Source organism: Comamonas sp. GW821-FHT11H03 (assembly GCF_058807955.1).
In genome coordinates this window covers 1-114,470 of the sequence record NZ_JBXARF010000003.1, presented here as the reverse complement: position 1 = coordinate 114,470, position 114,470 = coordinate 1, and the positions used below count along the sequence as shown (strand labels likewise).

Annotated in this window: 101 protein-coding genes and 7 pseudogenes (1 of these 108 running past the window's edge); 56 read left to right on the top strand and 52 right to left on the bottom strand. The window is 58.0% G+C overall.

Going from position 1 to position 114,470, the window contains the following annotated elements; translation table 11 throughout:
- On the top strand, positions 1–698 hold the 3' portion of the coding sequence (locus AC1RTQ_RS08870) for a sulfurtransferase (RefSeq protein ID WP_492875057.1). 76 nt of this gene lie to the left of the window's left edge; only the last 698 of its 774 coding nucleotides appear in the window; the start codon falls outside the window, past its left edge; the stop codon is at positions 696–698.
- Positions 699–832: 134 nt separating this feature from the next.
- On the opposite strand, the gene AC1RTQ_RS08865 is transcribed toward AC1RTQ_RS08870, so the two are convergent.
- From AC1RTQ_RS08865 to AC1RTQ_RS08855, 3 genes are all read right to left on the bottom strand, one after another.
- A complete protein-coding gene (locus AC1RTQ_RS08865) occupies positions 833–1,387 on the bottom strand; it encodes a flavodoxin family protein (RefSeq protein WP_302090502.1) in 555 nt (184 codons plus the stop codon).
- A 183-nt stretch (positions 1,388–1,570) separates the two neighbouring features.
- A complete protein-coding gene (locus AC1RTQ_RS08860; RefSeq protein ID WP_302090501.1) occupies positions 1,571–1,978 on the bottom strand; it encodes a DoxX family protein in 408 nt (135 codons plus the stop codon).
- A gap of 74 nt (positions 1,979–2,052) precedes the next feature.
- Entirely contained in the window at positions 2,053–2,754 is a 702-nt protein-coding gene (locus tag AC1RTQ_RS08855; RefSeq protein WP_409817500.1) for a pirin family protein, read from the bottom strand.
- 121 nt (positions 2,755–2,875) lie between these two features.
- Between AC1RTQ_RS08855 and AC1RTQ_RS08850 the strand changes: the two genes are divergently transcribed.
- From AC1RTQ_RS08850 to trmB, 4 genes are all read left to right on the top strand, one after another.
- Entirely contained in the window at positions 2,876–3,814 is a 939-nt protein-coding gene (locus AC1RTQ_RS08850; RefSeq protein ID WP_492875056.1) for a LysR family transcriptional regulator, read from the top strand.
- Positions 3,815–3,947: 133 nt separating this feature from the next.
- Entirely contained in the window at positions 3,948–5,063 is a 1,116-nt protein-coding gene (locus AC1RTQ_RS08845) for an NAD(P)/FAD-dependent oxidoreductase (protein ID WP_304351141.1), read from the top strand.
- A 41-nt stretch (positions 5,064–5,104) separates the two neighbouring features.
- A complete protein-coding gene (gene gluQRS, locus AC1RTQ_RS08840; protein ID WP_492875055.1) occupies positions 5,105–6,163 on the top strand; it encodes a tRNA glutamyl-Q(34) synthetase GluQRS in 1,059 nt (352 codons plus the stop codon).
- Between the two features lie 29 nt (positions 6,164–6,192).
- Positions 6,193–6,927 (top strand): tRNA (guanosine(46)-N7)-methyltransferase TrmB, encoded by a 735-nt coding sequence (gene trmB / locus AC1RTQ_RS08835; RefSeq protein WP_003074922.1) that lies wholly within the window; start codon positions 6,193–6,195, stop codon positions 6,925–6,927.
- 245 nt (positions 6,928–7,172) lie between these two features.
- Here the strand turns inward: trmB and alaS are convergent, their stop codons facing one another.
- Positions 7,173–9,797, bottom strand: a complete 2,625-nt coding sequence (gene alaS / locus AC1RTQ_RS08830; protein WP_492875054.1) for an alanine--tRNA ligase — start codon at positions 9,795–9,797, stop codon at positions 7,173–7,175.
- A gap of 210 nt (positions 9,798–10,007) precedes the next feature.
- Between alaS and AC1RTQ_RS08825 the strand changes: the two genes are divergently transcribed.
- On the top strand, positions 10,008–10,301 hold the full coding sequence (locus tag AC1RTQ_RS08825; protein WP_304350310.1) for a hypothetical protein: 294 nt from the start codon (positions 10,008–10,010) through the stop codon (positions 10,299–10,301).
- A 52-nt stretch (positions 10,302–10,353) separates the two neighbouring features.
- On the opposite strand, the gene AC1RTQ_RS08820 is transcribed toward AC1RTQ_RS08825, so the two are convergent.
- Positions 10,354–10,752 carry a DUF4259 domain-containing protein gene (locus AC1RTQ_RS08820; protein ID WP_409817735.1) on the bottom strand — a complete coding sequence of 133 codons (399 nt, stop codon included), beginning with the start codon at positions 10,750–10,752 and terminating at the stop codon, positions 10,354–10,356.
- Positions 10,753–10,854: 102 nt separating this feature from the next.
- Positions 10,855–11,328 (bottom strand): SsrA-binding protein SmpB, encoded by a 474-nt coding sequence (gene smpB, locus AC1RTQ_RS08815; protein ID WP_003054725.1) that lies wholly within the window; start codon positions 11,326–11,328, stop codon positions 10,855–10,857.
- A gap of 159 nt (positions 11,329–11,487) precedes the next feature.
- Between smpB and AC1RTQ_RS08810 the strand changes: the two genes are divergently transcribed.
- Positions 11,488–11,940 carry a type II toxin-antitoxin system RatA family toxin gene (locus AC1RTQ_RS08810; protein WP_087083198.1) on the top strand — a complete coding sequence of 151 codons (453 nt, stop codon included), beginning with the start codon at positions 11,488–11,490 and terminating at the stop codon, positions 11,938–11,940.
- Complete coding sequence (locus tag AC1RTQ_RS08805; RefSeq protein WP_409817733.1) at positions 11,933–12,295, top strand: RnfH family protein; 363 nt, start codon at positions 11,933–11,935, stop codon at positions 12,293–12,295. Before AC1RTQ_RS08810 ends, AC1RTQ_RS08805 begins: the two co-directional genes overlap by 8 nt.
- Positions 12,296–12,376: 81 nt before the next feature.
- On the opposite strand, the gene AC1RTQ_RS08800 is transcribed toward AC1RTQ_RS08805, so the two are convergent.
- Positions 12,377–12,880, bottom strand: coding sequence for a DUF4124 domain-containing protein (locus tag AC1RTQ_RS08800; RefSeq protein WP_492875053.1), 504 nt, complete (start codon positions 12,878–12,880; stop codon positions 12,377–12,379).
- Between the two features lie 97 nt (positions 12,881–12,977).
- Here AC1RTQ_RS08800 and guaB point away from each other — a divergent pair, with 97 nt between their 5' ends.
- The 7 genes and pseudogenes from guaB (at position 12,978) to AC1RTQ_RS08765 (ending at position 19,355) form a co-directional block, all read left to right on the top strand.
- On the top strand, positions 12,978–14,453 hold the full coding sequence (guaB, locus tag AC1RTQ_RS08795; protein ID WP_003074909.1) for an IMP dehydrogenase: 1,476 nt from the start codon (positions 12,978–12,980) through the stop codon (positions 14,451–14,453).
- A gap of 67 nt (positions 14,454–14,520) precedes the next feature.
- A complete protein-coding gene (locus AC1RTQ_RS08790) occupies positions 14,521–14,973 on the top strand; it encodes a DIP1984 family protein (RefSeq protein ID WP_409817731.1) in 453 nt (150 codons plus the stop codon).
- A 307-nt stretch (positions 14,974–15,280) separates the two neighbouring features.
- Positions 15,281–15,553 carry a type II toxin-antitoxin system Phd/YefM family antitoxin gene (locus tag AC1RTQ_RS08785; protein WP_304350305.1) on the top strand — a complete coding sequence of 91 codons (273 nt, stop codon included), beginning with the start codon at positions 15,281–15,283 and terminating at the stop codon, positions 15,551–15,553.
- Complete coding sequence (locus tag AC1RTQ_RS08780; RefSeq protein WP_003064858.1) at positions 15,550–15,990, top strand: type II toxin-antitoxin system VapC family toxin; 441 nt, start codon at positions 15,550–15,552, stop codon at positions 15,988–15,990. The genes AC1RTQ_RS08785 and AC1RTQ_RS08780 overlap by 4 nt, the downstream gene beginning before the upstream one ends.
- Positions 15,991–16,023: 33 nt before the next feature.
- Complete coding sequence (guaA, locus tag AC1RTQ_RS08775) at positions 16,024–17,640, top strand: glutamine-hydrolyzing GMP synthase (protein WP_492875052.1); 1,617 nt, start codon at positions 16,024–16,026, stop codon at positions 17,638–17,640.
- 267 nt (positions 17,641–17,907) lie between these two features.
- Positions 17,908–18,108, top strand: a pseudogene (locus AC1RTQ_RS08770) (hypothetical protein); the annotation flags it as partial.
- A gap of 86 nt (positions 18,109–18,194) precedes the next feature.
- Positions 18,195–19,355: an IS30 family transposase gene (locus AC1RTQ_RS08765; RefSeq protein WP_492875051.1), complete on the top strand. Its 1,161-nt coding sequence runs from the start codon at positions 18,195–18,197 to the stop codon at positions 19,353–19,355.
- A gap of 148 nt (positions 19,356–19,503) precedes the next feature.
- On the opposite strand, the pseudogene AC1RTQ_RS08760 reads toward AC1RTQ_RS08765, so the two are convergent.
- The 11 genes and pseudogenes from AC1RTQ_RS08760 to AC1RTQ_RS08710 form a co-directional block, all read right to left on the bottom strand.
- Positions 19,504–19,734: pseudogene (locus tag AC1RTQ_RS08760) on the bottom strand (IS5/IS1182 family transposase); the annotation flags it as partial.
- A gap of 131 nt (positions 19,735–19,865) precedes the next feature.
- The gene (locus tag AC1RTQ_RS08755) at positions 19,866–20,141 is read right to left on the bottom strand and encodes a colicin immunity domain-containing protein (protein WP_492875050.1); all 276 of its coding nucleotides are present in this window, start codon (positions 20,139–20,141) and stop codon (positions 19,866–19,868) included.
- A gap of 360 nt (positions 20,142–20,501) precedes the next feature.
- Positions 20,502–22,160, bottom strand: a complete 1,659-nt coding sequence (locus AC1RTQ_RS08750; RefSeq protein WP_492875457.1) for a hemagglutinin repeat-containing protein — start codon at positions 22,158–22,160, stop codon at positions 20,502–20,504.
- A gap of 77 nt (positions 22,161–22,237) precedes the next feature.
- A complete protein-coding gene (locus AC1RTQ_RS08745; protein WP_492875049.1) occupies positions 22,238–22,966 on the bottom strand; it encodes a hypothetical protein in 729 nt (242 codons plus the stop codon).
- Positions 22,966–25,545 (bottom strand): hemagglutinin repeat-containing protein, encoded by a 2,580-nt coding sequence (locus AC1RTQ_RS08740; protein ID WP_492875048.1) that lies wholly within the window; start codon positions 25,543–25,545, stop codon positions 22,966–22,968. The genes AC1RTQ_RS08745 and AC1RTQ_RS08740 overlap by 1 nt, the downstream gene beginning before the upstream one ends.
- 169 nt (positions 25,546–25,714) lie before the next feature.
- Positions 25,715–26,071, bottom strand: coding sequence for a DUF2489 domain-containing protein (locus AC1RTQ_RS08735; RefSeq protein ID WP_409817646.1), 357 nt, complete (start codon positions 26,069–26,071; stop codon positions 25,715–25,717).
- Positions 26,068–28,194 (bottom strand): hemagglutinin repeat-containing protein, encoded by a 2,127-nt coding sequence (locus AC1RTQ_RS08730; protein ID WP_492875047.1) that lies wholly within the window; start codon positions 28,192–28,194, stop codon positions 26,068–26,070. The genes AC1RTQ_RS08735 and AC1RTQ_RS08730 overlap by 4 nt, the downstream gene beginning before the upstream one ends.
- 229 nt (positions 28,195–28,423) lie before the next feature.
- A complete protein-coding gene (locus AC1RTQ_RS08725; RefSeq protein ID WP_492875046.1) occupies positions 28,424–28,789 on the bottom strand; it encodes a hypothetical protein in 366 nt (121 codons plus the stop codon).
- A gap of 549 nt (positions 28,790–29,338) precedes the next feature.
- Entirely contained in the window at positions 29,339–29,743 is a 405-nt protein-coding gene (locus tag AC1RTQ_RS08720) for a hypothetical protein (protein ID WP_492875045.1), read from the bottom strand.
- 4 nt (positions 29,744–29,747) lie between these two features.
- Entirely contained in the window at positions 29,748–41,366 is an 11,619-nt protein-coding gene (locus tag AC1RTQ_RS08715) for a hemagglutinin repeat-containing protein (protein ID WP_492875044.1), read from the bottom strand.
- Between the two features lie 9 nt (positions 41,367–41,375).
- Positions 41,376–43,019: a ShlB/FhaC/HecB family hemolysin secretion/activation protein gene (locus AC1RTQ_RS08710; protein ID WP_492875043.1), complete on the bottom strand. Its 1,644-nt coding sequence runs from the start codon at positions 43,017–43,019 to the stop codon at positions 41,376–41,378.
- Positions 43,020–44,098: 1,079 nt separating this feature from the next.
- On the opposite strand from AC1RTQ_RS08710, the gene AC1RTQ_RS08705 reads away from it, so the two are divergent.
- Positions 44,099–44,581: a methyltransferase family protein gene (locus tag AC1RTQ_RS08705; RefSeq protein ID WP_492875042.1), complete on the top strand. Its 483-nt coding sequence runs from the start codon at positions 44,099–44,101 to the stop codon at positions 44,579–44,581.
- 729 nt (positions 44,582–45,310) lie between these two features.
- Here the strand turns inward: AC1RTQ_RS08705 and AC1RTQ_RS08700 are convergent.
- Positions 45,311–45,529, bottom strand: a complete 219-nt coding sequence (locus tag AC1RTQ_RS08700; protein ID WP_492875041.1) for a DUF7661 family protein — start codon at positions 45,527–45,529, stop codon at positions 45,311–45,313.
- A gap of 286 nt (positions 45,530–45,815) precedes the next feature.
- Here AC1RTQ_RS08700 and AC1RTQ_RS08695 point away from each other — a divergent pair, with 286 nt between their 5' ends.
- Together AC1RTQ_RS08695 and AC1RTQ_RS08690 are read left to right on the top strand one after the other, a co-directional pair.
- Entirely contained in the window at positions 45,816–45,998 is a 183-nt protein-coding gene (locus tag AC1RTQ_RS08695; RefSeq protein ID WP_492875040.1) for a hypothetical protein, read from the top strand.
- 201 nt (positions 45,999–46,199) lie between these two features.
- Positions 46,200–46,952, top strand: a complete 753-nt coding sequence (locus tag AC1RTQ_RS08690; protein WP_492875039.1) for an SDR family oxidoreductase — start codon at positions 46,200–46,202, stop codon at positions 46,950–46,952.
- A 290-nt stretch (positions 46,953–47,242) separates the two neighbouring features.
- On the opposite strand, the gene AC1RTQ_RS08685 is transcribed toward AC1RTQ_RS08690, so the two are convergent.
- From AC1RTQ_RS08685 to AC1RTQ_RS08675, 3 genes are all read right to left on the bottom strand, one after another.
- Complete coding sequence (locus AC1RTQ_RS08685) at positions 47,243–47,422, bottom strand: hypothetical protein (RefSeq protein ID WP_492875038.1); 180 nt, start codon at positions 47,420–47,422, stop codon at positions 47,243–47,245.
- A gap of 473 nt (positions 47,423–47,895) precedes the next feature.
- Positions 47,896–48,204 (bottom strand): hypothetical protein, encoded by a 309-nt coding sequence (locus tag AC1RTQ_RS08680; RefSeq protein WP_492875037.1) that lies wholly within the window; start codon positions 48,202–48,204, stop codon positions 47,896–47,898.
- Between the two features lie 231 nt (positions 48,205–48,435).
- Entirely contained in the window at positions 48,436–49,299 is an 864-nt protein-coding gene (locus AC1RTQ_RS08675; protein ID WP_492875455.1) for a DMT family transporter, read from the bottom strand.
- Positions 49,300–49,697: 398 nt separating this feature from the next.
- On the opposite strand from AC1RTQ_RS08675, the gene AC1RTQ_RS08670 reads away from it, so the two are divergent.
- Both AC1RTQ_RS08670 and AC1RTQ_RS08665 read left to right on the top strand, forming a co-directional pair.
- On the top strand, positions 49,698–49,949 hold the full coding sequence (locus AC1RTQ_RS08670; protein ID WP_492875036.1) for a hypothetical protein: 252 nt from the start codon (positions 49,698–49,700) through the stop codon (positions 49,947–49,949).
- 339 nt (positions 49,950–50,288) lie between these two features.
- The gene (locus AC1RTQ_RS08665) at positions 50,289–51,491 is read left to right on the top strand and encodes a GGDEF domain-containing protein (RefSeq protein ID WP_492875035.1); all 1,203 of its coding nucleotides are present in this window, start codon (positions 50,289–50,291) and stop codon (positions 51,489–51,491) included.
- 374 nt (positions 51,492–51,865) lie between these two features.
- Here AC1RTQ_RS08665 and AC1RTQ_RS08660 read toward each other — a convergent pair whose 3' ends face one another.
- From AC1RTQ_RS08660 to AC1RTQ_RS08650, 3 genes are all read right to left on the bottom strand, one after another.
- Positions 51,866–53,383 carry a PepSY domain-containing protein gene (locus AC1RTQ_RS08660; protein ID WP_492875034.1) on the bottom strand — a complete coding sequence of 506 codons (1,518 nt, stop codon included), beginning with the start codon at positions 53,381–53,383 and terminating at the stop codon, positions 51,866–51,868.
- Positions 53,384–53,394: 11 nt separating this feature from the next.
- Complete coding sequence (locus AC1RTQ_RS08655) at positions 53,395–55,581, bottom strand: TonB-dependent receptor (RefSeq protein ID WP_492875033.1); 2,187 nt, start codon at positions 55,579–55,581, stop codon at positions 53,395–53,397.
- A 90-nt stretch (positions 55,582–55,671) separates the two neighbouring features.
- On the bottom strand, positions 55,672–56,031 hold the full coding sequence (locus AC1RTQ_RS08650; RefSeq protein WP_492875032.1) for a DUF2946 family protein: 360 nt from the start codon (positions 56,029–56,031) through the stop codon (positions 55,672–55,674).
- A gap of 1,216 nt (positions 56,032–57,247) precedes the next feature.
- Here AC1RTQ_RS08650 and AC1RTQ_RS08645 point away from each other — a divergent pair.
- On the top strand, positions 57,248–57,694 hold the full coding sequence (locus AC1RTQ_RS08645; RefSeq protein ID WP_492875031.1) for a type II toxin-antitoxin system RatA family toxin: 447 nt from the start codon (positions 57,248–57,250) through the stop codon (positions 57,692–57,694).
- Positions 57,695–58,250: 556 nt separating this feature from the next.
- Here the strand turns inward: AC1RTQ_RS08645 and AC1RTQ_RS08640 are convergent.
- Positions 58,251–59,795 carry a methyl-accepting chemotaxis protein gene (locus tag AC1RTQ_RS08640; protein ID WP_492875030.1) on the bottom strand — a complete coding sequence of 515 codons (1,545 nt, stop codon included), beginning with the start codon at positions 59,793–59,795 and terminating at the stop codon, positions 58,251–58,253.
- A gap of 288 nt (positions 59,796–60,083) precedes the next feature.
- Here AC1RTQ_RS08640 and AC1RTQ_RS08635 point away from each other — a divergent pair, with 288 nt between their 5' ends.
- Both AC1RTQ_RS08635 and AC1RTQ_RS08630 read left to right on the top strand, forming a co-directional pair.
- Positions 60,084–60,692: an MHYT domain-containing protein gene (locus tag AC1RTQ_RS08635; RefSeq protein ID WP_492875029.1), complete on the top strand. Its 609-nt coding sequence runs from the start codon at positions 60,084–60,086 to the stop codon at positions 60,690–60,692.
- 9 nt (positions 60,693–60,701) lie between these two features.
- Positions 60,702–61,100: a BLUF domain-containing protein gene (locus AC1RTQ_RS08630; protein WP_003071555.1), complete on the top strand. Its 399-nt coding sequence runs from the start codon at positions 60,702–60,704 to the stop codon at positions 61,098–61,100.
- A 462-nt stretch (positions 61,101–61,562) separates the two neighbouring features.
- Here AC1RTQ_RS08630 and AC1RTQ_RS08625 read toward each other — a convergent pair whose 3' ends face one another.
- Positions 61,563–61,730, bottom strand: coding sequence for a hypothetical protein (locus AC1RTQ_RS08625; protein ID WP_492875028.1), 168 nt, complete (start codon positions 61,728–61,730; stop codon positions 61,563–61,565).
- A gap of 42 nt (positions 61,731–61,772) precedes the next feature.
- Positions 61,773–62,714 (bottom strand): LysR family transcriptional regulator, encoded by a 942-nt coding sequence (locus tag AC1RTQ_RS08620; protein ID WP_492875027.1) that lies wholly within the window; start codon positions 62,712–62,714, stop codon positions 61,773–61,775.
- A gap of 42 nt (positions 62,715–62,756) precedes the next feature.
- Between AC1RTQ_RS08620 and ertE the strand changes: the two genes are divergently transcribed.
- Positions 62,757–64,049: an N-carbamyl-l-glutamate amidohydrolase ErtE gene (gene ertE, locus AC1RTQ_RS08615; RefSeq protein ID WP_492875026.1), complete on the top strand. Its 1,293-nt coding sequence runs from the start codon at positions 62,757–62,759 to the stop codon at positions 64,047–64,049.
- Positions 64,050–64,214: 165 nt separating this feature from the next.
- On the opposite strand, the gene AC1RTQ_RS08610 is transcribed toward ertE, so the two are convergent.
- Positions 64,215–64,745: an O-acetyl-ADP-ribose deacetylase gene (locus AC1RTQ_RS08610; protein WP_492875453.1), complete on the bottom strand. Its 531-nt coding sequence runs from the start codon at positions 64,743–64,745 to the stop codon at positions 64,215–64,217.
- A gap of 526 nt (positions 64,746–65,271) precedes the next feature.
- Between AC1RTQ_RS08610 and AC1RTQ_RS08605 the strand changes: the two genes are divergently transcribed.
- Positions 65,272–66,051: an alpha/beta fold hydrolase gene (locus tag AC1RTQ_RS08605; RefSeq protein WP_492875025.1), complete on the top strand. Its 780-nt coding sequence runs from the start codon at positions 65,272–65,274 to the stop codon at positions 66,049–66,051.
- Positions 66,052–66,177: 126 nt separating this feature from the next.
- Here AC1RTQ_RS08605 and AC1RTQ_RS08600 read toward each other — a convergent pair whose 3' ends face one another.
- Positions 66,178–66,750, bottom strand: coding sequence for a DinB family protein (locus AC1RTQ_RS08600; RefSeq protein ID WP_492875024.1), 573 nt, complete (start codon positions 66,748–66,750; stop codon positions 66,178–66,180).
- Between the two features lie 247 nt (positions 66,751–66,997).
- The gene (locus tag AC1RTQ_RS08595) at positions 66,998–67,402 is read right to left on the bottom strand and encodes a VOC family protein (protein ID WP_492875023.1); all 405 of its coding nucleotides are present in this window, start codon (positions 67,400–67,402) and stop codon (positions 66,998–67,000) included.
- A 138-nt stretch (positions 67,403–67,540) separates the two neighbouring features.
- On the opposite strand from AC1RTQ_RS08595, the gene AC1RTQ_RS08590 reads away from it, so the two are divergent.
- Positions 67,541–68,887, top strand: a complete 1,347-nt coding sequence (locus AC1RTQ_RS08590) for an aminotransferase-like domain-containing protein (protein ID WP_492875022.1) — start codon at positions 67,541–67,543, stop codon at positions 68,885–68,887.
- Positions 68,888–69,036: 149 nt separating this feature from the next.
- Here the strand turns inward: AC1RTQ_RS08590 and AC1RTQ_RS08585 are convergent, their stop codons facing one another.
- Together AC1RTQ_RS08585 and AC1RTQ_RS08580 are read right to left on the bottom strand one after the other, a co-directional pair.
- On the bottom strand, positions 69,037–70,209 hold the full coding sequence (locus AC1RTQ_RS08585) for an MFS transporter (RefSeq protein ID WP_492875021.1): 1,173 nt from the start codon (positions 70,207–70,209) through the stop codon (positions 69,037–69,039).
- Positions 70,206–71,402 (bottom strand): serine hydrolase domain-containing protein, encoded by a 1,197-nt coding sequence (locus tag AC1RTQ_RS08580; protein ID WP_492875020.1) that lies wholly within the window; start codon positions 71,400–71,402, stop codon positions 70,206–70,208. Before AC1RTQ_RS08580 ends, AC1RTQ_RS08585 begins: the two co-directional genes overlap by 4 nt.
- A 116-nt stretch (positions 71,403–71,518) precedes the next feature.
- Here AC1RTQ_RS08580 and AC1RTQ_RS08575 point away from each other — a divergent pair, with 116 nt between their 5' ends.
- Positions 71,519–72,409: a LysR family transcriptional regulator gene (locus tag AC1RTQ_RS08575; protein ID WP_492875019.1), complete on the top strand. Its 891-nt coding sequence runs from the start codon at positions 71,519–71,521 to the stop codon at positions 72,407–72,409.
- 99 nt (positions 72,410–72,508) lie between these two features.
- Here AC1RTQ_RS08575 and AC1RTQ_RS08570 read toward each other — a convergent pair.
- A pseudogene (locus AC1RTQ_RS08570) lies at positions 72,509–73,411 on the bottom strand (LysR family transcriptional regulator).
- Positions 73,412–73,508: 97 nt separating this feature from the next.
- On the opposite strand from AC1RTQ_RS08570, the gene AC1RTQ_RS08565 reads away from it, so the two are divergent.
- The gene (locus tag AC1RTQ_RS08565; RefSeq protein ID WP_492875018.1) at positions 73,509–74,627 is read left to right on the top strand and encodes an NAD(P)H-binding protein; all 1,119 of its coding nucleotides are present in this window, start codon (positions 73,509–73,511) and stop codon (positions 74,625–74,627) included.
- 1,106 nt (positions 74,628–75,733) lie between these two features.
- On the opposite strand, the gene AC1RTQ_RS08560 is transcribed toward AC1RTQ_RS08565, so the two are convergent.
- A complete protein-coding gene (locus AC1RTQ_RS08560) occupies positions 75,734–76,864 on the bottom strand; it encodes an IS110 family RNA-guided transposase (RefSeq protein ID WP_492875017.1) in 1,131 nt (376 codons plus the stop codon).
- A gap of 395 nt (positions 76,865–77,259) precedes the next feature.
- On the opposite strand from AC1RTQ_RS08560, the gene AC1RTQ_RS08555 reads away from it, so the two are divergent.
- A complete protein-coding gene (locus tag AC1RTQ_RS08555) occupies positions 77,260–77,796 on the top strand; it encodes a P-loop NTPase family protein (RefSeq protein WP_492875016.1) in 537 nt (178 codons plus the stop codon).
- A gap of 131 nt (positions 77,797–77,927) precedes the next feature.
- Here AC1RTQ_RS08555 and AC1RTQ_RS08550 read toward each other — a convergent pair whose 3' ends face one another.
- The 3 genes from AC1RTQ_RS08550 to AC1RTQ_RS08540 form a co-directional block, all read right to left on the bottom strand.
- A complete protein-coding gene (locus AC1RTQ_RS08550) occupies positions 77,928–78,353 on the bottom strand; it encodes a GNAT family N-acetyltransferase (protein WP_492875015.1) in 426 nt (141 codons plus the stop codon).
- A gap of 93 nt (positions 78,354–78,446) precedes the next feature.
- Positions 78,447–79,484 carry an LLM class oxidoreductase gene (locus AC1RTQ_RS08545; protein ID WP_492875014.1) on the bottom strand — a complete coding sequence of 346 codons (1,038 nt, stop codon included), beginning with the start codon at positions 79,482–79,484 and terminating at the stop codon, positions 78,447–78,449.
- 23 nt (positions 79,485–79,507) lie between these two features.
- Positions 79,508–80,131 (bottom strand): glutathione S-transferase family protein, encoded by a 624-nt coding sequence (locus AC1RTQ_RS08540; protein WP_492875013.1) that lies wholly within the window; start codon positions 80,129–80,131, stop codon positions 79,508–79,510.
- Positions 80,132–80,249: 118 nt separating this feature from the next.
- Here AC1RTQ_RS08540 and AC1RTQ_RS08535 point away from each other — a divergent pair, with 118 nt between their 5' ends.
- The 3 genes from AC1RTQ_RS08535 (at position 80,250) to AC1RTQ_RS08525 (ending at position 83,608) form a co-directional block, all read left to right on the top strand.
- Complete coding sequence (locus AC1RTQ_RS08535; protein WP_492875012.1) at positions 80,250–81,134, top strand: LysR substrate-binding domain-containing protein; 885 nt, start codon at positions 80,250–80,252, stop codon at positions 81,132–81,134.
- Between the two features lie 879 nt (positions 81,135–82,013).
- Entirely contained in the window at positions 82,014–82,685 is a 672-nt protein-coding gene (locus AC1RTQ_RS08530) for a response regulator (protein ID WP_492875451.1), read from the top strand.
- Positions 82,686–82,729: 44 nt separating this feature from the next.
- Positions 82,730–83,608, top strand: coding sequence for a sensor histidine kinase (locus AC1RTQ_RS08525; protein ID WP_492875011.1), 879 nt, complete (start codon positions 82,730–82,732; stop codon positions 83,606–83,608).
- A 90-nt stretch (positions 83,609–83,698) separates the two neighbouring features.
- On the opposite strand, the gene AC1RTQ_RS08520 is transcribed toward AC1RTQ_RS08525, so the two are convergent.
- The gene (locus tag AC1RTQ_RS08520; RefSeq protein WP_492875010.1) at positions 83,699–83,854 is read right to left on the bottom strand and encodes a helix-turn-helix transcriptional regulator; all 156 of its coding nucleotides are present in this window, start codon (positions 83,852–83,854) and stop codon (positions 83,699–83,701) included.
- 209 nt (positions 83,855–84,063) lie between these two features.
- Here AC1RTQ_RS08520 and AC1RTQ_RS08515 point away from each other — a divergent pair, with 209 nt between their 5' ends.
- Positions 84,064–85,041, top strand: a complete 978-nt coding sequence (locus AC1RTQ_RS08515) for a bifunctional helix-turn-helix transcriptional regulator/GNAT family N-acetyltransferase (RefSeq protein WP_492875009.1) — start codon at positions 84,064–84,066, stop codon at positions 85,039–85,041.
- Here AC1RTQ_RS08515 and AC1RTQ_RS08510 read toward each other — a convergent pair.
- Positions 84,986–85,476, bottom strand: a pseudogene (locus AC1RTQ_RS08510) (transposase family protein); the annotation flags it as partial. The gene AC1RTQ_RS08515 and the pseudogene AC1RTQ_RS08510 sit on opposite strands and share 56 nt — an antisense overlap.
- A 20-nt stretch (positions 85,477–85,496) precedes the next feature.
- On the opposite strand from AC1RTQ_RS08510, the pseudogene AC1RTQ_RS08505 reads away from it, so the two are divergent.
- A pseudogene (locus AC1RTQ_RS08505) lies at positions 85,497–86,088 on the top strand (LysR family transcriptional regulator substrate-binding protein); the annotation flags it as partial.
- A 168-nt stretch (positions 86,089–86,256) separates the two neighbouring features.
- Here the strand turns inward: AC1RTQ_RS08505 and AC1RTQ_RS08500 are convergent.
- Entirely contained in the window at positions 86,257–86,490 is a 234-nt protein-coding gene (locus AC1RTQ_RS08500; RefSeq protein WP_034368417.1) for a hypothetical protein, read from the bottom strand.
- A 170-nt stretch (positions 86,491–86,660) separates the two neighbouring features.
- On the opposite strand from AC1RTQ_RS08500, the gene AC1RTQ_RS08495 reads away from it, so the two are divergent.
- The 4 genes from AC1RTQ_RS08495 to AC1RTQ_RS08480 all read left to right on the top strand — a co-directional run bounded on the left by AC1RTQ_RS08495 (position 86,661) and on the right by AC1RTQ_RS08480 (position 91,635).
- On the top strand, positions 86,661–88,052 hold the full coding sequence (locus AC1RTQ_RS08495) for an aminotransferase-like domain-containing protein (RefSeq protein ID WP_492875008.1): 1,392 nt from the start codon (positions 86,661–86,663) through the stop codon (positions 88,050–88,052).
- A 240-nt stretch (positions 88,053–88,292) separates the two neighbouring features.
- Positions 88,293–89,951 (top strand): sensor domain-containing diguanylate cyclase, encoded by a 1,659-nt coding sequence (locus AC1RTQ_RS08490; RefSeq protein WP_492875449.1) that lies wholly within the window; start codon positions 88,293–88,295, stop codon positions 89,949–89,951.
- Between the two features lie 119 nt (positions 89,952–90,070).
- Positions 90,071–90,913, top strand: coding sequence for a glyoxalase III HchA (gene hchA / locus AC1RTQ_RS08485; RefSeq protein ID WP_492875007.1), 843 nt, complete (start codon positions 90,071–90,073; stop codon positions 90,911–90,913).
- A 245-nt stretch (positions 90,914–91,158) separates the two neighbouring features.
- Complete coding sequence (locus tag AC1RTQ_RS08480) at positions 91,159–91,635, top strand: LuxR C-terminal-related transcriptional regulator (RefSeq protein WP_492875006.1); 477 nt, start codon at positions 91,159–91,161, stop codon at positions 91,633–91,635.
- 312 nt (positions 91,636–91,947) lie between these two features.
- Here the strand turns inward: AC1RTQ_RS08480 and blaOXA are convergent, their stop codons facing one another.
- Both blaOXA and AC1RTQ_RS08470 read right to left on the bottom strand, forming a co-directional pair.
- Positions 91,948–92,748 (bottom strand): class D beta-lactamase, encoded by an 801-nt coding sequence (blaOXA, locus tag AC1RTQ_RS08475; protein WP_302090440.1) that lies wholly within the window; start codon positions 92,746–92,748, stop codon positions 91,948–91,950.
- A 200-nt stretch (positions 92,749–92,948) separates the two neighbouring features.
- The gene (locus AC1RTQ_RS08470) at positions 92,949–93,365 is read right to left on the bottom strand and encodes a VOC family protein (RefSeq protein WP_492875005.1); all 417 of its coding nucleotides are present in this window, start codon (positions 93,363–93,365) and stop codon (positions 92,949–92,951) included.
- A 289-nt stretch (positions 93,366–93,654) separates the two neighbouring features.
- On the opposite strand from AC1RTQ_RS08470, the gene AC1RTQ_RS08465 reads away from it, so the two are divergent.
- Positions 93,655–93,987 carry a hypothetical protein gene (locus tag AC1RTQ_RS08465; RefSeq protein WP_492875004.1) on the top strand — a complete coding sequence of 111 codons (333 nt, stop codon included), beginning with the start codon at positions 93,655–93,657 and terminating at the stop codon, positions 93,985–93,987.
- A gap of 221 nt (positions 93,988–94,208) precedes the next feature.
- Here AC1RTQ_RS08465 and AC1RTQ_RS08460 read toward each other — a convergent pair whose 3' ends face one another.
- On the bottom strand, positions 94,209–94,418 hold the full coding sequence (locus AC1RTQ_RS08460; RefSeq protein ID WP_492875003.1) for a TOBE domain-containing protein: 210 nt from the start codon (positions 94,416–94,418) through the stop codon (positions 94,209–94,211).
- 471 nt (positions 94,419–94,889) lie between these two features.
- On the opposite strand from AC1RTQ_RS08460, the gene AC1RTQ_RS08455 reads away from it, so the two are divergent.
- The gene (locus AC1RTQ_RS08455; RefSeq protein WP_304349493.1) at positions 94,890–95,315 is read left to right on the top strand and encodes a nuclear transport factor 2 family protein; all 426 of its coding nucleotides are present in this window, start codon (positions 94,890–94,892) and stop codon (positions 95,313–95,315) included.
- A 168-nt stretch (positions 95,316–95,483) separates the two neighbouring features.
- Positions 95,484–96,198 (top strand): annotated as a pseudogene (locus AC1RTQ_RS08450) (integrase core domain-containing protein); the annotation flags it as partial.
- Positions 96,199–96,309: 111 nt separating this feature from the next.
- On the opposite strand, the gene AC1RTQ_RS08445 reads toward AC1RTQ_RS08450, so the two are convergent.
- The 3 genes from AC1RTQ_RS08445 to AC1RTQ_RS08435 form a co-directional block, all read right to left on the bottom strand.
- Positions 96,310–97,404, bottom strand: a complete 1,095-nt coding sequence (locus tag AC1RTQ_RS08445; RefSeq protein WP_492875002.1) for a porin — start codon at positions 97,402–97,404, stop codon at positions 96,310–96,312.
- A gap of 503 nt (positions 97,405–97,907) precedes the next feature.
- Entirely contained in the window at positions 97,908–98,255 is a 348-nt protein-coding gene (gene rbp / locus AC1RTQ_RS08440) for an RNA-binding regulator (RefSeq protein ID WP_302090436.1), read from the bottom strand.
- 650 nt (positions 98,256–98,905) lie between these two features.
- Positions 98,906–100,102 carry a ferredoxin reductase family protein gene (locus AC1RTQ_RS08435; RefSeq protein ID WP_492875001.1) on the bottom strand — a complete coding sequence of 399 codons (1,197 nt, stop codon included), beginning with the start codon at positions 100,100–100,102 and terminating at the stop codon, positions 98,906–98,908.
- A 455-nt stretch (positions 100,103–100,557) separates the two neighbouring features.
- On the opposite strand from AC1RTQ_RS08435, the gene AC1RTQ_RS08430 reads away from it, so the two are divergent.
- The 9 genes from AC1RTQ_RS08430 to AC1RTQ_RS08390 all read left to right on the top strand — a co-directional run bounded on the left by AC1RTQ_RS08430 (position 100,558) and on the right by AC1RTQ_RS08390 (position 107,957).
- Positions 100,558–101,238, top strand: coding sequence for a hypothetical protein (locus AC1RTQ_RS08430; RefSeq protein ID WP_492875000.1), 681 nt, complete (start codon positions 100,558–100,560; stop codon positions 101,236–101,238).
- A 99-nt stretch (positions 101,239–101,337) separates the two neighbouring features.
- Entirely contained in the window at positions 101,338–101,832 is a 495-nt protein-coding gene (locus AC1RTQ_RS08425) for a MarR family winged helix-turn-helix transcriptional regulator (RefSeq protein WP_302090433.1), read from the top strand.
- Positions 101,829–102,602 (top strand): DNA alkylation repair protein, encoded by a 774-nt coding sequence (locus AC1RTQ_RS08420; protein ID WP_492874999.1) that lies wholly within the window; start codon positions 101,829–101,831, stop codon positions 102,600–102,602. Before AC1RTQ_RS08425 ends, AC1RTQ_RS08420 begins: the two co-directional genes overlap by 4 nt.
- Positions 102,603–102,612: 10 nt before the next feature.
- Entirely contained in the window at positions 102,613–102,954 is a 342-nt protein-coding gene (locus AC1RTQ_RS08415; protein ID WP_492874998.1) for a DUF6616 family protein, read from the top strand.
- Positions 102,955–103,250: 296 nt separating this feature from the next.
- Positions 103,251–103,661 (top strand): LexA family protein, encoded by a 411-nt coding sequence (locus AC1RTQ_RS08410; RefSeq protein ID WP_492874997.1) that lies wholly within the window; start codon positions 103,251–103,253, stop codon positions 103,659–103,661.
- Between the two features lie 147 nt (positions 103,662–103,808).
- A complete protein-coding gene (locus AC1RTQ_RS08405) occupies positions 103,809–104,330 on the top strand; it encodes a hypothetical protein (protein ID WP_492874996.1) in 522 nt (173 codons plus the stop codon).
- A gap of 153 nt (positions 104,331–104,483) precedes the next feature.
- Positions 104,484–105,026 carry a hypothetical protein gene (locus tag AC1RTQ_RS08400; RefSeq protein WP_492874995.1) on the top strand — a complete coding sequence of 181 codons (543 nt, stop codon included), beginning with the start codon at positions 104,484–104,486 and terminating at the stop codon, positions 105,024–105,026.
- A 23-nt stretch (positions 105,027–105,049) separates the two neighbouring features.
- Positions 105,050–106,795, top strand: a complete 1,746-nt coding sequence (locus AC1RTQ_RS08395) for an ATP-dependent nuclease (RefSeq protein WP_492874994.1) — start codon at positions 105,050–105,052, stop codon at positions 106,793–106,795.
- A gap of 373 nt (positions 106,796–107,168) precedes the next feature.
- Entirely contained in the window at positions 107,169–107,957 is a 789-nt protein-coding gene (locus AC1RTQ_RS08390) for a Rha family transcriptional regulator (RefSeq protein WP_492874993.1), read from the top strand.
- Between the two features lie 59 nt (positions 107,958–108,016).
- On the opposite strand, the gene AC1RTQ_RS08385 is transcribed toward AC1RTQ_RS08390, so the two are convergent.
- Both AC1RTQ_RS08385 and AC1RTQ_RS08380 read right to left on the bottom strand, forming a co-directional pair.
- On the bottom strand, positions 108,017–108,442 hold the full coding sequence (locus AC1RTQ_RS08385) for a hypothetical protein (RefSeq protein ID WP_492874992.1): 426 nt from the start codon (positions 108,440–108,442) through the stop codon (positions 108,017–108,019).
- Positions 108,443–108,557: 115 nt separating this feature from the next.
- Positions 108,558–109,115 carry a DUF1003 domain-containing protein gene (locus AC1RTQ_RS08380; protein ID WP_492874991.1) on the bottom strand — a complete coding sequence of 186 codons (558 nt, stop codon included), beginning with the start codon at positions 109,113–109,115 and terminating at the stop codon, positions 108,558–108,560.
- A gap of 242 nt (positions 109,116–109,357) precedes the next feature.
- Between AC1RTQ_RS08380 and AC1RTQ_RS08375 the strand changes: the two genes are divergently transcribed.
- The 3 genes from AC1RTQ_RS08375 to AC1RTQ_RS08365 all read left to right on the top strand — a co-directional run bounded on the left by AC1RTQ_RS08375 (position 109,358) and on the right by AC1RTQ_RS08365 (position 110,655).
- Positions 109,358–109,816 carry a universal stress protein gene (locus tag AC1RTQ_RS08375; RefSeq protein ID WP_492874990.1) on the top strand — a complete coding sequence of 153 codons (459 nt, stop codon included), beginning with the start codon at positions 109,358–109,360 and terminating at the stop codon, positions 109,814–109,816.
- A 164-nt stretch (positions 109,817–109,980) separates the two neighbouring features.
- The gene (locus AC1RTQ_RS08370) at positions 109,981–110,436 is read left to right on the top strand and encodes a universal stress protein (protein ID WP_492874989.1); all 456 of its coding nucleotides are present in this window, start codon (positions 109,981–109,983) and stop codon (positions 110,434–110,436) included.
- A gap of 42 nt (positions 110,437–110,478) precedes the next feature.
- Positions 110,479–110,655, top strand: coding sequence for a hypothetical protein (locus AC1RTQ_RS08365; protein WP_492874988.1), 177 nt, complete (start codon positions 110,479–110,481; stop codon positions 110,653–110,655).
- Positions 110,656–110,775: 120 nt separating this feature from the next.
- Here AC1RTQ_RS08365 and AC1RTQ_RS08360 read toward each other — a convergent pair whose 3' ends face one another.
- Positions 110,776–110,919: a hypothetical protein gene (locus AC1RTQ_RS08360; protein ID WP_492874987.1), complete on the bottom strand. Its 144-nt coding sequence runs from the start codon at positions 110,917–110,919 to the stop codon at positions 110,776–110,778.
- 592 nt (positions 110,920–111,511) lie between these two features.
- Between AC1RTQ_RS08360 and AC1RTQ_RS08355 the strand changes: the two are divergent.
- A pseudogene (locus AC1RTQ_RS08355) lies at positions 111,512–111,613 on the top strand (IS5/IS1182 family transposase); the annotation flags it as partial.
- Between the two features lie 6 nt (positions 111,614–111,619).
- On the opposite strand, the gene AC1RTQ_RS08350 reads toward AC1RTQ_RS08355, so the two are convergent.
- A complete protein-coding gene (locus tag AC1RTQ_RS08350; RefSeq protein ID WP_492874986.1) occupies positions 111,620–112,228 on the bottom strand; it encodes a DUF4337 domain-containing protein in 609 nt (202 codons plus the stop codon).
- A 318-nt stretch (positions 112,229–112,546) separates the two neighbouring features.
- Here AC1RTQ_RS08350 and AC1RTQ_RS08345 point away from each other — a divergent pair, with 318 nt between their 5' ends.
- Positions 112,547–113,341 carry a site-specific integrase gene (locus tag AC1RTQ_RS08345; protein WP_492874985.1) on the top strand — a complete coding sequence of 265 codons (795 nt, stop codon included), beginning with the start codon at positions 112,547–112,549 and terminating at the stop codon, positions 113,339–113,341.
- 51 nt (positions 113,342–113,392) lie between these two features.
- A complete protein-coding gene (locus AC1RTQ_RS08340; protein ID WP_492874984.1) occupies positions 113,393–113,848 on the top strand; it encodes a site-specific integrase in 456 nt (151 codons plus the stop codon).
- A 394-nt stretch (positions 113,849–114,242) separates the two neighbouring features.
- Here the strand turns inward: AC1RTQ_RS08340 and AC1RTQ_RS08335 are convergent.
- On the bottom strand, positions 114,243–114,470 hold a 228-nt coding region (locus tag AC1RTQ_RS08335; RefSeq protein WP_492874983.1), incomplete at its 5' end, for a hypothetical protein.

Here is a 114,470-nt window from a genome sequence, read left to right as displayed (position 1 = left end):
TGGAGCGTGCGCATGACCTGAGCCTCAAGGGCACGGTGCTGCTGGCCGAAGAAGGCATCAACTTTTTCCTGGCAGGCCCTGCCCAGGCCGTACGCGCCTTTGTGGACCAGCTCAAGCAAGACCCGCGTTTTGCCGACCTGGCTCCCAAGGAAAGCTGGTCCGAAACCGTGCCCTTTCGCAAAATGCTGGTCAAGGTCAAAAACGAGATCATCCGCATGGATCATCCCGCCATTCGACCCGCCCACGGCCGTGCGCCATCGGTCAGCCCGGTCACGCTGCGCCGCTGGCTGGAGCAAGGCCATGACGACGAGGGCCGCGAAGTGGTGACGCTGGACACGCGCAACGACTACGAAGTGGACGAAGGCGCGTTTGCCGGCACGATCGACTGGCGCCTGGGCAAGTTCACCGAATTCCCGCCTGCACTGCGCCAGCACAAGGATGAACTTGCCGGCAAGACCGTGGTCAGCTACTGCACGGGCGGCATCCGCTGCGAAAAGGCAGCCATCCTCATGCAGGATGAAGGCATCGAAAACGTCTACCAGCTCGAAGGCGGCATCCTCAAATATTTCGAGGAAACCGACGGCAAGTTCTACGACGGCGGCTGCTTTGTCTTTGACGGCCGCGACTCGCTGGGCACCGATCTGTCGCGCACCGAGCTGGTTCACCCCCGCCCCATCAAAAAGCATCTGATGGACTAAGTCGTCCTTGCTGGGCGACTCTCAAAAAAAGAGCAGCTAGCGCTTGTCATCAAACGATTTCAGATATAAAACCATCTGAAATCAATGATACAAAAGCGCTAGCCGCTTCTTATTCAATAGCAGATTGATGCTGCTTATCTTGCCCAGCGCGCTGCAGCGCTGGCCACGCGCTCGCCAAACTGGCGTGCGGTTTCCAGATCGCCAGCGGCCATCTCGCCGGCCGATGAGTCAGAGGGTGACTGTGCCATGGCGCCGCTGAAGCTGCCCATCCAGTTCACATCGTTGCGCTGCGCGGCCTTGGTGTTCGAAGGCAGCAGGCCCAGACCCACCCACACGCCGCCATGCTGCATGGCCAGGTGGTGGAAATAGTCGAGCGTGACCTGCTTGTCGCCCTGCACGCTGGCGCTATTGCTGAAGCCGGCAAACAGCTTGTCCTTCCAGGCCTGGGAAAACCAGGCCTTGGACGAGGCGTCGGCAAATTTCTTGAACTGCCAGCTCGGAGCGGCCATATAGGTCGGCGCGCCGAAGACGATGGCATCGGCCGCAGCCAGTTGCTCCCAGCCACCTTCGGGCAAATTGCCATCGGCGTCGATGGCCAGCAGCTGCGCGCCTGCGCCCTGGGCCACGGATTGCGCCATGCGCTGGGTATGGCCGTAGCCGGAGTGGTAGACCACAACGATCTTGCTCATGATTTCTTCTTTCCTTCTTGCCTTCTTGCATCGGCGCAGCCATCCGCCGCGCCATCCTGTATCTGTTCCCAATAAAGGCTCGCCGGATTGACACCCGGCGAGCCTTGTCTTGCGAGAGCGCGCTAGCTTATCAAAGCCATGAACGCCTGCGCACTTTCAGCCTGTGCTGCCCCATGCTTTGCTTTAGCCTTTGCGGCCGTCCATGCTCCAGGCGCCAGCCCCATGGGCGGCGTAACCAAGCAGACCGCCGACCACAGCGATGTTCTTCCAGAACAGCAACTGCTGCATCATGGCGGCTTCTGCGGGCACGCCCCAGAAGTTATGGAAGAAGAAGCTGGCAATCAGCGTGAAAAATCCCAGGATCAAGGCCGCGTAGCGCGTGTGCCAACCCAGCAATATGGCCAGACCGCCCACGATCTCGATCACCAGGCCCACCGCCACCGCAACCTGGGGCATGGGCATGCCCACCGACGCTGCATAACCCACGGTGCCCGCAAAGCCGCTGATTTTCTGAATGCCCGCAGGCAGGAACAGCAGGGCAATCAGCACACGGCCCAGCAGGTCCAGAGGATTTCGCAATTGATTCAACATTTCAAACTCCAGTCATCGCGACCAAGGGTCGCATTGGCTCAACTCCATCAGTACAACCCTTGAAATCGTCAGACTCAAGGCTCCAGATCAAACACCAGAACTTCCGCAGCCCGGCCATTGGCAAGGCGCAGGCGCTCCTCATTTTCAATAAGTGCGGCGTCACCGCTTGTCAGCTTTTGTCCATTCACGTCCAGCTCGCCACGCACCAGGTGCACATAGGTCTTGCGCCCGGCCGGCAGGGCCACATCGGCAGCCTCTGCGCCGTCGAACAGAGCGGCATACAAGCGTGCATCGGCATTCATGGGAACCGAGCCCTCGGCACCATCGGGTGAAGCCACCAGACACAGACGTCCACGCTTTTGCGCCTCGCTGAATGTCTTCTGCGCATAGCCTGGCTCGATACCTGTGCGTGCGGGCAGCAGCCAGATCTGCAGAAAGTGCGTGGTCTGCTCCTTGGCGTAGTTCTGCTCGCTGTGCACCACCCCCGAGCCCGCGCTCATGCGCTGCACCTCTCCAGGCAGGATGGGGGTTTCATTGCCCATGCTGTCCTTGTGCGAGAGAGCACCTTCGAGCACATAGCTGATGATCTCCATATCGCGGTGGCCGTGCGAGCCAAAACCCGTGCCGGGTGCAATCCGGTCTTCGTTGATCACGCGCAGATTGCCGAACCCCATATGGCGCGGGTCGTAGTAACCGGCAAACGAAAAGCTGTGATACGACTTGAGCCAGCCGTGGTCGGCGTAGCCGCGTTCCTGGGATTTGCGCAGAGTCATCATGGTGTGCTTCCTTTCGTTCAAGTGACTGTCTCTATGGGCTCTACTGTAGAAGTCGACTGCCAGGCTGTGGCTGAACGGCGTTGATGGCATCATTCAAACTGTTTGAATCATCAATCTCACCATGCCCAGCTCCCGCGATGTGCTCACCCCCGACAGCCTGGCCATGCTGCAGGCCATTGCCGAAACCGGCAGCTTTGCCGCTGCTGCGCGCTCCCTGGGCCTGGTGCCCAGTGCACTGACCTACCGCGTGCGCCAGATCGAAGATGCGCTCGATGTGCTGCTGTTTGACCGCAGCTCGCGCCATGCCCAGGCCACGGAGGCCGGCCAGGCCTTGCTGCGCGAAGGTGCCCGCCTGCTGCAGGAGATCGACGCCGTGGCGCACCGCGTCAAGCGCGTGGCCACGGGCTGGGAGCCGCAGCTGACCATCGTCATTGACGGGGCAGTGGCCCGCACGCCCATCTTTGAACTGGTCGAAGCCTTTTATGCGCTGACCCCGCCCACCACACTCAAGCTGCGTGACGGCATTCTCAACGGCACGCTGGAAGTGCTGACCAGCGGCCATGCCGATCTGGCCATTGGCGTTGCGGTCAACACCAGCAATGTCTCCGAGCTGCAGATGCGCGAAATCGGGGAGATGGATTTCGTCTTCGCCGTCGCGCCGCACCACCCGCTGGCCAGACTCGATGAGCCGCTGTCCGACGAGTTGCTGCTGCGCCATCGCATGGTGGCCGTGGCCGACTCGGGCGTGCGCAGCAACACCAGCTTTGGCCTGGTCAACGGCCAGGACGTTCTGACCGTGGACAGCATGCAGGCCAAGCTGGAGGCCCAGATACGCGGCATTGGTGCCGGCTTTCTGCCACGCGGCATGGTGCAGGCCTATCTGGACGCCGGCCTGCTGGTCACAAGACAGGTGCAGCGCGCCAGCCGCAATCTGCGCCTGCACTATGCATGGCCCGGCCCCGCCCACCGCACGCCCGGGCGAGCCCTTCAGTGGTGGCTGACGCAACTGGAAAGCCCTGCCACGCGCAAGGCGCTTATGGAAAACCATCACCGTCAATAAGCTGCTGCGCGTCGCGGCCATCACGCGGGAGGTGTAGAGTGAGTTGCGCTGCAACAATTCAGCACAAGCAGCACTTGCTATCCTTTGGATAGCTGCTACGCTAGAACTCAAACGGTGTCGAAAAGGCTTTTTCATGAATGCTTCCCGCACTCGCGCGTCCGCAACTGCCTCCGCTTCCTCCCCTTCCCCGCATACCAGCGCCAAGCGCATTGCCGTCATCGGTGCAGGCATTGCAGGTCTGGCCTGCGCCCGCACGCTGATGCAGGCCGGGCATGACGTTCATGTCTATGAGCGCCTGACCCAGGCCGGCGGACGCATGCGCTCGGTCAGCGGCCCCTACGGCAGCTTTGACATCGGCGCCCAGTTCTTCACCGTACGCGACCCGCGCTTTCAGCAGGTGCTGGACACCACTGCCGGCAATCTGCGCGCCTGGAGCCTGAACAGCGTTCAGACCCGCAACGCCCAGGGCCGCAGAGTCGACAAGCACGCTCCGGTGCGCGAGACCCACTGGGTCGGCATGCCCGATATGCAATCGCTGCCACTGGCCTGGGCCGCGCCGCTATGGGATGCCGGACGCCTGCATCTGGGCCAGTCCCTGCGCGCCATGAGCCACCACATTGCCAGCGGCAACCACCACAGCCGCCACCAATGGTCCCTGATGCTCGATACCGAAGACCACGGCCCGCAGATTGCAGCCGACTTCGATGCCGTGGTGCTGGCCGTGCCGGCGCCCGTGGCCGCGCAACTGCTGCAGACAGCGCCGCAGGGTGCGACCCTGGCCAGGACCCTGGCCCCCGTGGAAATGGCCCCCTGCTGGGCCATGACGCTGTCCTACCCGATGGCCGCGCAGGCCGGCCTGACCACACTGGGCCCGCAGTGGAATGCCGCACGCAGCACGCACGAGCGCGTTGCCTGGGTGGCCCGCGAGTCCTCCAAACCCGGCCGCGCCCAGACCGAGCGCTGGACGATCCATGCCAACCCGCTGTGGTCCAACGAGCACCGCCACGACGACGCCACACGCGTGCTTGCCAAGCTGCAAAAGGCCTTTGGCGAGATCACGGGCATCCGCGTTGCGCCGCGCCATGCCAGCGTCTACCTCTGGCAGCATGCCCAGACACTTGCGCCCCTGGGCAGACCGTTCAGCCACGACCCCTCGGTAGGCCTGGGCCTGTGCGGGGACTGGTGCATAGGCATGCGGGTGGAAGACGCTTTTGTCTCGGGTCTGGAAATGGGCCTGGCCCTGGCCTGAGCCAACTGCGCGCAGTCAGGGGGCGTAAGATGGCGTCCCTCATGACTGCGGCCCTCTCCCGACCCTCCTCCAACGCTCCCCGCACGGGGCCATATATCGGGCGCTTTGCGCCCTCTCCCACCGGAGCGCTGCATGCCGGCTCTTTGGTCGCGGCGCTGGCCAGCTGGCTGGATGCACGCGCCCATCACGGAGGCTGGCTGATTCGCATCGAAGACATCGATCCGCCACGCTGCCAGGCTGGCGCCGACCAGGAAATCCTGCGCCAGCTGGCCGCCTGTGGCCTGCACTCCGATGCCCCCGTGGTCTGGCAGTCGCAGCGACATGCACTCTATGAAAAAGCGCTGCAACAGCTGCAGGCGCAAAAAATGGCCTACCCCTGCGGCTGCACGCGCAAAAACATCGAAGCCGCCTGGCAGGCACAGGGGCTGACCCACGAGCGGCATGTGGAGCGACCCTACCCCGGAACCTGCCGTCATGGCCTGCAAGGCAAGCCCGCCAGAGCCTGGCGCTTTGCACTGGAGCAACAGGTACATGATTTACAGGAAAACCAGCCCGAAGCGCTGCCCCATCAATCGTATTCAGCCACGCAAAACATCGCACTCAAACAACACGCCCTGGAAAGCAGGTGCCCCGTGCTGCACTGGCAGGACCGGCATCTGGGCGCGCAGCAGCAGAACCTGATCACCGGCGTGGGCGACTTTGTGCTGCGCCGCGCGGACGGACTCTGGGCCTACCAGTTGGCCGTGGTCGTCGACGACGCCGAGCAAGGCATCACCGATGTGGTGCGCGGCGAAGACCTGGCCGACAACACGCCTCGCCAGCTAATGCTGCAGCGCGCCCTGGGTCTGACCCAGCCGCGCTATCTTCACACGCCGCTGGTCTGCATGGAAAACGGAGAAAAGCTCTCCAAACAGCATGGCGCACCAGCCGTGGATGTCAGCCAGCCTCTGACCGTGCTGTCTGCCGCAGCGCAGCAGCTCGGCCTGCCACAAGCGCCCGCAGCCGCCCCCTGCAGCAGCGAAAGCCCCGCAAGCGCCTTGCCTTTGGCGCTGGACTTCTGGGTCCGGTGCTGGCGCCAAACCTACAATATCGCCCCGTGACTTCTTCTAATTCAACACCTACCACCGATATGGCCGAAAACGTGCCAGCCGCTGACGCATCCGCAGCATCCCAAGGCCAGGCGCCCGAAGGCGTGGCCTATCCCAAGACCATCAAAAGCTATGTGCGCCGCGCAGGCCGCACCACTACGGGCCAGGCCAAGGCTTTTGAAGAACTGGGTCCGCGCTTCCTGCTGCAATACCAGAAGGCTCCTCTGGACGCCGCAGCCGCCTATGGCCGCGACGGCAAGCTGATTCTGGAAATCGGCTTCGGCATGGGTGAAGCCACCGCCCATATCGCCCGCGTGCGCCCCGACGACAATTTCCTGTGCTGCGAGGTCCACGAGCCCGGCGTGGGCGCACTGCTCAAGCGCATTGGCGAGCAGGAGATCGAGAACATCCGCATCCTGCAGCACGATGCCGTGGAAGTCATCGACAACATGCTGCCCGAAGCCTCGATCGACGGCGTGCACATCTTCTTCCCCGACCCCTGGCACAAGAAAAAGCACAACAAGCGCCGCCTGATCCAGAGCCCGCTGATCGCCAAGCTGGCCGCTCGCATCAAGCCCGGCGGCTACATCCACTGCGCCACCGACTGGGAACCCTATGCGGTGCAGATCCTGGAAGTGCTGAACGCAGAGCCCATGCTGCAGAACACGGCCGAGAACTACGCCGAGAAGCCCGACTACCGCCCTCTGACCAAATTCGAAAACCGTGGCATTCGCCTCGGTCATGGCGTCTGGGACCTGGTGTTCAGGAAGAAGTAACCCCCTGAGGCGCTTTGCGCCTTCCCCTAGCCGGGCGCCCCCTTTCTCTTCGGGAGGGGGACGACACCGTCGGTGCGGGGCGGCCCTTGCTTGCTGTCCCTGATTTGGATTAGCGCCAGTTGCAAGGGTTTCGCTCCAAGCCATAAAAAACGCTCCTCATTGAGGAGCGTTTTGTTTTGGAGCAAGGCAGCCTGGACTGCCTTTTGGTGCTTGCCTTACAGGCGCTCGGCTTAGAGGCGCTCGGCTCAGAGGCGCTCGGCCACCCAGGCCTGCACGCTGGCCAGCGCTGCGGGCACGGCTGCGGCATCGGTGCCGCCAGCCATGGCCATATCGGGCTTGCCACCGCCCTTGCCGCCCACTTGCTGGGCCACAAAGTTCACCAGCTCGCCGGCCTTGACCTTGGCGGTTTCAGCCTTGGTCACGCCTGCTGCCAGTTGCACCTTGTCGCCGTCCACGGCAGCCAGCACGATCACGGCCGCACCCAGCTTGTCCTTGAGCTTGTCCATGGTGTCGCGCAAGGTCTTGGCGTCCGCTCCTTCGAGCTTGGCGGCCAGCACCTTCACGCCATTGACGTCGGCTGCCTGCGTGAGCAGCTCATCGCCCTGGCTGGAAGCCAGCTTGCCCTTGAGCGCAGCGATTTCCTTTTCCAGTGCCTTGATCTGATCCAGCGCACCGCCGATGCGGTTGGTCAGCTCGGCTGCAGGGGCCTTGAAAGCGGCCGCGGCCTGGTCCACGGTGGACTCCAGCGACTGCAGATAGGCCAGCGCGTTCTCGCCGGTAATGCCTTCGATACGGCGCACGCCAGCGGCCACGCCGGATTCACCCACCACCTTGAACAGGCCGATGTCGCCGGTACGGCTGACGTGAGTGCCGCCGCACAGCTCGCGGCTGGAGCCGATGTCCAGCACGCGCACGGTTTCGCCGTACTTCTCGCCGAACAGCATCATCGCGCCGGTCTTCTGGGCCGATTCGATATCCATCACGCGCGCATCGGTGGCGGTGTTGGCCAGCACCTCGGCATTCACGCGGGCTTCGATCTCGCGGATCTGCTCGGCAGTCACCGGGGCGTTGTGTGCAAAGTCGAAGCGGGTACGCTCGGCATTGACCAGCGAGCCCTTTTGCTGCACATGGCCGCCCAGCACTTCGCGCAAGGCCTTGTGCATGATGTGTGTGACCGAGTGGTTGCGCATGGTCGCAGCACGCACGGCGGTATCCACCTGTGCTTCAACGGCATCGCCCACCTTCAGGCTGCCGGCTTCCAGCACGCCGTGGTGACCGAATACATCGGCCTTGATCTTGAGCGTGTCTTCCACGGCAAAGCGGTTGCCGCCCGCAACAATCACGCCCTGGTCGCCGACCTGGCCGCCCGATTCGGCGTAGAAAGGAGTCGTGTCCAGCACCACGACACCGTTTTGGCCGGCCTGCAGCTCGTTCACGCTCACGCCATCGGCGTACAGCGCAACGACCTTGGCAGCCTCGGCCAGCTTGTCGTAGCCGGTGAACACATTGGCGTCCCCTGTGTATTCCAGCGCGCGGTCCATCTTGAACTTGCCGGCTGCGCGGGCAGTTTCCTTCTGGTGCTGCATGGCGGCGTTGAAGCCGGCCTCGTCCACCGTCACGCCACGCTCGCGCGCCACGTCGTTGGACAGATCCAGCGGGAAGCCGTAGGTGTCATGCAGCTTGAAGGCCACATCGCCGGGCAGCACCTTGACGTCGCCGGCCAGTGCGCTGTCCAGGATTTCCATGCCGTTGGCCAGGGTCTCGAAGAAACGCTCTTCCTCGGCCTTGAGCACGCTGGTGATATGCGCTTCCTGCTCCTTGAGCTTGGGATAGGCATCGCCCATCTGCACCACCAGGTCGGCCACCAGCCTGTGGAAGAAAGGAGTCTTCTGGCCCAGCTTGTAACCGTGACGGATGGCGCGGCGGATGATGCGGCGCTGCACATAGCCACGACCTTCGTTGGAAGGAATCACGCCGTCGGACACCAGGAAGGAGGTCGCGCGGATATGGTCGGCAATCACCTTCAGCGAAGGAGTGCTCAGATCTTCGGTGTGGGTTTCACGGCCGGCAGCCTTGATCAATGCCTGGAACAGGTCGATCTCGTAGTTGCTGTGCACATGCTGCAGGATCGCAGCCAGGCGCTCCAGGCCCATGCCGGTGTCCACGCAAGGTGCGGGCAGCTTCACCACGGAGCCGTCTTCCTTCATGTCGAACTGCATGAACACGTGGTTCCAGATCTCGATGAAGCGGTCGCCGTCTTCTTCCGGGCTGCCGGGAGGGCCGCCGGCAATGTGCTCGCCGTGGTCGTAGAAGATTTCCGAGCAGGGGCCGCAGGGGCCTGTGTCGGCCATCATCCAGAAGTTGTCGCTCTTGTACTTGCCGCCCTTGTTGTCGCCGATGCGGATGATGCGCTCGGCAGGCAGGCCGATGACGTTCTTCCAGATGTCATAGGCTTCGTCGTCTTCGTGATAGACCGTGGCCAGCAGCTTCTCGGCGGGCAGGCCGAAGACTTTGGTCAGCAGCTCCCAGCCCCACTCGATGGACTCCTTCTTGAAGTAGTCGCCGAAGGACCAATTGCCCAGCATTTCGAAGAACGTGTGGTGGCGCGCGGTGTAGCCCACGTTTTCCAGGTCGTTGTGCTTGCCGCCGGCGCGCAGGCAGGCCTGCACCGAAGTTGCGCGGTTGTAGGGGCGCTTGTCCGAGCCCAGGAACACGTCCTTGAACTGCACCATGCCGGAGTTGGTGAACATCAGCGTCGGATCGTTGCCGGGAACCAGCGAGCTGGACGCGACAACCGTGTGGCCCTTGGAAGCGTAGAAATCCAGGAACGTCTTGCGGATGTCCGCAACGGAAAAAGTGGGTGTACTCATGGTGTTTGGTATGAAGACGCCTGCATGACGCCTGCGATCAGTACGGCCCGGCGCTGCTTTTTCAGGAGCTGCGCAGACAGGCAAATCAGCCGAACATTATAGGTTTGCGGCTACATACCCGCGCGGCCTTGTGCCGATAACAGCGATCATGAATTTTCATGCGTTGCATTAATGTCTTCATCATCGGCTTGCGGATAATCGGCAACCACTATGAGCGACACACCCCAACCCGAGACCTCCAAGCCCGCTGCCCCTGCCAAAAACCGACTGGTGGTCTGGCTCATCGCACTGCCCGTGATCATCTTTGGCGCGCTCATGCTCATCGGCCAGTTCATGGACGATCCGCTCAGCAAGCAGCGCTGGACAGAAGCAGAAACCATCAAGATCTGCTGGAAACAGACGGCCAAGCCCGAGGCCGAGCGCAAGACCCAGGAGTTCAAAACCCCTCAGGACTGCGAACGCCTGGAGTTCGATTTCAAGACCCGCTACGGCGAAAACCCTTGAAGCGGCCGCGACGCAGCAAGCCTGTGGCAGGCGTGCTGCGTGACTGACGGGCTTACTCTTCGCCCCAGTCTTCGTCCGCGCCCTCTTCCTCTTGTGCTGCAGCCAGCGCGATCATGCGATCGAAGGTCTCGATGATCGCGATGCGGCGGTCCTGCTTGTAGCCCTCCTCGGGCTCCAGCTCGTCGATGCTCTGGTCCCAGGCCTGCAGATAAGTGGCTTTCCATTGCTCCAGCGTCGGCAGATCCGGCCACAGCGGATGCATGCCGCCCTCGGCCATGGCGCACAGCAGCTCGATGCGGCAAGGCACCAGATCCGACTCCGTCTCGCCCGCCTGCAAAGCCTCGGGCGAGTCCAGTGCCTCGGCAATTTCATCGATGAGCTGGCCCGTGATATCGGCCAGCCAGTCCAATGCGGTGTCGTTATCGAAATTGCCGTGCGACCAAGTGCCCATGACCAAACTCCTTGCTGCGATATGTCCCTAAACCAAGGCCCAACATAGCGGGCCTTGATGTCAAAACTGTGTCAGTCCAGGCGATGGCCCAGGCGCTACGTATCAACGGTTGCGATTTTTCATGGCGCGCTCCACCTCGCGCTTGCCTTCTCGGTCCTTGATCACATCGCGCTTGTCGTGCTCGGCCTTGCCCTTGGCCAGGGCGATCTCGCATTTCACGTAACCGTTCTTCCAGTGCAGATTGATGGGCACCAGGGTATAGCCCTTTTGCTCGACCTTGCCGACGAGACGCTTGATCTCGTCCTTTTTCAAGAGCAGCTTCTTGATGCGTGCCGAGTCCGGATTGACGTGGGTGGACGCCGTCTTGAGCGGGTTGATCTGGCAGCCCAGCAGGAACAGCTCGCCGTCCTTGATCAGCACATAGCCGTCGGTGAGCTGCACCTTGCCGCTGCGCAGGGCCTTGACCTCCCAGCCGTGCAGCACCATGCCGGCTTCGTGGCGCTCCTCGAAGAAATAGTTGAAAGCTGCTTTTTTATTGTCGGCAATGCGCGACGATGTTTCTGGTTTCTTGGCCATGGAATATTAGTTGCAGGCGGACCGGAGATGAAAGCTCTCCCTACAATACTGGATTGCCGTCTCGCCTCTGAGCGATGATTTTAGTTTCGCATCGCGCCTCTGGGTATATTGACCTAGGCCAATTCCCTGCTCTTGCGCCCTGCTGATTGCTCTTTGTTCATGAAAAACGTCAACAAGTCCGTCCTCATCTGGTACAGCCCCGAAGAAATGTTTGCCCTCGTGACGGACGTGGCCCACTATGCCGACTTTCTGCCCTGGTGCGATCATGCCAAGATTCTGGAGCAGGACGACACAGGTATGACAGCCGAGGTGGGTATTGCGTTCAGCGGTCTGCGCAAGTCTTTCGTGACGCGCAACACGAACAGTAGCATGGATGACGGCGGCAAGCAGGTCAGCATGCGTCTGGTCAAAGGACCTTTCTCGCGTCTTGAAGGCCACTGGCGCTTTCATCCCGTAGGCGACGGCACGCAACGCGCCTGCAAGGTCGAGCTGCAGCTGGACTACGGCTTCGACAACGGTGCCGTGGCCGCCATCATCGGCCCGGTCTTCGACCGCATCGCAGGCTCCATGGTCGACGCCTTCATCAAGCGAGCCGAACAAATCTATGGCTGATGCTCTGCCAGAGGTGATCGACATCACCGTCTGCACATCGCCCTGCTCCGGCACCGTGCAGGAAGCCCTGTTGCAGCTTCCCGCTGGCAGCACTGTCCAGCAAGCTCTGGACGCAGTGACCGCCTCAACAGCCATGCCGGATGTGCAACTGCCCGAGGCCTTGGCCGGCATGGTCGGTATCTGGGGCAAGGTCGCGAATCCGGGCCAGGTTCTCAAGCATGGCGATCGTCTGGAGATCTATCGACCACTGACCGTAGACCCCAAGGTCGCCCGACGCGAACGCTTTGCCCGCCAGGGCGCGCGCAGCGCCGGTCTGTTCAAACGCCAAAGAGACGGAGCCAAGGCGGGTTACTAGCCAACAGGACTCAAAAAAGCGCCTACTGAAGGCGCTTTTTTTATTGAAATCCCGGCGAAGAGCCCAGCAAAGACCCGGCGACTACTGCGCCGACTCTGCCATGGGTCCGCAATCGGAAGCGATCACGGCATCGGCGTGCTTGATCTCGGCATCGCGCGCGGCCTCATCCATGAAGCCACGCTCGCCCTTGGCATTCACATGGGAGAGCAAGCGGCCCGACGCCAGCGTTGCCTTGGCCTGCCTGGCACGATTGCAGTTGTCCTGGCGCTGCTTTTCCTTTTGCAGTTTGTCGGCCTGGGTCTTGGCTGCTTCCTGCTCCTGCATCTTGCGCTTTTGCTCTTCCAGCCCTTTGTCCACACCGGCTTGCGCCACGGGCTTGGCCGCGCCGACCTCCGGCACCGCCGAAGGTGCTGCGACTCTGGCACTGCCGGGGCTGCGCAAAATATTCTTGGCGGGGATATCGGCCGGCGGAGCCCTGTCGCTGAACACCTTGCGCCCCTGACCATCAATCCATTGCCACTGGGCAATTGCGGGAACCGTGCAGCTGGCAATGGCTGCAAACAAAGCGAACTTGATGGCGTGCATGGAGTCAATAAGTCTTGGAGTGGCGTTGGGGATTCTGGGTCACGAGCCCACATTGTGCGGCAAGTCACAGGTACAATCTTTCTTTTGGAGCCATCACATGCGCCTTCTCGGAAAAGCACTGACCTTTGACGACGTCCTGCTCGTTCCCGCCTACTCCGAAGTCCTGCCCAAGGACGTTTCCCTCGCCACCCAATTCACTCGCAATATCCGCCTGAACCTGCCCCTGGTGTCTGCCGCCATGGACACGGTGACAGAAGCGCGTCTGGCCATCGCCATTGCGCAAGAAGGCGGTATCGGCGTGATCCACAAGAACATGACAGCCGAGCAGCAAGCCGCTGAAGTGTCCAAGGTCAAGCGCCACGAATCCGGTGTGGTGCACGACCCTGTGGTCATCACCCCCGAACACACCGTGCTGCAAGTGCTGCAGCTGTCGGAAGAACGCGGCATTTCGGGCTTCCCCGTGTGCGACGGCGGCAAGGTGGTCGGCATCGTGACCAGCCGCGATCTGCGCTTCGAGACCCGCTACGACGTCAAGGTCAGCCAGATCATGACGCCCCGCGAAAAGCTGATCACCGTCAATGAAAAAGACGGCACCAGCCCCGCCGAAGCCAAGGCACTGCTGAACAAGCACAAGCTCGAGCGAATCCTGGTGGTGAACGACGCCTTTGAACTCAAGGGCCTGATCACCGTCAAGGACATCACCAAGCAAACCACCTTCCCCAATGCCGCACGTGATGCATCGGGCCGCCTTCGCGTGGCTGCCGCTGTCGGCGTGGGCGCTGGCACCGAAGAGCGCGTGGAACTGCTGGTCAAGGCCGGCGTGGACGCAATCGTCGTGGACACGGCTCACGGCCACTCCAAGGGCGTGATCGACCGCGTGCGCTGGGTCAAGCAGAACTACCCCCAGGTGGACGTCATCGGCGGCAATATTGCCACCGGCGCTGCCGCCCTGGCTCTGGTGGAAGCCGGTGCCGATGCGGTCAAGGTCGGTATCGGCCCCGGCTCCATCTGCACCACCCGTATCGTGGCTGGCGTGGGCGTGCCCCAGATCATGGCCATCTCCAATGTGGCCGACGCCCTCAAGGGCACGGGCGTGCCCCTGATCGGCGACGGCGGCATCCGCTTCTCCGGCGATATCTCCAAGGCACTGGCTGCCGGTGCCTCCACCATCATGATGGGCGGCATGTTTGCCGGCACCGAAGAAGCTCCTGGCGAAGTGATTCTGTACCAGGGCCGCTCGTACAAGAGCTACCGCGGCATGGGCTCCATCGGCGCCATGCAGCAAGGCTCGGCTGACCGCTACTTCCAGGAATCCTCCACCGGCAACCCCAATGCCGACAAGCTGGTTCCCGAAGGCATCGAAGGCCGCGTGCCCTACAAGGGCTCCATGGTCTCCATCGTCTATCAGATGGCTGGCGGCGTGCGCGCCTCCATGGGCTACTGCGGTTGCGCCACGATCTCCGAGATGAACCAGAAGGCCGAGTTTGTGGAAATCACCGCAGCCGGCATCCGTGAATCTCACGTGCACGACGTGCAGATCACCAAGGAAGCGCCCAACTACCGCGCTGACTGATTGACCCGCTAGTCTCAAAAGCAGGACGGGCCTCGCCTGCCCTGCTTTTTTCATTTCAGGAGTCTTCATGAAACTTGCCGAAGCACTGCTTCTCAGAGCCGATCTGAAGAAAAAGCTGGCCTCGCTGCGCGAACGCATTGGCCGCAATGCCCTGCTGCAGGAAGGTGAAACGCCCAAGGAAAAGGTCGAAGACCTGCTGGCCGAAGCCTACTCTGCCCTGCAGGAGCAGCAATCGTTGGTGCGCCGCATCAACGCCGCCAACGAAAGCGCCAAGCTGGCCGATGGCCGCCTGCTTGCCGATGTACTGGCGCAGCGCGACACGCTGATTGCACAGCACTCCCTGCTGATCAGCACCATCAGCGCCACCAACAAGGATGTGGATCGCTACAGCCAGCGTGAGATCAAATGGGTGCCGCAGATTCAGGTGGCCAGCCTGCAAAAACAGGCCGATGATCTTTCGCGCAATATTCGTGAAGTCAATGTCGCGGTTCAGGCGGCCAACTGGCAGATCGACATTTAAAGCAGTTTTTGAGCGCTGCGGGCGAGTGCAAAGACCCCAATGAGCAACAGGGGGTTGAAAACATACTGGGGCTTACTTGGCAGCGCGGCGGGCAGCGCACAGTGTCACAACACACTTACAACGAAGCCCATCACCTGTCACCACGTACTTTTGAGAACGTACTCCGCACTACCTTGCACTGACGCAGCGCTCTCCTCTATCGCCACCATGTCCTTTGGTTTCTGGTCAGAATTCACCCCATTCTGACCAGAATGCTAAAATCGGGTCTGATTCATTGATCAGATCCGTTTTTTTGCTTTCACCCTCCATGCACTGCGTCGGTATCTACGAAGCCAAAACCCGCTTTTCCGCCCTGGTCGAAATGGTCGAACAGGGCGAAGAAGTTCGCATCACGCGCCATGGCAAGGAAGTCGTGCGCATGCTGCCCATGCGCCGCAAGCCGGTGATCACCGATGAGCAGATTGCCCGTGAGCTGGAGCAGATTTCGGCCCTGCAGCAGACAGTGAAAGCTCAAGCAGCCACACATACCGCAGCGGACAGCACCACTGGCCTGCGCCACACAGGACGGAGCCAGGCATGAGCGCCACCGCTTTTGTGCTCGATGCATCCGTCACCGCCGCCTGGTTGCTGCCTGACGACGCCAGCGAGCACACCAGACGCCTCTACACCCGTATCCGCCGCGATGAAGTCGACCCGCAAGCCCCCAACCTCTGGCAATGGGAATGCGGCAACCTGATTGCATCGGGCGTGAATAATGGCCGTATCCCGCAGACCTCGGTCGAAGGCCTGTGGGGCGTGCTGGAAGCCATTCGTCACCGCGTGGAGCTGCACGACCTGGCTCCCGCACAGCACAAGGCCGTGCTGGATGTGGCGCTGGATACCGGCCTGCCCACCTACGACGCCGCATACCTGTGGCTGGCGCAATCGCTGCGCCTGCCGCTGGCCACATTCGATGCAGCCCAGATTGCAGCCGCCCGCAAAAGCGGCGTCACCGTCTGGGCTCCCGAAGATTTCTAATCCCTTTTTGCCACCCTCTTGCCCTTGATCACCATGCAACACGACAAGATTCTTATTCTGGACTTCGGCTCCCAGGTCACACAGCTGATTGCGCGCCGCGTGCGCGAAGCCAATGTCTACTGCGAAGTCCACCCCTGCGATGTGAGCAGCGACTGGGTGCGCGAGTTTGCCGCCGACGGCAAGCTCAAGGGCATCATCCTGTCGGGCAGCCATGCCTCCGTCTACGAAGTGGACGACCGCGCTCCCGACGCCGTGTTCGAGCTGAACCTGCCCGTACTGGGTATTTGCTACGGCATGCAGACCATGGCCACCCAGCTGGGCGGCAAGGTCGAAGGCTCCAACACCCGCGAATTCGGTTACGCCGAAGTGCGCGCCCATGGCCACACCAAGCTGCTGCAAGGCATCGAAGACTTCGCCACGGCCGAAGGCCACGGCATGCTCAAGGTCTGGATGAGCCACGGCGACAAGGTCACCGAACTGCCTGCGGGCTTCAAGGTCATGGCCTCCACGCCCTCCTGCCCCATCGCCGGCATGGCCGACGAAGCACGTCGCTACTACGCCGTGCAGTTCCACCCCGAAGTCACGCACACCGTGCAAGGCCAGGCACTGCTCAACCGCTTTGTGCTCGACATCTGCGGCACGCAAGCCGACTGGATCATGGGCGACTACATCGAAGAAGCCGTGGCCAAGATCCGCGAGCAGGTGGGCGACGAAGAAGTGATCCTGGGCCTGTCCGGCGGCGTGGATTCGTCGGTGGCTGCTGCCCTGATCCACCGCGCCATCGGCGACCAGCTGACCTGCGTGTTCGTCGATCACGGCCTGCTGCGCCTGAACGAAGGCGATATGGTCATGGAGATGTTCGAAGGCAAGCTGCACGCCAAGGTCGTGCGCGTCGATGCCTCGGCCCTGTTCCTGGGCGAGTTGGCCGGCGTGTCCGAGCCCGAGCAAAAGCGCAAGATCATCGGCCGCCTGTTCGTGGACGTCTTCAAGGCCGAAGCCGAAAAGCTCAAGGCTGCCAACGCCGGCTCCAAGGGTGCAACCTTCCTGGCCCAGGGCACCATCTACCCCGACGTGATCGAGTCGGGCGGCGCCAAGAGCAAGAAGGCCGTCACCATCAAGAGCCACCACAACGTCGGCGGCCTGCCCGAGCAACTGGGCCTGAAGCTGCTGGAGCCCCTGCGCGATCTGTTCAAGGACGAAGTGCGCGAACTGGGCGTGGCCCTGGGCCTGCCCCGCGGCATGGTCTACCGCCACCCCTTCCCCGGCCCCGGCCTGGGCGTGCGCATTCTGGGCGAAGTGAAGAAGGAATATGCCGACCTGCTGCGCCGCGCAGATGCCATCTTCATCGAAGAGCTGAACAACTGGATCGACGAAAAGACCGGCAAGAGCTGGTACGACCTGACCAGCCAGGCCTTCACCGTCTTCCTGCCCGTCAAGAGCGTGGGCGTGATGGGCGACGGCCGCACCTACGACTACGTCGTGGCCCTGCGCGCCGTGGTCACCAGCGACTTCATGACGGCCGACTGGGCCGAGTTGCCCTACGGCCTGCTCAAGAAGGTCTCCGGCCGCATCATCAACGAAGTGCGCGGCATCAACCGCGTCACCTATGACGTGAGCACCAAGCCACCAGCAACCATCGAGTGGGAATAAAGCGCTGTCGTGAACTGACACGCAAGCTTTAGGCCTTTTCTCATGCAAGCCCGCGATATCGCGGGCTTTTTTCATTTCTATCTAGCCATATCTGGAACTAGCCGGTCTTACGAAGTCGGCGGGTTTCGGTGGCACTTTGCATGGCACCGAGCGTCGCCCATACCATCCGCCTCGTCGATACCATCAGCCCTGCCTTCTGCAGTTGATGACATCAAAATCACCTAATTATTTGATTTTAAAGACAATACCATGCACAAAAACGCGCTTGTTTGCTGGTGGTATCGCGCATATGCCCGCGAGCAGTCACCGCAGGAGCGCGAGCAATACGAGTTTGCAGAGCAGGAGGCCAAGGCTCGAAGAGTTGGACTTTGGCGAGAGACCGAGCCAATCGCGCCATGGGACTGGCGCAAAGCCTTATGCGAGCCTCGGCACAACCTAGTCCGTAAACAACCCATTGCTGTCATTTGAACTGTGCCGCTCTATGCCTGCTATGCAGTGTGGATTCAACTGGTCAATGCAACACAATGATTGCCTCTGGCGGATGGAGTGTTGGCATGAAGCAAAGACCGCGGATTTACTACACCGAAGCTCAGAAAGCCCTGATGTGGGATCGCTGGAAAGCTGGCGATACCCTGCACGAGATCGGCAAGCTGTTTGACCGACCACACTCGTCCATTCACACCATCTTGAGTGCGACGGGTGGCATCCGGCCACCAGCGAGGCGTCGGTCTCGCTGGGCATTGACCATTTCTGAGCGAGAAGAAATCTCCAGGGCGTTGGCCGCAGGTGAATCCATCCGCTGCGTTGCCAGGCGCTTGAAGCGAGCAGCATCCACCATCAGCCGAGAACTCCTACGCAATGGCGGCAAGACTTGCTACCGAGCTACAAAGGCAGACGAGGCTGCCTGGGGGCGGGCACGTCGCCCAAAGATGTGCAAGTTGGCCTGCAATCCTGCGCTGGCACAGATCGTGGCGGGTAAATTACAAAGTCTATGGTCGCCCGAGCAAATAGCAGGGTGGCTCAAACGAACTTACCCGGGCGCAAAGGATATGCAGGTGTCTCACGAAGCCATCTACCGCACGCTCTTCGTCCAAACACGCGGAGCCTTGAAGAAAGAGCTTCTGGAGCATCTGCGGCGCACCAGAGGAATGCGTCGCTCACGCCATTACACCCAGAAGACGCCGACCCATGGCCGGATCGTTGATGCAGTGCCCATTAGCGAGCGCCCAGCCTGCATAGAGGATCGAGCAGTGCCGGGCCATTGGGAGGGCGATCTGTTGTTTGGCGATGCCTACAGCCAGATTGCAACTTTGGTGGAGCGGCACACGCGCTACGTAATGTTGGTCAAGCTGGTGGACAAGGACTCGTACACCGTGGCGGCGGCGCTGGCCAGGCATGCGCAGACCTTGCCACAAGAGCTCTATCGTTCCTTGACCTGGGATCGAGGATCGGAAATGGCGGGGCACAAACGATTCACTGTGGCCACCGACATCCAGGTCTACTTCTGCGATCCACAAAACCCATGGCAGCGCGGAACGAACGAGAACACTAATGGGCTACTGAGGCAGTACCTGCCCAAGGGCATCGACATCTCTGGCTACTCGCAGGATGAATTGGATGCGATTGCGAGAAAATTAAACGAGCGGCCCAGGAAGACCTTGGGGTACAGAACCCCGGCTGAGATGTTTAACGAATGTGTTGCATCCATCGGTTGAATCCACAGCCGAACTGCGACTGTCGCCGTTTGACCCACAGCGGTCTTTGCTATTCAAATTAAGCGCTGGCTAAGAAAGAGAGTTGCCGCAGGACGGCGCTGTTGCATAAATCAAGTTTGAGGCGAGCTTCCCCAAACCCCGGCCGTGGCTAGGCCACGGCTACCGTCTGAGGACGGCCCAGCTCAGTGAATCGGTTCAATATGGCTGCCCTGATATGCAGCTCGTTGACTTGGCGCTCAAAGGTGCGAGACATCACTCGTTCACCCAATCGTTCAATGCAGTTCATCTTGGTCTCCACCAAGCTTCGCCGGTGGTAATCGCCCCACACTTTCCATATCCTTCGACCCAAACACCGGCATGCGGCGACCGCTGCATTGCGTTGTACGACTTCCAGTTTATGGTGCGAAGCATTGCTTTCTCTAGCTCGATTCACTCATCCGACGAGGCTTTCACATTTGAGTGCTGGGGTTATGCACCAACGTCCCTGCTTACTAGTAAAAATCCTCCCAACTAGTCAGACAGATATTTTTTCAATATGGTAGAAACTTCATACTTTAATTGTTCTTCATCAAATTCATAAACTTCTCGCAGCCCATCGTCAGCACAATACATATCGGCTGCACAAAATATACTAGATAAGCATTCACTTAATCGGGACTCGTCTTTCTGAAGAATACCATTATCTCTTTCAATTCTCCAGAGGTCGATATATGAATTTGAGAAAGATGTAGCAGAAATTTTTCCTGCTACAAAGGATGTAGCGATTTCAAAGAGAGAGGAACTCAACGTAAAACTCCATTTTTCATATAATTTTCGTACTGAGGTGTGCCGGGGGATAATTTGAATCCAGTCACGAAAATTCCTTTTCCATCCAAAATTACGGCATTATTTGTTTGCGGGTCGAAAAAGACTTTTGAATCCTTTACAAAACTATAAGTACCATGTGCAATAGTACTTGGTGATTTCATATGAGATTCAATAGCTGCGCCAAATTGATTGAGTGTATCAGGATTTTTTTAGTAGTTATCACACCAAAATCTAAAGCGTGCTTGAATTTTTTATCTAGTTGCTGCTGAGAAATATTCTTCAACTCGCCAGATACTCCCACGCCATCTTCAGAATCATTTTTTTCACTAAAAACTGGCCCTATCCCAGGCAACGGATCTGCAGGACTTCCAGGCAAGACACTATCCCCGGCTTCTGAGGATCCAGTGGTTTTCCACCCACAACCCCGCTCTCTCGGTCCCTCCGCTGGATAGGTCGTCGACGTCCCCCTGGTATGGGGTTTGAGGTCTTGTCATTGCCCGTGTGGCTCGGCCCCGGCTTCGGTCCGTAGCCACCACCGTAGCCAGGTATCTGATCCGCCAGACTCGGTTGTTTCGCCTCAAACTCCTGGGTCAACTGTGCAGCCAACCATGCCACCCCTGCCGCCGGCAGCAGATTCATGCACACGTTACTGCTCGCACACGTGCGCAATAGCGCCTGGCTGGCCTGGTCCAACAGCCTCAGCCCTCCCGCCCCGAGGCGCTGCCCCTGTTGAACAGCAGCATTAACGGTATTAATAACAAGTAGGTTGTTCTGCGCAGCCTCATTGAGCGCACCGGCTCCTGCTGCCGCACCACCAGCGGCGCTGCCCGCACCAAAGGCTAGCAAGCCCGTCAGCGCGGCCGCTGTGCTTGGCTCGACCCCTTGTCCAATCAGATAACCTGCGACATGCGGCGCAGCAACACTAGTGAGCCCTGCACCTGCCGCACCGGCCACTCCACCACCTAATCCGCCAAGTAGTGCATGGCCACCAGCGCGGCATGCGCCATCCGGACCCCAGCAACGCGCCTCATCTTCATTTTTGGCATTGGCAAATCGAGTATTGGCATATTCACCCCATGACTTGGCCGACTGCTTCCCAAACTCCGCCGTGATTACCACCTGCGCATCGATCTCGCGCTGCACCTTGTTCTGATCAAATATCCGCTCGATCCCCGTGGCGTCGCCCGTGCGCACGCTCTGGTCGCCGGCGATGCCCGAGATACCCGCCGTGGTGGTGCCTTGGGCACTGCCGCTGTCCTGGCCTACACCGGCTCCCACGCCCTTGACGCCGAACTTGCCCGCGTCGTTGCCCACGCTGGCATTGACCCCCACGGCCTGACCTTCGTAGCTAGCCTGGTTGTGCAGGTCGCTGGTGGTGAGTGCGACTGCGGTGCTGAAACGGTTCTTGTCCTGATCTATCGCCGTCTGGTTGCTGGCGATGACAGCGCCCTTGAGGTCGGTGTCGCCCTTGACGTTGACCTGGAAGCCGCCGTCCCCTGCCTGTATGCCGCTTTGCTCGGTGACGCTTTGGTAGTGGCTGTTGACCTTGCTCTGGCCGGCATTCAATCCGCCGCCAATGGGCACGCCTGCGGGGCTGATGGTGAGGCTGCCGCCCGCCGTCTGGTTGCGGCTGGCATAGCTGCTGCTGTCCTGCAGGCTTTCGAGTTTGAGATCGCCACCCACATCGGCCACCACCTGCTTGCCGCTGACCACCGCCCCCTTGAGCGTGGTGTCACCACCGGACTGGAGAGTGACGCTGTTGCCTGCGGCTATATGGGTGTTGGTGTGGGTGAGATCGTCACCGGCCTGGTTGCCACGGCCTTTGCTGGCACTGACGGTAATGCCGGTTTGCGCTCCCACGCTCACGCCGATGCTGCCGGAGCTGGAGCTGCTGTTGCCGCTGAGGCTGGCCGTATTCTGTGCCGCCTGCAGACGGATATCGCCTTCTGCGGCCAAGGTGGCGTCCTGGCCGGCAGTGATATCCGAGCCGCGAACCAGGATGGAGCTGTCCGCCCCCGCCCCTTGGGCTATTACGTGTCGCCTCTAAAGTGAAAGAATGGCCCAGAATAACGCAACTAATTGCCAAATATAGAATTTCGTAGTTTGTTTTGATGTGAGATATCGGATGACTCAGAAAACGTTTCATCCTTTACTGACGCAAAACAAAATTTCTTTTCAATTTCTTCAATCTGCCAACCGGCAGAAGACATTTCTTCAAGTCTACGACCTCCAATTAATTCCCAGAAAATGTCGCTGAACCACATTTTATCACCAACTGCTTCAACATATCCATCTTTCAAAATACGCCTGCCCGGGTTTTTTGAAATATCAATAAAAATCTCATTTAACGGAGGAGGAAGATTATTCGAAATTAATGGAATATTGCCATAATCTCTACCTCTAGATTCATATTCTGCAATTTGTTCTGCATTTTGCCAAAAATCATAATCAGAATCTATCACCCAAGCTTGTACAAACCCGTCAACAATTAGAAAATTCTGAACCCATTTCCTCCAATTTTTTAATGCACCTGGCTTCTTTTCATTTATACAAATGAATGAATGATTAAATGCTCTTACAAATCCGAATTTAAAACTAAGATCCGCAGCTAAAAATTCATATTTCCACTTCCCCTCTTTTTCAACTTCTGAAATGTATGTTTCTATGTTATCTTTTTTTTGCCTAATAGAAAAATCAAAATTTCCATAAATCTCCACTAAGGTTGTCTTTATTTTTTTTATAAAAAATAAATCATCAGCAGGCTTGTTTAAAAAAATTAACTCTAGTTTTTGACATTTTTTCATTACTTGAACTCGCGAATAATAACTGTTACACCGTTTTGTCGACCATATGCTATTAAGGATTGTGCAGCTTTTATTCCGCCCGGCTCCACCCTTATATCAAGCACCATTTTTGCAGGAATTCCATTAACGGTTGCCCCATTACTTCCTAAATCATATATATGGGCTTGCATCCTATCCATCCAGGTAGACCCTGATGTATCTACGGTTTTTAGACTAACTAAAACATTGTCTTTTTGAAAATCAACAAGTGGGAATTTACCATCATTTAATTGACCTATATTAAACCATTCCTTATAATCCGTGGTAGATAAATATGATTCAATTGCATTTCCTCTATCTGTAGGATTTTTACTCCAAATATCTGATAAATTTTTTGGATTAATTTTTGAAGCATTATTTGCGGGAGAGCTTGAATTATTTTTTACTGATGAAACTATTAGATCACCATAAGTAACCTGCTCACTAATTGGCAAAGTTCTAACCAAGTCCTTAGCCCATTTTTCTGCTTGATCCGAAGGATATCCTTCGAGAATATTATTCAACCATTTTTTTAATTCATCTGGACTATTTAGAGGTGGAGCTCCATATTTATTTTTAATTTTTGAAGGATCTGGCAGGGGATTAACCAAAATTGCGATTGGTTGAGGCCTGTCTCCGGCAGCAAAACCAGGTATTGTCGCTATTTCGTCCGGCGTCAATATCGCCGCAACCTTGGCAACGAGCGCAGCCCCGCCCAGTTGCAATGCTCTCACGCAAGCTGGCGAACTCAAGCAGGCCCGGGCAGCAAGTGCTCCACCGGCAATCACGCCTTCCACAATGACTGGAACAGCAAACACAAAGTTGTTGTTGACCTCATTGGCCGCACCTGCAGCACCAGAAGCCCCCCCCATGGCAGCGCCCGAGCCAATGACCGTGAGCTGCGTAATAGCCTGCGCCGCGTTGGGCGCTATGCCGCTGTTGACCAAGGCCTGCTGTACTTGTGGCGCCATGACGCTAGACAGGCCTGCGCCCGCAGCCCCAGCCACACCGCCACCCAAGCCGCCCACCAGGGCATGCCCGCCTGCACGGCAGGCTCCGTCGGGCCCCCAGCAACGGGCTCCCTCTTCATCTGTTGCTGCCACAGCTTTGGCGAACTGTTCGTTGGCGTAATCACCCCAAGCCTTGCTGGCCTGCTTGCCAAACTCCGCCGTGATTGCCACCTGCGCATCGATGTCGCGCTGCACCTTGTTCTGATCAAATATCCGCTCGATACCCGTGGCGTCGCCCGTGCGCACGCGCTGGTCGCCGGCGATGCCGGAGATACCCGCCGTGGTGGTGCCTTGGGCACTGCCGCTGTCCTGGCCTACGCCGGCTCCCACGCCTTTGACGCCGAACTTGCCCGCGTCGTTGCCCACGCTGGCATTGACCCCCACGGCCTGGCCTTCGTAGCTAGCTTGGTTGTTCAGGTCGCTGGTGGTGAGTGCCCCGCCAGTGCTGAAGTGGTTCTTACCCTGATCTATCGCCGTCTGGTTGCTGGCGATGACAGCGCCCTTGAGGTCGGTGTCGCCCTTGACGCTGACCTGGAAGCCGCCGTCCCCTGCCTGTATGCCGCTTTGCTCGGTGACGCTTTGGTAGTGGCTGTTGACCTTGCTCTGGCCGGCATTCAATCCGCCGCCAATGGGCACGCCTGCGGGGCTGATGGTGAGGCTGCCGCCCGCCGTCTGGTTGCGGCTGGCGTAGCTGCTGCTGTCCTGCAGGCTTTCGAGCTTGAGATCGCCACCCACATCGGCTACCACCTGCTTGCCGCTGACCACCGCCCCCTTGAGGTGGGTGTCGCCGCCAGACTGGAGAGTGACGCTGTTGCCTGCCGCTATATGGGTGTTGGTGTGGGTGAGATCGTCACCGGCCTGGTTGCCACGGCCTTTGCTGGCACTGACGGTAATGCCAGTCTGCTGCCCCACGCTCACGCCGATGCTGCCGGAGCTGGAGCTGCTGTTGCCGCTGAGGCTTGCCGTATTCTGGGCCGACTGCAGACGGATATCGCCTTCTGCGGCCAAGGTGGCGTCCTGGCCGGCAGTGATATCCGAGCCGCGAACCAGGATGGAGCTGTCCGCCCCCGCCCCTTGGGCAACGATGTTGACATGGCCGCCGGCCTTGACGGTGCTGCCACGTGCGCTGTCGCTGGTTTGTGCCGTGTTGCTCTGGCTTTTGCTGGAGCCCAGGCTGACGGAGATGGAGGCGGCCTTGGAGGGGTCGCCACCGGCCAGCGCCTGGGCAGCGCCCTGCAGTTCGCCCACGGAGTTCTTGACGTTCAACGCCGTCGCTGCTGCTGCCAGGGCCTGCATGCGGCCGCTGCTGGTGTTGCGGGCGGCATCCGCCATGTTGTCGGCTGTCTGTATGGCGCTGATGACGGGGCTGCCGATGCTGACGCTCAAGCCGCTTTGCTTGAAGCGTTGCTCGGTGGCGGAGCTGCCGGTTTCGCGGGCCTCGACGATCTGAACCTCTTTGGCCACGACATTGACGTCGCCCTTGGGGGCAATGACATCACTGCCAACCTGCTGGTAAGCATTGCCCGCAAGGATGTTGACATCGCCGCCCACGCTGCCAACCGTTAGTGACTGCGGCTACTTTGCCAGACAGACCGTTATGTTAAAGCGCGAAGCGATTTACCCCGCAGACCCTGCCAGGACGGGCCGGGCTCGATGCCTGGACTGGACTGCAATCGACGCTCTGCGCGTAGCGCCTGGAGTTGAATGTTGGGCAGAGAACCTACGTCACATCCCTGCCACCAAAGCGTTTCAATAAATTCTCACAAGCCTCTGGAGCAAATGATGCAGCCCACAACTCGGTTTTTTCATACTCAGGCTTAAGTTTGGCAAGTGCGTCAGGGCTCCAAAGATGACGTTGCGCCTCATAAGGCAAGTGATCGGTTTCTGAATAGATTGCAACGAACGCATTGAAATCCGGATCAGACTCCGACACTCCGCCAATTTGGCTACGCAATTCAAAGACAGTTTTGGCCCCCTCAAAGAAAGTGCATTGATTATTGAGCATCGCCTGCACAATTTGCACAAGTTGATTGCGTGCAGTTACCTTTACCTCCTGCGGATTCACGGACACACTCATGGTTTACCCCCTGGGAACGTTACAGGCTGAATAGTTTTTGGCTCCACTACTTGACCGGTAATCGCATTGCGATATGCATGTACTTCAAATATTGAACCATCAGCAGCCGTGTAACTACTACTGCTGACCTTGCTCCAATCTTTGGGATTACCTCCGTACTCAGCGGCCAACCGAGGTGCATCACGCAAAGGCACGCTGGAGCCATTTCCCGCCATGACAATGCCGCCACCAGCAGCTATCTGAGTAACCTGCTGCTCGCTGGCAAGTGATTTATTTAATCCCAATCCAGTCGCTGAGTTAGCTGTACCGCCAGAAGTCACCGGCGCTTCAACCGCCCCCCCCTTTGCCCCCTCATTGAAAATCGGTCCAATTCCCGGCAACGGCTCTGCAGGACTGCCCGGAAGTATATTATCCCCCGGCTTCTGAGGATCCAGTGGTTTGCCACCCACAACCCCGCTCTCTTTCGGCCCCTCCGCTGGATATGTCGTCGACGTCCCCCCTGGTATGGGGTTTGTGGTCTTGTCATTGCCCGTGTGGCTCGGCCCCGGCTTCGGTCCGTAGCCACCACCGTAGCCAGGTATTTGATCCGCCAGACTCGGTTGTTTCGCCTCAAACTCCTGGGTCAACTGTGCAGCCAACCATGCCACCCCTGCCGCCGGCAGCAGATTCATGCACACGCTACTACTCGCACACGTGCGCAATAGCGCTTGGCTGGCTTGGTCCAACAACCTCAGCCCTCCCGCCCCAAAGCGCTGCCCCTGTTGAACCGCAGCATTAACCGTATAAATAACAAGTTGGTTGTTCTGCGCAGCCTCATTGAGCGCACCGGCTCCTGCTGCCGCGCCACCAGCGGCGCTGCCCGCACCAAAGGCTAGCAAGCCCGTCAGCGCGGCCGCTGTGCTTGGCTCAACCCCTTGTCCAATCAGATAGCCTGCGACATGCGGTGCAGCAACACTAGTAAGCCCTGCACCTGCCGCACCGGCCACTCCACCACCTAATCCGCCAAGTAGTGCATGGCCACCAGCGCGGCATGCGCCATCCGGCCCCCAGCAACGCGCCTCATCTTCATTTTTGGCATTGGCAAATCGGGTATTGGCATATTCGCCCCATGACTTGGCCGCCTGCTTGCCAAACTCCGCCGTGATTGCCACCTGCGCATCGATGTCGCGCTGCACCTTGTTCTGATCAAATATCCGCTCGATACCCGTGGCGTCGCCCGTGCGCACGCTCTGGTCGCCGGCGATGCCGGAGATGCCCGCCGTGGTGGTGCCTTGGGCACTGCCGCTGTCCTGACCTACGCCGGCTCCCACGCCTTTGACGCCGAACTTGCCCGCGTCGTTGCCCACGCTGGCATTGACCCCCACGGCCTGGCCTTCATAGCTAGCCTGGTTGTGCAGGTCGCTGGTGGTGAGTGCGACTGCGGTGCTGAAACGGTTCTTGTCCTGATCTATCGCCGTCTGGTTGCTGGCGATGACAGCGCCCTTGAGGTCGGTGTCGCCCTTGACGCTGACCTGGAAGCCGCCGTCCCCTGCCTGTATGCCGCTTTGCTCGGTGACGCTTTGGTAGTGGCTGTTGACCTTGCTCTGGCCGGCATTCAATCCGCCGCCAATGGGCACGCCTGCGGGGCTGATGGTGAGGCTGCCGCCCGCCGTCTGGTTGCGGCTGGCGTAGCTGCTGCTGTCCTGCAGGCTTTCGAGTTTGAGATCGCCACCCACATCGGCCACCACCTGCTTGCCGCTGACCACCGCCCCCTTGAGGTGGGTGTCGCCGCCAGACTGGAGGGTGACGCTGTTGCCTGCGGCTATATGGGTGTTGGTGTGGGTGAGATCGTCACCGGCCTGGTTGCCACGACCTTTGCTGGCACTGACGGTAATGCCGGTTTGCGCTCCCACGCTCACGCCGATGCTGCCGGAGCTGGAGCTGCTGTTGCCGCTGAGGCTGGCCGTATTCTGAGCCGCCTGCAGACGGATATCGCCTTCTGCGGCCAAGGTGGCGTCCTGGCCGGCAGTGATATCCGAGATCTGGCCGCCCAGATTCTGGATGTTCTCGGCGGTGATGTTCAAGGTGTTGCGGCCCGCAATGCTGCCGCTGTTGATGGCATTGCCGGAAAGGATCAGATTCACATCCGAGGCTGCCAGCAAGGTGCCTGTGCCATCCAGGTCGCCTGGCTTGACCCTTAGCCACACCAAACGGAGCGCGAGCGTAGTGACTGCGGCTACTTTGCCAAACAGACCGTTATGTTTAGTTGCGCAGCAACTAACCCCGCAGACCCTGCCAGGACGGGACGGGCTCGATGCCCGGACTGGACTGCAATCCAGGCTCTGCGCGCAGCGCCTGGAGTTGAACCCCTCGCTACCACGGAAACTCCGGCTGTACCGCAACGACTACGCCCGCAGCAAGAAGTGAGTCACGTACTTGCATCACATGCTGAGCATCCCCACTAAACACAATCGGCTGTCCATTTTTCAGGGTATCTCTTGCACTCAAAAAATTACCCCCGATCACATGTGCAACAGCTTTCACTTGTTTGGCATCTTGGTAGTCACCGCGCTCAATTCGTACCTCATAAATAGTTTGATCAAGTTGAATCGGCGGCGTGTAGGTCGTAACAACTGACCAATCACATTGTTTGCAGCGAATGCCCTGGGTTCTCCCCTCTCGAAATACTTCCGTTTGGCTTCCGCACTTCTCACAGGCAATAAACGAATGATCCATCATGGCTTCGCTCCCGGTGTAAATGTTCTAAACGTGCCCTGCCTAGAAAGGTCGGGAACATTGAACAACGGTGAGTTTGGATTAATATTCGCATAGTTATCGACAATGTCGGGAAAGCCGTGAGCAACTGGAGTCGAAGGGAACTCTTGAGTTGCATAAGGGCCATTAGGCTTCACATCATAGATCGGTATTGTTTTGCCGTCTGCGCCAACAACTTGTTGATTCGGGAGTTGGTCTACTTTGTTTCCACTGCCTTGACCCTTCGTACCATTGCCGATATGAGGGCTGCGTGCCGGAGGGCCAAAAAACGTCTGAAATTTGAGCCTCAAACGCCAGTGGAGTGCTCATCGGCATTACCGACGAGCAGGACAATTGAATACTCGAGGGTTTTGAGATGTTCCCTGTAGATCTGCAGTCTGTTCCTCGTTTCAAGCACCTGGATCGTCTTGGCAGACAGGCCAGTCAAAAGTTAATGATCAGCGCTTGCATTGACGGGAAATCCCTGTAGTGCAACAACGCCCCTCAGGCATTATCCCTCCAAAAAACAACCAACTATCTAAACAATTCGGTAATTTCATTGGGAATACGAGATATAGATTGACCAATATGTAATTTTTTAAGCCATATTCCAGAATTTAAATCTATGTCATCTATTCCATTTTTTGAGAACAATTCATTTGCATTAATTAAAAATTCAGACAATCCATTCTTATAAAGAACATTGATATATTCCCCATCTTTTTGTTTTAATGTTCGACCAATATCAAAGTCACCCAAAGAAATCAAATAATTAACCAATTTTATTGCATCACTTAAACGTCTTTCAGGCGTTTTCCTAAATAAATTATCATTTTCATCGTAACTCACTACACCTAGTATTTGACCAAAGAATATTAAATCTCTATCGCCTTCTTCATAGAGATATTTAAGCATATCAGATGCGTATTGATTTTCCATAAAATTATTTCGACCCAATATGAATTTTGTACGGTTTCCCATTTGCAGGGAATATATCAATAGTTTGGCCACCAAATGTTGAGCTATTTCTCAGGCCAATCCTAGTGCCATCAGGCAGAATTTTCATAGCACCATCATATTTTGCAGATGCATTTTCGGCACCTACAGTAATTTTTTGGAATAGTGAATTTAGTTCACTTTCAGACTCAACATTAAAAGCTTGTCCGCTTTTCCCATATGGGGTACCAGTTTCTCGGACAATTGCCCGAATTTCCGTTGAGCCTAAGGCAGTTGTCTCCTTTGTTCCTGAACTTAAGCCCCCACTAGAGTTGGACGTACCAGTTGCCGAATTGGAAGACGACCCCTGCCCATCCTGAGACTGAGACAGTGTCCAATTCGGCGGTACTCCTCCCGTTCCCGCAATCGCCACAGGCGGCACCAGCATACACCCCACCGCTGGTGCACAGATCACCGAAGGTGTAACCACCGCTGCCGCGCCACCTCCCAGTCGTGGGCCATTGCCACCAGGAAGGTCGTCCGGCGGCAGTTGCGGATTCGCAGCGTTCTGCGTATTGCGAAAATCGTTGGTCACTAGACCAGCTAAGTTTTGTGCTCCGCTGGCGGCGCCCTTGACCTGATCGTTCAATTCATGCCATACCGCTGCCGCTGAATCTCCGCCCTTATCGAAGAAACCGTATGTAAACAGACCCGTTGCCTTTAGCTGTTGCTGCTCCGCAAGGTAGTCCGTTCCCCGATTTTGCGACGCGACCTTCTGCGCGTAAGTTGGATCCTTTGGATCCATACCATAGGAACAGTGAATCAGCGCGCACGCCGCGTCGTCCAAACGCTGCTGCTCCTCCGTGGTCTTCCCTGCCTTCAGCGCTGCCAGGGTTTTGATTTCCTTTGGACTCTGCTGCCGATTATTGAAATCCGCATTGAAGGCCGTGGATGCACCTGCCGCAGACCCACCGCTGGCTGCTGCACCAATCGTCGTCGCTGTTGCGCCACCAGCCACGCTGGCTAGCACCTTGGCGGCGTCTTCTCCCAGCCCCGCATTTTGAAGCGCACTCTGAAATTGCTGCTGCAACTGGTCGATAGCCGGTGCCGCTGCACTGGCCGCAGTGGCGCCCATTGCGCCCTGCACTCCTCCTGACAAGCCTCCCACCACAGCATGCATGGCAACACGGTAGGCCCCACCCTCGCTCCATTTCTCAGCTTCTACGGGGTCTGAGTTTTTAAGTTCGTTGTACTTTTGGTTAGCATAGGTTCCCACGGCCTTGCTGGCCTGCTGCCCAAACGTCGCCATGATCTGCGCATTGGCGGCCTGCTCCTGCAGCAGTTTCTGCCCGTCCCAGTTTTTGCTAAGTGCGCCAGAGTCTGCTCCAGCGAGCACCTCCCGCTTGATGCTGTCTGCCGCTTCTTTGGCCGTTTGGCCGGTCTTTTGCTGTTGGCCCGCCTCATCGGTGATGGTCAATGTGCCGCCGCTGATACCGCTGTGCGTAGTGCTGCTGGCACTACCGCTGTCGCTGCTGAACCCGGCGGCTGCACCGTTGACGCCGGTCTTGCCGAGGTTCTGCCAGCTCCAGTTGGTACCGTTGTTCACGGTGCCGCCGCCTGCACTATCTGTACCTCCTGTGCCACTGGGCTTCTGCGCAGGCTTGCTGCCCGCGACACTGATACCGCCAGAGAGGTTGACGCCACTGGCGCTGTGGTCGCTGTGGTTGTTGATGTCGCTGGCGGTCAACGTACCAGTGGTGAGGTGGTTGCGGTTGTGGTCGACAGCATCCTGCGTGCTGGCGATCACCGCCCCCTTGAGGTCGGTGTTGCCCTTGACGTTGACCTGGAAGCCGCCGTCTCCGGCCTGTATGCCGGTCTGCTCGGTGACGCTGGCGTAGTCGCCCTTGGCCTTGCTGTTGCTGTAGCTGACACTGGCGGAGAAGCCCGCTCCGATCGTGACCGATCCTCCGATGTTTTGCTGCTTGCCGTCAAAACTGCTGCTGTCTTGCAGGCTTTGCAGATTCAGGTCGCCGCCCACATCCGCCACAACCTGCTTGCCGCTGACCACCGTGCCGCGCAGGTTGGCATCGCCGCCGGAGTCGATGGTGACGACGTTGCCTGCGCTGACGTGGGTGTTGCTGTAGCTCACTTCGTCGCTGTTGGCATGGCCCTTGCCCTTGCTGGCACTGGCGGTGATGCCTGCGGCAAATCCGTTTTTGCCATAGCTGATGGCCAGGCCCACACCTGCGCTGGAGCTGCTGTTGGTGCTGCGGTCGCTGTGGGTGTCTTGCGAGGCCAGCAGATTGACCTGGTTGTCGGCTATCAAGGTGGCATCCTTGCCTGCCGTGATGTTGCTGCCCTGGATCAGGATGTTGCTGTCTTTGCCAGCGCCGGTGGCGATGAGGTTGACGTTGCCGCCAGCCTGTACGCTACTGCCATGGCTGGCAGTGCCGCTTTGGTAGCTATCGCTCTGACTCTTGCTGGAGCCCAGGGTTATGGAGACGCTGACCCCACCACCAGTGGGATCGCCCTGGCTCAGTGCCTTGACCGCATCCTGGTTGTTGTAGACATTGAGCGCTGCCGCCCCTGCGGCCAGAGCCTGCATGCGCCCATCGCTGGTCTTGCCCGCAGCCTCAGTCAAGCTGGAGGCTGTCTGGGCCATGGTGATCACCGGTGCGGAGAGGCTTACGCTCAGGCCGCTTTGCTTGAATCTGGTGTGCTGTTCGCTGCCAAGCGTTTGCTGGGCTTCGGTAATCGCAATGTCCTTGGCCACGACATTCACATCCCCCTGGGGGGCGACCACGTCGCTGCCCACCTGCCGATAGGCATTGCCGGCCACGATGTTCACATCGCCGCCTATGCTGCCCACGGTGGAGGCTGCGGCCGTGGTGCGGGTGCCGGCCTGGTCGGTGCTCTGCATGCGGCTGCCGATGGTAAAGCCAATGCCTCCGCCGCCGCCAAAGATGCCGCTCTTGGTTTCCTTGCGGTAGTGCTGTTCGCTGGAGGTTTCCTGGGCGGCGGCGATGGTGACGTCTCGGCCCGCCTGCAAGGTGGTTGCGGTGTCGGAGACGACATGGCTGCCGGTAACCGCGATATCGCGGCCGGCGTTGATGGCAACCGTATCTCCGCCTAGATTGCTTCCAACCGCTGTGGTGCTGTGCAGTTGCTCCCGCGTGGTGACGGTCTTGCTGGAGAGAAAGCCTTTGTTGGTGTGTTGATGAGCTTCATCCAGGCTTTGGCTGGCCTGGCCGGCACTGATCTGGATATCGTTGCCGGCGGACAGGCTCAAGGCCTTGCCTGCATCGATGGTGGCTGCCTTGGCATTGATATCCTGACCAGCGCTGAGGTTCACGCGGCCAGCGCCGGTGATCTGCGTGCCCACATCCAGCGTGCTCGACTGGCGCAAGTAGTTCTTGCTGTCCCAGTTGATATCCTGGCTGCTGCCGACCGCAACCGTGTTGAGGTTCAGATTGTTGCCAGCGGTGAGCACGGTGGCTCCGGTGCCTGCATTCTGTATCTGCGCAGCCGTGAGATTGAGGTTGTTGCCCGCACTGGCGACCAGCACACCAGCCGGCCCGGATACATAGATGCCCGCGACACGATCGATCCCTGTCTGGGTAAAGCGGTTGCCGCCTGCCTGGTTGGCACTGCTTTGCGTGGTGGTTGTGAGGTTCAGGTCACGTCCTGCGGACACGGTGGCCGAGTCCACGCCCTTGATGATGCCTGCGAGGTTGTCAAAGTCCTGCCGGGCTGCAAGCTTGACGTCGTTGCCGGACATCTGGCCGCCCAGATTCTGGATGTTCTCGGCCGTGATGTTCAAGGTATTGCGGCCCGCAATGCTGCCGCTGTTGATGGCATTGCCGGAGAGGATCAGATTCACATCCGAGGCTGCCAGCAAGGTGCCTGTGCCGTCCAGATCGCCGGGCTTGACCCTTACATACACTTGCGGAACCAGAACGCTTTGCTTGCTGCCGTCAGCCAACGTCACTTCCTTGGTGACCAGCCAGACGATGTCGCTGGTCAGTTGCGCCACCTGTGCCGCACTGAGCTCCACACCAGGGCGCAAGCCCTGGGCCTGGGCGAAGGTTGCGCCGTTTTGCAGCAAGTCTTTGTATTGCTCGTCGTTGCTGGTGTAGTTGCCCAGGAATCGGCGTCCGGTGAGCTGCCCGATTTGCTGCTGCACCAGTTGCTGCTCATAGAACCCGTCGCCCAGGCGCTTTTGAACGGTGCCGGGGTCCATCTGCAGAGCCTGAAGCATGTAGTCCGAAGACAGCCAGTTTCTATATTGCGTGAACTTGGGGTCTGTCTCCACCAGATAGCGGGAGCCTGCTTCAGGATGCTGGCGATACAGGGAGGTCCCAGGTACCTGGGTGTTGGGCTGGGCGGTGCGAATATTGACCTGAGAGGACGCTGATTTGGCATTGGATGCATCCGCAGCCGCGCTCTCGGGGGTCGCGGCTGCACCGACCTTGGCAGAGGCCTGCGCTTGAGCGCTGCCCTCTTGCGCCGCCACACCCGCCACGGCATTGCTTGTGATCTGCCCCTGGGTCTGCGTTGCGGTGGCTGCACCAGCTGCCGGGCCTGCCTGCGTTCCCTGCACGGCTCCAGGAGCTACGGAATGATGGATGGCATCCACGGCGCCCGCAGCAGATGCCTGTGCCTGCACCGCTGAAATGGCGCTGGCTCCCGGCGCTGCGCCGGTCGAGGGGTTCGCAGCGTGCTCGGTGTATGTGTAGGAGGCCAGTGTTTGCGTCTTGATTGTGCCTACAGGTGCATAGTCCGAGCCGCTGTACTTGCGGTTTGGAGTGCTGGAGCCGCCCTTCCATGTGCTGTAGACATAGCCTTGATCGACGGATTTGACCTCTACGGCTGTCGCTCGGTTGTCGAGTGAGCCGCCCGTCGCATTGATCGTTCCACCGGCCAGGATGGTGCTGTCCTGATTCAGGAGCTTGCTGGATGGATTCGATCCACTCCATTGCAGATTGCCGCCTGCCACGATTTTTCCGGGGGAGGATTTCGTCACTTGCGCACTTTGCTCAGTGCGGTTGTAGTCGTAGAAGACAAACTCCCCAATCCAGCGGCTGCGAATATCTTGGTAGAAAGCATCCAGCTTCGCGTCCAAGGCGGCATCCGCTGCATTGCGGGCGTCCAGCAGGGGTTTGTAGGCGTTGTATTCGTCTACGTTTGCCTGAGTGACTTGGACGTACTGGGCCCCGTCCTCCGAGCTGCCGATGACGTGATAGCCCACGGTGCAGCTTGCCAGAGCAGCACAGGGATTGGTGCTGCTTAGAACAGGCGCAGGCCCGGTATAGGGCTGCACGCCAAAGTCGCTCCAGATTCGGTGGTCGGCGGCGTAGTGCGCGCCTTTGACGAGTTCTCCGCCTCCCCAGATCCCGCCCACGGTGCGGTCACCGCTGTACTGCATATAGCCCTGAACCCGCTGGCCGTTGTCATCGACATAGCTGGGGTTGTAGTAAGGAGCATATTTCGCGAACGGATATTGTTCGGAAGGCAACAGCAAGCCTTTGTAGTACTGATCGAAGGCTGTCGTTTCACCGGTAGTGAATGAGCAGGTTTCTCCGCCCATATTGCAGCGCCACTCATTGCCGCTGACCACGAAGCTGATGTCCTGCGGCCCAGAGCCTCCAACCTTGCCATTGGAGATCAGCAAAACGTCGCTGCCCTTGTAGCGCTGGCCGTTAGGTGCTTGAAATTCAACAATCTTTTGAGGCTGGCCGTCGACCAATGTCCACTGCAGATGCTCATTGGTATTGCGAACCTGGTCATGTCCCAGCACCATGCTGCCGGCGGACTCCAGCGTGGCGCTGTTGTTGTTGAGCGTCTGCCCTGCGCCTGTGGCATGCCAATTTGAATCGAGCGCCCCACCCGTGAATAGATTTCCTGCGCTATAGATCAGTGCGTTTTCTCGGTTGGTGATGTTTTGAACGCCCAGGTCCATGCGCTCTCGCGCAGCAATCGTGGCAGCCTGGCTGATGCCAGCAACCGTTTCTTCCTGGTTGGTCAGCGCGTTGGCTGCAATCGCTACCCGGTCACCATAGATGCGGCCGGTGCCAACGTTGTTGATATTGCCGGCCTGGATGCGGGTGTCGGCACCGTCGATCAGCCCGCGGTTGGTCAAGGTGTCGGAGATCGTGAGCTGCGTTGTCTGCCCACTGAGCAGTTCACCCGTCGCCTGGTTGTCCAGGTTGCTGGCGTTGACGGTCAGGTTCTTTCCGGCTTGGACGGTGACCGGGTTTGTCAATGTGCCCGTGGCTTGCAGCTGCAGGTTGCCGCCAGCCTGCAAGGTGCCCCCCAGGGTATGGTCGCCTTGCAAATTCAGACTGACGTCACCGCGCGAGGCAATCTCTCCTGCGCCGTTCAGGCTGCCTGTGCGAATGTCCACATTCTGATCGGCAACGATTTGACCCGCGTTGTTGCTGATGTTCAGTGTGGGAGTGGCGGCCTGGTCGGCGGCAATCTTCAGCAGCTTGCCGGCGCTGAGCTCGCCACGATCATTGATCAGTTGGCCATCGCTCAGAATCGTCAAGTCCTGCCCTGCACGCACAGCCCCCTGGCTGTTGTCCAGCTTGGCAGCAGTCACGGAAATCGTGCTGGCTTCCAGGCCCAGCGCTTGTGCACTCCCATCGCTGTTCAAAGCCAGGGTGTTCTGGTTATCGATACTTCCGGCCTGAACCGTCAATGCCTGCCCTACCCGGATGAGCCCTGCCTGATTGGTCAGAGTGCCGCTTGCGAGGTTGATACCTGCTCCTTGCACCGCAAGAATCTGGCTGCCCGTGTTGTCGATGCCTGTTGATTGCAGATTGAGATGTGCGCCGCTGTAAATCTGCGCCGCCTGCGCATTTTTCTCGGTGCTGTTGATCGCGCCGCTGCTCGTGATGTTCAGGTCGGTCTGGGCACTGATCAGACCGCCCTGGTTGCTCAACGTGCCACTGTGAATGTCCAGTTGTGCGCCGGCGACCAAGCCCAGAGAACCTGTGCTGCTGCGGCTTGCCTGGTTGCTCAGGGCTTGCTCGTGGGTGTCAATGCTGAGATTGCGACCTGCAGCCACCAGGCCTGCATCGTTGTCCATCTGACCGGTCGACAGGATGGCGTCTCGTCCCGACACGATCTTGCCTTGAGCGTTTTGCAGTTGATTGCCTGCACCGTCCAGTGTGAGACGAATATCGTTTTCTGCCTGGATCAGGCCTGCAGCGTTTTTGACGGCATTCGTTGTGGTGTGAAGATTGAGGTCGCCCTGAACTGCAACCAAGGTGCCCTGGGTGTTGTCCCAACCCGTGGCTGTTGCCGTCACGCTCTGCTGGCCTGCAACCATGCCGCCGGTGTTGTCGACATCCGCAGAGCTGGTGAGCGTGGTTGCCCCGTTGCCGATGATTTTGCCGCGTGCGTTGTGCAGTCCAGCCGTATCCACGCGAAGCTGGCCGGAGCCAGCATGACCGATCATCCCGTCCGTGTTGTCAAGCAGCCCACCGGAGACCAAGGCGAAGTCCTGCGCATTGGCAACAATGCGTCCCGCGCTATTGTTGATGGCACCGGCACTGTGAATGCCTGCAACGGGGTTGGCGGATCCCGAAGCCGCATCCGTCTGCTGGATGACACCTTCGGTATTGTTTATCTCGCCGACATCGATGCTGAGCTGCCCACCACTGATTTGCGCCTTGGAGCTGTCGAGTTTTTGTCCGGCGGTGGCGGAGATGCTCAGCAATCCGGGTGTGCTGATCTTGGCCTGAGCAGCGTGAATGTCTCCCGTCGTCGCGCTCAGCGTCACGTCTGCGCCCGTGCTTCCGGTGGTGCTGCCTTGAAGATCGAGGCTGGCGGCTTTCAGGTTCAATGCGCCTGTCGCCAGTGCCTGCCCATTGGTTTGCAGGCTGCCGGAGGTCACTGCCGTTAACGCGCCGCTGCCCGTCAGCTGTCCATTGGCGGCCATGCCGGCAGCCAGAACATTGGCCGCACCGCCAGCAAAGCTGTCTGCAGTGAGCGACAGATTTTTGGCCGCAGCAATGGTGCCTTGATTGCTGAGCGCACCGGCCACATCCAAGCTCTGTTCACCAGCTGCGTACAGCGTTGCGCTGTTGTTCAGGCTGGTGGCAGTGGTTTTGAGATCCTTGGCAGCATAGAGGTTGCTGCTGTTGGTGATGGCTTGGGCATTGACCGTGAGGCTGCCGCCTTGGCTTTGAATGCCTGTGGCATTTCCTGAAGCGGCTGTACGGGTGTTGCCCAGGTCTGCGCTTGTCAGTTGCAGGTCGCCATTGGAGGAGATCAGCCCGTCGCTGTTGGTGACATTGCCGCTGCTGGCCAAAGACAGGGTTCCGTTGCCAACGATCTGGCCGCGCGTGTTGTCAAGGCTGGATGTCTGCAATGCGCCGTGCCCTGAGCCGGCATGACTGATCAGCCCGTCCGTATTGTCCAGCGCACCGGATTGAAGCTTCAGATTTGCAGCGTTGACAACAATGCGCCCGGCGTTGTTGTTCAGTGCACCGCCCCCCAGATTGATATCCAGATCAGCGCCACCGGACTGCTCAATGCTTCCTTGATGGTTGTTTAACTGCCCAACCTGAATTTGCAATTGCTGGCCAGCCAGACGACCTGCGGTGTTGTCCAGCGTTTGGCCTGAAACCGTGCTGGCGGTAATCGACAGCTTGCCTGGTGTGCTGACTTGTGAGCCCGCCGTGACAATGTTGCCCTGGGCGGCACTCAGATTCACATCGGCACTGGCACTGCCTACCGTTGCACTTCGCAGATCCAGGCTGCCGCCGCCGAGGTTGACGTTGTTTGCAGCCAATGCCTGGCCGGCTGTTTGCAATCCACCCGAAGTGGTGAGGTTCAGAGTCCCAGGATTGGCGAGTTTTCCATCGGCAGCCATGCCTGCTGCCAGCACATTGCTGCCAGTGCCTGCAAAAGTGGCGGCTGTCACGTTCAGGTCCTGGGCTGCAGCAATGGTGCCGCTGTTCGTGATTGCACCGCTCGCGTTCAGCGTCTGCGCAGCACCTGCATAGATGGTGCCGCCATTGCTCAGGCTTGAAGTGGCCGCAATCAGGTTTTTGGCGGCCTGGATGTTTCCGCTGTTATCGAGTTGCTGAACGTTCAGGTGAACATCGCCCGTCTGGCTTTGAATGCCTTTGGCGGTGCTTGCCGCAGGGGTGGCACCGTTGGTCAATTGAGCACTGGCAATGTCGAGTTGGTCGACCGCAGAGATCAATCCATCGGTGTTGTCGAGCTTGCCCGCGTTGATGCTGAGCTGCTTTGCACTGATCTGTCCGAGGGTGTTGTCCAGGCGCTGGCTGCTCGATCCGTCGGCTCGGATGGCCAAAAGGCCTGCGCTGCTGATGCGGGCGCCACCCGTCTGGATGTCGCCGCTTTGAGCCGTCAGACTCATATTGCCTGCGGTGCTTGCTGCGCTGCCCTGCCTGAGGTCCAGACTTGCGGCATCGAGGCTGACATTGCCTGCTGCCAGAATTTGTCCGGCGCTTTGCAGATTTCCTGATGCAGTTGCAGTCAGGACACCCGCTCCGGCAAGCTTGCCATCAGCAGCCATGCCCGCAGCCAGGACATGGGTGGCTGCGCCATTGAAACTCCCGGTTTGCACCGTCAGGTTCTGGGCTGCGCCAATTGTTCCGGTACTGGTCATGCTGCCATCAACGGTCAGTGCCTGGCTGCCTGCCGAATACATGACTCCGCTGTTGTTCAGGGTCGAGGCATGTGTCTCAAGTGCCTGCGCCGCATGGACGCTGCCGCTGTTGCTCAAGGCCTGGGCTTGTGCATGCAGGGAGCCATTGCTCACAATACGTGCACCATCCGCGACAGCCGGTTGGCTGCCACTTTGGGTGTTATTGAGCAGTTGGCCTTGGCTACTCAACTTGAAGCTTCCGCCACCGGCATGCAGCAACTGACCTGCCGTGTTATCGATGTTCCCGGCAGCAATATCCAGGTTACCCGCTGCGGTTTGAATCACGCCAGCTCTGTTGTCCAGACTCCCCTGCAAGGCGATTGTCTGGTCGCTGCTGCCGCTTTGGATGATCTGTCCGCCGGCATTGCTCAGAGCGTTGGCTTGAACACTGAGGGTGGATGCCTGTACTCGCGCACTATCTGTCGTGAGTGTCCGGCCCGTTTGCAGATCCATTTTCTCGGTTGCCAGCAACTGACTGCCTTTGGCTTGCAAGTCACCTGTTGTGGCTTGCAGTTGCAAGGTTTTAGCCTGCTGACGGGACGAAGACAGGTCAAGGCTTGCACCTTGCATCTGCACATTGCGGGTGGCCAGCGCCTGGCCTGACGTCTGCAGTTGTGCATCTGCATGCACGCTCAGATTTCTATCCCCGAGCAACTGTCCATCCGTTTGCAGGCCAGCCGCCCAGACTGTTGCATCTCGGGCTTGAATCTGCGCCCCAGCCCCTGCAGCCTGAATAGAGACATCACCCAAGGCAGCCACTGTGCCACTGTGTGTCTGGCTCGCCTGCGAACTCAATTGGACATTGCCGCCGCCATAGATGGCACCGCTTTGCTCTACCGCACCACGGGTGTTCACGACAACATCGGCGCTGCTGGATTGAATGGAGCCGCTGTTGTTGAGCCAGCCTTCACTGTTCAAGGTGAGGCTTGCACCACTGGCTTGGAGCAGGCCAGCGTTTCGAACACCCAAGCCAGACTCGGTGCCGACGATAAAGATCTTGCCCGCATACATGCCGCCCAATTGAGCCACGTCCAGGGCGAACTGAGGTTTCGCAGGCTCTGCGCCTGTCGCACCGGGGTTGCTTTGCTGGACATTGCCATCAGTGGTAATCTGGTTGACGCCTGTGACCACACGCAAATCCTGGGCCCACAGCCCGGCGTTCAGCGAGATGGCTCTTGCAAGGATGTTGGCGTAATCTGCCTTGGTGGCATCAAGCCCATTGCCCTGGATGCTGATGAGACCGCCTTGTACATTCAAGCTGTCAACAGCTCCATTGGCTCCGTACAGCGGCCTGCCCGTCGTCAAGGTCACGCCTGCAGCATTGATGAAGGACAGGCCATCGACCACCAGACCCGAAGGGTTGGCAATGATGACGTCCGCTCGCTGGCCAGCGACTTCCAGCGGCCCCATCAAGCGCGTTTGCGCCGCTGAGTTGACTTCATTGACAATGACTCTGGCGCCGCCATTGGCAAGCCATGGATTGCCTTGCACCCAGCCACCAATCTGGGTTTGCACATTGGTGCGGCTGTTGTTGAGGATGGCGCCCTTTTGCCCGATGTCGAACTGCTGATAGGTGTTGCGGCTGACGCCACCTGCAGAAGGGGTCTGGATGTTGACCGTGGGCGTGCCGTTGGCTGATTCCAGAACCGTGGGGCGCTGGCGATTGGGGGCCGAGGGGTCGGCAATGATTTGTGCAAAACCGGCAGGACCCCCCAGTGCCAAGGCCAGCATGCCTGCTGTCCTGGCTGCAGCGCAGAGCGGGAAATCGCTCAGGAAGGACTTGGCAGTGCGCAATCTGCCCGCCGACAAGGCACCTGAATCACAAGCGCCTGTCTGTGTGCTGCCATTGCTGGCCTTGCCTTCGCTGGAAGCTGTTTCCTGCACCACCATCCGGATGCCACGCGCTTTGTTGAAGATAACGCGATGAAGATTCTTGTTCATGACGATGCCTCAGAAACTGTAGGCCAGGCTCAGAGCCAGGTTGGTGTGGGAGGTTCGGAAGTGCTCCGGCTTTTTGACAGGCGTTGCCACAAAGACTTCATAGGAGAGGTTGCGCCAGGCCCCGCGCAGGCCGATGGCCGCGCCGGTCAATGACTGGCCCACCAGGTACTTTGCAGAAGGCCCGCTGACATGGCCGGTGTCCAGGCCCACAAAGGCCTCGGCATTGCCCGCAGCGCCCAGATTCAATGGGGTGCTGAGTTCGTTGCGCCAGTACCAGCCCCGCTCTGCCAGCAAGGTGCTTTCTCCATCGAAGCCCCGTACGGTGTAACGGCCACCAATGCCGATGCGGTCTTGTGGCGTCAGCGGGGTCTTGTTCCACTGGCCATGCCAGTTGCTGCTGAATCTGAGTTTGGTGCCGCCCAGCTCGAAGGGCTTGGACAATGCCAGATCGGCGATGAAGAGCTTCATGCGCGAAGTGCCTTCACCAAAGGGCTCCTCTGGCGCGCGCAAGGCCGCAAAAGCGCCTGTGCCTCGCTTGTAGGCCAGGTTGGCATCCAGGATGGCATTGCCCAGATAGCTGCGCTGATTAAGGCTCAGCTCAAAGCCCGAGGTGCGCCTGCGCTGGACATCGATTTCCACATCGTCGATGTAGTTGTTGGAGGTCCGCTGGAACGCCTTGATGCCAACCGTTGTTTTCGAGGAGGCATTGCGAAACACTACGCGGCTTAGCTTGAGATCCAGGTTGCTAGATTCGCCGCTGTAGGTGTAGTTTTGATAGGCACCGGCCACGCCTTGGTGGTACTTGTTATAGGAGCCGGACAGGGCTGCCAGCCAGTACCCAAAAGGCACGGAATACTGCGCTGCACGGGTCTCAGTGCCACGGTTGCCACCATTGCCCATACCCCCGCCGAAGCTGAAATACATCAGATCATTCAGGCCCAGCGGGTTATCCCAGGACACGGTACCCGTGCCTTGGACTTTGCCGGTGGATTTGGTGCCGCCATTATCCAGGGCGACGTTAAAGCGCAGCGGGTTTAATTTCTTATAGGTAATCATCAAATCACTTTGGCCGGGTTCGGTATCCGGGCCTTCGGCGGGAGTGATTTGAATATCGGCATCTGCCGTTGGAACACGCTTGAGGTTTTCCAAACCTTGCTCAATATCACGCAGTTGCAGCAGCTCGCCAGGTTTGGACGGCAGCGCTGCAATAAGCGAGGTGTCTCCCGTGCTGTCCGGGGTAAATCGGATGGACTTGAGAACGCCGGGAATAAAAGCAACGGTCAGCACACCGCCCTGAAGGTTCTGCGGCACCACCATGACCCGGGAGGTCACGTAGCCATGCTCAAGCACTGCCTGCTGCAGCCGGGCCAATATGACCTCGACACCCTTCGCCCCAACGCAAGGCCTGGCACTCAGATCAATACCCGCTGCCGCCTTGAGCCACGGGACTTGCTCGAGTTTTTCTCCTGTCAATTCAAGGGTGTGCAGCGCAAAGCAGGGAGTCTCGCTCTTGGGCATCTCCAGCTCGATTGCCTTGGTGCGCGGCTGCAAGGTATCTGCATTGGGCGCCATGCGCTCACGCAGCTCCCGTTCACGCTCTTGCTGTCGTTGCAACTGCTGCTGCTCGATGGCAGCACCGGATAGCTGCGCCAAAGCAGGAGCTGCAAAGCTTAGTACGGCAGCAAATAGTGCCGTCAATTGAAAACGCTTGCCAGGCGCTGCCTCCCTCATAAAAGACCTACTTATTTTTTGTGTCATCATTTTCCGTATGAAAACAGCCAGGTTTATGGCTGATGACCATCATATAAAAGTTACAAAAGCAGAATATTTAACGCATAACAAGTTTTCTGCAGTGAATTACCTCCAATGCAGTAGAAAGAGCTTTCACTGCTTTGCGAGACTAGGCCATATGTGAAATCTCATTTGCCCCCGTAAATTTTTTATTTGATCGAGAAGTAGCTTCGCCAACGGCGAAATCTGGATTTCTCCACCTGCAGCCAAACGCCTTGAAAACCTGGCTCCGGACTGAGGCACTCGGCCGCGATGCCCTCCCTCGCCAACGATGTCATGCAAGTCAATGCACTCTTGCACGGATATGGAAACGGGATATCAATCGCCCCCAGCTATCAAGGCAAGACAAAATCAGAAGGCGCTCTGGGCGATCACCGACGAAATATGGCGATGGGCCCAAGAAAGCATCAGACGACGGACAACATGCTAATCAAAGCAGTCAGTGATGGGGATAAGAAAATTCTTATTTTTCGGAGCAGGAGACTCGGCGATATCGTTCATACGCCGGCAAAAACCGAATGTCAGGTTCGAAGCATTCGCGCTTATCGTCCTGATCTGCAAGCACCTCGATAATTCCAGCGAGACAAGAAGCCCCCCAAAGAACGCAGACAGCAGGTTTGACGTCATGGGCACATTTACGCTGTCTCTTCGCATCCTCAAAGCTGATGCACTGCAGTCAGAGGGAGTGCGGAAAACGGCCTTTTTGAGCCTTGATCGGGAATAGAGGCACGCCTTGCACTGATGTGCAGCACTTGGATCTTTTCTCATGCAAGCCATTGATATAGCGGGATTTTCTTGAGCATCAGGAGATCAGGATTCATAACCCCGCTTGCATTCAACGGCGTGGCATACCGCCAGTTCATACCGCCAGTTCATCCCGCCAGGGCATGCAGCAGCACATGATTGACCATGAAGTCACTTGAAGCTTTAGGCTTGCATGCATGACTTCTCAACCTCCACCGCACAACAGATCCTTTTCACTCATGCTGCGGGTGCCGCCGATGGCCCTGTTCGCTGTGTTTGCCGTGGCAATGTGGCTTCTGCCCGATATCCGGCCGATCAGGTTCACTGCTTCATGGATAGCGGCCCTCATGCTCGCCGCACTGGGCGCAGTGTTCTGCCTCGCCGATGTCTGGGCTTTTCAGCGTGCCCAAACCACGGTGAACCCCATCACCCCGGCAGCATCGACAACGCTGGTGGTCAGCGGGATCTATCGGGTGACACGCAATCCGATGTATCTGGGCTTTGCGCTTTTATTGCTGGCACTCGGCATGTATTTGGGCAAGCTATCAGGATTGCTCCTTGTGCCGCTGTTCATGGCCTACCTTCAGCACTTCCAGATACGACCGGAGGAAAGAGCGCTGCAGGCGCGATTTGGAGCTTTGTTCGCGGCCTATTGCCGGCAGGTACGACGCTGGCTATAGAAGGATTCAAGCCGGCCCGGGCCACGCCGGCCGGTATTGACTACTCACTCGGCGCCGTGCACTGCTGCCTTGCAAGCCGATAGACAAAGTCAGGCAAGCCTCAGGCAAGCTCCTTGGCTGTATCGATGTTGGCGAGGCCCAAACCTCCATTCAGGCCGGTTATCCAGAGATTGCAGGGCATCAATGCCAGCCACGGACAGATCAGCGGGGGCGCATAGGCCACACTTGCCCACCTGTTTCTTTGCCCCGCGATCACCAGCAAGAGACTTGAGCGAGCGGCAAAGGCTTGCTGCAGCCGGTTTTTTACGTCCAATCGTCTCTGACTTCGTAAATGACCCATGCCACCAGCAAGACGACCAGTTGCAGACCAATCAGTTGAATCATGAGAGTAGACATCGTCGCTCTCCTTGAGTGCTTCGATGCAGTCATGGTCCCACTTCGGATGCTCGCCAGCAAATGAAGACAGCTTGCACTTCGCGGGCTTTAGCCGCTACACATTGGGCTGCTCTATCGGATCGCCCGGCAGCTCTGCAGGCGGTTGATCATTGGGAGGATCAATCGGGTCGGGCTTGGGTTCCGGCTCTTTGAGCGGGTTCTTCTGAAGAGTCATGGCGGCCATCTCCTTGCAGTGATGAAGTCGGTGCCAAACAGATTGGCGAATGAGTCATAGACACAGTGGGTAGCAGCACCATCGATCTCAGGCAAGCTGCGGGCAGCATTCGGTGAGACTCAGGATATCTCGAAGATATCGCCATCTGACAATGCCGCACTCTCATGGTAGATGTCGTAGAGGTATTGGGGCAGCTCCTCATAAGTGATCTCAGGAGGGACGGCCAGATCCACCGGGCCAAGCTTTCCATCGAGTCCAACCGCAAAGCAGTGCCATCCCGAGTTGCGGCGCTCTATGGCCAGGATGTCGCCAAACACGTTGAATCGGTACTTTTCCATCGCTGCTCCACTGTTGAGCCTTGCATGCTAGCCGCATCTGCTCGCCAGTCTCGAACAACCTATGGCTCCTGAATTGCCGAACCTGTGCGTCAAGAGCCATCCGCCAGAAGCCTTGTCAGAGCCGATGGAGAGGGGGGCATCGCAGTGTTTCCTGGCATTCGCACCCTTCCCGTTTATGCACCAAAGCTGACGTTTTACTTATTGGATAAGGCTTCAAGGTTATTAAAAAGAGTACTGTGGCTCTCGGCGATCGATCTTGATTCGTCATCCAGGACTGGAGGTCTATATGCCAGATAGCCGTATTCCCCCGCCAATCCAGAAGTTCTGGGAAGCCACCAAGGAGCTGTTCTCCATGGACAAGGATTTCCCTGCGCCGCCCCAACTAGACCCGCAAGAGCCCACAGACATGGAAAAGAAGCAGGAGGAAGAAAGACTGCTGCGCATGCGCCACAACTACCGACATTGGTAGCCCTGTCTCCTGAATCCAGCCTTGCGATTGGTTTTCAGCCACCTCGACAGGTGGTTTTTTGTTGCCTTGAGATACAAAAGCATGTGCACCGGGCCGGATCAAGCCTAGGCCGAAGTGAAAGAGCAGCGATAAGATGAATCGAGAACCGTGAAGCTGGGGACGAGACTCGCAGCAGAATCGAATGGATCACCCAGGAGCCCCATGAAAAACAAAGTTGTGCTCATCACCGGAGGCAGTCGAGGCATTGGTGCAGCCACCGCCCTGCAAGCAGCAGCTGCAGGCTGGGATGTACTGCTCAGCTTCAATACAGACCAGACGGCAGCCGATGCGGTTGTCTCGCAAATAAAGGAAATGGGCAGGCACGCCATGGCCATTCAGGCGGATATGGGCTGCGAAGAGCAGATTCGCCGTCTTTTTGCCGTGGCGGATGTGCAGTTCGGGCGCCTGGACGCCTTGGTCAACAACGCAGGTATTGTGGACACGGCACAGACGCTGGCCGAGTTCAGTTCGCAGCGCCTTGAGCGAATGTTTCGCATCAACACCATAGGCGCTTTTCTCTGCGCTCGCGAAGCGGTGCTTCGCATGAGCACTGCCAATGGCGGCCACGGTGGAGCCATCGTGAATGTGTCCAGCATCGCGGCAAGACTTGGCGCGCCACGCCAGTATGTCGACTACGCGGCATCCAAGGGGGCTGTGGATGTGATGACTCTGGGGCTGGCCAAGGAAGTGGCTGCGGAAGGCATCCGCGTCAACGCTGTCCGCCCCGGTCTCATTGAAACGGATATTCATGCCAGCGGGGGGCAGCCGGACCGGGTTCAGCGCCTGGCGGCTGGCGTTCCCATGAAGCGCGGAGGAACGGCTCTGGAGGTTGCCAATGCAATCGTATGGCTCATCTCGGACGAGTCGCCATACACCACTGGTAGCCTGATCGAGATATCGGGCGGCAACCTCTGACCGGGCTGCCGCCCAAGCACGACCAGCCCTCTGGTGCGGGCTTTCATATGTCCTTGCGCTTGAGGCAACGCGGCAGCGGCCGCCCTCGCTGGCCTCTCTGTTCGGGAATGGTCCTGAACTGGCAGCAGTGAACGGCTCGACGTGGAATTCGTGTCGTTGGCGCATGCAGTCACACCAGGTGACGCAGCATGTTGCGTCAGCCCGGACGTACTGGCTCGCTGCCCCTTATCTGGCAAACCGCGACGTTATCTGGTTCTCAGCCTTCGCTCGAGCGCGCCAGTCGAGGCCTGTCATTCAGCGATGTCCGTGCCCTTGACCGCCACCTGGGCGATGGCCTCCATGCGGTGGACGGTGATTCCCATGCCCTCCGTGGCCTGGATGCGGCCTGTGATGCGGTGGACGGTGCGCGTGATGATGGTGGTTGTACCCAGGCCTGTATGCAGGACGCCCGTAATAGTAGGAGCCGCCATAAGGCTGATAGATGTAGGTATCGCTATACCCGTAGCTGTATCCAGGGCCTGCCGCGTAACAACCCGACAAAAGCAAGACGAGCGCAGAGACTCCAAACAGTTTCTTCATGCGCGAAGTCTAGACGTACCAGCATCGCTCGGGTTTTCAATGTGTAAGCCCGGCTTTGTGCAGACAACTGCCGACATCTCGAGGAGTTGTCTTTTGACATGCTCCACAACGTCCGCCACCTGGCGAGGGTGCACCGGTTGCATCCGAGGAATGCATGCAAACGGCCAAATGGCCGCTTGACGGCAAGCAGGCCTGCTTTTGCAGCTTCTGCCTGGTCTGCGCAGCTATGGAGGATGGCAGCTGTGCACCGCCCCAGCAAAGGCACTGCGCAATGGGTTCAACTGCCCGGGCATGCGTGCCCGGTTGCCGAATAGCAGCACTACAGTGCTGCAGTGCTGCGTGAAGGTCGACGCGTGACGCTGCGCTAATAGCCCCAGCTTTGGCCTCCCGGATAGGTGCGCCCGCCACTCAATCCGGAGCCCGGCCACGGCCACAGGCTGCCTTGATTTTCATGGCCCTCGTTTCCGCGATCACGAAGGTGATCCCGGTCCCAGTCGTTTTCAAAATCGATCGAGCGATCCCGCTGTTGAATATCGTTGTTTCGAAGATCCTGATCCGCATTCTTCTCGACCGGGCGGGAACCTGGATCCACTCCTTGCCCATTGACCGGCCTCTGCATTACGCATCCGGTCAATATCAAGGCAAACGCAGTCAGTGCAATTAGCTCTTTCATGGCAGCCCTTTCTACAAGTGGCATTGACAGCCTATTCCTGCCGACGGATACCTGTGTAAAGCGATGTTCTTCGGCACAGCGGCAGGCTCACGCATAGGAGCCTCTGCATCGAACAGCGCCTGCATTGACCAGCCCCAGCATTCAAACTCGTGACATTCGCAGCAGTGCAAAGATGCTGGAAGCACTGTTCTCCCGGGCTCCTGGAAGGCTTTCGGAAAAAAGATTGCGCAACTACTCTGTCGCCACGGCAGGCCTGCCGCCAGACCGGGTCACCACAACCAATGAGATACCACCCAGTATGGCGGCTCCAGCCAGAGTCAGCCGCATGGTCCAGGGCTCTCCCAACAGGGAAACGGCACCGATGGCGGCCAGCAAGGGAACGCTCAGCTGTATGGATGCAGCAGCCCCCGCCTTCAGCCGAGGTAGCACCGCATACCATGCGACGTAGCCCAACCCGGAAGTCAGCATCCCGGAGCACAGCGCATACATCAATCCCGCCGTGCTCAATGAGGCTTGCCCCTGCACCAGCACGGGCATCAGCAGCGCAAGCGGTACCGTCCGTAAAAAATTGCCTGCCGTCACGCCAACCGGATCGGTTGCGCCCTTGCCGAGCAAGGAATACAGCCCCCAGGCAACCCCTGCCAGGAGCATGAGCAAAGCCGCCCCCAGGGGCGGAGCCGAGAGTCCGGGTCGCAGCAACACTACCAGGCCGCCGAAAGCCAGCGCCAATCCGCTCCATTGCCGGGGTGCGAGTGTCTCGCCGCGACAAAGGCCCACACCCACCATCGTTGCCTGCACCGCGCCGAAAAGCAGCAAGGCACCGACACCGGCCGACAGACTCCCATAGGCGAAGGAGAACAATGCCGCATAAGCGAACAACAAGCCCGCCGACGTCCAGTTGCCAACCCCAGTAGAGGGAGCGCGCTTCAGGCTCACGACCAGCGCCAGCATTGCCGCACCTGAAGCCAGGCGCACTGCCGTAAAGCTCGCGGCATCAATGGAGTGAGATTGGAGCGCAAGGCGGCACAACAGCGAGTTGCCGGCAAAGGCCAGCATCGCCAGACCAGTCAACACAGTGGTGTGAAACAACGGCATCACAACCTCGTAGATGGACCAACCCCGGTATTTTTCCATGTCATCCGCCCGTAACCAAGCAACTGCTGTCTGGATGGAGATAGCCCCGCCTTGCTGCCAGCGCCTGTCCTGTGCCAGGGGATCGGAGCTTCAGCTCAGCAGACTGGAAGAACGCGGGTGGGTGCAGCAGGCGCCATCAGCTTCACGAGGTGTCTTGAAGAGCAAAAGCCCCGATCGTCAAAGCAACCGACCTGACGTTCGGATTCAGGAATCAAGCCAAACCACGACCTCTGTGCATCAATTGCACACTTCCGGGCACTTTCTGTGGCTCTGAGAACGAGGGAGGTGAAATTTCCGCGACAGCTAGAGTCACCATAATTCCTCAAACTTGACATGCATCATGAAAGAGGAAGGGTTGGATGGAGTTCCTAGGCAATCAAAGCGCCCAGCTGAGGATGATGAAATGCCAGATCATGGCGCAGGAGGCACTTCTCATTGCCCTGATCGATACGCTGGATAACACCAAAAAAAGCAATCTGCAGCACAACTTCAGCCAACGCGCCGAGGAGATCAAGGCGGAGGTCTTGAACTCGATGGCGACAGATGAGCTCTACGAGCGTCTGCTGGAGCACCTGGACAGATATTCGAAGACCTTCAACTTGCGCTCTTGACTTGTTGCACAACAAAGACCTGCCCGCCATGACGCGGGCTTTTTCTTTGGCGGCTTGCATGATGCTGGCTGGATGGGCCACGGCGTCAAGCCATCTTCCCAAGCCGCAAGGCAGACGACGATTCCAAGGACAGGAGCTTGAACACCGGCATCGCCCGAGCGGACTTGCCGGTTTGCTCATATGCGAATCCGGGTGACGTAGATCAGACACAAGGCATGGCAAGGACTTGTGAGATCGCACGCAAGGATGTATGAATGCTGACTGCTGGTTGTCGCTTTGCAATCCAGGAACAGGCAATGCTGCTCCGTTTCGATCTTTGATCGAGGAGGCTCTGGTCAGATGTTCTCGAACAATGACTTCATCTTGGTTCTGACGCCGTCGCTGGCGATACTGGTTCTGGCTGCCATATTGATCGTTGCCTGGCTTGTCCAACGATCACAGCGCTTTCTGCTTTGGCAATCTTGCGCCTATTCACTCACAGCACTGCCTCTCGGAGCGCAAAGCCTGCTCCCTCTCGAAGAACTCAACCGCTACGCCCTGCTCATCGGCAGCTTCTACCTGCTGAGTGCGTGGTGTCTTGCCCGAAGCTGGGCCGAGCGCTGGCGTGTATCCACCCAACCGCATGCAGCATTGCTCATCGCCATAGTCACCCTGGCTGCTCTTTATCAATTCAGCCGGGTCGAGCCGAATGTCTGGGCTCGGGTGAGCTCTTTCAGTGTTGGTTCCGGTCTTGTTTTACTGCTCCCCATCTTGCAGGTCCGCTCGAAGAAAAACTCATTTGACTGGCTCGATCAATCGCTGCTCTGGCTGAGCATCCTCTTCACCGCCTACACCTTCACTCGACCCGTCTTGATCTGGTTGCTGGGATATTCCGATCTCCGTTCCCTGCCAAGCTCGCCCTATTGGATCCTGACGCTGCTGAGCATTCTGAACTTTTCGCTGCTCTTCACCGTGGTGATGACCGCGATAGCCGTGAAGGAAACGGTTGTCAAGCTGCGCATGGAACGTGACTTTGATGCTTTGACGCAGATACTGAATCGCCGCTCCTTTCAGGAATACGCCCAGAAGCGTCTTGATGACCTGAGGCTCTATCCCATGGCTGTGCTGGCCTGCGATATAGATCACTTCAAACGCATCAACGACGCCTGGGGCCACGAGCGTGGCGACAAGGTGCTGCAGCTTGTCTCGGCGATTTTGCAACGCAATATGCGAGAACACGACCTTGTCGCCCGATTTGGCGGTGAAGAGTTTGTGATTTTGCTGACGAACATTGCGCTGAAGGATGCCGAAGCCATTGTCCGGCAAATCCAGCGTGACATCGGCTCAAGCAACGACATTCTTCCATCCGGCTCCAAAATGACCATGAGCTTTGGGCTTTCATCGATCACCCAGGCTTTTCAATTTGAGCGGGCCCTTAAGGAAGCGGATCAGCTCCTCTACCAGGCAAAGAATGCCGGGCGTGATCGGGTGCATGTGTCTGGAGTGGCCTATCCGGATATACCGATCGAAAGCACACTGCAGCCAGACAAGATGGCTGCTTGATCTGCCGCGACGACTCCTTGTCCCTCGGAATAACGGTGTCACTTGATCCCCGTCCATCGCCACACGCCGCATCAGCGCATTTCAGCTTCTGACCACCAATGGATGGTCTCGCCGCATTCAGGATGCGCCAATTTTTTAGCGCCTTGTCTCAGCATCTCAACGAGTGGTCGTGGCCGTCTCCCAGGACCAGGTGCTCGGGTTTGCGCGCGCAATCACTGACGGACTGTTCAATGGCTATCTATCGATGGTTGTGGTGGCTCCGCAATGCCTGGCTTGCGTCCGAAGCTCCAAAAGGCAAGCTCGCTCAGGTCTTGCGACATGCTGTAGTGCGCCATGCTGTAGTGCGATGCGCTTCGACTGCACCATCCCCAAGATCAAAATCGGTGCCTATGTCCGATGAACAGCTTCAGTCTCCTGCAGCCCAGCACGATGCCGGTCATTGCCAGAGCCAACGTACCGATGCTCAGCAAAACGAGGATGGCATCACGCGGCCAAGCGTGGCGCAGCATCCACGGCAGGTCCCAACTGTGCAGGAAATTGAACAGCCACCGCCCTGTACGCTGCCTTTGGTCCAGGCTCAGCACCACATCACCGGAGTCCGGGCTGATGTAAACGATAGTGTTTCCCGGATCTTCAAACTGCATCCGAAGCACAGGCAGACCACGCGCTGCTGCTGAATACATCGAGGCCTCACCCCGGCGGTAATAGTAGGCGTCGTACTCGTTCAGCAACGTGGTCGAACGAATGGCAAAAGGGAACAACTTCTTCGCCGCCTGCTCTAGTCTCGAGCGGTCAAGTTCCTTCTCTACCTGCGGTGCAGCAAGGTTTGCGGACAGGACGCGAGTCTGCCCCACTCCATTGAAAGCCAGCAGGTAGGGCTGCCCATCCAACACTTTCCATTCGACCTCGCGCGTGTCAAACCCCTCCGCACCGAGCCGTGTCAGCGCTTCGAGCGTGGTGAGCCTGAAGGGATTGCTTCCTGCACTTGTATGCTGGTAGGCACGCAGATCGGGACGAGGTCCTTGCGGGCTGAAGATCCCCAGCGGATTCATGGACATCAGGCCGCTGAAGATCCAGCAGATCATCATCACTCCAAATACGAGGCCGGAGATGTGATGCCAGCGCATCTGGAACTCCCGATACGGGGTCTTGGCTCCAGATTTGTAGCGTCCGCTGAAGCGCCATCGCCAGATGCCCACCAAGGCACCGGCAATGGTGGAGACGGTTCCCAATGCCGAGAGAGCGATGACCAGCCAGCTCCACACAGGGTCCTTGGAGCCCTCACGCAGCATATACACCCAGTGAAGCCAGGCACCCACGTAGTTCCAGTAGCGTTGATGGCGTGTTACATCCATGACCACCTCGGCGGTGGTCGACGAGATGTACAACAGGCTTGATGCGGAATCATCCATCAGGACCTTGATGAGAGGCCGATGGGGATCGAGCGAGGGGGAATGCGTCCAGCGATCGTCTTGCGTGCGACCTTGCAGCACTCCATTGGCTCCAGACAGGAACACCTGGGCGCTGCGCAAGGCCGCTGCGTCGTCGGGCGGCGGCACAACAACGCCCGTGCCGGCATCCACCACTCGCAGCGTGCCGTCTGCTTGCCTGAGCCGGTAGCTGGGGCGGCCCGCAATAGTGGTGAGCATGATCTGCAGCACCTTGTCAGCAGACTGGCTTTGCTTCAGAGCTGCCTCAACAGGCAGGTAGGTCTGGCCTGGACTCAGGGAAGGCAATGCCTGCAGACGCTCGATCGGCTGCAGTTTGGGGTAGCCGACAAAGAGCATCACCACTCCGCTGAAGAGCCAGAGCGCCATCAGCACACAGGCTCCCACTCCGGTCCATCGATGCACCAGAAACACAAGCCGTTTGGCATGGGCAGAAGTCCACATCGGCGGCCCGTTCAGAAACGATGATTCAGTGTCAGCTCAACACGCCGCCCTTCCCCGACGAACCACTGCGTGTTGGTGTAGTAGGAGGTCGTGAAGTAGTGCTTGTCGAAGATGTTGAAGCCGCGCAGCGTGAACGTGGTGGCTTTGGTTGCCTTCCATTGCAGAGCCAGGTCTGCCGTGGTGTAGGCAGGCAGTTTCAAGGTATTCGCATTGTCTGCATAGCGCTTGCCCACATGACGAAGGCCGCCGGACAGCGTCCAGTCAGGCACAACTTTCCAGCTCACCCAGACATTGGCAACACGCTCCGGCACGTCGGTGGGAATATTGCCATTGCGTGAAACAGCGATGCCGCCCACAGACTCGCTGAAATCGTCATAGCGAGCCTTGAGCAGCGCAAAGTTGGCATCAATCTGCACGGCCTTGCTGACTTGCATCGACAGGGTCCCCTCGATGCCCTTGGAGGAGCGTTCGCCAACCTGTATGCGCAAAGCGGGGTTTGCAGGGTCTCGCGTCAATAAGTTGTTTTTGGTGATGGAATACGCTGCAAGCGTCCAGTCACCCTTGCCGCCCCAGAAGGATTGCTTGATACCGACCTCAAACTGTTTGCCGCTCGATACGTCGAAGACGGAATTAGCCGCCGACAACATCAGCAGGCCGCTCACTGGATCTGCGGCCTTGGATGCCTGCGCATACAGGGATAGCTGAGGACTTAGCTTGTAGACTGAACCAAGTCGCCAACCGGTGTTGGAGTAGCTGCGTTTGAAAGCCTGATTGCCCGCCACCAGATCCTGACGCGATAGGTCCGCATGGTCGAAGCGCGTGCCCGCCACGACAGACCAGCGATCTGTCAGTTCAAACCGGTCTTCCGCAAACAGCGCATATTGCTCAGCCTTGTTTTGATAGCGCGCAATGAAGGGTACGGAGCTGCTGTAGTAGCCTGGGACGGGGTTATAGGGATCGACCGGACCGGAGCTGCCGGTGTAAGTGTTATTGGTGTGCTGAAACGATGCTCGGTTCACGTCGAAGCCCAGGGAGAGCTGGTTTGGACGTCCGAGCAAGCTGCCATGGAAGGTCACATCCGTGGTGTTACCTGTCTGCGTCTGGTCGTGACCGATCTCGGTGTTGTCAGAGCGATCAATCAATCCCGTAGTGGCGTTGTACCGGTACGCTTCAGCATTGCGCCAATAGCGGTCGCTGCCAATGTGATAGAGCTTGCTTCGCACGACGATATTGCTGCTGGGTGCCCACTGAGCAGCCAGTTCGCTCCAACGATCCTTGAACTGGATGCGGCTGTCGGCAACGTTGTAGTTGCGCTCTCGGATCGCCGGGTCTTGTACTCCGTTGATCAGCGGTATACCGAAGTAACGCATTGGCTTTTGCCGGCCCTGTGCGTGCGACAGTTGCAAGTTGAAGTCAGGTGTCACATCCCAGCGCAAAGCGCCAGAGATCGTCCGATTGCTGGAATCGCCACGATCCACCCAGCCATCCGATTGATCGCCACTGACATCCAGTCGATAGGACCATTGCTCATTGATCGCGCCTCCGCTGCCAAAGGCCAATGCACGTTTGCCTTTGGTTCCCACCGTGGCCTGGACTTCATTTTGAACAGGCCCACGCGTGGGCTTTTTGGGGATCACGTTGACCACGCCACCAATAGCGCCGTCACCGTAGATCACGGATGCGGGTCCGCGCAGCACTTCTATGCGGTCGATAGACCAGGTGTCGAAGGGAAAACTCACACCGACGCCGCCGTATTGGCGCGTACCGTCGTATAGACGCATGACCGAGGTGGCGTCTGTAAAACCTCGTGCCGAGAGCGCGCTGCCACTGTTGCCCGGATGTCCCAGACTGGTGATGCCGGTAGATCGCGTGATTGCGTCAACCAGGGAAGTGTCGCCGCGAGCTTCCAGTTGCTCGCGCGTGGTCACCTCGACACTGGCCGGAGTGTCGCGTGCATTGAGATCGAGCCGGCTGCCGGTGCCCACTGAGCGCTCCAAAGGAATGTTCCCCGATGAACGTACGGTAACCGTGTCCAGGGTGACGTCAGTTTGAGCCCAGCAGGCAGAGCTCGCCACTGCAAGAGGAGCAGCCAATGAAAGATGGGCCACAGCCAGGGCCACACTGTTGCGTTGAAAGAAGGCGAGCGAAAGAGAACTCGCGTTGCCATTGGGCATCGCGCCATAAAAAGGATGGGTCATGAACTATCTGCGTGCAAGTGAAATCGGCCGTGCAGGTCTGGGCCCGACGGCGATAGGCTGTCTCCGCCATCGATTGGCGGCACAGTGGACTTACACGAGCGTTGGCGGCCCACGCGGGGGCAAAGGTGCCCCCACCAGCGCGGCAATGCGCGCTGAAACTACAGGCTGTAGCGCCAAGCCGAGCGGCTGTGGCTGCTCAAGATGCGGTGATGAATAGGTCGGCGGGGCCGCGATGGTCAGACACAAGGGACAGTCCAACGAATGATGCAGCCCTGGCGCGGCCTCGCCGTCCTCATCAAGCATGATCACCTGCATGCTGCCACTTGAGGTGCAGACTACCTCGATGGCTTTTGGATGCACTATGGGCGAAGCCATTGCAATACTCAACGTCAGCATGAACCACGCCAGAACCAGGCGGGTCAGTGACAGGGAGTTACGCAGCGCTTGCATGGTTGCGCATTATGAGGCCTGCGACGTAGGCAGAGAGTTGTCGATTTCTCGTTACGTCGCGCTATCGAGGAGATGCTGCCGTGTGCGGCCGCGTCCCCGAAAGTGCTCGCAACAGAAAAATCGCAGTTTTGAGCGATGGTGACCGTTGCAAAGCTTCTGTACTGCCAAGCAGTCGGCCGTGCCAGCATCCCAGAGGCAGACATTCATGGGCTGAGCTTTACAGGGCGAGCACGCAGGCGTGTCCGTGACATGCGCGCAAGCGATCCGCACTGCCTGAAAAGATGTCGAACTCCGCACAGCTTCTCGGTGCCGGTCACTGCTGGCGTGACACCGCGCCCACCTTCATCGAAGCTCTCCCAGTCAGACCTCTACAACCGAAGTTCATCAACCTGATTGACGATGCGCGTGACAGTGTATTGCAAGCACTCGGGGCACTCCTTGGCCAAGTTTTTCTCGGGCCGCTTTCCCAAAATGGCCGAACACATGGAGTTCTTTCTTGAACATGCGAAAACGCCCTCGGCAATGAACGACGCTTTCAATCTGAGGCTGTTGTTCTTTGTTGACTGGATGCAACGGCTCCAGTGCTCATCCGCGCCTGCTTAGAGCTGAACAGCGACGGCAGCAACCGGCCATGAGCAGTCATCGGAGCTCGTCAAATGTCGTGGCAGCATTGAAGCTCAAGGCACATTGACACCGCTTCAATCGAATAGCCCAAAATATGCGCCCGAAGCGGCACATGCCAAAGCCATTACTAAGAAAACCCAGTGCAAGCCTGGAATGCCTTCGGCCCCTGTGTACTTGTGGGAGTGTGAAGCCCCTTGTTCTCTCACTGACAAGGGGTCGACTCCCACAGCTCTGCCAGACGCGGGGGAGACAGCCCAAACTCGATGATTCACCGAATGGTGAAACTGAAATGCGTCGTAGGCCAAATATCCAAAAAAGATTGCGAGTGCAAAGAACCAGAGTGGCGACATCCGAAGCCTCGGTTGTTATGGAGGTGACTTGGCCATTATTGGCTCAAGCCCCAAGAGTTTGTTAGAGCTTTGGAAGGTAGCTGCACGCCACAGTTAACCAATGTCTCTTTTGGGTCGTTCAGAGACGGTCGCGTGCCGGTCAGAAGCGGCCGCAGGGACTGAATTCCAAGCTCAAGGCCACTCAGATACTGGGAGGCATCGCTAGCGGCAGCTGTCGTCTGAATCTAATTGGGCCTCAAAATATGCGCGTCTCCGTTTCCTCCATCATCGCAAAGCCAGCTGATGTGCTCTTCTGGCTTTCTCAGGACTACACACGCAGACTCGAATGGGATAAATATCTTTGCGAGGCATACCTCCTTGGGGGGCATGAAACTGCGGCTGTTGGCATCGAGTCTCATTGCAAGAATCGACGTGGCTCTGTCCTTGTATCAAAGTACATATCGTTTTGTCCCCCTACGCACGCCGCTGTCCAAATGACCACGGGGCCATGGATCCTTAGCAATTTCGGTGGAACGTGGCGCTTTAGGCCGCTGCCGGACGGAAAGACAGAAGTTCTGTTTATCTACAACTTTAAGGCCCGTCCTGCTCTTCTAGGATGGCTCGTTGAACCATTGATCGCCGCGATCTACCGAAGAGATATGCGGCGTCGGTTAGATGCTTTCAGGGAGTGGGCGCAAGCTATAGAGTAGCCCTCATTTGACTTCCTCCAGCCCCCCCGCATCACTTGATTAAGAGTTCAACTTCAATGACTGCTCTGGGTCGAACAGAGACAGCAACTCTCGGCCAAAAGCAGTCCACGTGTTTCAAGCAGAATGTGCTCTCGCCTTTGGACGTTTCGGCCTTTCGCAAGCAAGGCTGGACGTTCGTACCAGCAACAACCGCATTCAAAGATCCTGTCTATTCTTCGCAACCTGACACATTGCCTGCTGGCGAAAGCGTCGTATGGGCAATCGCAAAAGCGCGCGGCATTTCAGGCCTGCGCTATCCCGCCGAGGACTCGGTCTATGAAGAGCCCAAGCTCCGCCTAGAGTCACTAGTACCTTAGCAGTCCTCTTAGACCCGCTCCCCCCTTGATACGTCGTTGCTTCGCCTTGTCGTACTTTTGTACTGCCTGCGGCTTCACGTCTCGTCTCAATCGCAAACCTACGGTTTGCTGGATGGTGTTAGCGGCTCTTAGGGGGCCGTTCCGAGACGCTCGCCCACCGGCCAGAAGCAGTCTTCACGATTGTTCGCTGGTGCGGCCGCTTACCGAAACACGCCAATCGCTTCCACGAGATTTTTCACCTGCCATTGCATGCTGCTGGACGCCTGCGCCCCCTGAGTCACCAACTGCGCGTTCTGCTGCGTCAGATAGTCCATGTCCGCCACCGACTTGCCGACCTGGCTGATCTCCTCGCTCTGCTCACGCGTGGCCTTGCTGATCTCGGCAATGAAGTCCGCAACGCTGCGCGCCTGGGAGACGATCTCACCAATGTTGCTCCCCGCGTCGTTCACAACCAAAGAGCCTGCCTCGATGGTGGCCGTGCTGGCCTGAATCAGCGTCTTGATCTCCTTGGCTGCATCGGCGCTGCGCTGAGCCAAGGCTCGCACCTCACCGGCAACCACGGCAAACCCCCTGCCATGCTCGCCCGCGCGGGCGGCTTCCACAGCCGCATTCAGCGCCAGCAAATTGGTTTGAAACGCAATGCTGTCAATCACGCCGACGATGTCGGCAATGCGGCGGGAGTTGGCTGTGATGGACTCCATGGTGGAGACGATCTGATCCATGGACTGCCCCCCGCGCAAGGCCGCCGCGCTGGCTTCGCTGGCCAGCACACCGGCTTTTTGTGCCGTATCGGCGCTGGATTGAACCCGGGCCGTGATCTGCTCCATGGACGCCGAGGTCTGGGCCACATTCACCGCCAGCTGCTCGGTCTGCCCATGCAGATAGCTGTTGCCCTGCTCGATTTCGTTACAGGCCTGCTGAACATTGAGCGCCTGCTGATTCACATCGTCCACCAGCCAGCGAAACATGAGACCGATCTGGTTGACCGTGCGCAGCGTGGTGCCGATTTCATCCGTGCGCTGCAAGTATTCGGTCTGCCGGTTGTTGCCGGTTGCCACATTCAGCGACTGGCGCTTGAGCAGCTCCAGCGGCGTGGCGAACTGCCTCTCCAGCAGCAGCGTCATCACCATCAGCGCCACCGTCATGAAGGCCGCCATCGACAAAAACTGCATCTGGCTTTGACCCAGCAGCCAGGCGCCAAGCACCAGGGCGCTCCACAAGGCCAGGGAGTTCAGGCGAATGCGCCGGCGCACCCCCATGTGCCGCCAGATCGACAGCACCTTCCCCAGCCCCTTCTTGGAGACTATGCCCTTGTGCAGCTCGGGGGCGGCAGCGCCCTTGTCATGCATGGACTCATACAGCTTTTGCGCCGCCTCGACCTCTTTGCGCTCGGGCTGCGTGCGCACCGACATATAGCCCTTGGCCTTGTCATTGCGGATGATGGGAATGGCATTGGCCCGGACCCAGTAGTGGTCCCCGTTCTTGCGCCGGTTCTTGACCAGTGCACTCCAGGGCTCGCCGCTTTTGAGGGTGGCCCACATGTCGGCAAAAGCGGCCGGGGGCATGTCCGGGTGGCGCACCAGATTGTGCGTCTGGCCGAGGACCTCCTGCGGCTCGAAGCCGCTGACCTCCATGAACGCCTGATTGGCATATTTGATGTAGCTCTCTGTGTCCGTGGTGGACATCAGAGTTGCATGCTCATCAAAGCTGTACTCCCGCTGAGTTACCGGTGCGTTCACTCTCATATGTGCCTTCTGTGGTCAATGGCCTGACGGAACGAGATACCGCCCAGATTGAGTAAAGCCAGTACGCCTTGGGCACCCGTGCGATCGCTCCTTGAGCGCTTTCTCGTATCAAGTGCTTACATATTCTTTGATTTGTCTCAATTTTTGAATATAGATCAGATCTGATGTATCTGATTAGCATCGAATCAGATCTGATTCATAAAATCATCTTGATGGCTTTGAATTAATTTGATACAAGTCAATTTGCGAATTCTGGATTCTTCTTGTTCGGCAACCAGGAGAGGCATCATGGATGCAGTGGTCAGCACCAGCTACAGCATGGAATTGGTTGTACTGTCGTACGCGATTTCAATGATTGGAGCCTTCATTGCGCTGATCCACGCCAAGGGACTTGAACCGAAGGTTGATGACCGTCAGAGCTATCTGATGAGCCTCGGCAGCACAGGGATTGCTCTTGGCGGCATTGGCGTATGGTCGATGCATTTCATTGCCATGCTTGCGCTGCGCATGGACCTTGAGACCGGCTACTCGGTATCGGAGACGGGCGTGTCGCTCATTGCCGCGATGGCAATCTCGGCTCTGGCTTTTCATATCGTGGCTCACAACCCGCGCAGCATTGGTCGCTTGCTGTTGACCGGATCGATGCTTGGGCTGGGCGCAGTTGTCATGCACTACACAGGCATGAGTGCGTCCGAATTCATTTGCACGACGGAAAATCCCCTTGCAATTACTTCGGGAAGGTATGTGCTTAGCGCACTTGGACTGTCGATGGTAGTGGCTGTACTGGGCCCGCTGATCACCACTCCAACTCTGTCTGCAAGAAATAGGTTCTGGATACCTGGCTTGAGACGATCACGACAGCGGCACCAACCGCACCTTTGCAGCGCTAAAAAGTAAGAGGCAATCTTGAAACACCTGCTCGGATGTTTTCTTTATCACAGTGAAATCGCCAGTGACGCAAGTACGAGCTGTGTCGCAGATATCACCAGAGTCTCACGCCGCTTCAATGAGGCCCATGGGATCACAGGGATCCTGATTTTTGACGGTCAGCGCTTCGTTCAATACATGGAGGGCCCTCAGCAGCAGGTGGTTGCACTGGCCAAAAAGATATCCCTGGACAATCGCCATACCAATTTCACTCCGCAGCACGAGGCAAGAGGCATAACGAGTCGCCTTTTCTCCGGTTGGACCATGGCATACCTCTCGGTAGAAGATGCCGAGCCGTTGGCCCAAATGTGGGTTGTCGACGGAGATGCCGCAATGAGTTGCCTGCAGCAACTATTGCCAATGCTGGATGCTGCATAGCAGCTGCCATTGGACTTCCTTGTTGCTGAAGCACCCTGATTTGCGCCGGATCGAAGATCGTTCCGAGACGGCCGTCTGCCGGCTGGCAGCGGAATTTCAAACTGCTTTCATTCACTAAAGGCACGACAGTTCTTCTTCAATATCGCCTTGCAACTGGTGCGGCGAAACGACTACTCGGCCGATGAAATGCCGATAACGCTGATGACTGGCAAGTGCCGATACCGCTTGGAACTGCTGTCGATTGAGTGGATAAGACTTTTCCATGTGAGAACTGGCGCTGGACGAGTGAGGCATTCTGTCTCCAGATCCGCCTCCCCGTCTCAGCCACCCGCGCCCTGCTCGGCCCTACGCTCATGGCGACCGACAGACCGGTATGGAGACCATGACCATCAAGGCTGCGGCGCATCTATCCTGCACTTGATGACGCATCCGCGCCGAAGGGCCCGTACCCGTTCGTCACACCTATGCGGCCCCGATAGCCTGGCCGTTGGTCATCTCAAAACAGCTCTCCCCGGTAAAGATATTCGTCAAGGCGGCTTTCAGTTCCTCGTACTCGCCGGCCGAAAGATCAAAGGCGATGGACATTTGCTTCAGTTCATCGATGTCCTCTGAATCGTCGATGCCAAACATCGGCACTGGCGCAGCAAGGATATAGATTCCATCAAACTTTTTTCAAACCTCTGGTCGCTGCATCCAGGTGGCACAATGCGCCTGAATACTCTGGCAAACCATCGACAGGGAACGGCTCAATGGCTTGTCCTTTCGCAACACCATCGCCAGTGTTCGCTGCAATCGTGGTGTGAGCGGGCGTGAGACCAGGTCATCGCGAGCGCCTCGCCCCTGCATGGCCATGCGCGGAATCACGGCATAACCCAGGCCTATGGCCGCCATCTCCTTGAGCGCTTCGACGCTGTCAAGCTCCATCTGAGGATGCGGTAGTTCACCAGCACGGCGCAGCCAGGCATCGACCACCCCGCGCGTGCTGGCTGATTTTTGCAAGGCAAGCAGAGGCAGGGATCTCAGCTCTGGCGCAGCAACCGCATCCCCCGGCATCAGCATCTCCGGGCGAGCTACGGCCATCAGCTCGTCGTGCAGCACGGGAGTGGCCAGCAAGGCACGGCGGTTTACCGGCAAGGTGACCAGGGCAAGATCCAAACTGTTGCCCTCCACGCGCTTTACGCACTCCTCGGTATTGCCCGTCACCACCACGATGTCGATGCCCGGATGACTGGCCCGTATCTGGCGCAACACCGCGGGCAGAAGATAGAGACACACAGTCAGGCCCGTACCTATACGCACCTGCCCATTCACCTCGCGAGCATGTGCACTCAGCGCATGGGCCAGGCCTTCCAGCGCCACGCTCACGGCAGGCAGTTGCTCCAGCAAGGCCTTGCCGGCAGCCGTCGGCACAGCACGCCGCCCCACGCGCTCTATGAGGCGTGTGCCGAGATGGCGTTCCAGTTGACGCACTTGCAGGCTGACCGCCGGCTGGGACAGTTGCAATAGCTCCGCTGCCTGGGAAAAACTGCCCTCCTGAACGACCAGGCAAAAGCTCCTCAACAGCATCAAACCAGGGGCATTAGCCAAAGTTTCACTAATACCTTGCATAAACATCAAAAGATTCCTTATTGGTAAATCTCGGGCGAAGATTACTCCATGCAGAACGCTTCTACTTGCTCCCCTCTTCTTTCCTCGGCTCTGCCGCCGATCGACGGCGACCGCCTGTGGCGCCGCCTCGAAGACCTGGCCCAATTCACCCGAGCCGATATGCCCTGGACCCGCCGCGCCTTCAGCGCGGAATACCAGGCTGCACGTGCCTGGCTGCGCGAAGCTTTCGAGGCCGCGGGCCTGCAGGTTCGCCTGGATGCTGCAGGCAACCTCATCGGCCGACGCCCCGGACGGCATGATGATCTGAAAGCCCTGGCCACGGGCTCGCACACCGACACGGTGAATGCCGGAGGACGCTTCGACGGCATTCTGGGTGTGCTGGCAGGGCTGGAAGTGGCCCATGCCCTGCAGGACGCGGACATCACGCTAAAGCACCCCTTCGAGGTCATAGACTTCCTCTGCGAAGAGCCCAGTGACTACGGCATCTCCTGTGTGGGCAGTCGTGCCATGGCCGGTCAGCTCAGCGCCGACATGCTGGCCGCCCGCGACGACCACGGCGACACCCTGGCCCAGGCCCTGCAGCGCCTGGGCGCCCGCCCCGAAGCTCTGGCCCAGGCCGATCGCCGGCAGGACGGCTTTGCGGCCTTTGTGGAGCTGCACATAGAACAAGGGCCTGTGCTGGAGCGCGAAGGCCTGGACATAGGTGCCGTGACCGACATCGTTGGCATACGCCGCGCTCAGCTGTTCTTTGAAGGTCGGCCCGATCATGCGGGCACCACGCCCATGAATGAACGTAGCGATGCTCTCGTGGCTGCAGCAATAGTGATCCGCCAGGCCCAGCGCCTGGCGCTGCAGTGGAGCCGCAGCACACCTCACTACGTGGTTGCCACAGTAGGTCGCATAAACGTCTCTCCCAACGCCAGCAACACCGTGCCTGGCCAGGTGGACCTGACGCTGGAGGTGCGCAGCAACCATGCCCCCCTGCTGCAGGAATTCTGGGAAATTCTGGCGCGGCGCTGCGGCCCGGCTATAGGGCGATTGGGCGTGAATTGGCGCGTGGAACCTCGCACCCATGTGGACCCCGTTGCCTGCGCGCCGCTGATTGCTGCTGCCGTGGAGCAATCCGCCCAGCGCCTGGGTCTGGGCTGTCGACGCATGCCGAGCGGTGCCGGCCACGATGCCATGTACCTGGCTCAGACCGGTCTCTCGGGGATGATCTTCATCCCGTGTCTTGATGGACGCAGCCATAGCGCAGTGGAATGGGCTTCACCGGGCCAGGTTCTGGCCGGCACCCAGGTGCTTGCCGCTACCCTGCTGAACCTGGATGAGCAAATGGACTAGCTGCAATCACGAATGTGAATGGACCAGGCTTGTCCTGGTCCCTGCCTGTCATGCGTAAATGGGTACTTGGATGTCTTGCAGGTTCGCCGCGCAGCAATGGTCAGCTTTACAAGCTCACACTCCCGGTCAGGAGCGGTCATGAGAGCTGGGCTCCAGTCTCAGGTGCTACTCGGATCCAGATGGCGGCAGTCGATTCAAAATCAATTCATACTGAAGCAAGTCAGCAGGTGAGAAGCAACAGAACACAACCTCTTCAATTGGCGAATGTTCCGACAGGCTTTCGTGGACGGTCCTGACAGCCACTTGCGCAGCCAGCTCGATCGGGTACCCGTAAATGCCTGTACTGATGCTTGGGAAAGCAAGCGAGGCAACTGACTTCTCCTTTGCCAACTCTATGCATCGGCGATAGCAGCCAGCGAGCAGCTCTGCTTCTCCGCTTTGCCCTCCTCTCCACACGGGTCCGACGGTGTGAATGATGTATTGGGCAGATAGGCGATAGGCCCTGGTCACCTTTGCATCGCCAGTCTTGCAGCCTCCGAGAAGCCGGCATTCATGCACAAGGTCTGGACCAGCCGCACGATGGATTGCACCATCGACGCCACCTCCGCCAAGCAGAGACGAATTTGCTGCATTGACAATCGCGCCCACATGAAGCTTTGTGATGTCAGAGCAGATGGCATGAAGGCGTGTGGGCATTTCTTTACAACGAAAGAGCAGGAAGGCACTCGATACTGCAATGACAGACCAGTTTTGTAAACGCGTTGCCGAGTAAGTGCCGACGTGCGATGCAGTTGTGTGCGGCCGCGTACCCGAAGCGCCTGGAATCAGAAAGATCGTAATTTTGAGCGATCGTGACCGTTGCATGACTTCTGTTCTAGCGAGCATTCGATTGCCTGCACTGGGTCAATCTGCAGCTTTAGCAGTCCGGCCAGAAGCGTACCTTCCTGTGATCGATCGCCGGTTCCGGTGAAAACCTACCGAAGCCAAAAGGTCTTGTCCCGAGGTCGCTCGTCAGTCTAAGCAGGCATCCATCCGGATCTTGAACGAGGAACTGCCTTACTCCGATTTCCTGCTCGCGTGCACACGACCCGCAAGGCATATCCGCCCTCCCCGCAAGCCGAAGCAGCCTTGTTCCAGCCGCCTTCAAACCAGTTCCTTTGATCGTTAAATTAGACTATTCAAAGTGCTGTAATAGACCGGGTTGCAACTACCGCCCCCGCCCATGAACAGCCTTTCAGCAGGATTCTCTGATTTGCAGTCGCCATCTCTTGCCGAGGTTGGGCCCGTGGTCCTTGTTCTCCTTCCTGGCATGGATGGCACGGGTGAGCTTTTCGCACCGTTCGTTGCCGCTTTGGGGAAGACGACCCCCGTCGTCGTGGTGAGCTATCCAACTTCTGGTGTGCCACAGACCTATACCAACCTAACGGAACTTGCCACATCGGCCTTGCCGCCCCATGGCCGTTTGGTCTTGTTGGGAGAATCTTTCTCAGGACCTATTGCCATTTCGCTGGCAGCGGCATACCCGGGGCGCGTTGTGGGCGTTGTTCTGTGCTGCTCGTTCGTTCGCAATCCAAGGCCGGGCCTTCGCTGGCTCAGCGGCCTGGCGACCATGCCCGTTCCGCTTCCTCCTGCTGCAATACTGAACCTGATGCTTCTGGGCCGGTTTGCGACGCCGGGCCTGCGGGTTATGCTGCGGTCCGCCTTGGCCAAGGTTCAAACGGCGGTTCTACGTTCAAGGCTGAGAGCGGTGGTATCCGTAGATGTGCGAGCACATGCCAAAGCAATTGATGCTCCGGTTCTCTACCTGAAAGGGATACGTGACCGCCTGGTGCCGCAGTCTTCCGTGTCTGATGCAGAGCAGTGTCTTCGAAAGATAAGAGTTCAGGCGTTTGATGCTCCACACTGCCTACTGCAAGCCATTCCTCAAGAGGCCGCTGCAGTGGTGGCTGACTTCGTTCGGAACGTTGCAACACCACGAGAGAGCTCGGCGGTGCATGAATAGGGATTCGAGAGCGTAGGCGTGGTGTCAGACGCCACGTCGCTCTGGCCTGCACTGGCACGGTCCAATGCCCTCCCTCCTACGGTCGACACCATACGATTTCAGAGCCCCCCGTCGAAATTGAGCGCCTCACTGAGTGTTGCGATAGTGATCTCGGATGAATACGGGCAGATCGTTTGATGGCGGCGTAAACGGTATCTGATACATCATGTCGCCGACAAAACCTCGGTGATAAGTGCTGTGATTCACGATATGCAGCACGATTTGCCCACGCTCCATGGCGCCTTGTCCCCCTCCTACAAACTCGAAATGGACGACTTTCACAAGATCTTCGTCCGACCAGGTATCGACAAGCCTGATGTACCAGGAGTCCATTTCCTGAACCGCCTTCCATAGATCGTCAACCGAAGGCGTATGCTCCGTATTGCGTGCGGTGTAGCCGTGCTTCCTGCCTTGTAGGTGTTGCCTGAAGATATCGTCCACCACATAGACGTGGTTCAACGTATGCACCATGTTCCCGAACCGCGTCGGTCTTTGCCGAAGAGCCTCGCCTTCCGGTAGCTCCATCACGTTCTTGAACGTCAGGCCATTCGCCCAGGCCTTGTAGCGCACCAGCATTCTCAATGTGTCTACCGCCGATGCGGACAGCGCCGCGCGCTCTTTGAGTGGTGGGCTGTATGGGTGCTGAAGGGTTGTGGACATACTCGAGAGTTCCTTAGAGGTCTTCAAAAACTGTGTCGCTCGCTTTGGACATACGTGTGCGTCTCGCCGCCGACCCGGACCTGGTCGGCATCGTCACGGCTCGGATAGATGCGGCTTTTTTGACTAGGCCGGGTTCCTTGAGCGGCAACATAGCTGCTCTCGGCATGAGGCCCAATCACGCCGATAGACGAGTGCGATTTGGCTGTCGGCCATGTCGGCGCCCCCAGAAATACACACATCTCTTGCATCAGGGCTGGAGATCGGCACGATGCACGATATGGATTTTGTTGCCGTCGGGATCGCGCAGATAGGCGCCGTAGTAGCCGTCCCCATAATGAGGACGTGGCCCAGGTGCCCCTGCATCCCTGCCACCGTGTGCCAGTCCATCGGCGTAGGCGGAGTCCACTGCTGTTGCTGACGGCGCCAGAAAGGCCGCCATGCTGCCATTGCCGACGGTCGCTAGTTCTCCGTTGTACGGACTGTAGACATAGAAGCGAGGCAGACTCGCATATGCGCTTACCCAGCAAAGCGCCGCCGGCCCACCATCGGGCACCACGATCCGGCGCTTCAGACCAAGCGGTACAAGCACCGCGTCGTAAAAGCGGCCTGACCGCTCAAGGTCACGCGTTCCAACAGTCACGTGGCTAAACATCTCGCTCTCCTTGCTTTCCGTCATCGCCGCTGAGCACCTTTCACCAAGAGGCAGTCATGCAAAGGCATTTGCGAGAACGTTACACTATTAAATAATCAAATAGTGTCACGAGACACTCTTTTTGTCGAGACTGCAAACATGCTCCTCCAATCCCCTTGGCAGCCTCGCCTTGCAAACATTGAAGCCAATGCGGCCGAACGACTTGCACTTGCCTTGGCCGACGACATCGTCGAGGGCCGACTGGCGGGGGGTGATCGTCTGCCTGCACATCGAGATCTTGCAGAGAAGCTGCAAATCGGTCTTGGCTCGGTGACGAAGGCCTATGCCGCTCTGGAGCGCAGAGGTCTGACACGCAGTGTCAAAGGGCGGGGAACATTTGTCGCGATTCAGCAGGCGCATGGTGATCGCCTGATTGAGCTGTCGTCCAATGCGCCGCCGGCCGCACTCAACGCACGCATCCTGGCGCGGGCATTGACGGGGATCGCTCGCAAAATCGACGCAGACCATTTCAATTTCTATGCACCTCCTGGCGGACACCTGGAACATCGTCGTGTTCTCGCCCGCTGGCTGATGACACTTGGCCTGGTCGTCGATCCGTCGCTTTTGCTTTTGACGAGCGGCGCGCGCCAGGCGCTGTCATTGGCCTTTGATCTGGCTTGCGGCCCGCAAGGATTGCTTGTGACTGAGCAGATCACCTATCCCGGCGCTATTGCCCTGGCCCGGCGCAAAGGGTATCGGATGCAAGGTGTCGAGATCGATGCCGAAGGGATGGTGCCGCAAGCGCTTGCGGACGCACTTGGCAGTGTCGCGCCAAGCGATGGCAAGGCGGTCTACGTCACCCCGACGCTGCACAACCCGACAACTGCCACGATGAGCCTGGAACGAAGGCAAGCCATCGTGGAGATTTGCCGGAAAGCGGGAGCATGGATCATCGAAGACGGGGTCTATGCCGCCGCCTTCCCTGATTTGCCCCAGCTGTCGGCACTGGCGCCCGATATCTCATTGCATGTGAACGGACTCTCCAAATCGCTTGGGCCGGGGCTGCAGATCGGCATGTTGCTAGTCCCAACCGAACTGGGCGGCGCTGCGCAAGAACTGGTGCAGGATGTGCCGATGGCACCATCGGCATTCTCCTGTGCGGTAGTCGATGAATGGCTGGCCACCGGCGTGATCGCCTCGATCCAGCGGGATCTGCGCCATGAGTCCCGGCGGCGTGCCAGGCTTGCCGCCTCGCTTCTCGGGACTGGCGAACTTGTCTGGCATCCCGATGCCTACAACGTCTGGCTGCCGATGAAGCGCGAGGCCGCCAATAGTCTTGTGGCTGCGGCCGCAGAAACCGGTTTGAAGCTGACTCCGCCAGAAGCCATGATGGTGGGCCCGCAGGATGGAAGGAGCGGCCTTCGGATTTGCCTGGGCGGCCCAAGCTTCGAAGACCTGAGCGACGCGCTGAAGCTGCTGGCAGAGTTGCTCAAGCTGCAAGCTTGAGTGCGGCGCCGACGCAGGCCTGGCGGAGAAGACAAATAAGAGGAGCCCGGCAATCCATCTACCCGGTCGCTGCAGGCACGGCTTAAGCAGGCGTTCTTCGAGCTGCGCAAGAAATGAAGCAGATACCGAAGAACTCCCCCGCCTTATCCTTATCTTTGTATAACTGGAAAGCCGTGGCGCCTGGCTGCCCACACAACAGCAAGCGTTGCAGCTAGCAGCACCAGGAGCACCGGAGGGAATGCGGCGACGCCGAGATAATCCAGCAAGGCACCGCCAATCAGTCCTCCACTTGCAATCGCGATGTTCCAGGCTGTGACCAGCATGGACTGCGCAACGTCGGCCGCGTTGCCCGCCGCCTTGGCGATAGCTGTTTGAAGCAGTGTCGCCACGCCGCCAAAGGCCAGACCCCAGGCGGCCACTGCGGCATACACCACGGCAGGCGCATCGCCCATCAGGCCGAGTGCCAGCGCCGACAGGCCGAACAAGAGCGTACTGCCCAGCGTCAGGGCGCGCAGATGGTGATCGATCAGCACGCCGATGACCCAGATGCCCAGCAGCGAAGTGATGCCGAACATGAGCAGAACCAGGTCTGTTCGTTTCGCCATGTCTGCCGCCGCTAGAAATGGCGCGATATAGGTATAGAGGATGTTGTGTGCCAGAACGAAGGCCAGCACCACGAACAGCACCGGACGTACACCCGGGAAAGTGAACACATGCCCCAGAGACAAGCGTTTGCTCGCCGCCTGGCCCGCAAAATCTGGCAGCTTGACCTGTACCCATGCCATGAGCGCCAGCGCCAGTCCGCTCATGATGCCGAAGCACATCCGCCAGCCCAGCAAATTGCCTAGGAAGGTGCCCGCCGGAACCCCAAGTGATAACGCCAATGGTGTTCCCACCATCGCAATGGCGATGGCTCGGCCCTGCTGGTGCTCGGGCACCATGCGCGCGGCATAGCCTGCCAGCATCGCCCATAGCAGACCGGCCGACACGCCCGCCAAGAAGCGCGCGATCATCGTCAGGACATAGTTGCTGGACAGGGCCGTGACAGTGTTGGCGATGGCAAAGCCTGCAATGGCCGCCAGCAGCAGCGGACGGCGGCGCACGCCCTGGGTGGCGGCGGTCAACGGGATGGCGGCTACCAGCGACCCCATGGCATAGATCGTGACTGTTTGCCCTGTCCAGGCTTCGGACACCATCAAGCTCCTCGCCATCTGAGGCAGCAGCCCTGCCGGCAGCGCTTCGGTCAGGATGGTGATGAACGCGGCCATTGCCAGCGCCAGCAATGATGCAATGGGCATGCGGTCTTGATGTGCGGCGGTCATTGCACGACTTCCTGCGCACCATAGACTGCGTCGCGCAACTCGGCGACGAAGCGACCGGACATGCCCTCGTACAGGGTATTGGTGAAGGCGACAACGCTCAGGCCCCGTGCCCTATCCACAAACCAGGCATGGCCGTACGCTCCACCCCAGCGCCAGGTACCTACCGATTCTGGCGACGCTGCGCGCAGCGGATCCCGCAAGACTGAAAAGCCGAGGCCAAAACCAAAGCCCGGTGCATCCGGCAGCTCCAGTCCACCAGTCTGGTCCCGCCCCATCTCGTTGATCAGCTCATCGGGAAGCAATGCCCCCCCACCCTGCCGCAAGGCCTCCAGCAGGTGCAGAAAGTCTCCAGCCGTGCCTGCCATTCCGGCTCCGCCTGAAGGGAAAGCCAGGGCGTCGAAGATACGGCCCGGACTGTATCTGATACCTACTGCGGCGCCCTCGAATGGCGAAGCCACTTCACCTTCGGCTAGCCGGTGTGGCTGGGGCGTATCGCTTACGTAAGCAGTGGCCACGCGCTGCGGATCGCGCACAAAGAAACCGGTATCGCTCATGCCCAGGGGACCTGTTACCCATTGGTTGACTGCTTCGTCCAGTGAGGTGCCATGGATGTGCTCGATCAATGCCCCCAACACATCGGTTGCCAGCGAGTAGCCCCAGGAGGTACCCGGCACATACAGAAGCGGCACGCTGGCAATACGACGCAGGTTCTCGGCCAGATTGAAGTTGACTCTGTCCATGCCGTCCGAGGCACCAGCCCGGGCATAGGGGCCATCGGCATCGGCCTCGAAAAAGCGATAGCCCAGCCCTGCTGTGTGGCTAAGCAACTGCCTGGCAGTGATGCGTGCTGGGCGGCCATCAATCAACCGGGGCAGGAACCCAGGGAGCCAGCGGCCAATGTCCTCATCCAGATCGAGGCGACCTTGCGCAACCAGCGCAAGCGCAGCGGCTGAAACGATGGGCTTGCTCACCGATGCCAGCCGGAAGATGGTTGTCAACTCCATCGGGCGCGCGCTCTCGCGCTCGGCATGGCCGGCGGCCTGCTGGTGGATCAGTTCGCCGTTGTGTGCCACCAGCACGACGGCACCGACCAGTCGCCGCTCATCCAGAGCCTGCTGAACGACGGCATGTATTCGGGTAGACAGATGTATGGGCGGAATGCCCGGGCGTAAAGGAAAGACGGGATAAGTCACGTAAGAGGCCTTGATTCAATGGATCACGCCGTGACGATAGAAAGTCTGAGATTAAAGAAAAAGTAGGCTACAGTTCCTCTTTATACGGACAAAAATGTCTTTAATCTAAGTGCGTTATGGACAGCTTGAATGGTTTCGCCGTGTTTGTGCAGGTTGCCGAGACGCGAAGTTTTGTTGCCGCCGGCCGGCTGTTGGGCGTGTCGGCCTCCGCCGTAGGCAAGAGCGTGGCGCGGCTGGAAGATCGGCTGGGCGTGCGCCTGTTTCACCGCAGTACACGCAGTGTCACGTTGACCGCCGAGGGCATGCTATTCCTGGAGCGCAGCCGACGTATCCTGGCCGAGATCGAAGCGGCAGAGCTCGAACTGGCGCAAGCCAGCAGTGCACCGCGCGGGCGCTTGAGAGTGAGTTTGCCGCTGGTCAGCTCGCTGGTGCTGCCGGTGCTCGGCGATTTCATGCGCGAGTACCCCGAGATCGAGCTGGACCTGGACTTCACCGACCAGATAGTTGATGTGATCGAGGAAGGCTTCGATGCCGTGGTGCGCACGGGCGAGCCCAGTGACTCTCGCCTCACGGCACGCAGGCTCGGGGCTTTCCGTTCGCTGCTGGTGGCTTCGCCAGACTATCTGGCGCGGCGAGGAACACCTCGGGAGCCTGCTGATCTGATGCAACACCATTGTCTGCACTACCGCTTCCCGCATAGCGGCAAGCTGGAGCCATGGACTCTGCGAACCATGTCCGGAGAAACCGAGTTGCAGCTGCCCACCTCGATGATCTGCAACAACATAGAGACGCGCGTGTGCTTTGCCTTGCAGGGACTGGGGATTGCCTACCTGCCGGAATTTTCCATTCGTGAACAACTGGCCGACGGCCGGCTGCTACCGCTGCTTACCGACCATATGGAGCGCAGAGGCGTTTTTTATGTGCTGTGGCCGGCAAGCAAGCATCCGTCGCCGAAGGTACGGGCTCTGGTTGATTTCTTGTGCGCACGCGTGTTCCCTACTGCCTGATCTGCCCGGGATTCACGTCTTTTCCGGGAGCTGATAGCAGAGTGAGGCTCTTCGGTCATTGGCAAACAACCGCATCAGGCCCAGCGCAGTGTCGACCGGCTAGGGAGTCATGTAGGCTTGCAGCCCCTTCAACAGCGCATCAAATGTCACCTTGCAGCTCGGATTGTTGCGCAGATCCTCGTGCATGGTGAGCCAGGTCTCCAGGCTCAGCGGAATGCTTCCAGGCAATATGTTCACCAGATTCCGGTCGCGCGCCGCTAGATTCACCTGGCACACGCCAATACCGCAGCCAGCTCGGATCAGCGCCATCTGTGCCATGTCGTTGTCGGTGCGCACTGCAAAGTTTTCGCGGCTCCAGATCGGGAATGCCTTGCGGGCAGCGCGCACGAACGGCGTCTCTTCATCAAAGCCAATCAGCGCGTGCTGCGCCAGATCGGCCAGCGAGGCCGGCATCCCGTGCTTGTCCAGATAGCGCTTGTGCGCATGCAGGCCAAGTGGCATCACTCCAACGCGCCGGGCAATCAGTTGCTCCTGCCTGGGTTGTGTCATGCGCACGGCGATGTCGGCCTCGCGCTGCAACAGGTCCTGTACGCGGCTGGTCAGCACCAGTTCCACCGTCAGGTCCGGGTGTGTGTCCTGCAGTTGCGCCAGGATAGGTGGCAGTACCTCTTACCCTATCACCTCGCTGGCCGTCACGCGCACCGTGCCCTGAATGCCCGAGCCTTGGCTTTCGGCCACACGTTTTAGCGCAGCGGCAGCGCTGTGCATGGTCTGGGCAAACGGCTTCAGCGCTAGCGCCGCCTCAGTGGGTAGAAGACCCATTTGCGAACGTGTAAACAGCGTCACACCCAGCGCTTTTTCCAGCGCGTCCACATGCCGCCCCACGGTGGGCTGGGCAATTCCCATGGCGCGCGCCGCACCGGACAATGAGCCCTCTTCCAGCACGCCCAAATAGGAGCGGTACAGCTCCCAGCCGATCTCAGTGGTGTTGTCGTTAGCCATACAAAAATGTATGGCGGCTACCACATGTTGGTCAATTGCTTAATAGCAGTGCCCGCCCGAAACTTCCTATCATCGCAACAAATTCAAGGGTAATGAGATGGAAAGCAACACTGCCTTGGTTCTAGGCGCCACCGGCGGTATCGGTGGCGAAGTGACACGGCAACTACGCGACGCAGGCTGGAAAGTGCGCGCATTACGCCGCAGCGGTGAGCAGCAAATCGAGCTGCGCGACGGCATGGTCTGGGTGCGCGGCGACGCGATGAACCGCAACGATGTGCTGGCCGCCGCAGAAGGATGCTCCGTCATTGTGCACGCCGTCAACCCGCCCGGCTACCGTCGCTGGGGTGAGCTGGTGCTGCCCATGCTGGACAACACCATCGTCGCCGCGCAGGCCAACGGCGCCACCATCGTGCTGCCTGGCACGGTCTACAACTACGGCCCCAGCGCCTTTCCCACGTTACATGAAGATTCGCTGCAGCAACCCCTCACCCCCAAGGGTGCCATCCGTGTGGAGATGGAGCGGCGTCTGCTGCGGGCCAGCAGCCGGAGCTGCCGAGTGATCGTGGTGCGCGCGGGGGACTTCTTCGGACCCAAGCCGGGCAATAGCTGGTTCTCACAGGGCATGCTAAAGCCCGGCCAGCCGGTCAATTCCATCAGCATGCCCAACGCTCCCGGCGTGGGCCACCAATGGTCTTACCTGCCCGACGTAGCCCGCGCCATGATGGAGCTGGTGCAGCGGCGCGACACGCTGCCCCCCTTTGCCGCCTTCCACATGGCAGGCCATTGGGACACCGACGGCACCCAGTTGGCCGCTGCGATCTGCCGCGTGGTTGTCAGGCGCGGCGGAGTCCAGCCCAAAGTGAGAGCCTTTCCCTGGTGGCTTACCGCGCTTGCAGCGCCCTTTGTACCGACCTTACGTGAGCTGCGTGAGATGCGCTACTTGTGGAGCACGCGGATAGAGATGAGCAACGCCAAGCTGGTCTCGACGCTCGGACATGAGCCGCATACGCCGCTGGATGAGGCGGTGGAGGCCGCCTTGGAAGGCATGGGGTGCTTGCCGGCGACACCTGCGCACAAGTTAAGCACCGTCAAAAAGCTTTCACCACAGCAGTGGTTGCGCTTGCCGTTGGCGTCTGTCTCTGCACGAGCGATGTGCGTGCGGAGCACCTGTTTGCGAATTTGCCAAGTATCGGTCGGTGATCTGGCCAGGCAGTGATGGCGAACGACAGCTGTAGTGCATGCTGCCGAGTTCACGCATTGGGTCGATAGCATCAGTACGTTCCGAACTTGATCTGTCGTTCATCGCAGCAGCCTGGATCTACCGTTCGCGGCTGGCAGAAACCCAATGCCGACGTCTGGCGCCGCTATCAATCTTCGTCGTCATCCTCACGCCAGCCTCGATGATGGTGTCTTTGCCACCTGTTCCAACGTCGGCCGTCCTCCTGCCAGCGCCATCCCGGAACAGCTTCTGGCGGCGGCGCGACTATCACGGGTCGAGGGTCATAGACTGGCCGCGGAACGTATTGAACAGCTGGTGGTCCGTATTGAACGGGTGGTGCCGCGTAATAGTACGACGGCGAAGGCGCTGCAACGTAGGGAGCCGGAGCACCGTAGCCTATACCCAGGTAGACCTCTGCGTGACCAGGTGCCGCAGCCATGGCAAGTGCAGCAAACAGCGAGAGTGACGTGTAGTTCATCAAGTGACTTTCAAGGCAATGGCGCTCGCCATGCTTGGTCTCTTTAACGAGTCGAATTTAGGAGCGTTGACCAAGCATTTGTAACTTGATGCGCATAGATGCTTCGTACCTTTCCGACTGCCGAAAATTTCATCGGCAGCTGTCGGCACATGCGTGACGGTCATCGATAAGGAGCGAAAATTCTGACCGGTCCTCGGAATTTTTATGAATCTCAATGGCAACCTGAAGGCTTGGGCAAAGCGGATCAAGCGCGATGGCGTGACCCTCTGGTTCGCCGGAAAATACCCTGCCCCCCTTGGCATGCGAGAGCTTTGGGACTCTACAGGGACTTTCTGGCAAGTCAACCGTTGACCTTGCATATCTCTGCCTCCGTCGTTGTTTCACCAGCGATGGGTGGGCGCGAACCTTGAAGCATTCACCAGGCAAGGACAGACTGCACATCTACAGGCGGGCTTGTTTCGGTGGTGTACACCGAGGCCCCAGATACGAACCGCTCAGCAGGGCTCCATTCGAACTCAGTGGTCAAGCAATTCTTGCCACGGACCCAAAGTCGAGTTCACCTGCTGCCGGTCTGACCTGTGGTGAGCATCTTCAAACGCGCGTCCATCAACCATCACAAACTGCTTCAATAGGCTGCGGATAGCTGCGCCAAGTCAGGTGCAACCTGCAACTCGCCATTCGGTCTTTGGCGCTGCGCAGGCATCGGCGGCACATGGCCCGCGTCAAACGACGTATCCCGCGTCATCACGCACCACAGGATTCTGGCGTTCTTGTTGGCCAGCGCCACGGCCGCTTTCTGCCAACCCACGCAGGCCTTGAGTTGCACCAGCCATTGGCTCAGTCGGTCACCACGTTTGGCTGCCGTGTTCACCGCAGACTTGGCGCCCTGAATCAGCAAGGTGCGCAGGTAGTCATCGCCACGTTTGGTGATATTGCCGAGGCTGGTTTTACCGCCGCTGGAGTTCTGGCTGGGCACCAGACCCAGCCAGGCACCGAATTGCTTGGCGCTGCGGAACTGCTGGAACTCTCCCACGGTGGCCACCAGCGCCGAGGCCGTGATGGGGCCGACGCCCTGCAACTGGGCGGCACGTTGGACGCGTTCATCGGTGCGAAGATGGGCTGCGATGCGCTCATCGCACCAAGCGATCTGGATATCCAGATCAATCCAGTGCAGCAGCGCCCGCTCCAAAGCCAGGCGCACCACGCCAGGCAGTTCATTGCTGGCATCCTCGAGCACTTCAGCCAACACCTTGCGCAACTTCTCCGGGCGCTGTGGGAAGACCAGACCGAACTCGGTCAGCAGGCCTCGAATGCGATTGGTACACGCATTGCGCTCTTGCTTGTAGCCTTCACGCAAACGATGCACCACCAACTGCCCTTGCTGCGCAGCGCTCTTGATCGGAACAAAGTGCATGTGGGGCCGACTGGCGGCCTCGCAGATCACGGCCGCATCATTGGCATCGTTCTTGCCGCTTTTACCTGCCATACGGTAAGGCGTGACGAAGTGCGCAGCGATCAGCCGAGCATCCAGACCGATGGCCCGCAACTGCCTTGCCACATGATGTGCGCCGCCGCAGGCTTCGGTGACCACCAGACAGCCTTGAGGCAAGGTGGCAGACCACGCATAAAAGCGCTCCGGAGACAGGGATTTGGCCAGTACCCGATGGCCCCACTGATCCACTGCGTGGACTTGGTAAAGACGCTTGGAAAGATCAACGCCCACTCGCACGATGGGCCCATGTGTCAGCTCAGTCATGGCATTCTCCAGTCGAATTCCGATAGGACTTCCGGACATCCATGCTGAACTTCGAGCATCCGCGCTGGACTAGGAAAGTCCCTTCGTATTCGTTCCGAGGCTCTCGCCTACCAGCCAGACGCAGTCACTGCACTAAAATCCAGCCGAGCGATTTGCAGCGGCCACAGCCTGGCCAGCAGCGACATTGCTGCGTGATTCGCGTACATTGAAATTCATCGTTTCCCTCACCTATGGTCAGCATGGCTGGCAGTCATTGAGAGCAGCTAACAACCATTGATACGTCGTTGCGTCGCCTTGTCGTACTTCTGCACAGCCCTCGGCTTCGCGTCTCGTCTCAAGCGCAAGCCTTCGGTTTGCCGGGCCGTGTTAACCGCTCTTGGCAACACAGGACTCAGATGCGCTATCTAGTGATCGGCACCAGTGGCGCTGGAAAATCCACCTTTGCCAAAAAGCTGGCGCGCAAGATCCGGGCCTCATATATCGAACTGGATTCGCACTACTGGGGGCCAGACTGGCAAGCAATGCCACCCGAGCAGTTCAGGCATTCAGTTATTGAAGCTACTCAAGGAGCATGCTGGGTAGCCGACGGGAACTACAGTGCTGTTCGAGACCTGCTTTGGTCACAAGCCACACATGTCGTGTGGCTCAACTACGGTCGCTTCACCGTATTTTCTCGCCTGCTCCGGCGCACTCTTGGCCATGGCATCACCCGCAAGCGTCTGTCGCATGGAAACCGGGAGTCACTGCGGATGGCGTTTTTCTCCAAAGACTCAGTACTTCTCTGGTCGCTATCCACCTATGCAAAAAACCAGTCAAAGTTCGCCGCTCTGCGCGAGCATGGCGAGTTCGCGCATCTGCAATGGATTGAATTCTCCGAGCCTTCAGAGGCTTCGACATTCCTCAAGGCGATCGCGACCTCACAAGAGCACTGACACGGGTTCATCTCCACTGCCCTGCTACAGCCCGGCATTTCAATGACCACCTTGTTGCCGCCCGGATGTCGGTTCGGTGCCTGACCGCGATGGCCGCAGTCAGGCCCGGACCAGACCGTCGAATATGCTCGCTATCGCTGCACATCGAGGTCGTAAGTGACCCAGTCGGTCGCCGATGCAAGCTTGTCGTAGAGCTGGCGCGCCTGGGCATTGCTGCCAGCGGTAATCCAGCGCACCACGGGCCAGCCCCGTTCCTGCGCTTTGGCAGCCACGCCCATGATCAGGCTGCGGCCTATGCCTGAGCCGCGCTGGTCTTGAGCCACGAACAGGTCGTCGAGAAACCCGACGTCCTTCGCGATCAGCGGGTCAGGGCATGCGCGAAAATGCGCCAATCCTAGCAAATGGCGCTCCTCCGATTCTGCGACCAGCCCTTCCATCGGGTGGCGCGGGTCCATCAGCCACGACCAGCTTCGATCCAGGATCGCATCCGTCATGGACGACTGGTAGAAATGTGCGTACTGGCGGTAGAGATCGCACCATGGCGTTCGATCACTCATTTCCAGGGGGCGAATTTTCACTGCACTAAGCATTGGGGTTCTCTTGTCCATGGTTGATCCGGCCTTGTCACTCCCGAGCCGGTTCTGTGTTTCTCACCAGACGGCGGACGCCGCCGACGGCCCTTCGTGCGAGGGAAAGTGCGGCAACACCTCCCTGGCCAGCTCCTCCAGCACCTCGGCTGGCGGGCGCTGTGAAAGCTGAATGCCAAGCGCGGCATGGTTCACCCCTGCCGCCTGCCACGCTTCAAGCAAGGCCATCAGCCCTTTTCGCCCGGTGCGCAGAACATAGCCACCGTGCAAGGAGGCCCGAGGATAGCCGGGATCATCCACCAGATCGATCCACTCGTTCGTCATGTGCGGCCTGAACGCCCCTCCGGGGACAAGTTCACGCCAGGCCCGAATCTTCTCCGCCAGGTGCTGGGGCCCTCTAGGGGTGTGGGTTGCATTGGGATAGGTCAGCCATCCATCCGCATGCTCGGCAATCCACTCCAGTGACTGCCCGGACGAGCCTGTCACCATCATCGGAATGCTTGCGGACACAGGCTTGGGCAGGAACTCGGCACCTTCAAAACGTCCCAGCGGCGAGTCGATGTCCAGATGACCGGCATGCATGAGCTGGCGTATATAGGAGAGCGCCTGGGAAAAGCGCTCCGCCCGGGCACTGTGCTCCAGCCCGTAGGCCGGAAACTCCATCGGCCTGTCGCCAGAGGCTACCCCCATCACCAGACGGCCGCCGGAAAGCTGGTCAATGGTCGTGGCTGCCTTGGCCAGATCAATCGGGTGACGCAAGGAGATGACGGCGCTGCCCGTTGCCAAGGCCACCTTCCTGGTTCGGGCCGCCAGGTAGGCCAGATAGGTGAAGGGATCGAACACCTGCCCTGCATCTCCAAACGATGGGTCGAGCAAAGGCACATCACGCACCCACACGGCGGCAAAGCCGTAGCTGTCGATCTCGGCGACCAGGTCCGACTGGCCGCGCAGCACCGACATATCGCCTCTGTAGCTGCGCAGCGGCAGAAAAATGCCCAGAGTCAACCTGTCCGGCGAAAACATGCGCCGGTAGCCGGGGTGTCCGAAAAACGCGGCGTAAGAGGAGCCGCTCGTGCGTTCAGAGAGTCTGGATGCTTTCATTTTTGGACTCGCGAGATGCTCATTCATGCGCCGGTTGCCGGTGCGGGCAGCGTGATGCCTTTGCGTACAGCCGCTCGAGCCGCAACCCGCTCGTGCCATGCACTGAGATGGCGGTGTTGGCTGAAGTCGAAATGGATGATTCGCGCGATGTGCGTCCAGCCGAAATGGGCAATGTCTGCAATCGAGTAGTCGTCGCCGGCCAGATACGGACGGCCCGCCAGCGCTTGATCCAGCACCGTGAACGCTTCCTGCGTCAGGCGCTGGTAACGCTCGATTGCCGGCGCAATGGGTTCATCCGCAAACAGCTCGAAGTGCACGCGCTGGCCCAGCAGCGGCCCCACGCTGGATGCATGGAACTGCAGCCACTTGATCGCCTCCCAGCGGGCTCGCGGATCTGCCGGCAACAGCTTTCCGGTCCTGCCCGCCAAGTACAAGAGAATCGCCGCCGACTCGAACAGCACGACACCTGTCTCGCTGTCCTCGAGTACCGGAATACGGCCGTGGGGGTTCAGCACAAGAAAGGCGGATTGACGGTGCTCGCCTTCATCGATGCGCACATGGTGCAGTTGGTAAGGCAAAGAAAGCTCTTCAAGCGCGATCGTCGCTTTGAAGCCATTGGGGGAACTGTCGGAGTAGAGATGCAACATTGAATTTGTAGATAATCTAAAACTACCGGAATCGCCGGAATCACAAATTTTCAGATGAAGACGGCCTCATATAAAGCGATCATTTCTTCCCAATGAATTTAGAAAATCTAAAGTAAACATGAGCTATCCCTTGCAGGCATTGCGCACATTCGTAGAGGTTGGGCAGCGCAAAAGCGTCAAGGCCGCAGCGCAGGCCCTGCACGTCACCCCCGGCGCCGTAAGCCAGCAAATCCGCGTGTTGGAAGACCGCCTGGGAGTTGTCTTGCTCGAACGTGAACGCCTTGGCATGCGGCTGACCGCGGCAGGTGCCAGCGTGTACCCCAGGCTGCATGAAGCGTTTCTTCAGATCGACCAGGCGATGCATGCCCTGGAACGCAGCAAGGGAGAACGTAGCCTGACGGTCAGCACCGTCGCAACGTTTGCGGCATCGTGGCTGGTACCTCGGCTTGGGCGCTTCAAGCAATTGCACCCCGACATCGAAATCCGCGTGGAAGCAACGTCTGAGCTGGTGGATCTGCAACGCGACCGCGTGGATGTCGCCTTGCGCCATGGGCTGGGCGACTATCCCGGGCTTGAGGTCACCTGCCTCATGGCGCCGGTTCTGACACTTGTCGCCTCACCCGAGTTTTTGAAGACCTGCCAGGGGGCGGTGATCAATGAGGCAGGCGATTGCCTTGACTACCCCCTGCTCCACGACGGAGACCGCGCAGATTGGCCGCTCTGGCTCAAGGCACACGGGGTGGCCGACGACGCGCGTGCGCAGCGCGGCAGCGCATTTGAAGACGACTTCCTTCTCATCCGCGCGGCGGAAGCTGGACAGGGCCTGGCGCTGGTGCCGCAGGCATATGCCCAGGAAGAAATCGCGACAGGCCGACTCATTCAGGTGCTGGACAAACCCTGGCCGGCAAGATTCGCCTACTACGCCGTGACCCGCCCTGGTGCGACTGACCGCCCCGAAGTGCGCGCCTTCCTGGACTGGATTCGCGCAGAAGCGGCCCAGTAAGGCCGCAAGCAGAGACCCTGCCCTGCTGCCCTGCAGGCTGCTCGAATTGAATCACCCGCCGCGCGAAGCCGCAGCTAGTACAGCAGTACGACAAGGCGAAGCAACGACGTACCAAGGGTTGTGTTCGCGGCTCCAAGGCAATACCGGGCGATGCAATAACCGCCACGGCAATCAGCGATTATTCATACCACTGTTGAATGGCAATTTCCCAAGCTACTGAAGGTATTTCGTCAATAGACCCGTCATGTAACGGCAATGACCCGACACTGCCCCCTCAAGCCTTGAATCTCGTCCACTCGCTCAAAACCAGATTCTGTCCAGCATTGATTCCTCGAAATGGAATGTCTGAAAATTACCTTTCTTCTTTCCTTCCAATCGCTAATCAATAAAAATTCGGCGTATCAAATATCAATTGAAACATGTCATATCACCAAAAATAATACTCAACTTAACTTCTAAAAAATCATCACCAAATTAATACGCTTATTTGATTATTTGAATACACCACCAATAGCCAAACAAACTATTCCAGTAGCACAAAATCTACGGTAATTTATTTCAATTTCACATTGATTGAAAAATTTAATTAACATAGTTTGGTCAATTAATTGCATCAACAATCTGACTCAGTAAAAACAACACCAAGCGGCTACCTATTTCCCAGGATTCATTTTGCAAATTCAGTAAAAATTGACATTATTTGACATTTTCTATGGATTTCCCAATGAGCACTAATTAGTTTCCTAGAGTATTCAAGCCCCCTGGTCTTTTCGTCGGGAGCCATCTATGCCAGCCGTCCAGACTTCATCTTGCCCGCCCTTGTTCACCCATCAAAATGACGCCCCTCCATCGATCAGCCACTCGATGTGGCCCGGGCACATGGTGGGCCAGCGAGAGCAGCCCGTTCGCGTCTTCCTGGTGGACGACGATAGCCATATCCGCCGAGTGATTGCCCAGGATCTGATGGGCGACTCAAGAACCCTGCTGGTTGGGCATGCCTGCAGCTTGCGTGAGGCACGCAAGAGCATTCAACAGCACGACTTCGACGTTCTGATGATAGATCTCAACCTGGGCGACGGCGACGGTCTGGATCTGCTTGAGCTTGTCCAAGGCACACACCCGCATGTGCAAAGCATTATCGTTTCAGTAACTGAAAGAGATGAAAAGGTCTTTCAGGCTTTTGAGAAAGGTGCTGTAGGCTATTTGCTGAAAAACTCCTGGTTTGGCGACTACGCACAAGCAGTATTGCAAGTTGCCAATGGTGGTGCATCTATTACCCCGTCTCTTGCCAAGAAAATCCTGTCGCTGGTTAGCAGATCACAAACCTATGTCATTTCGGCGTCAAACCGCTCCAAAGAGGATAATCTATCTGAACGAGAAATAGAAATACTGAAACTCATTGCCTGCGGTTACAGCTCTCCTGAAATATCCACGCATCTCAAGATAAGCACAATGACAGTATCTACACATGTAAAGAACATGTACCGAAAACTGCAGGCCAAGACAAGAGCCCATGCTGTAAAAGCCGCCTCTTTGCGTGGGTTGATATAAATTTTAAGGAATTTTCTTTATTTACAGCCAGAGGCGGCAAGGATATGGAATCTCTGAGAGATATTGGTTGGAGGGAAACAACCCGTTTCATTCAGGCAATTACCATACTCAGCTGGTGTTTTCTCACGCGGCTGCGAGATCAGAATTGGTTTTTTGTCTTCAGTATTTTGGTGGCTTTCAGCGGATTGCTTATCTCGCTTCGTTACATTCCTGGAATCTATCGTGTCATCAAGGCCAGACTGCGCTCCAGTGCCCAACCCTCCAAGGAAATCCAGGAAGAGCGCAAGCGCATCGCCTCAGACCTGCATGACACTTTGGGCAGCCAGTTGGTAGAGGCATTGAGCCTGATGAATTTACAGTCCTCGGTTGAAGATGACCCTGCCAGAAAAGTACTGGAGCAGTCGCTACTGGACCTGCGCCTGATCGTCGACTCCATGGATGCCCAATCCGACAATCTGGCCATGCGCCTGGCGCGATTGCGCTATCGTCTGGAGCACGCGCTTCAACGCAAAGGCCTTGTACTGCACTGGCAGTTGACCGACCCCGAGCTCGGGGTCGGTCAGCAGACCACGCTGCCGCTTCCCAGAGACCGCGTTGCGCATGAAATCCTGGCCGTTGTTCAGGCTAGTGTTAGCAACGCCATCGAGCATGCCGATGCGACCGAGATATGGTTGACACTAGAGCCCTATCAAAAGGGCGATCTGCAAAGCTTCGGCTGGGACTGGTATCTGAGCATAGAGGACAACGGCAAGGGCTACGATCTTCGAGCCGTGCTCAATGACCCCGGCAAGTCCGGGCACGGCGTCATAAACATGTTTCATCGCATGCGAAACATTGGCGGTGACCTGCACATCCACCCCCGCCACGGCGGAGGCACACAGGTATTGATGCGATGGCGGTGTGAATCGACCAGCCTTTCCTAGAGGCCTGAATTCACGACGCTCTTATTGTGGACACCGCACGTCATGCTCACCTCATGCTCAGTTGGGGGCGCCATGGCAAGCGATCTCACCTTATTGATGAAACACGCCGCTATTCAGACAAAACGCCATCAGCGCCTGATTGGACTTCGCCTCGAGCTTGCGCATCGCGGCCATCTTCTGCGAACTCACTGTCTTGATGCAGCAGTTAAGACGTTCGGAAATCTCTACAAGGCTGTTGATTTCCACCCAGAAGTGACCCACTGGCCCCCGAGGGTCTGTTTTACCTGGAAATCAACACCGGCCCGCCTTGACAGGCATTCCGCGATGGAATGGCTGGCGTGCTGTATCTGGCCATAGGCCGCCATCTACTCAGGGCAAGCTGCAGCACAAATCAGTTGCACACCACTGCTATATGGTTGTATGTTGCAACCAATTCTGATTGATTGACACCACAGATGACCAACACCATGTCTGAAATTGACTCGATCCGAGCCGACTCCCGAGCCCTGGTAAGAGAGCTCGGATTCATGCAGCCGACACTGGCCGCAACGGATTACTCGGCATCGGCTGTGCATGCATTGCTTGAAATCGAAGCCAATGAAGGCATGACCTCAGTTCAACTCGTGCAGCTTTTAGGACTAGAGAAGTCAAGCGTCAGCCGAATGCTTGCGAAACTGGTTGCAGCAGGAGAGGTCAAGGAAGTGGCTGCTATCGATGACGGCCGTTTCAAACTATTGCAGTTGACTCCTCAGGGGCGCGGCACGGTCAGCCAGATTCATTCCTATGGCCAGATGCAGGTGCAAAGTGCGTTTCAGCACCTCAATCGCTCCCAGATACAAGCGGTTGCGCAGGGCTTGTCTGCATATGCAGGAGCACTTAAAACCCACCGTTTGAATATGGAAAAAAAGCAGCAAAGCCCAATTACCGTAAGCGCAGGATATCGCCCCGGACTGGTTGGGCGCATTGTTGAAATGCACGCCGCGTTCTACTCGACGTACTCCAATTTCGGGCAGTATTTCGAGAGCCAGGTCGCAAGTGGAGCAGCTGAATTCGCCAGACGGCTGAACGAGCCATGCAATAGGGTATGGACCGCCCTGCTCAATGACCGAATTGTTGGTTCGCTCGCGATTGACGGGCAGGACCTGGGTGAAAACAGGGCCCATCTGCGATGGTTTATTTTGGACGATGGTTGTCGCGGTAGCGGCGTCGGCAGTCAATTGATGACAGAGGCGATGACATTCTGCGATGTGCGCGGGTTCCGTGAAGTACATCTGTGGACAATCAAGGGGTTGGACGCGGCCCGCAAGCTGTATGAGTCTTTTGGCTTCAAGCTGCAGAAGGAAGAACAAGGAACTCAGTGGGGAAGCACAGTGACCGAGCAGCAATTCGTTCGCGTGAGTCCCCTTGCCCCATCCGCAGCACCTGCCGGATGATGGGGTCAACGACGACTATGGCGTAGCGGTGGCCCTTATGCAGCGCAAACTCGTCCATCGACAGGTACTCAATCTGATGCTATTGCGGCTGCGCAGTGCTCGCCAGCAGCAAGGCTTTGTCGATGGATTTGACGGTGTGCCATCCCAGAACGAAGAAGGCAGCGACCGCCTTGATGCTGCTGCGAAGCAACTGGCTGCACGCCTGCGCCAGACGGTCTGTGACGCGCTGGTAGCGACCGATCCGGCTGAGTTTCTCCAGGTGCGGCCACCACAGCTATCGCACCACAGACGCCGACGCGGCACATGCAGCACCACCCTGTACTCGAACAATGCCAGATCGCGCACGCGCCGTGTCGTGGTCTCATAGACTTGGCTGCACTGCGCACCGCAGCGCTCGCAATGCATGACGCTGGCCTGCGGCTTCAGATCAATCGACACGGTGCAGCATCCGCCCTGGGACCACCTCGTCGCTGCGTCTGTTGCCGAGGCTCCAGGAACGTTTTCAGCAGAAGCAGCCCCTGGTCGAGGTGCACATCGAGGAAGCCATCGACAGCACAGTCATGCAGTGGTTGCCGGAACGGCGCGTGGAACCGGGCTTTGTCGTCCTGCCCGACGAGCGCTTCGATACCCTGACTCTGGCCGGAGACGAGCTGGTGGCGGTGCTGCCTGCTGCGCATCCCCTAGCGTACCAATCGGCCATTGGCGCCATGGGCTTTCATGGACAGCCCTTTATCCGCACCAGCGCAGGCTCAGGCCCCCATATCGATGCTTTTTTGGGCCAGCCAAGGCGCCGCATCCAGAACCCTGCTCAGGTTTGAGCAGCTCAGCTCAATGATGGGCTTTGTAGCGCAAGGCGAGGCAGTCACCATTGCTGCACGTCTGGCTCTGCCCGAGCCCCCGGCAGGTGTTGTCTACCGCCCGTTAAAGCCCCGTTGTCGCCGGAAAATCGCGTTGGCCGCGCTGAGTTTTGACAAGCTCTCGCCCGCTGCTTTGGCATTCGTCGAACTGGCCCAGAAAAGCGGGGGCAGCTTGACGATTGAGTATTGAATGACCTCGTCATCCGAGGCAAGTGGTCTCACGAATGCCAGGAGCCAAAGGTAGTCTGCAAAGGCCACACACGGCAGATTGCCAGCGTCGATAAGGCAGCCAATTATGGCCGTCCGATGAATGCAAGGTTCATTGCATTACTGGATATCGGCCGACCTGCCTTTGCCGTCATGGGAGGCTCAAATCCATGCCGAGCATCCTGGCAAGGCCGAAGGTGAACAGCAACACACACAGCAGCGCCAGCATGAAGGCTGCAGCCACCTTGCCCCCCGTACGCAGCAGCGCGCGCCTGTCCATTCCCTTCTTCCCTTGGTCGTAATGCCACTTGATGGCGAAGAACATGCACGCGCCGAAGATGAGAACCTTGAACGTAACAAAGATTACAGGGACCCAATCGATCATTTTGAGAATTTCCAGCCTATGACTTGACACTGTCTATCGTGAGGAGCACCTTCCTCCCGAAGGAGAGAGGTGAAAACGTCAGCGATTGCCATACAAGAATGGGATCGCTGCTCGCTCTGAGACATATTACTTAAAAACAATTTCCATACATTAAGACAAAATGTCTGCGTATGAAAACCATACAAGATGACAGTTTGCCAGTTTGGCTGCCGCGATTAGCCGTGCATGGCGGGCCGCGCTTCTTGCAGATTGCGGATGCCTTGCAGGCGGCAATGACGGACGGATTGCTGAAGCCAGGTGATCGTCTGCCTCCGCAGCGCCAGTTGGCAGCACAGTTGAACCTCGACCTGACGACGGTCACGCGCGCATACGACGAAGCCAGACGCCGCCATCTGCTGGAGGGTCGCGGCGCGCGAGGTACTTATGTTGCGGCGCCGAAAGTTGAACTGACCTCGGTCCTCGACCTGAGCATGAACACTCCTCCTCCACCTGCTGGCGTGGACTTCGACGACCTGCTGAAGCAAGGCCTTTCTCAGGTAATGATGGGGGCAGACACCGCATTGCTGATGACTTACCACCTGGGCGGAGGAAGCGACTCCGACCGTAAGGCAGGAGCCAGATGGCTGGACCCGATGTTTGGAACTCTGGATTCAGAGCAGGTTGTTGTCTGTCCGGGCGCGCAAGCGGCAATTGCCGCATTGATCCTGGCTCTGACGAAGCCTGGCGATGTGATATTGACAGAGCCAGCAAGTTATCCGGGCCTGCGTACTGCCGCGACCCAACTCGGCCGGCGCATCGTTGCGGTGAAAGCGGACCAGCACGGGATGATGCCCGAGATGCTCGAGCAGACCTGCCATCAGCACCAGCCCGGGCTGATCTACCTCAATCCCACGTTGCAGAACCCGACCGCCATCACCATTCCGGAGCGCCGGCGCAAGGAGCTCGCCAACATCGCGAAGCGTTGCAATGTACGCATCGTCGAGGATGATCCTTACTGGCTGCTGGCCGATGCACCGCCACCACCTATTGCCGCGTTTGTCCCGGAACAGGTGTGCTACATCTCGACCCTGTCGAAATGCCTGACGCCCGGTTTGCGTGTTGCCTTCGTACTCATACGTGACCCGCATGAACGCGAACGTTTCCTGGTCGCGCTCAGGTCATTTTCGCTGATGGTCGCTCCTCTGACGGCCGCACTGGCCACACAGTGGATCCTCGACGGCTCGGCTGCCGCTTTGATGGAGGGCGTACGCAAGGAGGCGCGCCTGCGTCACTGGATGGCCAGGGATATTCTGGCGGGGAGGTACAGCGGCACAGGAGACGGCCTGCATATATGGCTCGAGTTGCCTGGATATTGGAGCTCCTCACAGCTTGCGCGTGCAGCCGACAGCGAGGGCATCGCAGTCACTCCAGTGGAGGCATTCGCCACCGGCAGCGACTGCGTCAATGCCATTCGCATCTCGTTGGGCAGCATCAAGGACCGTGGACGCTTGCAGACGGGCCTTCAAAGGCTGTCTCATCTGCTGGCACGAAGACCCGAGCCGTTCAGCGCTGCGGTGGTTTAAGTACTCGGGAAAGACGGCTCACCATTCAGGAGCGCCCTCAATGCGGTCGCATCCAGGCCAGTTCAACCATTGACTGCTCCGGCTTTTTTTCGAAGAGGACTCATACGGCCACGACACCAGCTTCACCCATGACTTTTCCTGACTTTTCGCTCCAGACGTACTTGTTACCATGCGCTAAAAACAGCCTGGAGGGAGTACGTGGGCAAGGCATTACCGCAACAAGCTAAGCGCAAACAGTCAATGCGGCCCACAGTGCGCATGGCGACACTGGGAATGGCCGTTGCGTGGCTGACCTTGGTGGCCGGTCTGGGGTGGTGGATGTCAAAGCGAGTCGTGGGTGCAGAGCTGGATCGCTTGGCGGTCAGCGTCGAATACGAAGTCAAGACGACCGCACGCATCATGGACCGGCTGTTCACGGAAATGTTGAGCGTGGCCAATATGGTGGCGCGCCAGGGTTCGGTGATCCAGCTGGCCACCCGGTATCGCGACGATCCGCCAAGTCTGGCCAGACTCACGCGCCAGCAGCGCGCATCGCAATTCACGCAGGATCCGTTGGTGCGCAAAGTCGGCGACTTCATGCATGAACTCTGCAGCGATCTGCGCTATGCCCGCATCTACATGAACAACATGTCGGACGACACGGTGACGGCCAGCAACTGGGACGAGCCTGACAGCATCGTGGGCATGATCTACTCTGGCCGTCCCTATTTGATCGATGCATTGCGTGACGGCAATGGCCATTCGTTCGGTATCGCCCGGCTGAACAAGACGCCGTCCTACTTTGTGGCAAGCCGCATCGAGAACGAAGACGACGTGCCTCTGGGCTCCGTCACGGTGAAGTTCGATGCCCCGGAGATAGCGCTCTACCTGACGGGACAGCACATTGCACTGATCGTGGATCGACAGGGAAGAGTGACCACCGCTTCGTCTGCTCCATTCATGCTCCGCAATGCGGCAGCGCTTCTTTCGCCGGGTTCTGCGCGGTCTTCCAGCATGCCATCTTCACCAGACAATTATGAAGATCCAGGAATAGCTCTGGATGTGCGAGCCATAGCCAGCTCCGGCCATGCTGACCAGTGGCTCATCGATGGCATACCCTATCTGCTACGGCGTGAGCCGCTATCCCAAACACAGTACCAGCTGATAACGATGGCTGCCCTGGATCACCTGCCTGCCATGCGTCGGCAGCACTATTGGATAGCAGGGCTGGTGGCAGCGATCGGCCTGCTTTTCATCCTGCTATCCAGTCACGTGATCGGGCAAATGGTGATGCGTCGGCAGGACGAGCGGCATGCTGCGAACCATGATGCACTGACCAATCTGCCGAACCGGCGCAATGTGATGGCTCAACTGGACCGGCTATTCGCTTTAGCGGGCCGCACGCAGCAATGGGTCCTGGTGGCTTTCATCGATCTGGATGGGTTCAAGGCGATCAACGATACCTACGGACATGTGGTCGGTGACCAATTCCTCGTCGAAGTCGGCCAGCGCATGTCTGCGGGTTTGCGCAAGAGCGACATGCTGGGGCGGCTAGGTGGTGATGAATTCGTCGTCATCGGACTGATTGCTCCGCCTGACCCAATGGATCAGGACAAGGCTCTTGAAGCCATGCACAGCCGATTGGCACCGCTGCTGATCGGAACCTATAAATTTGCCGAGTGCAGCTTCGACTATCCAGGAGCAAGCTTTGGCATTGTGAGTGCAGATCCATCCGCCAGCTCTCCGCAGGCTGTGCTCAAGGAGGCTGACCAGTGCATGTATGCGGACAAACAGGCTCGGCGAGCATCGCAAATGCAGTCGGCCAAAAGTGACTCAGCAGGTGATTCAGCCACTGAGACACGCAAATTGGAGGAGCGACTCCAGGTTTCGCCTTCCGACTTTGGTTCCGTGCGAGCCTGAAACAGACCAGGAGCAAAATTCCGGCTTAGCCTGACCCGCATTGACGGAAATCCCTCATTGCCACAGGGTTCTTGCCGCAGCATTGTTGTGCACTCCGCAAACTACCTCGGAGGTGCCCCATGGCTGAGGCATCGACTCCCGACAAGCAACCGGATCCGGCCGAGCTCAATGCGTTCTTTCCCTCCCCCTACTCGCTCAGTCAGTTCACGTCGCCCAAGTCCGACCTGAGCGGCGCCGAATACACGAAGACCTACCAAGGCAGCAAGAAGATCCTGATGATCGGTACAGACGAGCGCTACCTGCTGACCGACAACGGCAGCTTCTTCTCCACCGGCAACCACCCGGTCGAGACGCTGCTGCCCATGTACCACATGGACAAGGCGGGCTTCGCGTTCGATGTGGCGACGGTATCGGGAAATCCCGTCAAGTTCGAGTTCTGGGCAATGCCTTCCGAAGACGATAGGGTCAAGGACTTCTTCAACAAGTACCACTCCCAATTCAAGGAGCCGCTACGCCTGTCTACGGTGCTTGAGCAGGGGCTGAGGCAGTACGCTGCCATCTTCGTCCCCGGCGGGCATGGTGCGCTGATCGGTATCCCCGACAGACGTGATGTGGGAGCGGTGCTGGAATGGGCGGCGGCCAACAACCGGTTCATCATCTCCCTGTGCCACGGCCCTGCTGCCTTCCTCGCGGTTGGCGACAGTGACATCTACCGAGGCTACAAGATCTGCGCCTTCCCCGACGCACTCGATGCGCAGACCCCTGCCATCAGCTACATGCCAGGTCACCTGGCCTGGAAGTTCGGCGAAAGGCTCAAGGCCCTGGGTTTCGAGATCGTCAACGACGGCATATCGGGTGCCGTGCACCGGGACCGCCAGCTGATCACCGGCAACAGCCCGCTGGCTGGCAATGCGCTTGGCAAGCTGGCGGCCGAAACCTTGCTCAAGGAAGTCACGGCCTGAGATAAGCATCGCAATCGCACAGGCGGCATTCAAGGAGCCCTTGTCTTATAGGGTGCCCGCAGTCTCGCCGCAATCCAGGATACGGCGCGTGCGGTCGGCGCGCCGCTGGGGTTCGACCGTTTTGTGCTGTTCTCGGCCTCCAGTGCTCGGGACGATTCAGTGGAGCGCATCTACTGGATCGAGGGCGAGACCGGTTCGGCACGGGCGCGCCGGTCGATGCTGAAACCTACCTGCGGCGCTGCCCGGTGACGCGCCACATCCTGGAGACGAACCAGCCCTTCTTCCGGACCAAGACGAACGGCGATCGGGGCGAACGTTACACCGTCGTCCACGCGACGCAGGGCTCAGGTATCCACGGCCTGCAAGTGCCTATATTCGGCCTCTTGGGCCAGGAAGGCACGATGAGCCTGAGCGGCGAGCGCATCGATGCCTCGCCGCAGGCCCGGCTGGCGCTGGAACTGATCACCCAAACCGCGTTCCGCACGGCGCGCAGGCTACTGGAACTGCCCCCGCAAGAGGCGCTCGGCAGCCTGTCCGATCGCGAACGCGAGGTGCTTGCGTGGACGGCCGCCAGCCGGCGGCAGACGGAGATTGCCGCAACCCTCGGTCTGTCCGAACACACTGTGGAAAACTACCTGCGCCGCATCCGCAAGCGTCTGGGCGTCGCCACGACGGGACAGGCCATTCGCATGGCGATCCGCAACGGAGAGATCGTCGCCTGACTGTCAATGCCGGCTCAAGCTGCCGCCAGACAAGCAGGACAAGCGCAGCGTGATCCCGATAGAGATGCACGACACGGATCAGTGACCGGCTGGAGCTGTGAAAGAGGCTGAGCGGCCAATCGCTCTGGCACCAATCGGCGTATCTGATGAACGGCCTAGCTGCTGCCCCTTATAGGCTGCCCATTATCTGCCAAGAGCCGATCTTCCAGGCGCGCATCCAATGCTCACTCAGGTGTCGCTATCGAGCATGCAAACGGAGGGGCCAAACCGCCCGCAAGAGATCTTCAAGACACGGCCCTCCCGGTACAGAATCTATGGTGAAGTGGGTAGCGCTTTAATGGAGCGCAAGACATCGCGAGTGATGCTTTGCCGCTTGGCAAGGTCGGCAAGCCTGTTGGGAGTGTCCATGTTCAAGGCGAAGAAGACGGGGCCGCTGGGCCACTCTACCCAGCCGACCCACCAGCCGATTTTTCCGGTCCAGCCCGTTTTTGCGCGCAGTATCCAGTCAGGCCCCGCTTCATTGACCATCACGTCCTTCACAAGCCGCTGATGCTCGACCTGGAATGGCAGTTGATTACGGTAAAGCCGTTGCAAGAAAGCAATCTGCTCGAAGGATGAAATGGCGAGGTCGCCCTCAACCCAGAATGGCTTGTCGCCAGTGGCGACCGCATTGCCGTACCCTATCTTCCGCATATAAGCGGTCTCACGTGCATTGCCGAGTTCCTTGGCGAAGCGCTCATACACCCAGACAGTGGAGTTCCTCATCGCCGAGCGCAGATTCTGATCCACGTTCCACGCCGCCACAGGTCGTTTCACACCATCCCATTGAATGAGCTGAAATTCGTCACGCAGCAGCCCTGCATCAAGCGCAAAAAGGCTGTGTGGAATCTTGAAGGTAGAGGCTGGCGAGTAACGCCGACCGGCACGCGACACGTTGTAGACGTGGGTAGTTTCTGAGTTATCGCGTGCATCGAGAACAACGATGCTGCCTTGGGCATCGGCTTCTGTGAAAAACCGAGACCATTCGGTCATTTCTTGAAGCTGAGGGCCAGCCACTGTCACTTGAGCAAACCCTGCGGCCAGGGCGGATAAGACCAAACTACGTCGATTCATGCGGCTAGTTTAATGGCCAAACGAACTCGTCCTGAAGTGTCCGGGGCATTGACTGTGTCGACTTGCCGCTAGGGAGAGCGTCTCTTGCGGGCCGGACAGCGACAGCCGCAATCGCTTGAATCCACAGTCAGAGGCTGTCTTTCAACCAACCAAGTCAGACATAGCAAGCGCTCCGGGGGGGACGACTGCCGCCTGAGTTGTCAGTCAACGCTCGCAGGCCCCTTAAGTTCAAGCTGATTGCCGTCCGGATCTTTGCAGTAGATGGAGAGACCCATGCCGTCAGCGCCAAAGCGTCGGACCGCCCTATCCGCCTCGAGACCGTGACCAGCCAGGTGGGAGAGGATGGCTTGCTCATCAAAAGGCTCGATACGCAGGCAAAAATGATCGACATTTCTGCGCTCGCTTGAGGCCGCCGGTCCGCCCGCACGGCCTAACGGGCCCTCGACATCCACCAGGTCAATCATGGATGCACCAGCTCTCAGGTGAACCATACCCAGATCCTCGCGACGCTTCACCAAGGTACAGCCCAGCACGGCTTGGTAGAAGCGGATGCTTCGCTCCAGGTCGGCTACGCGCAACACGATGTGATCAATGTGCTGAATACTGAATTGGCTCATGGCGATCTCCTGCTGCGGACATGCACACTCGTAATCGTATGCACCTGGTGTGATGAAACCCCAAACGTTCGGCGAGCATCAGGGACATTTTTCCGATCGGAAGCCTTTCACAGGCAGGATCAAGCACCCAAGGACGATTGACAAACGCTGTTCAGCGGCTGCTCCGGATCGTTTGCAGTCCTGAATTCATTAGTGAAGTAGGCGTAACTACGCGCTCTTGGTGCTTGCATCTCTTCAATGCGCTCGACTATGCTGGTTACATTAAGTCACGCAGCGCTAGGAGGGAACTTTGCCAAGCATTGAAGTTTTTGAAAAGCTCACTGGTCGCAACTTTTCGAATGCAGAGCTCTTGCATACAAAGGTGCTCGCTTTCCCTGAGGAGGGAAAAAAGAGAGTTATCTATGGACTGCTGGCCGAGGCTATCGACCTCGACTACTCTCAAAAGTCGCTTTCTGAGCTTGGCGAGCAAATAAGGCTGGCCCTGTCCAATATTGAGCGCGTTGCACCCAAAGCCTTCGTGGGTCAGAACATTCGTGTATACGAGGGCGGCAACCACTTGGACATCATCAATGATGGTATTGGGAGCATGGGCTGGTTGATTGTGGAAGACCACCTGACCTGATTGAACCTCAGACACCTCTGAATTCAGAAGCGCAGCAATCCATTGTCCGGCTTCTGATTCCTGTTGACGTCTGTGCAGACCTCGCCGTGCTATTCGCTGCGCCGGTCTGGAGATTGATGTGCTCGCTAAAGAAGTTTTCAACTTTGCGCATGCAATTGATCTGAACTGGCTGGATAGAAAAGGCTCCTACAGGAGCCTTTTTGCTTAGACAGAAGAACTGTTCAATCCACAGCAACCATAACCGATGATGCCTTAATGACGGCATACGCGTTGTCGCCTTCTTTCAATCCTAGGGACTGGGCCGACGTTGAGGTGATAGAGGACGTGACTCTCACACCAGGGACAACTTCTAGTGTCAATTCCGTGCTAACTGGGCCCGTGACAATCGAGATAACCTTGCCTTGCAAGACATTGCAAGCGCTGATTTTCATAGTATCTGTATCTGAGAAATGACGACGGACAACAGCATATATTTAGCGACTCGATGGCTGTAGAAGCGCTGCCATATAGAGATCCTATCAGCAGCTGTATGACTGCAATGGGCCGAGCAGCGACAGCCGCAATCGATTGTCGGCGGCATACATTCGCCAGCCTTAGTGAGTCGCACGCAAACGCCATGTGCAGCGCTTACACAGCCATCAACTGATACCTACTACCGCAACGCGACCATCAGCGTCTCCGTCCATCTCGATCAGGGTTCCAACAGAACACGGCACCCAGCTGACTTAGAGAATGTCCGATAAGGGTCGTGCTTTACCCCCAAGTGCAATCAAAAGCGGAAGTTGAAATGCTCCCAACACAGCACCGCCACATGCGCGCTAGTCGATACAGACGATGCCTCATCGGACGATGCACGTATTGTCTTGATTGGTTCAAATCATGATTTCCAAACGGAGCTAGCAATGACACTTCAGGACATCTCGGACAAGGTAGAAATCAACGAACTCCTGGCACGATACTGTCATGCCTTAGACGAAAAGGACTGGCACTCGTTTCAAGCGATATTTCTTCCTGATGCGATTTTGGACTTCACCGCTTTTGGTGGACCCAAAGGCTCTCCTGCCGAGCTGCAAAAATTTTTTGTACCAATCCTTGGCAGCCTAGCCTCGACACAGCACACAGTCTCTACAGTCAAAATTGATCTCACAGGAAATATCGCCACCGCGCGATCTGCGGCCATCGTTCCCATGACAGGCAAGACACCTGAAGGCAAAGAAACTACTTCTGTCAGCGGCCTTTGGTATGAGGACAGCCTCGAACGCACAAAGGATGGCTGGAAAATCAAATCACGAAAGCAAGTTCGCAGTTGGGCCGCAAATATGGCCTGATCCACACGCTTTGGCACAAGCCTGCGACTTTTCGCATTGTTTGGTGTACAGCCGCGATTGCTCCCCAGTTGTGAACAGCGCCCTGAGATGGCGGCTAAGATGTACGGTCCCAGGAAGTCATGGCGCATTCTTCAGCCTGGAACAGGAGAAAGCACTATGGCAATTCGCCTGCTGGACGATCTCATAGGGCCGCTCCTGAAGACAGCACGCAGGCTCAGCCGCAGCGCCTGGCATTGTTGCCTGCAGCTTCACTGCATCAGCCGACAGCCTGCAACGCAGGTACCACGAAGGCACGGAAAGTTTGAAGAAACGACACTGGGTTTCGTACACATCGACAGCGCCGAAATGAAGATCTCCTGCGGCAAACAGCACATGTTTGTCGCTATCGACCGCGTCACAAAATTCACGCACGTTGCCTTCTTTGACAGGGCCACCAAAGCCAATGCAGCGCAGTGCCTCCGGCAGGTGCTTGTGGCCTTCCCGTACCGCATACATACCGTTGTGACGGACAACGGCATCGCCTTCACAGGGCAAGAACACGTCAGAGGCGGCGTCACCGACACATGCTTCGGTCACATCTTCGAGCTCATCTGCAAGTTCAATGGCGTCAAGAAACGACATACCAAGCCGTCCCCCCTTGACGAACGGCATGGTCGAGCGCATGAATCGGACCATCAAGGAATCCACGATCAAGGCGCTTGAGTAAGAGGGCCTGGAGCAGCTACGGGAGCATGTCCAGGCATTCGTTCAAAGCTACAACTTCGGCAAGCACTTGAAAGCGCTCAGGTGGAAGACACCATTCCGTTCGATATACGAGGCGTGGGAAAAAGATCCAAGTCGCTTTGGACTTCACCCGCACCATCGCACCGTGGGACTGAACATTTATTGTCTCGCTGAAACTGTAACGGGCGCTGGTATGCTGAATTTCGAACCATCTCAAAAAAAGCGAGTGAGGCCGCAAGCAACCCTCACTCGCTCTTTCATTGCGTGGACTTCAGAACGAATGACGCACGCCTGCACCAAAGCCCGTCTGATTGACACCCGGCATAGGTGTTCCTCCGGCCTGGGCACCACTGGCCCCAAAAGCAGCATTGCCGCTATTCTTCACATAGCCCAGCGAGGCATAAACTGCAGTGCGCTTGGACAGGTTGTAGGTGCCGCGCAGTACCAGCAGCTGACCCTTGTCCGCGTTGTCCTTGTACTTGAGCTGGTTGTACTGAGCGTCGACCGTCCACGGACCCATGGGGTAGGTCACACCGACAAACCACAAGTCATTGCGTGGCGAAGCGACATATCCGTCATTCTTGCGACGCATGTAGCCCGCACCGATCTTGGCTCCGCCAAGTTTCACGTAGCCATTGAGCATGGTGCGCTTGTCAACCTTGTCGCTGCTCGTCAACCCTGCGAAAGCACCGGGGCCGCCGCGCAGCTCATCATGGGCGAATGCTGCACCCCATGCCGCTGTGTCGTACTTGAGCATGGCTGACCACTCGCGGCAGGTCTTGGAGTCTGTGCTGCTTTCACCTGCGCAGTTGGTGCCGCCTGGGCTGGGGCCTGCATTGACGGCATCGCGCCCAAAGCTATAGGTTGCGCCAACGGTCAGGCCCGAAAACGTGCCTTTGTAGGAGATTGCATTGTCGGCACGCGCATTGGGGAAATAGCTATCCAGGTTTCCCATGCTGTGAAGGCTAGGCCCGATTACATCGGCATCGAGCACGGACCAGAACAGCATGGTGTACTGACGACCCAGTCCCAGCGAACCCCAGGGCCCGTTCAGGCTGACGAATGATTGGCGCCCAAAGCCGCGTCCGCCCTGATTGAGTGCGCCGCTGTCAGTACCGATCCCCATCTCCAGCGTGAAGGATGCGCTCAAGCCGCCCCCCAGATCTTCGCGGCCGCGAAAGCCCAGGCGGGAGGGAACGCTGCCTGTGAGATTGGGCATGCGTGTGAGGCTGGACTTGTTTGCTCCCACGTTGTTCATGGTTTCGACGGCCGTGTCCATGATTCCGTAAATCTGGACAGATGATTGAGCGTGTGCGAGCCCTCCCAGGCTCATCAGCGCAATGGTGCTAGCTATTTTTTTAATCAATTTTGTCTCCCTTGTTTGAATCTTCGAACTACAAAAACTCTCCGTGCTTTGATTTTTGCCACCACCCTCCTCATCGTTAGCGCATCGGGTGCAAGTGAACAACTAGGAGCGAGCCAGCCACCGGTAGCCCACCGCTCGGTTGCCGGCATCACTTTCTCAGGCCAAGCCAACTTGAGGCCCAACTCCCTAGCATCCATTTAGGTATGGCACATAACCAATTGCCGATGAATTTTGTTTATTTTTCATAAGCAATTCAAGAGAAAAATCAGCACATTGGGTCGGTGCTTTCCCTTGCGGTAAAACACTAGGTGGAACTGTCCACTACGGAGAAAATGAACGAAGGATGGCTGCTGGCCAACAGCAGCGGAAGACAGGAGACTGCTCCCTGCTCCCTGCGCCTTGCAGTCATCCCGAAGCCCATAGATCCTGCTAAGCGAAGCAAGGTCCAGACGCAAAAAAACGCCCTCAAGCGTGGGGCGTTTTTCTGGGGGCTTGTAGCTAAATCAGTAGCTGGAACCACCGCCATAGCCGTCATTGCCATAGCCAACATTAGGACGAGAAGTGGCGCGGAACTCGCGATTGCCACCGAATCCACGACCCTCTTCGCGAGGTTTAGCAAGGTTGACCACGATCGAACGTCCATCGACAGACATTCCATTCAGTGCCGCGATAGCAGCCTGAGAGGCGTCTGCAGTTGCCATTTCTACAAACGCAAAGCCTTTAGAGCGCCCGGTATCGCGGTCCATCATGACTTTGGCAGAGGTAACGCTTCCAAATTCAGAAAAATTGCTTTTCAGGCTGGAATCGGTGACGGAGTAAGGCAGGTTGCCAACGTAAATTTTAGTACTCATGGAAGGAGCCTTTTCTATTGATTGACGCGCCAAGGATTGACGCATCGTTTGCATATGGCTGTGGGAGTGGGAGTCCGTAGCAACCGGATAAAGATGAGCGCTTGTTTACAGCTCAGCACGTAGAGGGCTGCATGGATGTATGCAGCCAGCCTTGCGTCACAGCATAGATTTTTGCTGCTTCGGTCGAGGCAAATGTTTTGTCAAAGCGAAAAATACGGCAGTAGCTGCTGTTTTGCCTTGTGCGCTGAAGTGCGAAGGAAGCTTGAAAGCGACCGCAATGGGTCTTTTGGGATGCGGGCGTAACGAAGTACTTGCCCATAGCAATAGGAGACAGAGGAATCTAGTTCAATCAGAAAGCAGGACTTGAAGACCTGCATGAGCTTTCGAAAACTCAATTAGCTGCTGCTCGACAGCTAACGGTGCGATAAATCTCGCGAAATTTCCAGGTAAAGGACTTGGTGACCTAAGCCCTGGCGCTGCGATCTGTTGAAATTATTTCGCAACGTCGGCCATCATAATTCATTTTTATAAAAAAGGCAATTTTTATTATTTTTAGCTTTCAATCTTATTGCGTGTGCTCTTCGATCAAGGGCCCTAGCCCCAGGTGGCCGGTGCCCGATTGCGGCAGGCCTGCACACAGGGGCACTGGGTCAACGAAACTCGAAGTGCTCCCTGTGCAGTTGCCATGAAGCAGCAGGCAACGACTGTTTGAGCGCCAGCTCCAATTGCTTGCCCATGGCTGCAGGACCACAGAACCACACCCGCAATGGCTTGTCGGCCTGGTAACGTTGAAGCACCTCTTTGGGCGTCCAGCGATGGCCGTCGGCAAAGATATCCAGATGCACATCGGGATGAAGCGCCGCAGCCTCTTCCAAAGCTCGAGCAAGAGGGTCGGCCGCATGCTGACAGGCGTATTGCAACCAGGCCTGGGGAGCATGTCCGTCATGGTGAAGCTGCCCCAGCCAGGAAAGAAAAGGAGTCGCGCCAACGCCGGCGCCAACCCATACGTGCACGGCACCATCGTCGTGATCCGGAGGCACAAAGCGGCCATAAGGACCGTCCAGCTCCACAACGATGCCGGGCTGCAGACGCTCGGGCAGGCTGCGAGTCCAGTCGCCCAGTTGTTTGATGTGAAAGCGCACCACATGATCTTGCTGGTCGGCATCGGACAGCGTGAACGGGTGCGCCTCTTGCTCCCCTGCCAGGCGCAAAAAGGCGAATTGCCCCGCAGCATGGCCCGGCCAGGAATCATCCATACGGCACTGCACCTCCAGCACATCTCCGAGCTGCGTGAATGACATTACGGTGCCCGCATGGGGATAGCGCGACCGCATGTCACGCACCAGTTGCATCACGGCGGCCACGACGCCGAAGGCCATTGTCAACGCCAGGAGCCAGCCGCCCACACCGCTCCAATAGCCAGGAGGAGTCAGCACAACGCCATGAAACACCAGTATCAGATACGCCAGGGGCATGAATCGATGAAACCAGTACCAGCGCTTGTACGGCACTGCGCGACGAGCAAGCGTAATGACCAACATCAGGATCAATGCATAGAAGGTCCATTCGCCCAGGGTTTTCGCATAGGGCTTCAGGAGGCTGACCCACTCGGGCACCGGTACCTTGGCCAGCCTGCCAGTGCTGCCAATAGCTGTCGCGATGAGGGGCTTGGACTGCTTGGCCAGCCAATGCGCCAAGCTCAACGTAATGGCAATGATGCCCAGCCACTTGTGCAAACGGTAGGCCTTATCCATGCCGCCCAAAGGCGACTCCACCCACCGAGGGCGCAAGGCAAGGACCATGATGGCAGTCATGGCACCCAAGGCCAGAATACCGGTAAGCAGCATGCCTTCCTGCCGCATCACCCACAGCAGATCACCAGGCGGTGACGGCGACAGCCAAAAAGCCTCCACTGCCCAAATCACGAAGAAAGAAGCAAGGACAAGAAGAATAGAACGGCGCAAGACAGCACTCCGGTTTGCTCAATGGCCGGCAGATCCAGAGTGCAAAAACAGATACACGCCATAGCTCTGGTTCGTTCGCCGCAGGCGGCTCCAGCACATTCGAGCTTGTTCAAGACTGATCAAGGCAAGGCTAACATGGCACTCGATAGGCGCTATCCATACCCAACTGATTCACAGCGCAATATTGCCGCCCGCCCGACAACGACAAGAATCGCGTCCGGGCGCGAGCAGATCCTGCTGCAGGTCGGCCACGGCCCCAGCCCCCTGCCCTTGCTCATATTGCCGCTGACACCCCATTGCGTTAGCCTGCGTGCTCCACCATTGCTCAGGAGCCTGCCATGTCCCGTCGTTTGGTTCTTTCCGCCAGCACCGCCCTTGCGGCTGCCGCACTGATTGTGGGTTGCGGCGCCATGGGGTCGTCGGGCGGCAACCCCATGAGCTTCTTCATCACCAGCACCAACCCCGGCAAGGGCGGCGACCTGGGCGGGCTGGCCGGGGCCGACCGCTACTGCCAGTCGCTGGCCGCAAGCGTTGGCGCAGGCAACAAGACCTGGCACGCCTACCTGAGTAATGCTGCCCTGAGCGGACAACCGGCCATCAATGCGCGCGATCGCATCGGCAACGGCCCGTGGCGCAACGCCAAGGGCGTGGTCATTGCCACCAGCGTGGCCGACCTGCACAGCGCCAATGCCAAGGTCGGCAAAGACACCTCGCTGACCGAAAAGGGCGAAGTCGTCTCGGGCTTTGGCGATGAGGTCAACCGCCACGACATCCTGACCGGCTCGCGCCCTGACGGCACCCTGGCCGTGCCGGAGCCCGGCAAGGACACCACCTGCGGCAACTGGACCAAGAGCGACGGCGGCTCTGCCATCGTGGGCCACCACGACCACCAAGGCACCAACCCAGACCCTGTGACCAACGCCTCGTGGAACTCATCGCACGGCACGCGCGGCTGCAGCGTCGAGCAGCTCCAGCAAAGCGGCAGCGCCGGGCTGATGTACTGTTTCGCGACCAACTGAGCGGGATGAACGCGCGGGCTTCGGCCCGCACAAGCGCCTGTTACTCACGAAGTGAACTTGCCCATATAATTAGCCACCATATTATATTTTGGCTAACTAATGAAGCTTGAACAGAAGTACCAGGCGCTAATTGAAGAAGCGCAACGACGCAAACTTCCTGATGTGGATGGCATCCAGCTGTGTTTTCAAGTGCTGTCGATGGCTGCAAACATCGACCGCGACTGCGCCGCTTTGCTGGCCCCTCATGGCTTGTCTGAGGGGCGCTTTGTGCTGTTGTTCCTTCTCGATGTGGCGCCTGACGGACTCGCACCCAACGTGCTGGCCGAACAGGCTGGCGTCACCCGCGCCACAGTGACCGGCCTGCTAGACGGACTGGAGCGCGAAGGTCTGATTGAACGTCAGGCCAACGCTGAAGACCGCCGGGCACTTTGCATTCGGCTGACCTCAAAAGGAAAACAGCTCGCCGGTACCGTTATCGACCAGCATGGCCGGTGGATCGCAGGCCTGTTTGGCAACCTGTCTGCACATGAACGAAAGCAGCTGGCAGCGCTGCTGGAGAAAGTGCGAGGCCCTCAATCGGACGTTGAATCATGAAGGATCAAGTCCGCAAGGGTGCGACGCGCACCGTTGACATTCCTCGGGACGTTCTGCATGCGCTATCGCACGGGGAGTTGGAATGTGCAACGCTGGCTGAATGCCTGGCAGTCGACCAGGCCGTACTGGCCCGAACACTCTTTCCGGCACTTACGGCTCACGCATTGAACACGATCGATGAAGCCTGCCAACTGGGTGTGCTCAAACGCATGGCCCGTATCGGCGCAGTCTTGCTGCAGGACTTGGGTACTGGGGGCATCGAACAGTGCCAAACGCACCGCGCCGATATGGCACGAGGCTGGGCGTGTTTCATGATCGGTGCGCAGCCTCACCTGGATCTCGGTGTACGGCTGGCCGCAATGCACCCGCTGGCAGACGATGCCCATTTTGGTGTGCGTGAATGGGCCTGGATGGCAATGCGACCGCACCTGGTGCAAGACCTGGCTGCGGCTATCGCACAGCTGATGCCATGGACACAAGATCCTTCTGAGCGTATCCGACGATTCGCGTGCGAGGTTTTGCGTCCCCGCGGGGTGTGGAGCACGCATATCTCACAGCTCAAACGCTCGCCCGAACAAGCGCTGCCTTTGCTCTCAGCTCTGAAGAGCGACCCTTCGGTCTACGTGCAGGACTCGGTCGCCAACTGGCTCAACGATGCCGCCAAGGACCAGCCAACCTGGGTGCGTGACATCTGTGCCCAATGGCTTCAAAGCTCTCAGGCCGCCGCCACACACCGTATATGTCAACGCGCACTGCGCAATCTCAAGTGAAAGTGGAACCATGTCTCATTACCTCGTAGAGCTCTACACTCCCAATTCAGCTTGGCTCGCACTGCCTGCCGAACAAAGGCAACACTTTCTTGACGGCATCGGACTCGCATTGAATCAACTCTCCAGCCTCGGTGTCGAAGTTCTCTCTCTGGCAGAAACGGACTCCAACATCGACCAAGGAACCGCACATACATTCCTTGGTATTTGGCGCTTTCCTGACCAGGCCGCTCGAGACGCCCTGCTTGCGGGCATCAAAGCCAGCGGCTGGTACGATTACTTTGACCATGTGAATGCAGCCAGTACTGCAGGGGCAGCGGATATTCACCTGGCTGCTCTAGCTGCCGCCGCGTAGCGCAGTCTTTCGGATCATGCCGTTGTGCTCTGCAATGCATGCGGCTAGTCATTTCTAGTGCCCGCTAATGCCTAGTAATGCACGCTAATGCCCGCTAATGGCCGCCCTCTACAGTCAACACTGCGGGCTGGCCAGCGTTCGGCACAGCGTGTGCAATTCAACTTGGATCCCCGGCTCCGCACAGAACCGGGTACTGGATCGATTGGAAAGCATGCGACATCAGCGTGGATTCATGACACCTGAGCCTCATCAACCGCTACACTGTACATATGCACAGTCATCGTCTTATGAGTGGTATGCCCGTCCAACTGATCGCGTCCCCGGTTACTTTGCCGCTGGCTGATCGCAGCGCGCGCGCAGGCTCGCCCGCCAATGACTTTGCAGGCAAGCGGCTGGATATTACAGACCTGCTGGTCACGCACCCCAAGGCCACGTTTGTGCTGCGCGTGGCCGGCCCGTCCATGCAAGAACACGGCATCGATGACGGCGATATCGTCGTGGTGGACAGGGAGTTGCGCGCCCGTAATGGCAGCATTGTCGTGGCGCTTGTCGAACGCGAACTCGTCATCAGAGTGCTGGAGGGCGATGGCGACACCTGCAAGCTCAAGGCAGGCGCCCCCACCTACCCCGACATCGTGCCGCAGCAAGGACAGACGCTGGAAATATGGGGTGTCGTCACCAGCTGCATCAAGCGCTTTGCCTTTTGACCTCTTGATGAAAAACCAATTCAACACGCCGTTGCAGCCAGGAGCCAGGCGCATTTGATACACGAATCATCTCTGCTTAATTTAGATGGGTGATCACCGGCGATATTTGGTTTAATCAGGCGCGATAACAACACTGAGAGAGATTGAATGGCTTCATGCGCGTACTGCAATACCAGAATTCTTTTTGGCGGAAAGCGAGACGGCGACCTTCGCTACTGCAATGAGAAATGCCAGCACCAAGGGCGACTTTCCGAAGCTGCCAGCCAGCTCTCCCCCGCCGATGTGCAGGCCCATATCTTTCGGGTGCACAAAGGCAACTGCCCCAAGTGCGACGGGCCCGGCCCAGTGGATGTGCATACCTCTTACCGTGTGTATTCCGCCGTCATGATGACATCGTGGTCCAGCAGGCCGCTGGTGGCCTGCGCACGATGCGGCACCAAGCAAAAAATCGGTGACACGGTCTTTTCATTGTTTCTAGGCTGGTGGGGCCTGCCTTGGGGAATCTTGATGACCCCCGTGCAGCTCACCAGAAATCTGCTGGCCTTCGGCAAAACCCCAGACCCGGAGACGCCCTCTCCCGCGCTGGAGCAAGTGCTGAGAAGCCATTTAGCCGCCCAGCTCCTTGCCAATCAGCAACAAGCGGCGTCCCAGCCCGGCAACTACCGTTGAAATCTGATTAGCGCCCCAAAAGCACCTGCTAACGCACAAAGGCAATGTAGCTCTCTACATTGCCTTTTTCTTTGGTTTATTTCAGTGGCCCAACATCGCACTGCGGGCTGGGGCTAATGCACTCGTAACTAATTTTTACAGATAATGCTTCGCATGCATTTTCTGCTTGCCTTGACTGCCGCAGCATTTTTGCTGCCAGCCACCGCTGTTGCTCCAGCCATAGCGCAGCCCATCTATCGCTGCGGCAACACCTATTCTCAAGAGGCATGCAAGGGCGGCAAAGTGGTGGAAGACAAAACCACCACCCTGCACAGCGGCCACTCGGGCAGTTCCGTTTATCTGTGCAAAGGCCATGGCGGCGGGCTGTTCTGGAGCAGCCATTCGTGCGGCCAGCACAACGCTTTTCTGGAGCGCACGGAAACCGTTCCCTCCGGCCTGCCATGGGATCAAAAAGTAGCCCAAGCCGAAGCCCAGTGGCGCAAAACCCAGCGCAATACTTCCGCCCCTGCGGTTGTTTATCAAAACCGCCCTGCGCAACCCGCCGAGCCCGGCAAAAAACAAGTTTGCGATGCGCTGGAAGAACGCGTCAAAGCTCTGGATAGCATGGGGCGAGCAGGCAGCCAGTATTACGACCTGGATTGGGTGCGTAGGGAGAGAAAGTCCGCACGGGATGAGCAATATCGGCTTAGATGCTAATCAATATTAATTTTTAATAAAAAATGCAACTAAAAAACTTAGCCATTGGCGGCTATAGAAGCTTCGGGTCTTTTCAATATTTCGATAAATTCGGAAAAATAAATTTATTCATTGGCAGGAACAACAGTGGCAAATCGAATATTTTACGTTTTATCAATGAAATATATTCAAATATAGATGGTAAAAAAGGAATAACCTATGACCCATTAAACAAGCATCTCCCTGGTGGCGACCCATTCATAATCGGTATTGCAGATGATTATAGAAATTTCAACCATGAAGATTTAGCCAGTGACATAAACTTCAGATTTAATAAAGATGCTTATCCGAAATTATCTTATCAATCCAGAAAAATTATTGCTGAAACAATAAAAAATAAATCAACGCTTGATAATACGTATTTATGCTGGAGCTTGCGAAATATTGATAGTCGTTCAGACATCACAGATTCATGGCTCACATCGGTTAAAACAATACATCATAATCATTTGCAACAGTTATGGTCAGAATTAACCAACCAAGGTGGCGGTAGTCGGGATTACAACTGGGAACCTGAAACAGCAAAAAGGCTTCACACAGCAGTCAAAGGATCTGATTCGCATTTCATGCCTGCTATTCGACAGATTCTCATACGAAACTCCGAAACTCCATCAAGCCTTGATGGAGCAGGAATTATTGAAGATCTAGTTAAACTACAGAATCCTGATGTACACAATCAGCATCTGAAAAAAAAATTCTCAGATATAAATTCATTTGTTCAAACTGTCTTAGACAGAAGTGATGCAACCATTGAAATTCCTCACAAAAAGGACACTATTCTTGTTCATATGGACAAAAAAGTCCTACCACTAGAATCTCTTGGCACAGGCGTACACGAAGTCATTATCATTGCCGCAGCAGCTACCACATTAAGTGATACTATTATTTGTATTGAGGAGCCAGAGCTTCATTTAAACCCAATACTTCAACGCAAGCTACTTCAATACCTAAGCAACAATACATCAAATCAATATTTTATTACAACGCACTCACCAACTATCATGGATACGCGCGGTGCGGAAATTTATCACATCACTCAGAAAGATGGAGAATCCAAAGTAACCAGAGCCACATCAGACCGAAATAAATCTGATGCTTGTGAAGATCTTGGATACCATCCCTCAGATTTATTGCAAACGAATTGTGTCATTTGGGTTGAAGGTCCATCAGATAGAATATATATAAAATATTGGCTCCAGCATGCTGCACCTGAATTTTCTGAAGGGATCCACTATTCCATAATGTTTTATGGAGGAAGATTACTTTCTCATCTCTCCGGCGAAGAAAATGAGATAGCTCTTGACGAATTCATTTCCCTAAGAAAATTAAACAAAAGAGGCGTCATAGTTATTGACAGCGACAAATCAGTAGCTCAAAGTCAACTCAATAAAACAAAGAAACGATTAATAACAGAGTTCGACAAAGGTCCTGGTTTCTCGTGGGTCACCGCAGGCAGAGAGATTGAAAACTATTTATCTGAAGAACAACTTAAATTAGGCATTAAAGCTGCAGCACCCAATTGCACCTTCAATTCAAATTTTGAAAAATATGATAATTGCTTAAAAATAAAAGGCGAGCGCGGCTCGGATACTCAAGCATCCAAAACAGATGTAGCCCATAGCATCACGCAAAAATTCCAGCCCAATCTAGAAATATTTGATCTTAAAAAGCAAATAAGTAAATTGGTTCTATTTATCAAAGAATCGAACCCTGCCACACGGATTTCTTGAACAAGAGATTGCGCACCAACAGTGCAAAAACATATCTCCAACGCTTGCAACTACAGCCCGCCTCTCGCGGGCTTTTTTGCGTTGCATGCAAGCCCGCGCTATACTGAACAGGCCTCGCAAGAGGTGGAGCGTAAGAACTCCTAAGATCACGCGGAAGAACCGCATCCGATAACTGGCGGTTTTTTTGTGCCCGGACATTGCACGTCTGCACTCTTGCAGACGCTTGATTTATGGCCGGGAGGGCGACGGATACAAGACCCGCAAGGGGAAGAAGTCCGCCTAGCGTGATCTAGGTTCTTAACCTCCCGGCCGCCTATTGCAGTGCGTAAGAACGCTGCGATAGGCCCTTAAAGTCTCATCACGGAGCGCCACTATGTCCAAGTCCAATCTGGCTTTCTCTCCCGCCGTCACGCTCGTTGACGGACAACCTTGCACCACCAGCAACGAAGTCGCTTCGCACTTCGGCAAGCAGCATCTGCACGTCATGGAGCGCATTCGCGCTTTGCTCCTAGACTTGCCTCACGAGCACCAATCGGATTTCCGATTGGTTGAGTACACAGATGCAAAAGGCGAAAGCCGCCCCGCCTACCGCCTGACCCGCGACGGCTTTACGCTGCTGGCCATGGGCTTTACGGGCAAGAAGGCGCTGGCCTTCAAGCTGGCCTATATCGACGCCTTTAACCACATGGAAGCCGCGCTGCACCAGCCGGCAGACACCCAGCGCATGGAGCTGGCCTTTGCTCTGGCCGCAGAGGCCGCAGCGCAGGTGCATCGCACGGTGTTCAATGCGGTGATGCAGGGCGATGCAGACGATTGGCAGCACAGCCGCTACTTGCTGAATCTGAACTACGACAGCCAGGGCCGCCCCACCCTGCCCCATGCCCAGCCGATTGCGACAGACCAGATGGTGGTGTCCTTCAGCAGCCTGCCGCAGCGCATTGCCGACGGCGAGATCATGAGCGCGACCGATGCCCAGCTGGCCACACTGGCAACGGCCTGCACACAGCGGCTGACACAGCGGGCCCAGCACCGCGAAAAGCAGGTGACGCTGCCGATCTACCCCGGTAATTCCCCCGGCCAGCGCCCTGCGCAAGCACCGGCCCCTTCAGCCAAGCAGCCCCCTGCGCCCGATGCAGGCCTGCTGCGCATGTCGTTCAGGTAGTCTGCTTGGGTCATCCGAAGCGCTATGCCATGCACAAAGCCCCTGGCAGGGGCTTTTGTTCAGGCCTCTGGCGTGGTGGGCCAGAACAGCTCTCGCACTTCAGGAGAGTAGTAGGGCAAAGCCAGCACCGCGCCAAAGAGTACACAGGCCAAGGCCGATGCGGAGTACCCCAGGCCGGACAGCACAACCGGCGGGGTGAAACATGTGACGACTAGGGTTGCCACAGAAGACCACAGGGTAAACCGAGGTGCCCATGCTCTGAACCTCAGCAGCCCGTAAAAGGAAATGAGGCCAAGCACCACGAGCACCGAAAGCGCCAGCAAGAAGATCCAGTCCGTGGGGCCGACCTCTGACTGCATCAAAAGGCTCTGGGATAGATCGGTCAGCTCATGGGGTACCAGGTCAAAACCATATTCCGCCAGCATTCCAAGGATTGAGATGCCCAGCGAAGCAATCACCAATGCGCGATACGTCGATTTACCCATACCTACTCCAAGTTGCGATGGGAGAATCGTACTACCGCCCCACCCGTTGATGGCGATCTGTACAGCGGATGCGCGGGCGCAGGCAAGCGCCCCAGCACGCACACAGCCTGCGCAGTTATGCGGATCGCTGCCCGTCCGCCAGCCGGCGCAGCAGCTGCAGCTGTTCGCTCTGGATGGTGATGAGCTCGCTCCATTGCGTTTTCTGCAGTTCGTCGATTTTTTCGTGCAGCAGCATGATCTCGAGCTCGGCCTTGAGGTTGACTTCGTAGTCATGCTCGCCGCGAATGCGGTCCTTGTCTGCCTGGCGGTTCTGCGACATGAGAATGATGGGCGCCTGTATGGCGGCCAGCATGGACAGAAACAGGTTCAGCAGAATGTAGGGATACGGATCGAACGTGGAGCCGCGCGCCCAAAGCAGCAGAGCATTGAGGCCCACCCATATCACCATGGTTGCGCAGAAAAGCGCCACAAAGGTCCAGGACCCGCCAAAGGTGGCGACGGCATCTGCCGCGCGCTGGCCGAGGGTGGGCGGCGTTTGATCCAGCTCCTGATCCACATTGCGTGAAATGTGCTTGCGCCGGGCAATGTGCTGGGCGACCTTGAGCGCTCTGGCGTCCAAGGTATCTGCGGAGGCGCCAAACAGCCTCTTCGCAACGGTATCCGTGTTGAGCATGGGAGTTCCTTGTCATCCGAAGGATGAAGACATCGCCGCCATGCTACCCAACCCTGGCACTTGCCTTGCGCCCTGTCGCGCCGCCGCCACCGACATGCGGCATCAAGCACAAGCGGCGAATGCTTGAATATTGACGCCAAGTGTTGCAATGGCCGCCCCGGAGTGTGAGTATTGGTTGCGGCAATCGTTAAGTTGGGGTTGATCAGCAACTACACATGCGCTGGTGCGCAAGGAGGCTGGATATGTTCAAGCACATTTTGATTCCTACGGACGGCTCGAAACTCTCCGAAGCTGCGCTGCGTGCAGGCTTGCAGCTGGCCAAGGAGCAAGGCTCCGAGGTGACGGTGCTGTATGTGATGCCGGACTATTCGGCCCTGATGTATAGCGGCGAGGGGATGGTGGCCTACAACCCCAGCGAGATGCGCCGGGACGCCGAGCTAACGGCCGACACAGTGCTAAAGGCGGTGCAGGAGATTGCCAAGGCTGAGGGCGTGGACTGCAAGTTGGAGCGGACGATGAACTTTTCGGTGCACCAAGCCATCATCCAACAGGCCAAGGACAGCCACTGCGACCTGATCTGTATGGCATCGCACGGCCGCAAGGGCCTTGCCGGCATTTTGCTGGGCAGCGAAACCCAGCGCGTGCTGGTGAACAGCGGCATTCCGGTGCTGGTGCACAGGCCTGTGGTCAAAGAGGTCTAAGCCGATTTCCACTGAAGTTCAGGCCTTTGCCTGCCCATCAAAAAAACCGCCTGAATACCTACTTCTGGGTGTTGCATTAGCCATCCCGGAGTGTGAGTATGGGTTTGGCAATCGTTCGGATTGCGTGGCAACCCCACAGGCGCTGGCGCGCAAGGAGGCTGAAAATGTTCAAGCACATTCTGATTCCTACGGACGGCTCGAAACTCTCCGAAGCCGCGCTGCGTGCGGGCATGCAGTTTGCCAAGGAGCAAGACTCCCAGGTGACGGTGCTGTATGTGATGCCAGACTATGCCGCCCTGATGTATACCGGCGAGGCGATGATGACATACAGCACCAACGACCTGAACAAGGACGCCGAGAGAACGGCCGACAAGGTGTTGCAAGAGGTGCAGGACATTGCCAGGGCCGAGGGGGTGTACTGCAGGACGGCACGAGCCATGAACGCCTCGGTGCACAAGGCCATCATCCAGCAGGCCGAGCAAAGCCACTGCGATCTGATCTGCATGGCATCGCACGGCCGCAAGGGCATTGCCGGCATTTTGCTGGGCAGCGAAACCCAGCGCGTGCTGGTGAACAGCGGCATTCCGGTGCTGGTGCACAGGCCTGTGGTCAAAGAGTAAGCCTGGTCAATCGGTCGCCAGCAACTGCAGGTCTACCTGCAGTTGCCCTTTCAGGGCGGCGACCTGGGCGTCTCGCCGTACGACCAGTCCGACAAGCTGGCCAACCACGCCCGCGCCTTGGCCAGCAAGGGCTGCGAGTCGCTGGTGTTGATCTGCGAGATCTCGGCAGGCAGCGGCGTCACGGGCAAGCTGGGCGTTGCGGGTGGCATCGACGAATAGGAAGCTTTCATGCAGAGGCTGCTGGAGCTGGTCAAGGCCAGCCCCACCTTTCCGCAAGGCAGAAACTAAGGAGCGCCCCAACACCACCACTGCGGCCAGCCTCTGAAGCACTTCGCTGTTTCACCACAAGCCCACCAGCAACCGATGAGCAGGCTTTTCTTTGCTCCCAACCGGAGAACCCATGCAAGCAGCTCGCCCCACCTTGCCCGGCGTGCCGATCACCAGCGCGGCATTCCAGTAAAGCAATTCGGCCAGCACCAACATTGCCGACACCTTCACCAAAGCCCGCGCACGCATTGCGGCCGAGCAGGCAACTGCAGCCGGCAAGCCACGGCCCCCCAGCTGGCATGGCCCGCCCCTGATGACCATCAACCGCGCGCGCCGGCATCACCAACCACCTGAACCTGCCGCTTTTCGAGGAGCACCCGTCATGCGCATCTTTGTTCTGAAATGCGGCTGCGCCTCCATCCATCACATTGCCCGCAGCGCCGCCGAAGCGTTTGACCATGGCTTTGCCGAGCTGGGCCACCTGGATTTAGGGATCTCCTGCCGATGCGTCCGATAGACACCGTGCTGCAAAAGCTACAGCACCGCGACCGCCAGCGCAGCCGTCTACTAAGTGCTATTGAAAACAAAGCAGCTACCGCCATCCCAGCAATGTTATCAGCATCAAACTACTTTCAAACATATATAGAGCAAGCGTAGCATGCTCACAAATTCATAATCCATTATCCAAACAAAAACCCACAAGGCTCCAGACCCTGCGGGCTTTTTTGATCACCAAGGAGTCTTGATGACCGACACCTCAGACCGCGACGAACTGATGAGGCTGTCCGAGTGTCGCTCTGTGTGACCGGAGAAAAATCGCCGGAGGCAGAAGAACTGCGAGCGGCTGCTCAGCAGCAGCCTGCTGCTCGCCTATCTCTCATTCCAGGCGCTATTGCATGGCAGATCGTAGACCCTCTTAGATATGCAGCATCGCCAGCCCGCCCACGCCAAGGCCGAGCAAGGCCACGCCAAGCATCCCGTATTCGAGCCATTTCTTCTTGGTCAGCAGTGCAATGGCGGCGAGGGCAATGGCGACCTGCAGCGCCGTAGTGGCCTGTGCCCAGCGGTGATGCAGATGCATCTGCATCTCGGACTGTTCGTCCCACTGCCGAGCCTCCGCTTCCAGACGCTCGGCATCGCGCTTGATGTCATCCTTTTCCTTCTCGTAGCGCTCCACCTTGGCCTGGTAGGCTGCCCGCTTGTCCTCGGTGGCCACCAGATCGCGCGCGAACTCGGACAGCGACTGCTTGGTGCTCTTGGCCTGGTAGAAGGCCCACTGGTTGGCCGCCTCGGTCTTCTTGATGGCTGCGTCGTTTTTGTACAGTCCGGCATTTGCCTGGGTCGCACCGCCCATGTACGAGAAGATGGCGCCCACCGTGGCGATGACAGCGGTGCACATGGCGATCTGGTTGGTCAGGCTGCCGCCGCCGATGCCGTGGTGGGCGGTTGCGCCATGTTCGCCCTGGGCGGCATGTTCGAGTTCGTGATCGTGCGGGCCATGGACGTGAAAACCGTTGGAAGACATAGGTGCCAAATTCTTGATAGCAATGGGTGGCGCATTATGGGGCCGGTATGACTGCCGCCCAAGGCATGAGAGCCGACACCCCATCGACACCGTGCTGCTAGAGCTGCAACGCCAAGACCGCCAGCGCAGCCGCCTGCTGCGTGCTATGGAAAGCAAAGCTGCTACCGCCAGCCCAGCAATGCTATCGGCAGCAAACTACTTTCAAACGCAGCTAGAGCAAGCGCGGCGCGCTCATAAATTGAGAAATCACTACCCAAACAAAAGCCGCAAGGTTCCAGACCTGGCGGGCTTTTCTCATAGCAGAGACAGGAGGCACGCATGCGCCATACCGGAACGCTTTTCCTCAGCCACACCCCGCCGCAGGCCAGCACGGCGCTGTGCGGCGCTTTTGGCAAACACACCATGCAGCGCTGCTGCCCGGCGCCGCCCTGGTGGTGGAGCTGGAGCGCGCCCGCATCCACACGCGGGCCTGTCGCCCGCCACGCAGCGAGGCGCATGCCAGCGTCATTCACTGCGCAAGGGTGGCGGCGCGCAGCCAGGAGCCAGCCGGTGCTTCAACGCAGCGTGCGATGCGATCAGCGCTCTCGATCAATCAACTTTGTGATGCGTGAGTACTTTCCGGAGGGCGGCACGATGGCTGCCGGCACGACCGTGGCGCACCAGCTGGATCACTGGCCGGATCATTGGTTGTCCGTGAAGGTGGCAGAGAATTCGACACTGGCTGGCTACCTCAGCGCGGTCAAATTCTGGAAGCCGTTCATTGGCGAGAAGCAGGTCTCCGCCCTGAAGCACTCGGACATTCTTCGCGCCATCAAGACCCAGCCGGATCTGAGCGGCAAGACCGTCAACAACTATGTGTCGGCCCTCAGGTCGGCGATGGATCTGGCCGTGCTCGATAAGCTGCTGACCGAGAATCCGGTCGCGGCAGTCCCCAGCGCCAAGTGGCAGCGGGAGCCGCCCGCCCCGTTCGACCGCGAGGAAGTCGAGAGGATCATCGGCTACGCCGCGTGCCAAGTTTGCGCCCACGGCCGCCAATCTGATCGTATTTCGATTCTTCTCAGGCCTGCGCCGGCACAGCATCGACTGAAACAAAAAGCAGGTGCTGATCCATGAGGCGGCCGTCAAGGCCTGCGCAAGCAGACCAAAACCGACAAGACCCGCCTCGTGAGCTTGAACAGCCGGGCTCTGGATGCGTTGGAAAGGCAGAAGGAGCAGACCCCGAGGGCACAACTCGGCAGCCTGGCCAGCTACATCATGAGCCAGGCCGCGCCCAAGGATTCGCAAACGATCTTCGCCGACCCGACACATGGCGAGCCCTGGGCAGACGACAAGCGGTTTCGCAATCCCTTCTGGGTGCCGATGCTCAAGGCGCTGGGCATTCGTTACCGCCCGCCCAACCATATGCGCCACACCTATGCGACGATGCTGCTCATGGCAGCAGCCACGCCGGCCTATGCAGCCAAGCAGATGGGGCATTCAGTGGGGATGTTTTTGAACGTCTATTCCAAGTGGCTGGACGACGGTCAGAGGGATATAGAGCAGGCGAAGCTGGAGCCCTTTATCGCCCCCCTGGAGCACCCCCCCAAAAAAACAAAGATTGTGATAAGTCTTTGTTCTTAGAAGAGAAAATCTTGAGCAGGCGATGGGAATCGAACCGATCAGACCGGGGTTTAAGGGGGTGTAGTGGAGTGTTTCTACCTCTGAGCGACATCATTTCAATTCCCGTCGCTCCCCCTAAACCCCCCAGAAAACTCCCCTGACGCTTCAATACTGGCTGCCACCCTACTCTGCCTGGTCATCGAAGCCCCATGACTGCACGATACCTGATACGCGTCAGGAAAATATGAACCGATTTAGACGAGGCTGCAAGGCATCGCAGAACGCATACAAGCATTTGTCCAGCGTCAGATTTACTTATTATATTGACAATATAAACAGAGGCCCACAGCCATCATGACTGTGGGCCTCTGTTCTGTTACGTAGGCTCTTTTGCAGGAAAGCTACGCACTTGTGCTTACCACTGCACCTTCACGCCAATGGAGGCCTGCACCCCGCTCTTGACCCGGCTGTCGCCTCCATTGGCCCACAGCTTGCCCAACTCACCATAGATGCTGGTGCGCGGGTTGATCTGCAAGCTGGCACCGGCAGCCATCTCGGTCGCGGTGTAGCCGCCCTTGGCCTTGATATCGGTGGTGCCACCGGGCGCCGCAAAGCTGGCGATGTCGGTGGTGTTGCTCGCCTT

Bases quoted from the DNA above. Each gene is read 5' to 3' on its own strand.
- AC1RTQ_RS08665 (WP_492875035.1), top strand. From the start codon at position 50,289: ATGTTCTCGAACAATGACTTCATCTTGGTTCTGACGCCGTCGCTGGCG.
- AC1RTQ_RS08780 (WP_003064858.1), top strand. From the start codon at position 15,550: ATGAGCGCCACCGCTTTTGTGCTCGATGCATCCGTCACCGCCGCCTGG.
- AC1RTQ_RS08390 (WP_492874993.1), top strand. From the start codon at position 107,169: ATGTCCAAGTCCAATCTGGCTTTCTCTCCCGCCGTCACGCTCGTTGAC.
- AC1RTQ_RS08700 (WP_492875041.1), bottom strand. From the start codon at position 45,529: ATGGAAAAGTACCGATTCAACGTGTTTGGCGACATCCTGGCCATAGAG.
- AC1RTQ_RS08430 (WP_492875000.1), top strand. From the start codon at position 100,558: ATGTCCCGTCGTTTGGTTCTTTCCGCCAGCACCGCCCTTGCGGCTGCC.
- AC1RTQ_RS08385 (WP_492874992.1), bottom strand. From the start codon at position 108,442: ATGGGTAAATCGACGTATCGCGCATTGGTGATTGCTTCGCTGGGCATC.
- AC1RTQ_RS08400 (WP_492874995.1), top strand. From the start codon at position 104,484: ATGCATTTTCTGCTTGCCTTGACTGCCGCAGCATTTTTGCTGCCAGCC.
- AC1RTQ_RS08415 (WP_492874998.1), top strand. From the start codon at position 102,613: ATGTCTCATTACCTCGTAGAGCTCTACACTCCCAATTCAGCTTGGCTC.
- AC1RTQ_RS08690 (WP_492875039.1), top strand. From the start codon at position 46,200: ATGAAAAACAAAGTTGTGCTCATCACCGGAGGCAGTCGAGGCATTGGT.
- AC1RTQ_RS08715 (WP_492875044.1), bottom strand. From the start codon at position 41,366: ATGAACAAGAATCTTCATCGCGTTATCTTCAACAAAGCGCGTGGCATC.
- AC1RTQ_RS08865 (WP_302090502.1), bottom strand. From the start codon at position 1,387: ATGAGCAAGATCGTTGTGGTCTACCACTCCGGCTACGGCCATACCCAG.
- AC1RTQ_RS08720 (WP_492875045.1), bottom strand. From the start codon at position 29,743: ATGGAAAATCAATACGCATCTGATATGCTTAAATATCTCTATGAAGAA.
- AC1RTQ_RS08420 (WP_492874999.1), top strand. From the start codon at position 101,829: ATGAAGGATCAAGTCCGCAAGGGTGCGACGCGCACCGTTGACATTCCT.
- AC1RTQ_RS08575 (WP_492875019.1), top strand. From the start codon at position 71,519: ATGGACAGCTTGAATGGTTTCGCCGTGTTTGTGCAGGTTGCCGAGACG.
- AC1RTQ_RS08620 (WP_492875027.1), bottom strand. From the start codon at position 62,714: ATGTTTATGCAAGGTATTAGTGAAACTTTGGCTAATGCCCCTGGTTTG.
- AC1RTQ_RS08855 (WP_409817500.1), bottom strand. From the start codon at position 2,754: ATGATGACTCTGCGCAAATCCCAGGAACGCGGCTACGCCGACCACGGC.
- AC1RTQ_RS08380 (WP_492874991.1), bottom strand. From the start codon at position 109,115: ATGCTCAACACGGATACCGTTGCGAAGAGGCTGTTTGGCGCCTCCGCA.
- AC1RTQ_RS08640 (WP_492875030.1), bottom strand. From the start codon at position 59,795: ATGAGAGTGAACGCACCGGTAACTCAGCGGGAGTACAGCTTTGATGAG.
- AC1RTQ_RS08470 (WP_492875005.1), bottom strand. From the start codon at position 93,365: ATGAGCCAATTCAGTATTCAGCACATTGATCACATCGTGTTGCGCGTA.
- AC1RTQ_RS08530 (WP_492875451.1), top strand. From the start codon at position 82,014: ATGGTGGGCCAGCGAGAGCAGCCCGTTCGCGTCTTCCTGGTGGACGAC.
- AC1RTQ_RS08850 (WP_492875056.1), top strand. From the start codon at position 2,876: ATGCCCAGCTCCCGCGATGTGCTCACCCCCGACAGCCTGGCCATGCTG.
- AC1RTQ_RS08345 (WP_492874985.1), top strand. From the start codon at position 112,547: ATGCGCCATACCGGAACGCTTTTCCTCAGCCACACCCCGCCGCAGGCC.
- AC1RTQ_RS08595 (WP_492875023.1), bottom strand. From the start codon at position 67,402: ATGTTTAGCCACGTGACTGTTGGAACGCGTGACCTTGAGCGGTCAGGC.
- AC1RTQ_RS08625 (WP_492875028.1), bottom strand. From the start codon at position 61,730: ATGTTTGGCATCGACGATTCAGAGGACATCGATGAACTGAAGCAAATG.
- AC1RTQ_RS08765 (WP_492875051.1), top strand. From the start codon at position 18,195: ATGAAGCAAAGACCGCGGATTTACTACACCGAAGCTCAGAAAGCCCTG.
- AC1RTQ_RS08695 (WP_492875040.1), top strand. From the start codon at position 45,816: ATGCCAGATAGCCGTATTCCCCCGCCAATCCAGAAGTTCTGGGAAGCC.
- AC1RTQ_RS08360 (WP_492874987.1), bottom strand. From the start codon at position 110,919: ATGTTGGTGCTGGCCGAATTGCTTTACTGGAATGCCGCGCTGGTGATC.
- ertE (WP_492875026.1), top strand. From the start codon at position 62,757: ATGCAGAACGCTTCTACTTGCTCCCCTCTTCTTTCCTCGGCTCTGCCG.
- AC1RTQ_RS08605 (WP_492875025.1), top strand. From the start codon at position 65,272: ATGAACAGCCTTTCAGCAGGATTCTCTGATTTGCAGTCGCCATCTCTT.
- alaS (WP_492875054.1), bottom strand. From the start codon at position 9,797: ATGAGTACACCCACTTTTTCCGTTGCGGACATCCGCAAGACGTTCCTG.
- AC1RTQ_RS08805 (WP_409817733.1), top strand. From the start codon at position 11,933: ATGGCTGATGCTCTGCCAGAGGTGATCGACATCACCGTCTGCACATCG.
- AC1RTQ_RS08790 (WP_409817731.1), top strand. From the start codon at position 14,521: ATGAAACTTGCCGAAGCACTGCTTCTCAGAGCCGATCTGAAGAAAAAG.
- gluQRS (WP_492875055.1), top strand. From the start codon at position 5,105: ATGACTGCGGCCCTCTCCCGACCCTCCTCCAACGCTCCCCGCACGGGG.
- AC1RTQ_RS08435 (WP_492875001.1), bottom strand. From the start codon at position 100,102: ATGCTGCTTACCGGTATTCTGGCCTTGGGTGCCATGACTGCCATCATG.
- AC1RTQ_RS08810 (WP_087083198.1), top strand. From the start codon at position 11,488: ATGAAAAACGTCAACAAGTCCGTCCTCATCTGGTACAGCCCCGAAGAA.
- smpB (WP_003054725.1), bottom strand. From the start codon at position 11,328: ATGGCCAAGAAACCAGAAACATCGTCGCGCATTGCCGACAATAAAAAA.
- AC1RTQ_RS08565 (WP_492875018.1), top strand. From the start codon at position 73,509: ATGGAAAGCAACACTGCCTTGGTTCTAGGCGCCACCGGCGGTATCGGT.
- AC1RTQ_RS08375 (WP_492874990.1), top strand. From the start codon at position 109,358: ATGTTCAAGCACATTTTGATTCCTACGGACGGCTCGAAACTCTCCGAA.
- rbp (WP_302090436.1), bottom strand. From the start codon at position 98,255: ATGAGTACTAAAATTTACGTTGGCAACCTGCCTTACTCCGTCACCGAT.
- AC1RTQ_RS08655 (WP_492875033.1), bottom strand. From the start codon at position 55,581: ATGACCCATCCTTTTTATGGCGCGATGCCCAATGGCAACGCGAGTTCT.
- AC1RTQ_RS08350 (WP_492874986.1), bottom strand. From the start codon at position 112,228: ATGTCTTCCAACGGTTTTCACGTCCATGGCCCGCACGATCACGAACTC.
- AC1RTQ_RS08495 (WP_492875008.1), top strand. From the start codon at position 86,661: ATGAAAACCATACAAGATGACAGTTTGCCAGTTTGGCTGCCGCGATTA.
- AC1RTQ_RS08540 (WP_492875013.1), bottom strand. From the start codon at position 80,131: ATGTTGCATCTCTACTCCGACAGTTCCCCCAATGGCTTCAAAGCGACG.
- AC1RTQ_RS08725 (WP_492875046.1), bottom strand. From the start codon at position 28,789: ATGATGGATCATTCGTTTATTGCCTGTGAGAAGTGCGGAAGCCAAACG.
- trmB (WP_003074922.1), top strand. From the start codon at position 6,193: ATGGCCGAAAACGTGCCAGCCGCTGACGCATCCGCAGCATCCCAAGGC.
- AC1RTQ_RS08395 (WP_492874994.1), top strand. From the start codon at position 105,050: ATGCAACTAAAAAACTTAGCCATTGGCGGCTATAGAAGCTTCGGGTCT.
- AC1RTQ_RS08705 (WP_492875042.1), top strand. From the start codon at position 44,099: ATGACTTCTCAACCTCCACCGCACAACAGATCCTTTTCACTCATGCTG.
- AC1RTQ_RS08860 (WP_302090501.1), bottom strand. From the start codon at position 1,978: ATGTTGAATCAATTGCGAAATCCTCTGGACCTGCTGGGCCGTGTGCTG.
- AC1RTQ_RS08685 (WP_492875038.1), bottom strand. From the start codon at position 47,422: ATGGCGGCTCCTACTATTACGGGCGTCCTGCATACAGGCCTGGGTACA.
- AC1RTQ_RS08535 (WP_492875012.1), top strand. From the start codon at position 80,250: ATGAGCTATCCCTTGCAGGCATTGCGCACATTCGTAGAGGTTGGGCAG.
- AC1RTQ_RS08820 (WP_409817735.1), bottom strand. From the start codon at position 10,752: ATGGGCACTTGGTCGCACGGCAATTTCGATAACGACACCGCATTGGAC.
- AC1RTQ_RS08500 (WP_034368417.1), bottom strand. From the start codon at position 86,490: ATGATCGATTGGGTCCCTGTAATCTTTGTTACGTTCAAGGTTCTCATC.
- AC1RTQ_RS08660 (WP_492875034.1), bottom strand. From the start codon at position 53,383: ATGTGGACTTCTGCCCATGCCAAACGGCTTGTGTTTCTGGTGCATCGA.
- AC1RTQ_RS08645 (WP_492875031.1), top strand. From the start codon at position 57,248: ATGCGCGTCTCCGTTTCCTCCATCATCGCAAAGCCAGCTGATGTGCTC.
- AC1RTQ_RS08825 (WP_304350310.1), top strand. From the start codon at position 10,008: ATGAGCGACACACCCCAACCCGAGACCTCCAAGCCCGCTGCCCCTGCC.
- AC1RTQ_RS08490 (WP_492875449.1), top strand. From the start codon at position 88,293: ATGCGGCCCACAGTGCGCATGGCGACACTGGGAATGGCCGTTGCGTGG.
- AC1RTQ_RS08800 (WP_492875053.1), bottom strand. From the start codon at position 12,880: ATGCACGCCATCAAGTTCGCTTTGTTTGCAGCCATTGCCAGCTGCACG.
- AC1RTQ_RS08785 (WP_304350305.1), top strand. From the start codon at position 15,281: ATGCACTGCGTCGGTATCTACGAAGCCAAAACCCGCTTTTCCGCCCTG.
- AC1RTQ_RS08515 (WP_492875009.1), top strand. From the start codon at position 84,064: ATGACCAACACCATGTCTGAAATTGACTCGATCCGAGCCGACTCCCGA.
- AC1RTQ_RS08460 (WP_492875003.1), bottom strand. From the start codon at position 94,418: ATGAAAATCAGCGCTTGCAATGTCTTGCAAGGCAAGGTTATCTCGATT.
- AC1RTQ_RS08410 (WP_492874997.1), top strand. From the start codon at position 103,251: ATGCCCGTCCAACTGATCGCGTCCCCGGTTACTTTGCCGCTGGCTGAT.
- AC1RTQ_RS08590 (WP_492875022.1), top strand. From the start codon at position 67,541: ATGCTCCTCCAATCCCCTTGGCAGCCTCGCCTTGCAAACATTGAAGCC.
- AC1RTQ_RS08455 (WP_304349493.1), top strand. From the start codon at position 94,890: ATGACACTTCAGGACATCTCGGACAAGGTAGAAATCAACGAACTCCTG.
- AC1RTQ_RS08560 (WP_492875017.1), bottom strand. From the start codon at position 76,864: ATGACTGAGCTGACACATGGGCCCATCGTGCGAGTGGGCGTTGATCTT.
- AC1RTQ_RS08525 (WP_492875011.1), top strand. From the start codon at position 82,730: ATGGAATCTCTGAGAGATATTGGTTGGAGGGAAACAACCCGTTTCATT.
- hchA (WP_492875007.1), top strand. From the start codon at position 90,071: ATGGCTGAGGCATCGACTCCCGACAAGCAACCGGATCCGGCCGAGCTC.
- AC1RTQ_RS08370 (WP_492874989.1), top strand. From the start codon at position 109,981: ATGTTCAAGCACATTCTGATTCCTACGGACGGCTCGAAACTCTCCGAA.
- AC1RTQ_RS08650 (WP_492875032.1), bottom strand. From the start codon at position 56,031: ATGCAAGCGCTGCGTAACTCCCTGTCACTGACCCGCCTGGTTCTGGCG.
- AC1RTQ_RS08735 (WP_409817646.1), bottom strand. From the start codon at position 26,071: ATGAGTGTGTCCGTGAATCCGCAGGAGGTAAAGGTAACTGCACGCAAT.
- AC1RTQ_RS08545 (WP_492875014.1), bottom strand. From the start codon at position 79,484: ATGAAAGCATCCAGACTCTCTGAACGCACGAGCGGCTCCTCTTACGCC.
- AC1RTQ_RS08845 (WP_304351141.1), top strand. From the start codon at position 3,948: ATGAATGCTTCCCGCACTCGCGCGTCCGCAACTGCCTCCGCTTCCTCC.
- AC1RTQ_RS08405 (WP_492874996.1), top strand. From the start codon at position 103,809: ATGGCTTCATGCGCGTACTGCAATACCAGAATTCTTTTTGGCGGAAAG.
- blaOXA (WP_302090440.1), bottom strand. From the start codon at position 92,748: ATGAATCGACGTAGTTTGGTCTTATCCGCCCTGGCCGCAGGGTTTGCT.
- AC1RTQ_RS08600 (WP_492875024.1), bottom strand. From the start codon at position 66,750: ATGTCCACAACCCTTCAGCACCCATACAGCCCACCACTCAAAGAGCGC.
- guaA (WP_492875052.1), top strand. From the start codon at position 16,024: ATGCAACACGACAAGATTCTTATTCTGGACTTCGGCTCCCAGGTCACA.
- AC1RTQ_RS08670 (WP_492875036.1), top strand. From the start codon at position 49,698: ATGGAGTTCCTAGGCAATCAAAGCGCCCAGCTGAGGATGATGAAATGC.
- AC1RTQ_RS08635 (WP_492875029.1), top strand. From the start codon at position 60,084: ATGGATGCAGTGGTCAGCACCAGCTACAGCATGGAATTGGTTGTACTG.
- AC1RTQ_RS08680 (WP_492875037.1), bottom strand. From the start codon at position 48,204: ATGAAAGAGCTAATTGCACTGACTGCGTTTGCCTTGATATTGACCGGA.
- guaB (WP_003074909.1), top strand. From the start codon at position 12,978: ATGCGCCTTCTCGGAAAAGCACTGACCTTTGACGACGTCCTGCTCGTT.
- AC1RTQ_RS08555 (WP_492875016.1), top strand. From the start codon at position 77,260: ATGCGCTATCTAGTGATCGGCACCAGTGGCGCTGGAAAATCCACCTTT.
- AC1RTQ_RS08585 (WP_492875021.1), bottom strand. From the start codon at position 70,209: ATGACCGCCGCACATCAAGACCGCATGCCCATTGCATCATTGCTGGCG.
- AC1RTQ_RS08550 (WP_492875015.1), bottom strand. From the start codon at position 78,353: ATGAGTGATCGAACGCCATGGTGCGATCTCTACCGCCAGTACGCACAT.
- AC1RTQ_RS08425 (WP_302090433.1), top strand. From the start codon at position 101,338: ATGAAGCTTGAACAGAAGTACCAGGCGCTAATTGAAGAAGCGCAACGA.
- AC1RTQ_RS08610 (WP_492875453.1), bottom strand. From the start codon at position 64,745: ATGCCCACACGCCTTCATGCCATCTGCTCTGACATCACAAAGCTTCAT.
- AC1RTQ_RS08675 (WP_492875455.1), bottom strand. From the start codon at position 49,299: ATGCCGTTGTTTCACACCACTGTGTTGACTGGTCTGGCGATGCTGGCC.
- AC1RTQ_RS08745 (WP_492875049.1), bottom strand. From the start codon at position 22,966: ATGAAAAAATGTCAAAAACTAGAGTTAATTTTTTTAAACAAGCCTGCT.